Source organism: Pontiella sulfatireligans (assembly GCF_900890705.1).
Lineage (GTDB): Bacteria > Verrucomicrobiota > Kiritimatiellia > Kiritimatiellales > Pontiellaceae > Pontiella > Pontiella sulfatireligans.
This window is the reverse complement of the sequence record NZ_CAAHFH010000001.1, coordinates 3,285,994-3,401,336: the sequence shown is the minus strand read 5'-3', so window position 1 is coordinate 3,401,336 and position 115,343 is coordinate 3,285,994. Positions and strand designations below refer to the sequence as shown.

Annotated in this window: 97 protein-coding genes, 2 tRNA genes, 1 pseudogene and 1 riboswitch (1 of these 101 running past the window's edge); of the genes and pseudogenes, 61 read left to right on the top strand and 39 right to left on the bottom strand. The window is 56.7% G+C overall.

Going from position 1 to position 115,343, the window contains the following annotated elements:
• The first annotated feature begins 5 nt into the window (after positions 1-5).
• The 6 genes from SCARR_RS11980 (at position 6) to SCARR_RS11955 (ending at position 10,302) form a co-directional block, all read left to right on the top strand.
• Positions 6-1,385, top strand: a complete 1,380-nt coding sequence (locus SCARR_RS11980) for a glycoside hydrolase family protein (protein ID WP_222846273.1) — start codon at positions 6-8, stop codon at positions 1,383-1,385.
• A 140-nt stretch (positions 1,386-1,525) separates the two neighbouring features.
• Complete coding sequence (locus tag SCARR_RS11975) at positions 1,526-2,980, top strand: alpha-amylase family protein (protein WP_136061808.1); 1,455 nt, start codon at positions 1,526-1,528, stop codon at positions 2,978-2,980.
• Positions 2,981-3,062: 82 nt separating this feature from the next.
• Positions 3,063-4,490 (top strand): sulfatase, encoded by a 1,428-nt coding sequence (locus SCARR_RS11970; protein ID WP_136061807.1) that lies wholly within the window; start codon positions 3,063-3,065, stop codon positions 4,488-4,490.
• Positions 4,487-5,887: an arylsulfatase gene (locus tag SCARR_RS11965; protein WP_136061806.1), complete on the top strand. Its 1,401-nt coding sequence runs from the start codon at positions 4,487-4,489 to the stop codon at positions 5,885-5,887. Before SCARR_RS11970 ends, SCARR_RS11965 begins: the two co-directional genes overlap by 4 nt.
• A gap of 135 nt (positions 5,888-6,022) precedes the next feature.
• Positions 6,023-8,674: a PQQ-binding-like beta-propeller repeat protein gene (locus tag SCARR_RS11960; protein WP_136061805.1), complete on the top strand. Its 2,652-nt coding sequence runs from the start codon at positions 6,023-6,025 to the stop codon at positions 8,672-8,674.
• 203 nt (positions 8,675-8,877) lie between these two features.
• The gene (locus tag SCARR_RS11955) at positions 8,878-10,302 is read left to right on the top strand and encodes a sulfatase (RefSeq protein ID WP_136061804.1); all 1,425 of its coding nucleotides are present in this window, start codon (positions 8,878-8,880) and stop codon (positions 10,300-10,302) included.
• A 30-nt stretch (positions 10,303-10,332) separates the two neighbouring features.
• On the opposite strand, the gene SCARR_RS11950 is transcribed toward SCARR_RS11955, so the two are convergent.
• The 9 genes from SCARR_RS11950 to cmoA form a co-directional block, all read right to left on the bottom strand.
• Positions 10,333-11,478: an AraC family transcriptional regulator gene (locus SCARR_RS11950; protein WP_168433260.1), complete on the bottom strand. Its 1,146-nt coding sequence runs from the start codon at positions 11,476-11,478 to the stop codon at positions 10,333-10,335.
• Positions 11,479-11,807: 329 nt separating this feature from the next.
• The gene (locus SCARR_RS11945) at positions 11,808-12,707 is read right to left on the bottom strand and encodes a nucleotidyltransferase family protein (RefSeq protein WP_136061802.1); all 900 of its coding nucleotides are present in this window, start codon (positions 12,705-12,707) and stop codon (positions 11,808-11,810) included.
• 116 nt (positions 12,708-12,823) lie between these two features.
• Positions 12,824-13,510 (bottom strand): thioredoxin family protein, encoded by a 687-nt coding sequence (locus SCARR_RS11940; RefSeq protein WP_136061801.1) that lies wholly within the window; start codon positions 13,508-13,510, stop codon positions 12,824-12,826.
• A 16-nt stretch (positions 13,511-13,526) separates the two neighbouring features.
• Entirely contained in the window at positions 13,527-15,716 is a 2,190-nt protein-coding gene (locus SCARR_RS11935) for an FG-GAP-like repeat-containing protein (RefSeq protein ID WP_168433259.1), read from the bottom strand.
• A 46-nt stretch (positions 15,717-15,762) separates the two neighbouring features.
• Positions 15,763-17,439 (bottom strand): hypothetical protein, encoded by a 1,677-nt coding sequence (locus SCARR_RS11930; protein WP_136061799.1) that lies wholly within the window; start codon positions 17,437-17,439, stop codon positions 15,763-15,765.
• Positions 17,423-18,370, bottom strand: coding sequence for a S1C family serine protease (locus SCARR_RS11925; RefSeq protein ID WP_136061798.1), 948 nt, complete (start codon positions 18,368-18,370; stop codon positions 17,423-17,425). Before SCARR_RS11925 ends, SCARR_RS11930 begins: the two co-directional genes overlap by 17 nt.
• Positions 18,371-18,494: 124 nt before the next feature.
• Positions 18,495-19,745, bottom strand: a complete 1,251-nt coding sequence (locus SCARR_RS11920; RefSeq protein ID WP_136061797.1) for a valine--pyruvate transaminase — start codon at positions 19,743-19,745, stop codon at positions 18,495-18,497.
• 136 nt (positions 19,746-19,881) lie between these two features.
• Positions 19,882-20,835, bottom strand: coding sequence for a tRNA 5-methoxyuridine(34)/uridine 5-oxyacetic acid(34) synthase CmoB (gene cmoB / locus SCARR_RS11915; protein ID WP_136061796.1), 954 nt, complete (start codon positions 20,833-20,835; stop codon positions 19,882-19,884).
• Positions 20,836-20,927: 92 nt separating this feature from the next.
• Positions 20,928-21,680, bottom strand: coding sequence for a carboxy-S-adenosyl-L-methionine synthase CmoA (cmoA, locus tag SCARR_RS11910; protein WP_222846272.1), 753 nt, complete (start codon positions 21,678-21,680; stop codon positions 20,928-20,930).
• Between the two features lie 123 nt (positions 21,681-21,803).
• On the opposite strand from cmoA, the gene SCARR_RS11905 reads away from it, so the two are divergent.
• From SCARR_RS11905 to SCARR_RS11885, 5 genes are all read left to right on the top strand, one after another.
• Positions 21,804-22,931 carry a trypsin-like serine protease gene (locus tag SCARR_RS11905; protein ID WP_136061795.1) on the top strand — a complete coding sequence of 376 codons (1,128 nt, stop codon included), beginning with the start codon at positions 21,804-21,806 and terminating at the stop codon, positions 22,929-22,931.
• Positions 22,932-23,011: 80 nt separating this feature from the next.
• On the top strand, positions 23,012-24,085 hold the full coding sequence (locus tag SCARR_RS11900; RefSeq protein ID WP_136061794.1) for a hypothetical protein: 1,074 nt from the start codon (positions 23,012-23,014) through the stop codon (positions 24,083-24,085).
• 89 nt (positions 24,086-24,174) lie between these two features.
• On the top strand, positions 24,175-25,113 hold the full coding sequence (locus SCARR_RS11895; RefSeq protein WP_136061793.1) for a ParB/RepB/Spo0J family partition protein: 939 nt from the start codon (positions 24,175-24,177) through the stop codon (positions 25,111-25,113).
• Position 25,114: 1 nt separating this feature from the next.
• The gene (locus SCARR_RS11890) at positions 25,115-26,233 is read left to right on the top strand and encodes a M48 family metallopeptidase (protein ID WP_136061792.1); all 1,119 of its coding nucleotides are present in this window, start codon (positions 25,115-25,117) and stop codon (positions 26,231-26,233) included.
• A gap of 18 nt (positions 26,234-26,251) precedes the next feature.
• The gene (locus SCARR_RS11885) at positions 26,252-27,856 is read left to right on the top strand and encodes an oligosaccharide flippase family protein (protein WP_136061791.1); all 1,605 of its coding nucleotides are present in this window, start codon (positions 26,252-26,254) and stop codon (positions 27,854-27,856) included.
• A 1-nt stretch (position 27,857) separates the two neighbouring features.
• Here the strand turns inward: SCARR_RS11885 and ettA are convergent, their stop codons facing one another.
• The 6 genes from ettA to panD all read right to left on the bottom strand — a co-directional run bounded on the left by ettA (position 27,858) and on the right by panD (position 35,586).
• Positions 27,858-29,531, bottom strand: coding sequence for an energy-dependent translational throttle protein EttA (gene ettA / locus SCARR_RS11880; RefSeq protein ID WP_136061790.1), 1,674 nt, complete (start codon positions 29,529-29,531; stop codon positions 27,858-27,860).
• 15 nt (positions 29,532-29,546) lie between these two features.
• Positions 29,547-31,316 carry a HEAT repeat domain-containing protein gene (locus tag SCARR_RS11875; RefSeq protein ID WP_136061789.1) on the bottom strand — a complete coding sequence of 590 codons (1,770 nt, stop codon included), beginning with the start codon at positions 31,314-31,316 and terminating at the stop codon, positions 29,547-29,549.
• A gap of 151 nt (positions 31,317-31,467) precedes the next feature.
• Complete coding sequence (locus tag SCARR_RS11870) at positions 31,468-33,270, bottom strand: HEAT repeat domain-containing protein (protein ID WP_136061788.1); 1,803 nt, start codon at positions 33,268-33,270, stop codon at positions 31,468-31,470.
• Positions 33,271-33,452: 182 nt separating this feature from the next.
• Complete coding sequence (locus SCARR_RS11865; protein ID WP_136061787.1) at positions 33,453-33,896, bottom strand: DUF6567 family protein; 444 nt, start codon at positions 33,894-33,896, stop codon at positions 33,453-33,455.
• A 194-nt stretch (positions 33,897-34,090) separates the two neighbouring features.
• Positions 34,091-35,236, bottom strand: coding sequence for a THUMP domain-containing class I SAM-dependent RNA methyltransferase (locus SCARR_RS11860; protein ID WP_136061786.1), 1,146 nt, complete (start codon positions 35,234-35,236; stop codon positions 34,091-34,093).
• Positions 35,233-35,586 carry an aspartate 1-decarboxylase gene (gene panD / locus SCARR_RS11855; RefSeq protein WP_136061785.1) on the bottom strand — a complete coding sequence of 118 codons (354 nt, stop codon included), beginning with the start codon at positions 35,584-35,586 and terminating at the stop codon, positions 35,233-35,235. The genes SCARR_RS11860 and panD overlap by 4 nt, the downstream gene beginning before the upstream one ends.
• A gap of 215 nt (positions 35,587-35,801) precedes the next feature.
• On the opposite strand from panD, the gene SCARR_RS11850 reads away from it, so the two are divergent.
• Both SCARR_RS11850 and ppk2 read left to right on the top strand, forming a co-directional pair.
• Complete coding sequence (locus tag SCARR_RS11850) at positions 35,802-39,008, top strand: DEAD/DEAH box helicase (RefSeq protein ID WP_136061784.1); 3,207 nt, start codon at positions 35,802-35,804, stop codon at positions 39,006-39,008.
• A 245-nt stretch (positions 39,009-39,253) separates the two neighbouring features.
• The gene (gene ppk2 / locus SCARR_RS11845) at positions 39,254-40,063 is read left to right on the top strand and encodes a polyphosphate kinase 2 (RefSeq protein ID WP_136061783.1); all 810 of its coding nucleotides are present in this window, start codon (positions 39,254-39,256) and stop codon (positions 40,061-40,063) included.
• A gap of 119 nt (positions 40,064-40,182) precedes the next feature.
• Here the strand turns inward: ppk2 and SCARR_RS11840 are convergent, their stop codons facing one another.
• The 3 genes from SCARR_RS11840 to purN are packed head-to-tail and all read right to left on the bottom strand — an operon-like array spanning position 40,183 to position 42,008.
• Positions 40,183-40,563: a hypothetical protein gene (locus tag SCARR_RS11840; protein WP_136061782.1), complete on the bottom strand. Its 381-nt coding sequence runs from the start codon at positions 40,561-40,563 to the stop codon at positions 40,183-40,185.
• A complete protein-coding gene (locus tag SCARR_RS11835; protein ID WP_136061781.1) occupies positions 40,560-41,372 on the bottom strand; it encodes a GumC domain-containing protein in 813 nt (270 codons plus the stop codon). Before SCARR_RS11835 ends, SCARR_RS11840 begins: the two co-directional genes overlap by 4 nt.
• A 27-nt stretch (positions 41,373-41,399) precedes the next feature.
• Positions 41,400-42,008, bottom strand: coding sequence for a phosphoribosylglycinamide formyltransferase (gene purN, locus SCARR_RS11830; RefSeq protein WP_136061780.1), 609 nt, complete (start codon positions 42,006-42,008; stop codon positions 41,400-41,402).
• Between the two features lie 161 nt (positions 42,009-42,169).
• Here purN and SCARR_RS11825 point away from each other — a divergent pair, with 161 nt between their 5' ends.
• The 20 genes and pseudogenes from SCARR_RS11825 (at position 42,170) to bamA (ending at position 60,870) form a co-directional block, all read left to right on the top strand.
• Positions 42,170-42,607, top strand: coding sequence for a dCTP deaminase/dUTPase family protein (locus tag SCARR_RS11825; RefSeq protein WP_136061779.1), 438 nt, complete (start codon positions 42,170-42,172; stop codon positions 42,605-42,607).
• Positions 42,608-42,684: 77 nt separating this feature from the next.
• Positions 42,685-43,759 (top strand): annotated as a pseudogene (locus SCARR_RS11820) (PDDEXK nuclease domain-containing protein).
• Positions 43,760-43,823: 64 nt separating this feature from the next.
• A complete protein-coding gene (gene radC, locus SCARR_RS11815) occupies positions 43,824-44,576 on the top strand; it encodes a RadC family protein (RefSeq protein ID WP_136061778.1) in 753 nt (250 codons plus the stop codon).
• Between the two features lie 114 nt (positions 44,577-44,690).
• On the top strand, positions 44,691-45,134 hold the full coding sequence (locus SCARR_RS11810) for an REP-associated tyrosine transposase (protein ID WP_168433258.1): 444 nt from the start codon (positions 44,691-44,693) through the stop codon (positions 45,132-45,134).
• A 257-nt stretch (positions 45,135-45,391) separates the two neighbouring features.
• A complete protein-coding gene (larC, locus tag SCARR_RS11805; RefSeq protein ID WP_136061776.1) occupies positions 45,392-46,594 on the top strand; it encodes a nickel pincer cofactor biosynthesis protein LarC in 1,203 nt (400 codons plus the stop codon).
• Positions 46,594-48,147 carry a sialate O-acetylesterase gene (locus tag SCARR_RS11800; protein ID WP_136061775.1) on the top strand — a complete coding sequence of 518 codons (1,554 nt, stop codon included), beginning with the start codon at positions 46,594-46,596 and terminating at the stop codon, positions 48,145-48,147. The genes larC and SCARR_RS11800 overlap by 1 nt, the downstream gene beginning before the upstream one ends.
• Positions 48,148-48,184: 37 nt before the next feature.
• Positions 48,185-48,322: riboswitch (adenosylcobalamin (AdoCbl) riboswitch) on the top strand.
• 107 nt (positions 48,323-48,429) lie between these two features.
• Entirely contained in the window at positions 48,430-49,422 is a 993-nt protein-coding gene (locus SCARR_RS11795; protein ID WP_136061774.1) for a PEP-CTERM sorting domain-containing protein, read from the top strand.
• Between the two features lie 13 nt (positions 49,423-49,435).
• On the top strand, positions 49,436-51,448 hold the full coding sequence (locus SCARR_RS11790) for a TonB-dependent receptor (protein ID WP_136061773.1): 2,013 nt from the start codon (positions 49,436-49,438) through the stop codon (positions 51,446-51,448).
• The gene (locus SCARR_RS11785; protein WP_136061772.1) at positions 51,448-53,049 is read left to right on the top strand and encodes a hypothetical protein; all 1,602 of its coding nucleotides are present in this window, start codon (positions 51,448-51,450) and stop codon (positions 53,047-53,049) included. The genes SCARR_RS11790 and SCARR_RS11785 overlap by 1 nt, the downstream gene beginning before the upstream one ends.
• A gap of 5 nt (positions 53,050-53,054) precedes the next feature.
• Entirely contained in the window at positions 53,055-53,252 is a 198-nt protein-coding gene (locus SCARR_RS11780; protein WP_136061771.1) for a hypothetical protein, read from the top strand.
• Between the two features lie 157 nt (positions 53,253-53,409).
• Positions 53,410-53,483 (top strand) — tRNA-Gln (locus SCARR_RS11775).
• 18 nt (positions 53,484-53,501) lie between these two features.
• Positions 53,502-54,434, top strand: coding sequence for a ribose-phosphate diphosphokinase (locus SCARR_RS11770; RefSeq protein WP_136062168.1), 933 nt, complete (start codon positions 53,502-53,504; stop codon positions 54,432-54,434).
• Between the two features lie 10 nt (positions 54,435-54,444).
• Entirely contained in the window at positions 54,445-55,071 is a 627-nt protein-coding gene (locus SCARR_RS11765) for a 50S ribosomal protein L25 (RefSeq protein WP_168433257.1), read from the top strand.
• 30 nt (positions 55,072-55,101) lie between these two features.
• The gene (pth, locus tag SCARR_RS11760; protein WP_168433256.1) at positions 55,102-55,677 is read left to right on the top strand and encodes an aminoacyl-tRNA hydrolase; all 576 of its coding nucleotides are present in this window, start codon (positions 55,102-55,104) and stop codon (positions 55,675-55,677) included.
• A gap of 16 nt (positions 55,678-55,693) precedes the next feature.
• On the top strand, positions 55,694-56,008 hold the full coding sequence (gene rpsF, locus SCARR_RS11755) for a 30S ribosomal protein S6 (protein ID WP_168433255.1): 315 nt from the start codon (positions 55,694-55,696) through the stop codon (positions 56,006-56,008).
• A gap of 1 nt (position 56,009) precedes the next feature.
• Complete coding sequence (locus SCARR_RS11750; RefSeq protein WP_136061767.1) at positions 56,010-56,444, top strand: single-stranded DNA-binding protein; 435 nt, start codon at positions 56,010-56,012, stop codon at positions 56,442-56,444.
• A 15-nt stretch (positions 56,445-56,459) separates the two neighbouring features.
• On the top strand, positions 56,460-56,681 hold the full coding sequence (rpsR, locus tag SCARR_RS11745; RefSeq protein WP_136061766.1) for a 30S ribosomal protein S18: 222 nt from the start codon (positions 56,460-56,462) through the stop codon (positions 56,679-56,681).
• Positions 56,682-56,699: 18 nt separating this feature from the next.
• A complete protein-coding gene (gene rplI, locus SCARR_RS11740; protein WP_136061765.1) occupies positions 56,700-57,152 on the top strand; it encodes a 50S ribosomal protein L9 in 453 nt (150 codons plus the stop codon).
• Positions 57,149-58,534, top strand: coding sequence for a replicative DNA helicase (gene dnaB, locus SCARR_RS11735; RefSeq protein ID WP_136061764.1), 1,386 nt, complete (start codon positions 57,149-57,151; stop codon positions 58,532-58,534). Before rplI ends, dnaB begins: the two co-directional genes overlap by 4 nt.
• Before the next feature lie 26 nt (positions 58,535-58,560).
• On the top strand, positions 58,561-60,870 hold the full coding sequence (bamA, locus tag SCARR_RS11730) for an outer membrane protein assembly factor BamA (protein WP_136061763.1): 2,310 nt from the start codon (positions 58,561-58,563) through the stop codon (positions 60,868-60,870).
• Positions 60,871-60,981: 111 nt separating this feature from the next.
• On the opposite strand, the gene SCARR_RS11725 is transcribed toward bamA, so the two are convergent.
• The 4 genes from SCARR_RS11725 to SCARR_RS11710 form a co-directional block, all read right to left on the bottom strand.
• Positions 60,982-61,428, bottom strand: a complete 447-nt coding sequence (locus SCARR_RS11725) for a YhcH/YjgK/YiaL family protein (RefSeq protein ID WP_136061762.1) — start codon at positions 61,426-61,428, stop codon at positions 60,982-60,984.
• 44 nt (positions 61,429-61,472) lie between these two features.
• A complete protein-coding gene (gene ligA / locus SCARR_RS11720) occupies positions 61,473-63,524 on the bottom strand; it encodes an NAD-dependent DNA ligase LigA (RefSeq protein WP_136061761.1) in 2,052 nt (683 codons plus the stop codon).
• 124 nt (positions 63,525-63,648) lie between these two features.
• Positions 63,649-65,220 (bottom strand): ATP-binding protein, encoded by a 1,572-nt coding sequence (locus SCARR_RS11715; protein WP_136061760.1) that lies wholly within the window; start codon positions 65,218-65,220, stop codon positions 63,649-63,651.
• A gap of 88 nt (positions 65,221-65,308) precedes the next feature.
• Positions 65,309-65,983 (bottom strand): response regulator transcription factor, encoded by a 675-nt coding sequence (locus SCARR_RS11710; RefSeq protein WP_136061759.1) that lies wholly within the window; start codon positions 65,981-65,983, stop codon positions 65,309-65,311.
• 142 nt (positions 65,984-66,125) lie between these two features.
• Between SCARR_RS11710 and SCARR_RS11705 the strand changes: the two genes are divergently transcribed.
• A complete protein-coding gene (locus SCARR_RS11705) occupies positions 66,126-66,611 on the top strand; it encodes an EF-hand domain-containing protein (protein ID WP_136061758.1) in 486 nt (161 codons plus the stop codon).
• A gap of 109 nt (positions 66,612-66,720) precedes the next feature.
• The gene (locus tag SCARR_RS11700; RefSeq protein ID WP_136061757.1) at positions 66,721-67,074 is read left to right on the top strand and encodes a tetratricopeptide repeat protein; all 354 of its coding nucleotides are present in this window, start codon (positions 66,721-66,723) and stop codon (positions 67,072-67,074) included.
• A gap of 265 nt (positions 67,075-67,339) precedes the next feature.
• On the opposite strand, the gene SCARR_RS11695 is transcribed toward SCARR_RS11700, so the two are convergent.
• From SCARR_RS11695 to SCARR_RS11685, 4 genes are all read right to left on the bottom strand, one after another.
• Positions 67,340-67,855 carry a transposase gene (locus SCARR_RS11695; protein WP_168433254.1) on the bottom strand — a complete coding sequence of 172 codons (516 nt, stop codon included), beginning with the start codon at positions 67,853-67,855 and terminating at the stop codon, positions 67,340-67,342.
• Positions 67,795-68,028, bottom strand: a complete 234-nt coding sequence (locus SCARR_RS28160; protein ID WP_168433253.1) for a hypothetical protein — start codon at positions 68,026-68,028, stop codon at positions 67,795-67,797. The genes SCARR_RS11695 and SCARR_RS28160 overlap by 61 nt, the downstream gene beginning before the upstream one ends.
• A gap of 415 nt (positions 68,029-68,443) precedes the next feature.
• Positions 68,444-68,632 carry a hypothetical protein gene (locus SCARR_RS11690; protein WP_136059844.1) on the bottom strand — a complete coding sequence of 63 codons (189 nt, stop codon included), beginning with the start codon at positions 68,630-68,632 and terminating at the stop codon, positions 68,444-68,446.
• Entirely contained in the window at positions 68,625-68,891 is a 267-nt protein-coding gene (locus tag SCARR_RS11685) for a DUF6788 family protein (protein WP_136061755.1), read from the bottom strand. Before SCARR_RS11685 ends, SCARR_RS11690 begins: the two co-directional genes overlap by 8 nt.
• 600 nt (positions 68,892-69,491) lie before the next feature.
• Between SCARR_RS11685 and SCARR_RS11680 the strand changes: the two genes are divergently transcribed.
• The 14 genes from SCARR_RS11680 to SCARR_RS11615 all read left to right on the top strand — a co-directional run bounded on the left by SCARR_RS11680 (position 69,492) and on the right by SCARR_RS11615 (position 88,145).
• On the top strand, positions 69,492-70,778 hold the full coding sequence (locus tag SCARR_RS11680) for a cytidylate kinase family protein (protein WP_136061754.1): 1,287 nt from the start codon (positions 69,492-69,494) through the stop codon (positions 70,776-70,778).
• 228 nt (positions 70,779-71,006) lie between these two features.
• Positions 71,007-71,219 carry a 4Fe-4S dicluster domain-containing protein gene (locus tag SCARR_RS11675; RefSeq protein WP_136061753.1) on the top strand — a complete coding sequence of 71 codons (213 nt, stop codon included), beginning with the start codon at positions 71,007-71,009 and terminating at the stop codon, positions 71,217-71,219.
• A 6-nt stretch (positions 71,220-71,225) separates the two neighbouring features.
• Positions 71,226-71,849: a ferric reductase-like transmembrane domain-containing protein gene (locus SCARR_RS11670; protein ID WP_136061752.1), complete on the top strand. Its 624-nt coding sequence runs from the start codon at positions 71,226-71,228 to the stop codon at positions 71,847-71,849.
• Entirely contained in the window at positions 71,846-73,627 is a 1,782-nt protein-coding gene (locus SCARR_RS29070; RefSeq protein WP_136061751.1) for an FAD-dependent oxidoreductase, read from the top strand. Before SCARR_RS11670 ends, SCARR_RS29070 begins: the two co-directional genes overlap by 4 nt.
• 14 nt (positions 73,628-73,641) lie before the next feature.
• Positions 73,642-75,408, top strand: a complete 1,767-nt coding sequence (locus SCARR_RS11660) for an FAD-dependent oxidoreductase (RefSeq protein WP_136061750.1) — start codon at positions 73,642-73,644, stop codon at positions 75,406-75,408.
• 196 nt (positions 75,409-75,604) lie between these two features.
• Positions 75,605-80,500, top strand: a complete 4,896-nt coding sequence (locus tag SCARR_RS11655) for a lamin tail domain-containing protein (RefSeq protein WP_136061749.1) — start codon at positions 75,605-75,607, stop codon at positions 80,498-80,500.
• A complete protein-coding gene (locus SCARR_RS11650; RefSeq protein WP_168433252.1) occupies positions 80,493-81,308 on the top strand; it encodes a polyphosphate polymerase domain-containing protein in 816 nt (271 codons plus the stop codon). The genes SCARR_RS11655 and SCARR_RS11650 overlap by 8 nt, the downstream gene beginning before the upstream one ends.
• A 9-nt stretch (positions 81,309-81,317) precedes the next feature.
• Positions 81,318-82,019, top strand: a complete 702-nt coding sequence (locus SCARR_RS11645) for a DUF4956 domain-containing protein (protein WP_136061747.1) — start codon at positions 81,318-81,320, stop codon at positions 82,017-82,019.
• Between the two features lie 15 nt (positions 82,020-82,034).
• On the top strand, positions 82,035-83,051 hold the full coding sequence (locus tag SCARR_RS11640; protein ID WP_136061746.1) for an HlyD family secretion protein: 1,017 nt from the start codon (positions 82,035-82,037) through the stop codon (positions 83,049-83,051).
• Positions 83,051-84,268 carry a TolC family protein gene (locus SCARR_RS11635; protein ID WP_136061745.1) on the top strand — a complete coding sequence of 406 codons (1,218 nt, stop codon included), beginning with the start codon at positions 83,051-83,053 and terminating at the stop codon, positions 84,266-84,268. Before SCARR_RS11640 ends, SCARR_RS11635 begins: the two co-directional genes overlap by 1 nt.
• Before the next feature lie 236 nt (positions 84,269-84,504).
• Complete coding sequence (locus SCARR_RS28490) at positions 84,505-85,401, top strand: hypothetical protein (protein WP_187356366.1); 897 nt, start codon at positions 84,505-84,507, stop codon at positions 85,399-85,401.
• Positions 85,402-85,578: 177 nt separating this feature from the next.
• Positions 85,579-86,394 (top strand): hypothetical protein, encoded by an 816-nt coding sequence (locus SCARR_RS11625; protein ID WP_136061744.1) that lies wholly within the window; start codon positions 85,579-85,581, stop codon positions 86,392-86,394.
• Positions 86,395-86,472: 78 nt separating this feature from the next.
• Positions 86,473-86,742 (top strand): EF-hand domain-containing protein, encoded by a 270-nt coding sequence (locus tag SCARR_RS11620; protein ID WP_136062167.1) that lies wholly within the window; start codon positions 86,473-86,475, stop codon positions 86,740-86,742.
• 158 nt (positions 86,743-86,900) lie between these two features.
• Positions 86,901-88,145, top strand: a complete 1,245-nt coding sequence (locus SCARR_RS11615) for an IS4 family transposase (protein ID WP_136060137.1) — start codon at positions 86,901-86,903, stop codon at positions 88,143-88,145.
• A gap of 519 nt (positions 88,146-88,664) precedes the next feature.
• On the opposite strand, the gene SCARR_RS11610 is transcribed toward SCARR_RS11615, so the two are convergent.
• Positions 88,665-88,979, bottom strand: a complete 315-nt coding sequence (locus SCARR_RS11610; protein ID WP_136061743.1) for a hypothetical protein — start codon at positions 88,977-88,979, stop codon at positions 88,665-88,667.
• A gap of 112 nt (positions 88,980-89,091) precedes the next feature.
• The gene (hpt, locus tag SCARR_RS11605) at positions 89,092-89,634 is read right to left on the bottom strand and encodes a hypoxanthine phosphoribosyltransferase (RefSeq protein WP_136061742.1); all 543 of its coding nucleotides are present in this window, start codon (positions 89,632-89,634) and stop codon (positions 89,092-89,094) included.
• Positions 89,635-89,788: 154 nt separating this feature from the next.
• On the opposite strand from hpt, the gene gltX reads away from it, so the two are divergent.
• Positions 89,789-91,096, top strand: coding sequence for a glutamate--tRNA ligase (gltX, locus tag SCARR_RS11600; RefSeq protein WP_136061741.1), 1,308 nt, complete (start codon positions 89,789-89,791; stop codon positions 91,094-91,096).
• Positions 91,097-91,206: 110 nt separating this feature from the next.
• Complete coding sequence (locus SCARR_RS11595; RefSeq protein ID WP_168433251.1) at positions 91,207-93,081, top strand: ATP-binding protein; 1,875 nt, start codon at positions 91,207-91,209, stop codon at positions 93,079-93,081.
• Here SCARR_RS11595 and SCARR_RS11590 read toward each other — a convergent pair.
• The 5 genes from SCARR_RS11590 to metH all read right to left on the bottom strand — a co-directional run bounded on the left by SCARR_RS11590 (position 93,078) and on the right by metH (position 101,084).
• A complete protein-coding gene (locus SCARR_RS11590; RefSeq protein WP_136061739.1) occupies positions 93,078-93,497 on the bottom strand; it encodes a group II truncated hemoglobin in 420 nt (139 codons plus the stop codon). The genes SCARR_RS11595 and SCARR_RS11590 overlap by 4 nt on opposite strands.
• Positions 93,498-93,565: 68 nt before the next feature.
• Positions 93,566-94,579, bottom strand: a complete 1,014-nt coding sequence (locus tag SCARR_RS11585; RefSeq protein WP_136061738.1) for a uroporphyrinogen decarboxylase family protein — start codon at positions 94,577-94,579, stop codon at positions 93,566-93,568.
• Positions 94,576-95,469 carry a HEAT repeat domain-containing protein gene (locus SCARR_RS11580; RefSeq protein ID WP_136061737.1) on the bottom strand — a complete coding sequence of 298 codons (894 nt, stop codon included), beginning with the start codon at positions 95,467-95,469 and terminating at the stop codon, positions 94,576-94,578. The genes SCARR_RS11585 and SCARR_RS11580 overlap by 4 nt, the downstream gene beginning before the upstream one ends.
• 87 nt (positions 95,470-95,556) lie before the next feature.
• The gene (locus SCARR_RS11575) at positions 95,557-97,386 is read right to left on the bottom strand and encodes a bifunctional homocysteine S-methyltransferase/methylenetetrahydrofolate reductase (RefSeq protein WP_136061736.1); all 1,830 of its coding nucleotides are present in this window, start codon (positions 97,384-97,386) and stop codon (positions 95,557-95,559) included.
• Positions 97,383-101,084, bottom strand: coding sequence for a methionine synthase (gene metH / locus SCARR_RS11570; protein WP_136061735.1), 3,702 nt, complete (start codon positions 101,082-101,084; stop codon positions 97,383-97,385). Before metH ends, SCARR_RS11575 begins: the two co-directional genes overlap by 4 nt.
• A gap of 331 nt (positions 101,085-101,415) precedes the next feature.
• Here metH and SCARR_RS11565 point away from each other — a divergent pair, with 331 nt between their 5' ends.
• On the top strand, positions 101,416-102,387 hold the full coding sequence (locus tag SCARR_RS11565) for a hypothetical protein (RefSeq protein WP_136061734.1): 972 nt from the start codon (positions 101,416-101,418) through the stop codon (positions 102,385-102,387).
• A 130-nt stretch (positions 102,388-102,517) separates the two neighbouring features.
• Here SCARR_RS11565 and SCARR_RS11560 read toward each other — a convergent pair whose 3' ends face one another.
• The 4 genes from SCARR_RS11560 to SCARR_RS11545 form a co-directional block, all read right to left on the bottom strand.
• Positions 102,518-103,537 carry an LPP20 family lipoprotein gene (locus SCARR_RS11560; protein ID WP_136061733.1) on the bottom strand — a complete coding sequence of 340 codons (1,020 nt, stop codon included), beginning with the start codon at positions 103,535-103,537 and terminating at the stop codon, positions 102,518-102,520.
• Positions 103,538-103,549: 12 nt separating this feature from the next.
• Entirely contained in the window at positions 103,550-104,959 is a 1,410-nt protein-coding gene (locus SCARR_RS11555; RefSeq protein ID WP_136061732.1) for a hypothetical protein, read from the bottom strand.
• Positions 104,960-105,028: 69 nt separating this feature from the next.
• Positions 105,029-105,631, bottom strand: a complete 603-nt coding sequence (locus tag SCARR_RS11550; protein WP_136061731.1) for a penicillin-binding protein activator LpoB — start codon at positions 105,629-105,631, stop codon at positions 105,029-105,031.
• 89 nt (positions 105,632-105,720) lie between these two features.
• Positions 105,721-106,638 (bottom strand): CvpA family protein, encoded by a 918-nt coding sequence (locus SCARR_RS11545; protein ID WP_136061730.1) that lies wholly within the window; start codon positions 106,636-106,638, stop codon positions 105,721-105,723.
• A 229-nt stretch (positions 106,639-106,867) separates the two neighbouring features.
• Between SCARR_RS11545 and SCARR_RS11540 the strand changes: the two genes are divergently transcribed.
• The 3 genes from SCARR_RS11540 to SCARR_RS11530 are packed head-to-tail and all read left to right on the top strand — an operon-like array spanning position 106,868 to position 108,547.
• Positions 106,868-107,572, top strand: a complete 705-nt coding sequence (locus SCARR_RS11540) for a DUF1643 domain-containing protein (protein ID WP_136061729.1) — start codon at positions 106,868-106,870, stop codon at positions 107,570-107,572.
• A gap of 44 nt (positions 107,573-107,616) precedes the next feature.
• Positions 107,617-108,192 carry a hypothetical protein gene (locus SCARR_RS11535; RefSeq protein WP_136061728.1) on the top strand — a complete coding sequence of 192 codons (576 nt, stop codon included), beginning with the start codon at positions 107,617-107,619 and terminating at the stop codon, positions 108,190-108,192.
• Positions 108,170-108,547, top strand: coding sequence for a cupin domain-containing protein (locus SCARR_RS11530; protein ID WP_136061727.1), 378 nt, complete (start codon positions 108,170-108,172; stop codon positions 108,545-108,547). The genes SCARR_RS11535 and SCARR_RS11530 overlap by 23 nt, the downstream gene beginning before the upstream one ends.
• Here SCARR_RS11530 and SCARR_RS11525 read toward each other — a convergent pair.
• Entirely contained in the window at positions 108,484-109,287 is an 804-nt protein-coding gene (locus tag SCARR_RS11525; RefSeq protein ID WP_136061726.1) for an alpha/beta hydrolase, read from the bottom strand. The two genes, SCARR_RS11530 and SCARR_RS11525, sit on opposite strands and share 64 nt — an antisense overlap.
• A 111-nt stretch (positions 109,288-109,398) precedes the next feature.
• Here SCARR_RS11525 and amrB point away from each other — a divergent pair, with 111 nt between their 5' ends.
• Entirely contained in the window at positions 109,399-110,832 is a 1,434-nt protein-coding gene (gene amrB, locus SCARR_RS11520; RefSeq protein ID WP_136061725.1) for an AmmeMemoRadiSam system protein B, read from the top strand.
• 14 nt (positions 110,833-110,846) lie between these two features.
• Here the strand turns inward: amrB and SCARR_RS11515 are convergent, their stop codons facing one another.
• The gene (locus SCARR_RS11515; RefSeq protein ID WP_136061724.1) at positions 110,847-111,674 is read right to left on the bottom strand and encodes an alpha/beta hydrolase; all 828 of its coding nucleotides are present in this window, start codon (positions 111,672-111,674) and stop codon (positions 110,847-110,849) included.
• Between the two features lie 131 nt (positions 111,675-111,805).
• Between SCARR_RS11515 and SCARR_RS11510 the strand changes: the two genes are divergently transcribed.
• The 5 genes from SCARR_RS11510 to SCARR_RS11490 form a co-directional block, all read left to right on the top strand.
• A complete protein-coding gene (locus SCARR_RS11510) occupies positions 111,806-113,500 on the top strand; it encodes a hypothetical protein (RefSeq protein ID WP_136061723.1) in 1,695 nt (564 codons plus the stop codon).
• A gap of 65 nt (positions 113,501-113,565) precedes the next feature.
• Positions 113,566-113,994 (top strand): tRNA (adenosine(37)-N6)-threonylcarbamoyltransferase complex ATPase subunit type 1 TsaE, encoded by a 429-nt coding sequence (tsaE, locus tag SCARR_RS11505; RefSeq protein ID WP_136061722.1) that lies wholly within the window; start codon positions 113,566-113,568, stop codon positions 113,992-113,994.
• Positions 113,991-114,629 carry a tRNA (adenosine(37)-N6)-threonylcarbamoyltransferase complex dimerization subunit type 1 TsaB gene (gene tsaB, locus SCARR_RS11500; protein WP_136061721.1) on the top strand — a complete coding sequence of 213 codons (639 nt, stop codon included), beginning with the start codon at positions 113,991-113,993 and terminating at the stop codon, positions 114,627-114,629. The genes tsaE and tsaB overlap by 4 nt, the downstream gene beginning before the upstream one ends.
• A 62-nt stretch (positions 114,630-114,691) precedes the next feature.
• Positions 114,692-114,778: transfer RNA gene (locus SCARR_RS11495), tRNA-Leu, on the top strand.
• A gap of 92 nt (positions 114,779-114,870) precedes the next feature.
• Positions 114,871-115,343 carry the 5' portion of a hypothetical protein gene (locus SCARR_RS11490; protein ID WP_136061720.1) on the top strand. It continues 244 nt past the right edge of the window, so 473 of the gene's 717 nt are visible here — the first part of the coding sequence; its start codon is at positions 114,871-114,873; the stop codon falls past the right edge of the window.

Below are 115,343 nucleotides of genomic sequence, written 5' to 3'. Positions count from 1 at the left end.
TCATTATGCAGATAAAAAAGGTCACGGCTAATGCGGCCAGCGCGGGAACACTGCTGGTTTGCGCTCTAATGTGTTTCGCTCCATTTTCTCTGTACGGCAAAACGGTCGAATCCACCTACAAGGTTCCTGAGGGACTGGTTCACGGCGGTGCGTTCATCGACCGCTTTCTGCCGGTTCCAATGGTTGGAAAACTCCGAACAGATGCCTGGGGTGCGGACAATGTGATTCCGCGCGACGTGGGCAATGGGATCGAGGATGCGGAATATTCGTATTGGGGCGGCAACATCGTTAAAGGTGATGATGGGAAGGAGCATTTGTTCGTTTGCCGGTGGCGGGAGGATAATAAGAAAGGCAAGCGTTCCGGACATCATACCTGGTGGAGCTCCATCGTGGTGCATGCAGTCAGCGATTTTCCGCTCGGGCCGTATAAAGTGGTTGAAGAAATCGGGCCGGGGCATAACCCCGAAATCTACCGACGGAAGGATGGGTCGTACATGGTCGGGGTTATGGGGGAGAAGGCCTACAAGGCCGATTCGCTGAATGGCCCGTGGGAGAAGATTGCGACAGGCTTTGTCTTTAAGAAGGACGATTTGAATAAAACCAATCGGACCTATGTGCAGCGCGAAGATGGTTCGGTACTTATGATGAATAAAAACGGCTACGTGTTCATCAGCGAAAAAGGTGATGAGCAGTTCAAACAAATCACTGAAAACAGCGTGTATCCGAAAATTGAAAATCATTTCGAGGATCCGGTCATCTGGAAGGATGAGGTGCAGTACAATCTAGTCGTCAACGATTGGTACACGCGCAAGGCGTTTTATATGCGCTCGCCGGACGGGATCCAATGGAAGTGGGATCCCGGCTTCGCCTACGATCCGTCCATTATGAAACACGAGGGCGGTATGCAGGAAAAATGGTATAAGTTTGAACGCCCGAAAGTGCGTCAGGATCAATATGGCCGTGCGACTCACATGAACTTTGCGGTGATTGATGTGGTGAAGGATGAGGACATCGCCAACGACAACCACAGCTCCAAAAACATCGTTGTACCGTTGCGCGTTCCTCGGCGGTTGGGGATTCTGAACAAGGGAGCCATCACGGCGACCACGAAAGAGATCCGGGTGTTGATCAAGGCAGAGGATGGTTTTCAGCCTTTGGAAGATGTGGATGTTGACTCGCTGCAGTTTGGAGCGCCGGAAGAGGTGAACTTTGGGAAAGGGTGCAAGCCGGTTTCATCCAAGTCATCCGGGTCAGATCTCATCGTAACGTTTGCCGGAAAGGGAAACGGCATCACCGCGGAAAACTTTGCGGCCAAACTTATAGGCCGGACCAAAAACGGCGATCTTCTGTTTGGGTATTCGAAACTCCCATCGCAAGGAATATAGCGGTTGGTGAGTTTCCCGGTTGGACGTCGGCAGAATCGCGTACATTTTATGCCTGATGGCATATAGCGGATTTTTCCAGTGCTGTTATTTTTCGAGCATGGATTTAGTCGAGGGCAACAACGAAACTCCGAGGTGCTAACATGAATGATAGACGATCGTTTTTTGGGAAAGCCAGTGTAGGACTGGCCGTGGCGGGAACTAACGCGAACGCTATTGCAAAGGTTGAGAAGTCGGAGGACGGCTATAGTTCAGGGAACGCCGTGACGGCGGAGCGGGGCGTGGAAAAGGTTTCACTCAAAGTGACGGCTCCGTTGTTCTGCCCCTATCACAGCATCTCCACTCCAGCGGAAAAGGGAGGCGGAGCCCACTACTACAAGAGCATGCCGTTTACGCACAACCCGTTCACGATTCCGGCCTCCGGCATGTCGGGGTCGCCGGTCATTGTGGATGCGAATGGAAAGTTTGTCGGCTTTATGACCACCTTTGGGTTCGAGAACTCTACTTTCAGCTTCGACGGGAAGGAAACATTGACCGTGACCGTGCCGGAAGGGCAGGAACTGTTTATCGAGGAAGGTGGCGACGCGGCCTGGAAAAATTATAATTCCATCATGATGAAGCGGCTCAACTTTAAGCCGTATACAACAACTCCGGATTTTTGGGCGGATGTGGAATACTGCACCTGGGTGGAGCAGAAGAGTCAGTCGAAGGTGCGGCGGGATCATTTCAAGCTGCTTACGCACCAGTTTGTTTCCGACTACTTGGACAAGGTGATCGAATTTGGCTATCCCAAAGGAAAGATGACGCTCGACCACGGCTGGGGCATTTTCCCCGACGGCAGCCTCGAGTCCGGCTTTGGCTCATGGCTCCCCGATCCGAAGACCTTTCCCATCTTCGAAAAAACGATGGGCATGATCCAGGAGAAGGGTTTTACGCCTGGCCTCTGGATCGGTTTTCCGAAGGTGCACCACAACAGCACCATCGCAAAACGTTATCCGGACATGCTCGGCGACTGGAGCGTGACCAGCGCACGAAAACCAAACGCGGAGCGCTGGTTGAATCCCAAGGCTGACATTTTTGAATATGGTTCTGAAGTAATCGCCCGCTTCCACAAGATGGGTGTGCGCAAGTTCAAAATCGACATGTCGTACAATACCAAGTCCGACATGCTGCACATTCACAAGGAATTGTACCGCGCGGCGAAGGCCATCGATCCTGAGCTCGAGATGGAATTCCACGTGCCGGATATTTTCTTCACCAAATTCACCGACGTGACCCGCACCAACGACGTTTGGCTGAACGACAAATACGACTGGCCCGCCCGTGTGAAGACGCACTATGAAGTCACCTATAAATCTTCGCCCGGACGCGCGATCAACCTTGACCATATCGGCGGGAACGACACCAGCGTAGCGGCGCTTACCGAGGGGAAATATCTCCGGCATCTGGCGATGTACAAAGGCAAGACCGGCTATCCGTTGGTGTCCGTGCTGCCGCACCACATCAGCTCCAAGTGCGTTGACGCGACGGGCGAATACCTGTGGGATTATGAAAAGGGAGGCAAGAAAATCATCTCCGATTTCTATCTTCCGACATAATGTGGCGGGAAATGGAGGATGCCTTTGTCCATACTGGACGAAGCATTCCGTCAGTTTCTTATACTAAACCAAAGGATAAGAAATGAAATTGCTGAAGGTGATCGCTCTATTGTTCGTGCCCGCCGTGTTGTTGGCGGCAACGGAAAAGCCCAACTTTGTTTTCCTTTTGGTGGATGATCTAGGGTGGGGTGACTTTGGCTGCTACGGCGCAGAGTTTTATGAAACGCCGAACATCGACAAGCTGGCTAGCGAGGGCATGTTGTTTCGGAATGGCTATGCCGCCTGCACGGTCTGCTCGCCCAGTCGCGCCGCTATCCTGAGCGGCTGCTATCCGGCGCGGCTGCACCTGACCGACTGGATTGCCGGGCACAAGAAGCCCTATGCAAAGCTCGCTGTACCCGACTGGACAATGAAGATCGACCACGGGCGCGTGCTGCTGCCGGAAGCGTTGAAGGAAGCGGGCTATGCCACCGCGTTTCTGGGCAAATGGCACCTGATGCCGAACGGGCAGCCGGATATGGAGCAGCATTATCCAACGAGCCACGGTTTCGATATCAACGTTGGCGGCCGCGAATGGGGGCAGCCGAAAGGACCGGGAAAATATTTTTCGCCGTTTGGGATGCCGAATCTCGATGATGGAAAGCCGGGCGATTTTCTGACCGACAAGCTGACCGATGCGGCGATCGACTATTTGGATGCCACGGACCAGCAGCAGCCGTTTCTCATGTACTTTGCGTACTACACGTTGCACGGGCCAATCATGGCGCCGGCCGAGCTGGTCGAGAAATACAAGGCCAAGGCGCAGACGTTTGATAACCGAAAGGATGAATTCCTCAATCCGGCGCGCGCCGGCATGGTTGAAAAGCTGGATGACAGCGTCGGCCGCATTATGGCCAAGCTCGACGAGCTGGGGATTGCCGACAACACGGTGGTTGTTTTGACGGGCGACAACGGCGGCGACAACGACAAGACCACCGGGGGCTTTCGGGATTTCAAAGGATTTTCGCACGAGGGCGGCGTTCGCGAACCTTTTGTGGTGAAGTGGCCGGGAAAAACCAAGGCGGGTTCGACCTGCGATGTTCCTGTGATTGGAACCGATTTTTATCCGACTCTCCTGGAAATGGCTGGACTGCCGCAACGCCCGGACCAGCACCAGGATGGCATCAGCATTGTGCCGCTGCTGACGGGAAAAGAGGCGCGCCTGGAACGCGATCAGCTCTTTTGGCACTACCCGCACTATCACCGAACCAAACCCTATGGCGCAACCCGCCACGGCGACTGGAAGCTGATCGAGTTTTTCGAAGACGGAAAGCTGGAACTTTACAATCTTGCGAACGACCCAGCCGAGGCAACGGACCTAGCGGCAGCGCACCCAGAAAAGGCGCAGGAGCTGCTGAGGGAACTCAAGGCGTGGCGCTCATCCGTTGATGCGCAGATGATGACGGATAATCCGGACTATAATCCAAAGAAAACGAACTCGAAAAAGAAAAAGAAGAAGGGCTCGAAATGATGCGATATGCTTTCTTGATGTTGTTGGGTTGCGCGGGAATTGCGCTGGCGAAGCCGAATGTAGTTTATATTCTGGCGGACGATCTCGGCTATGGCGAGGTGGGGTATAACGGGCAGGAAAAGATCCAGACGCCGGAGCTTGATGCGATGGCGGCAAAGGGCATGCGCTTTACGGATCACTATTGCGGCAACTCGGTCTGTGCGCCGTCGCGCTGCTCGTTGATGACGGGGCTGCACCCCGGCCACGCCTACATTCGCGCGAACAGCCCCGGCTATCCCGGCGGCCAGACGCCGCTGCCGAAAGGCACTGAAACCATGGGGAAACTGATGCAGCGGGCGGGTTACAAAACGGCCATCATCGGCAAGTGGGGCTTGGGGTCAACCTGGGACTCGGGCCATCCCAACCAGCAGGGCTTCGACCATTTCTTCGGCTACACCGACCAGCGCAAGGCGCATAACTATTATCCGGAATATCTCTGGCGCAATAGCGATAAGCTCATGCTCGACAACGGCAAAGGCAAGAAGAACGACTACAGCCACGATCTCATGACGGTTGAAGCGCTAAAGTTTATCGATGAAAACCAAAAGAAGCCGTTCTTCCTCTATCTCGCCTATACCATTCCGCACATTTCGTATCAGGTGCCGGACCTCGCGCAGTACAAGGATAAGGATTGGCCGAAAAACATGAAGATCCACGCCGCCATGACCTCGCGGATGGACCGCGATATCGGCGCCATCAAGCGGCGCCTCGAAGAGCTGGGGCTTGCAGAGAACACGCTGATTACGTTCAATAGCGACAACGGCGCGCACGGGCAGTTTGGCTCGCTGGAGTTTTTTAAAACTTCAGGGAAGCTGCGTGGCAAAAAGCGCCTGATGTACGAAGGCGGCGTCCGCTCTCCAATGATTGCCTACTGGCCCGGCAAGGTTCCGGCGGGCACCGTCAACGATCATATCTCCGCCTTCTGGGATATGCTGCCGACATTGGCCGAGCTGACCGGCGAACCCGTGCAGGGGAAAACCGATGGGATCTCGATGCTGCCGGCGCTGCTGGGGCGGAATGACAAGCAGCAGAAGCACAAATATCTCTATTGGGAACTCTACGAAGGATCCCCGAACCAGGCGGTGCGTTTTGGCAAATGGAAAGGGGTGGTTGCGGATCGGCGCAAAGGCATGAAGATTGAACTCTATGATGTGACCTCCGACGAAGGCGAACAGGCCGACGTCGCCTCCGAACATCCGGAAGTGGTTGAAAAAATCCGCCAAATGATGAAAGACGCGCGTGTTCCAAGCCCCTATTGGGACAAGGACAACAAGCCGCTGTTCAATGCCAAGGCCGCCTGCGATGCGAACGGCGTTGAGCCGCTCCCGCCAAGGCAGAAGAACAAAAAGAAAAAGTAGACACCTGACAAGGTGGATCGGCGTCCATCGCCGGACTTTATGGCTAAATAACGCATATAATTTGCGCGCCAGCGTGTGTCTGAGTTTATTCACTTCATGTAGCTTGTCCTCAACGAGAGCAAATAGGAAGTGACTATGAAATTACTGAAAACCGGTTGGATCGCCCTTGGCCTTTGCGTTGCAACGATGGTGCACTCGCAAAATTTTTCAACCGCGGGGAACGGCATTCGCAACGTTGTCGCTGCGGACATTAAGGGAACGAGCATCCTCTATATTTCCGAAATCGACGGCGCGGTTTCATGCTACACGGTGGACGGTAAAAAGCTCTGGCGCAATCCAACGCAGACGCCGGCGGTCATGTTTGAAGTCCTGGCGTTCGACGTGGACGGCGACGGACGCGAAGACCTTTTGGCAGCGAGTGGCGACGGCCACATTTATTGCTGGAACGCCAACGGTTCGCTCCGATGGAAATTCAACCCCGGCTACAAGGTGCGTTTCTCGGAAGTGGCGGCGTTGAGAGCCGGAAATAAGGTTCAGATTTTTGCGGGCGGGAACGACTTTAAACTTTACGAACTGGACGCCGATGGAAAGCTGGTGTCTGAAACAAAGATTGAAGGCGTCGTCCGCAAAATCGAAGCGGGCGACTTTTTGAAAAAAGACGACCCCTCCGTTTTTCTGATGACCTATAGTCACGACAAGTTCCGCTGGGAATTCATGGGGCTGCTCGATCCGAAGAGCAAAAAGGTGCAGAGCGAGTTTAACTATAAAAAAGCGTCGTCGAAAATCTGGGGAAAATTCATGGTCAATGATCTCTCGGTTGCGGATATCGATGAGGACGGACGCGATGACCTGCTGTTTTTCGGGCACAACGAACCGGCCGTGTTTGTTGGGATGAACGGCGATTTTGAGCAGATCGCCCATTTTGCTGGAAGCACAAAGCACAAGCAGCGGTACGCACACGGAATCGGCACGTGCCTGCTGCCTGTCCGCAAAGAAGTTGTCATGCAGTATGGCGGCATGCTTTATGTCTGCGACCTCAAGGGCAAGCTGCTGCAGACCAGCGGCGAAAAATATGGAGCCATCATTTACAACGACCTGACTGTCGATCCGGAATCAGGCCAGCTCTTTGGCGGCGGGCAGATCGGCGGTGGCAACGGCGTTTACCGCTACGCGCTCAACCAGTCCGACTGGTGGAAAAAGGAGCACGCTCTGACGGGCCGTATGGTTGAGGTGGAACAGAATCTGGATATGCTCTACCGGCAGGCGCTCAAATTCACGCCGCCGGATTATCAAAAGCCCGCAAAGAAAGAGTGGGTCATGATTACCGGCATCGACGAGCTTCCCGCGGTTGGAAAACTCAAGGGCGCGGACATTCAATTTGTGCAGCAGATCAGCATGCAGGAAAACACCGACCGCACTGAGCTTGTGAAAGCGGTCGGCGAAGAAGCGCTGAAGCGGGACAAGCGCATGCGCTATGACAAAACGCAGGAGGAGATTGTTGCGCTGGCCCGCGAACGGGAAAAGAATGGCGAACCGTTCGTGGCGTGGGCAGGGCATGGAAACGATCCGTTCATCACACAGATCGACACGATGGAGAAGGTGCTCGAAGCGGCGCCGAACACCTGCTACGGATTCATCTATGCCGAGATGCACGACATTCACGATCCGCGCGTCCACCATTTCATCAATGAATATGTGCCGCGTCTGGCCAAGGCCTGCCGGAAGAACGGCAGAGCCAAGCTTTACTTCCGCTATAAGAATGTCTTTTGGGCGGCGAGTTCGCATCAGGAACCCTGGAAGGATATGTTTTTCTCCGGCAAATACAGCGACGTGCTGGTGCCGTCGGCCGAGGATACCAATTCCCGCACGCAGGACATTAACTTTGCCGGCCGGGTGGGCATGCTGGCCGGCGGCTATGTCAATGATTTCGCCACGCGCCTCGTGGACGACAACCCCACCAGCTGGCGCCCGCTCAGCCCGGGGGGTCAGCGCTCGGTCTCTCCCTATCTTCGCAACGGCGCATTGCTTGCCGCCTACGGCGCGCGTTATGGCATCCTGTTCAATGTCGGCTATCTCGACGATCCGGGCATGAATATTTTGTTTGCGTTGATGAAGTCCGGTGCGCTGCCGCTGGTTGAAAAGGAGGATATTCTATCCATCAGTTCCTGGCACTTGATTCAGGATGCTGACGAGGAGCTGATTCACACCATTGACGACGGCCACAACATGAACACCTACTCGCCGGAAAATGAAGATGCGGTGCTTTCGGTTGCGCAGGTTGCTTGGTGCGGCGCCAGCCTGCCGGACTACGACTATTCAAAGCAGGCCTTGGGCGTCCAGTATCGGTGGCTCAACTTTCTCCCCGAAATGCCGAACGGCATGGTGCCGATGGCGCCGATTGAATATGCGCCCCAGCTGATTGAAAAAGGCGTTCCCTTCACCGTCAGCGACTGCAAGGTGGGTTATGTGGACGGCCAGCCGGTTCCAGCTGCGGAGTTTGGTTCAAGCATTGGAAACGCGGCCAAGACCGGTGCAAAGAAAATGCCGGTGGTGGTTGCCGGCGCGTCGTGGAGCGCCATCCGCCTGGATGCCAACCACTCGCGCGTGGTTCTGATTGATCCCGGCTATATCGACCCGCAGGAACGCGCCGCGACCATCCGCTTTCAAGGAAGGACGCCGGTGAGCGTTGTTGACATCCTCAGCGGGGAAAAGCTTCCAATCTCTGGAAGCTCTGTTGAGCTTACGGTTCCGGCCGGTTCCATGCGCTTCATTGACTTGAGTTATTAATCACGACGACTGTGCCGCTGAGAATTAGGCAGAATGATTGGGTGGCAGAATAATTTCAAACATGGGGCAGTGAAAATTATTCTGCCGAACCTTTCGTGGAGAAGAGATAAAGGATGGGGTTTCAAATGAAGGTACATAAGAAGATGAATTGGCTAACCCTGTTTGTGCTGTTGGGGTAGTTTGCTGCATCCAAACAGCCCAACGTGCTGTTTGTTGCGATCGACGACATTAACGATTGGGTCGGTCCGCTGGGCGGGCATCCGCAGGCCAAGACGCCGAACTTGGATAAATTCTGCGAGGGCGGCGCGATGATCTTTAAGAATGCGGTTTGCGCGGCGCCGATCTGCGGGCCGTCGCGTTCGGCGATTCTTTCGGGGTTCATGCCGAACCGCACCGGCGTGTATGGCAATGGCAGTAACATGATCTATTCCGATCTTGTGAAAACCCACGCCACGCTGCCGGAATATTTTTCGAAGCATGGGTATTACACGCTCTCGAACGGCAAGATTTTCCATAAGCACGGAGCAGAATTCGGGACAGACTTTGGCCATTGGGCATTCGATGAACACGCCCGCGCCCGCCGTTATGTGAAAAACGCCCCTGATAAAAACAAGGTCACCAGCGGCAACGGAACGATCAACGGCGTGAAGAAACCCGAATATAACGGGAAGGCCAAGCTCAGCTGGGGGCCGACCAAATGCGGGTTTGAAGAGATGGTGGACTACAAGGTCGCCGACTGGGGCCGTGAACAGCTCAACCGGGACTATGACCAGCCGTTCTTCATGGCGCTGGGCATCATTAAACCGCATCTGCCATGGAATGTGCCGCAGGAATTTTTTGATCTGTACGATCTTGAAACCATTCAGGTTCCCGAAGTGAAGGCCGATGATCTGGATGACATTCTCACCCCGGCCGGAAAGCGGGAGCACCAGCCTTCCAAGGAATACGAATGGATCAAAAAGCACGGTCTCGAAAAAGAGGCCACGCGGGCCTATCTCGCCAATATCTCTTTTGCCGACGCCTGCCTCGGCGTCATTTTTGATGCACTCGAAAAGAGCAGCCATGCCGACGATACCGTTGTCTTTATCTGGGGCGACCACGGCTGGCATCTCGGTGAAAAGCAACGCTACCTGAAAAACACGCTGTGGTCTGAAACCGCAAAAACGCCGTTTCTCGTTCGGATGCCCGGCATGAAGAGCGCGGTCTATTCCGACCGCACAGTCAGTTTGATCGACATGTATCCCACGCTCGTCAAGTTGTGCGGCCTGCCGGAAAAGGAACTCGACGGCCACGACTTCTCCGCGCTTCTGGCAAACCCGAATGCCGAATGGGATTATCCCGGCGTCACCGTCTCCACGGGCGGCACGTCCGTGATGGGCGAGCGCTGGCACTACATCAGCAACCTCTCCGGCGCGGAAGAACTCTACGACCTCAGCAAGGATCCGATGGAGTGGACCAACCTCGCCAACAATCCGGAACATGCCGAGCTTATTGCAGAGATGAAAAAATGGGTTCCCAAAGAACGCACAGCCGCCAAAAAGATTCATTTCGACAAACAGCCGAACTATGTCGATGCCGACGCCGACCCAAGCATCAAGCCGACGCGCGATCTTAATAAGCTGAAGTAATAACACTCACACCGATGCGGACGCAGACCGCTAGCCGGTTCTCATTTTTCGGCGGTAGTCCCGCGGGGTCATGTGTGTGGCCTGCTTGAAGGCGTGTGTGAGATAGTTATAGGTGGCATAGCCGCAGGCTTCGGCAATGAGCTGCATGGAGAGGTCGGTTTCGGCCAGCAGCTGCCGGGCCTTGTTGATGCGCAAGCGCCGTATCTCATCCCGCGGGGAACGCCCGAACGTCTGAAAGAACTGCCGGTCAAGTGAACGCCGGGCCATGGGTACCGCGCGAAGGATATCGGTCATGGTAATGGATTCGAAGGCATGGTCCCGAATGAATTGAACCACCTGGACCAGCTTGGGGTCCTTCACAGCGAGCGTGTCGGTGGATAGCCGTTCTACGATGCCGAGCGGCGGTATGTAGATTGTATCGCGCGGCACTTTTCCCCCCTGCATCATTCGGTGCAGCAGCTTGGCGGCTTCATAACCGATCTGCTCGGTCGGAGCGTGCAGGCCGGACAGCGTTGGGAAGCATGCGTGCGACATCAACTCGTCATAGCTCCCTCCAAGAACCGCAACATCGTGGGGCACCGAAATGCCGGCCTCCATGCAGCAGTCCACGACGGTGCGGCCGTTGCCGTGCCCCCAGACGAGTATGCCGACGGGCTTGGGCAAAGCGAGGAGCCATTCGGTGAGCCGGGGCATTGGGGAAGGATCGTTTTGGGAAAAATAATATTCGGAGCAAGGAATGTCGTGCTCGGCGAGCGCTTCTTTGAAGGCTTGTCCATACCAGATCGGATTGGGGGTGTGCTGCGAGCCGACATAGGCCACGGTGCGGAAGCCCCGCTCAATGAAGTGTTCGGCCGCCATTTTGGTTCCAATGCGGTCGTCGGTCCGGACACACGGAGCCGAAAAGCCTTCGGTCGGGGTGTCGGCCACATTCACCACCGGCAGGCCCGAGGCCGTTAGCTCGCCGGCCAGGCTGGTGGATGAAACCCGTGCAATTACGCCGTCGCCTTTCCACCCTTTGGGCATAGCGTCGAAGATGTCGGGTGAACTCGGTTTGATCCAGAGATGCCAAGGGCCGACTTCATGGGCGTAGGCGAGGATTCCTTTTACGATCAGCCGCCCCCAGTTGCGCGTCGTGCTGATGAGGATGGCGACCTGCGGAATAGATGCATCTTTCATGTGGCCAAATATCGCATAATGCATGCGCTAAATGAAGCGCAAATTCGAAACGCGCAGAAGCGAACGGTCTTAGCCCAAGTTTCTTATCCAAAAGCGTAAGTCGTCGCGAATCAACGCTCGGGCTTTTTGTGGCACTACAGAGTCGTTATCGTTTCAGTTCCGTTATGCGCGGGGGATGGAAATACGAGACTTACAGAACCCGATACCCTGAACACCGTCGAGAAAAGTGCGATTTAGCCGTTTTCAAACGACCATTTAAGAACCTTTGGTTAGCCGGCAGGACTCTTTTGGTAACGGGGATTCCGCCTAAAGGCGACACTGCATGCCTCTCATCCTCGAAGGCTGGGCGGATACCGCTTTGCATCGTGCATGGCCTGAAGCGCAGCGACCACAACAGGGCGGTCTTCAGGATAGGTGACGCCGAACCATTGGGCGTTTGTGCTGAGCATTTTTACATGCGTTTGTCCGGTGCGGATCATTTCGTCAACAATATCGGGAATATACCATTCCGATTTCATTTCCTGCCCCTGTGCGTTCAGGAAGGCGATGAATTTTTCCTCCAGCGTTTGGAGGAGCGTGGGCATGAAGCCCCAGAAATTCATCGAGCAGATTTCGTCTCCGGTCATGGCGGTGGGGATGTCGCTCTCGAAGTATTCAATGGTGCCTTCTGCATTGGCTCCAATGCGCGTGCGCTCGACGATGCTGGAAAGAAAGCCGTCGGTGGTCGTGCAGACGCCTCGTGAAACGGAACCGTGCGGTGACAGGGTGTTGCGGAGGCGGTAGCCGACCATGTAGCTGTCGGAGGAGGCGGGGGACATCCGGGCAAGTGCATCCACCATCACGCGGTAGGCATCGGCTCCGTAGAAGTCGTCGGCGTTTTGCACGGCAAAGGGTTCTTTGACCAGCCCCCGGCAGGCGAGTACGGCCTGGCCGGTTCCCCAGGGCTTGGTGCGGCCTTCGGGGACGCTGAATCCCCGGGGCAGGTCGCCTAGTTCCTGGAATACATAGTGCACTTCGATGATGCCTTCAAAGAATTGGCTAACCTGTTCCATGAATTCATCGGCAAAGTCTTCGCGGATGATGAACAATACCTTCCGGAAGCCGGCTTTGATGGCATCGTAGATGGAATATTCAAGAAGCGTCTCTCCGTTGGGGCCAACGGGATCCATTTGCTTAAGACCTCCGTAGCGGCTTCCCATTCCGGCGGCCATGATTACAAGGGCGGGCATTGTTGCGACTCCGTTTTATTGTTGCTCAGCTGCATAATACGTATGAAGTTATCACCTTATAGCCGGAGGCGACCTTGTTTTGCAATCACTTGTTAAAACATTTTATTCTGAGGCGCCTATTTCCATTGGGCATAAGCGTCGTCGCCGTGACCGGAAACATCCCGTCGGCCATCTTCGGTGATGAGATTTCCTTGCGGGTCGATGATGACGAGCTTGGGGATGCCGCTCACGTGGAATTTTTCAGCGAGCTCCTTTTTGTGGCTGTCGCCGAAGGGGAGCGCCAGCCACGGCATATCCATTTCCTTCATATAGTTGAACATCGAGTCCTTGTCGCGGTCGGAGCTGACAAACACGATTTCGAACGACTTGCCCTCTTTGGCCAGCCGTTTATGGAACTTCACCAGTTCCGGTGTGAAGGCGCGACAGGGCGGGCACCAGTGGGCGGAAAAGTAGATGCCGATGGTTTTGCCTGACAACGCATCGACCGGCACTCTTTTCTTTTGAGCATTGGTGAGGTTCTTCCCGAACAGGTCATAAATCGCATCCGTGGTTTTGGGAGCAGCTTTCTTCTTTCCGTAAAAGGGGCTGGCCATTTTCGTCGCCAGTTCTTGGTCCTCTTGGATGAGCTTGGATTTGTTGATTTTTTTAACAGATCCGTCGGCGGTCTTTAGATAAACGGTGCCCAGCTGCAGTTCCACGAATTCGGCTTCGAGGGTGGGGCCTGCCGTGGTGGTCCATTTGCGGAGTTCTGCCGAGGCGGTGGCGGTAATCATAAGCGCGATGGCAATGCAGATGTTTCTCATGGTGGTTCTCCTGAGTTTATTCCCCCAAGTAAATCAGCAGCTTGTCCTGGCTTAAAACAACGAGGTCGCCAATGCCGTCGCCGTTTAGGTCGCCGGATTCAACATCGTGGGGCTCGGTGCCGCGCGTTTTGCCCATGTTGGCAAAGTCGGAGGTCAGGTAAACTTCGAACAGCAGTTCCTTCTTCAGTTCGCCGTCCTGTTGGCTGATGAGTTCGATGGTGCGGTTGGCGGCGTCGATGAGGGCGGTCATCGGGCGAGGGGGGGACCCGAGCCGGACAGACTTGGCATAGGCGAGCATTGGGTTTTCCGAGGCGGAGACATATTCGGCGACGGAAACCGCATCGAGCCGCTTGCCGTTGCCCATGATTTCGTTGAGGCCGGTGCGATCGAGCAAAACGATGCTGTCGCGGTCCGGGTTGCGCAGCTGCACCAGACCGAAGATGGTCTGATCGGCGTCCGGGATATGGATCTTGCCCCACTCGTCGCCTTCCTCGGCGAAGCGCACGAGCTCGCCGGCATTGCGGTCGTAGAGCAACGAGCCGGTTGAGCCGTCGAGCAGGCTATAGCCGCAGGAGGCAATCAGTTCGCCACGCGGGTTTTCGGGGTTGAACTGGCGCGTAACTTCATAGCGGTCGCCCATCCACTCGAACCGGCGGGCAATCGGCCCTTGGGCGACGGTGAGTGTGGAGCCGTCGCCGGGGGCGCCGAGGCGGATGTTCGAAAGCGCGAGCGCCTGGGTGAGCGCACGGAACGATTCGCTCGTGAGTTCTTCCAGCCGGCCGTTGCTGAAGAGCTGCATCTTGGGCGTGTCGTAGGCCATGAATAGGATCAGGCCGACCTTGTTTTCCGGGAGCTGGAAGGCGAGCAGTTCGGCGGGGTCGTTCTGCATGTCGAGGGGATAGATGGAAACGGCTTCACCCTTGTTTTCCATGCGTACGAGTTGGAGCTCTTTATCGTCGTTCTTGCAGACAAACCAGCATTCATTGGCGGTTTCGACAGCGCAACCTGCCAGGACGTTGCCTGGTGTTTTCAGGATCGTTGGAAAGCGTTCGATGTCGTCGCCTGCATGCAGGGCGGCAATCTTTTCTTTTTTGCTGACCACGAGGATGTCGCCATTGGCCATGCGGGAGAGGCGGACCGCTTCGGAGAGGGTGTCGATGTGCGCCGGCTCCGGATCGAGGCCGGCTGCTCCACCGGAATAGAGGTGCAGCCGGCTCAGCTCGGGCGCGGCCACAAGCAGGTCGCCGTAGCCATCGTGGTTGAAGTCGCCGGCCAGCCAGGCGGGGGAGGCCTTTTTGTTCGTACCTTCGAGGCCGATGCGTCCGGGCGATACCTCCTGCGCTTCCATGAGCGGGGGCTGTTCCTTGCCTTCGAATCCGTAGATGCGGAAAGCGAGGCGGTTGCGCAGCACCATGCCGATCTGCGGCGGCGCGTTTTCGGTTTGCAGAATGTCCATGTATTGGCGGAGCGGCAGGTCGATCGGCTGTTCGATGCCGTAAAGGCCGTCTCCTTTTCCGTAGCGCACCCGCAACGGGTTGCGCGTGGTGTTGAAGTGGAATGCCAGGTCGGGGATGCCGTCGTTGTTGATGTCGGCAATGTCGCCGTAGAAGCTTTTGTCGGCGGAGAAGGTGAGGGTCTTCTTTTTCAGAAACGGCCGGTCGGCCGCGTTCCAGTGCAGGTCGGCGTCGTCGCGGCGGCAGACGAGGATGTCCTTGAGGCCGTCGCCGTTGAGGTCGCCGGTCTGGATGGTGACCACGGCCGAGGCGTTTTTGATGAAGACGCGCTCCGGCTCGCCGAAGGAGCCGTCCTCCTGCTGGTAGCGCACCTGCAGGCCGATGGCGGTTCCAAAGGTGGCGATGTCCGGGCGTCCATCGTTGTTGAGGTCGTCAACGCGGATGGCCTTGAGCGCCTGATCGACGATCATGCCCTGGTTTTCGAAGCGTTCGTCCAGTTCGGGCAGTTCTTCGGTGGCCTGGGCCTCCGGCTTGCGCACCAGGATTTCGAGCCGCGAGACATGGTTGTTCGCAAAGAGGATATCGTCGAAGCCGTCGCTGTTGATGTCGGTCACGATCAGGCGGGTGGAGCCGTTTTTGAACGTGAAGATTTCCAGCGGCTGGAACCCGAAGTCGCGTGGCGGTTTTGTTTCGCCGGCTAGGGCGCCGGCAGTCAGCAGGCTTGCAGCAAGAAGAGCGGTGAGCTTCGGCATTCGATATTCCTTGTTCAGTATTCGTGGTTCAAGCGGCTGTGCCGCGCTAGTATTTAAGGATGATTCGCTGGTGGAGTCCGCGGGCGTCGGCTTCGGCATATTGATACGAGACGTTGAAGAACGAGGCGATGTGGTCGGTGTCCGGCAGCTTGTTGAGGTCGGGCGGGGGCAGGGCAGAGCCGCTTTTGGCCCAGTTTTGCATAATGAGTCCGGTGTATTCCGGCTTGTTCAGCTCCCGGATGATGACGTCCAGGTTCTTTTTCCAGTCGATGGCGCTGTAGCCAAAGGCGCGCGGCGGCACTTCCTTCCGCAGGCCCTTCACCAGTTCGGTCTGTTCGAAGGATTTCCCGCCGGAAGCGGGGCTGTCTTCGCTGCGGATCACTTGGCGCAGGCCTTCCGGGTGGCCGTAGAGCAAATAGTCGGCGTAGACCGCGAAGGCGATTGGGTTTTCCGGATCGTTATTGTTGACCGTGTAGAGGGTGTGGTCGAGGAAGGGTTCGATTTCAAGGCTCTGGGCCACCTGCGGCTGCAGCGCCGGAGCGGCCAGAGCAGTCTCGAGTCCGGCTTTAAATGCCATGCTGTCCTTGAGGTCGACGGCGATCACCGAAATCTGCCGGGCCGCTTCGGCCACGGAAAAGGAGAGGTACTTGGTTCCAAGATTGGCCAGCAGATCCTGTTCGAGATCAATTCCTGCCTGCTGCTGCACCATGGCCATGATCATGTCGAACTGCGGTTTGACGGCCGGCATGGCGGTGGCCAGCACGTTGGGGATTTCCTGCCAGAAGCGGAGCAGGTTGAATCGGCCGACTTCGAGGGAGGAAATGTTTTCGGGGATGAAGGATACGGTCGGGAGTTCCGCCGGCTCGAAATCGAGTATGGTGAAAATGCCCTTCGACAGATCGGAGACCTGCAGGTTGTTGTCGGCCACCATTTCGTTGTCTTTCAGTTCGATGCGGGTCGAGAATTTGTCGATGCCCAGAAGGCCGAGCGCCTCGAACAGGACTTCGGGGTCGTACATTGCGGGCTGTCCTGCGGCGCCTTGCTTCATGTCTTCAAGAAGGTTGGTCCGGATAAACTGCGCGAGGGGAAGATTCAGGTTGAGCACGGGGTTTCCCTGGGGCTCTTTGATGGACTCTTTCTTGAGCCGGACGATGCATTGCTCGACCCATTCCTTGGTGTAGCCCAGCACGAACGTAGTGCCGACGTGCGCCTGCCATGACGATTCTTCATCCGGCGTTCCGGGGCTGTCGATGTGCTGGATGATCTCCACATCCTGGAAGGTGCTTTTGATGGTTTCGAACGGATCTTCCAGCACGCCGCTGAGTTTCTCGTCGAGGTCAAGGCTGCGATGGAAGTCGGCCGCGCTCATGGCGGCGACAATGTAGGGGTTGTCGTTGTCGAGGTCGAACGCCATAACCACTTCGCCGTTGAGCATTTTCAGCTGTTCGAGCAAAACTTCGTCTTCGGCATCGGTTTCGCCGTCGAACAAAAGCTCTTTCCAGATATCTTCGTCGGGGTTTCCGATAAAGTCCTGAAACAGCGGATCGGCCCATACCTGTCCGATAGACGATTTCTTCAGTTTGGCCCAGAAATCGGCGGTGTTGGAAATTCGGATAGAGGTCGGTGCTTCCGGTGGCGGGAGCTCGATGCGCCCGAGGCCGAACGAGGCCAGCGGGAGGGCGATTAGCAGGGAAAGGGTGACGGGCTTAAGGCAATTCGGCATGGGGGGACTCCTTCTGTTCGGTTGAAAATTTTCCGGGCCGGCGGGGCGGGTCGGGGTAGACAAATCCAGATTCGGGATTGGCGGCGTTGTAGGCGAATGCATCAATGTGGTCGAGGATGTATTTTGCGTGGCGCGCGGGAATGGCAAAGTTCAGACCTTCCATGCTGGGCACGCCCATGTTGATGATGCCGATCACTTGGCCCCGCGCATTGAACAGCGGACCGCCCGAGTTGCCGGGGTTGACGGGGGCGTCGACCTGAAGATAGAGGATGCCGCCAAAGTTGCGGTGCGTCTGGCTGATGACGCCTTCGGTTACGGTGCGCTCGAGGCCGAGCGGGTTGCCGATGGCGAAAATGGTTTCCCCGATGCTCAGCTTTTCCTCCGGCGCAAAGATCACCGGCGTGATTTCCGTGTCGAAATCGTTGAGCTTGAGCACAACGAGGTCGTGAAAGGGCGCCGTCGCCACGATCTCGACGTCTTTATGCACCACGCGCCGCAGAATCTGGTTTTCCTGCAGGAACTGGGTGACGGAAATTTTCTTTTCGCCGGCAATGACGTGGAAGTTGGTGATGAGGTAGCCGTTTTTGTTGATGAAGAAACCGGAACCGAGGCCGGAGGCGGTCTTGACGAGGACGACGGAGGGAGCGTAGAGCTTGGCGGCTTCGGCGGTGGTGATGCGCTCCGGAACCAGTACGGAATAGAGCCCGTTCGTGTCGGTTGGGGTTGGCGCTGCCAGGGACTGGTCTTTGTAGGTGGCGAGGATTTCGTTCTTCGGGATGCGGATCACATCGAAGCCGAGATCCAGCACGGTGGCATCGTCCGCCTGTTTGAGGATGGGGGCCTGTATTTTTGCGCCGCCTTTCAGGACGACGTCCTCGGCGAAGCCGGCTGCTGCCAGCCCTGCTAGAATAAAACAAAGGTAAACTCTCATCGATGATCCTTTAATGCGTAACGGGTAATGCGTAATTCGCAAGAAAACAAACAAAGCTTAGCCTAAGCCGTTGAAGGTGTCAAAATGACAGCCCATTTTTTGGAGGCGTGTTACGGATTGCGCGTTACGCATAAAGCTTACGTACTTCGTCGGCAATCACTTTGACGCCTTTGTGCACGACAGCGTCGTCTTGGGCATAGGTGACGCGGATGCATTCGTGCTTGTGCCTCCAGTCGTCTTTTTCCAGACCCGGGAAAAAATAACTGCCCGGAACGATGAGCGTGCTGCGCGCCTTGAGCCGTTCGTAGAGCTGCGCTGCGGTGCACGGCAGCTCCTGGAACCAGAGCCACAGGAACAGCGCGCCCTCGGGCTTGTGGATGCGGCATGGAAGATCGCCCAATTCCTCGCGGAACCATGCCAGGGTTTGGAGGGCCTTGCGCTGGTAGAACGGTTGAATGAGCTGCTGGCTGATTTTCATGATTTCGCCGGTGCGCACCAGATCGATCGCCAGGCGCGCGCCGAGGCCGCCGGGGGCAAGGTGCATCACGCCGTTGATGTCGCCGATGGCCGAGGCGATTTCTTCGCGGGCAATCACGATACCGGTGCGCAGGTTGGGCAGGCCGAACTTCGACAGGCTCATGCAGACGACCGTGTTGGAATTCCAGATGGGCTTTGCATCGGTGTAGATAATGTCGGGGAAGGGCGTGCCGTAGGCGTTGTCGATGATGAACGGAATGCCCTTTTCTCGTGCGATGGAGTCGAGATGAAGCATCTCCGCATCGGTCAGCACGTTGCCGGTGGGGTTGGTGGGGCGCGAAACGCAGAGGGCGCCAATGTCGTCGCCGATTTCCAGCGCATCAAAATCCACGTGGTATTTAAACAAGCCGTCGTCGAGCAACTCGATGCTCGGACGCCGCGCCGTAAAGAAATCATCACTGAGCCCCGCGTCGGCATAGCCGATGTATTCGGGCGTCAGCGGGAAAAGGATTTTCTTTTTCGAGCCGTCCGGCATCTCCCCGGCAAAGAGATTGAAGAGGCAGAAGAAAGCATTTTGGCTTCCGTTGGTTAGGGCAATGTTTTTCGGGCCGATGTCCCATCCGAAGGTTTCGCGCATCATTGCCGCCAGCGCTTCGATGAAGGCGGCGTTGCCCCGCGAGCCGTCATAGTTGCCGATCATCGTTTCAAAACCTTTCGGTTCTGCGAGGATGGTCTCCATCTGTTTACGAAAGCGGTCCTGCACTTCCGGAATGTGCGCCGGATTGCCTCCGCCGAGCATCAGCATGTCGCCCTTCGCCATCGCCGAGCCCAAATCATCCATCAGTTGGGTGATCCCGGCCTTGCGCGTAAACTTTTCACCAAATTTTGAGAGGTTCATAGGAGGAAGGTAAACGACGGAAGGAGCGGAAGACACGGAAAAAAGGAAGAGGAAAAGGTTTGTAGTCCCGTCTTCAGGCGGCCAGCCCAGCGCGGCCGTTCGTGAAACTGCCTAAAGGCGGGACTACGAACCTTTTCTACCCCGTCGCAACAACGACGGCCCGCTTGGGGGCGGGGTGGCCTTCGATGGTTTTGGTTGGATCGGCCGGGTCGAGGAAGGTGGGGAGCGAGTCGAAGGTCATCCAGTCGGTCGAGCGCTGCTCGTCGGTGGAGGTGGTGTTGATATCGACGGTGCGGATGTCGCGCAGGCCGCAGCGCTTGAGCCAGAGCTCCAGCGTCGGGACGGAGGGGATGAACCAGACGTTGCGCATCTTCGCGTAGCGGCCTTGGGGGATGAGCGAATAGCCCTCGGGGCCGTCGGCCACCAGCGTTTCAATCACGAGTTCGCCGCCGGGGCGCAAGAAGCTCTTGAGGTTGAAGATATGGTCGACCGGCGATTTGCGGTGATACAAAACGCCCATCGAAAAAACGGTGTCGAACGCGCCGGGCGTTTCGGGAACATGTTCGATGCCGAGCGGCAGCACCCACGCGCGGGAATTGTTGATGAAGTTTTTCAGGGCGAAAAACTGGCAGATAAACATCGGGGTGGGGTCAATGCCGACGACGAGTTTGGCGCCTTCGCCGGCCATGCGCCAGCAGTGGTAGCCGTTGCCACAACCGACATCGAGGATGGTGCGGCCTTCCAGCGGTTGGAGGTGTGGCAAGACGCGGTCCCACTTCCAGTCGGAGCGCCATTCGGTGTCGATGTGCACGCCGTGAATGTTGTACGGCCCTTTGCGCCACGGGTGGAAGGCTTGCAGCTGTTCTGTGAGTTCGGGGCAGGCTTCGCCCTCAATGCGCACCTCGTTTTTCAAATCGACCGCTACCCTTTTGAGGGCCGGAAGCTGCGCTAGCGCCTCCTCCCATTGCGGCAGCAGGCCATAGCGTTCGTAGCGCAGACCGTGGGCAATCAGCTCGGGCAGGGCATTGTTCCATGATTCGAGATCGGAGCCTTTGAGCTGTTCGTAAAATTCTGAATAATCAATTTTCATTGTAGGGGCTGGAATTTAAACACAAAGGCACGAAGTGCACGAAGATTCGCGAAGGAAAGCTTGGAAGCCTTTGTGAACTTCGTGTTTAAATTTCATTTAATGGCGAGCATGGACATGAAGTTGAAGCATTGGAACCAGACATCGACTGAGGTGAAGCCGGCGCTGAGCAGGCGTTCGCGGTGGGTTGGGATGGTTTCGGGAACCAATACGTTTTCGAGGGCGGAGCGCTTCTGGCTGATCTCAAGGTCCGAGTAGCCGTGTGCGCGCTTGAAGTCGTGGTGAATGCCGGCGAGCAGTTCGTCGAGATGTTCGTCTTCGAACACCACTTTTTCTGAAAGGATCAACACGCCGCCGGGGCGCATGCCCGCGCAGATTCTTTCCAGCAGCCGGGCGCGCTCTTCCGGCGGGACAAACTGAAGGGTAAAGTTGAGCACGACGACGGATGCATCGGCTATTTCTGTTGCAAGTATATCTCCTTCAATAACTGTCACACCTGCGCAGGTGTGACGGCGCGCAACCGCCTTGCGACAACGCTCCACCATGGCCGGCGAGTTGTCGACCGCGATGATTTGGCAGTTTTCGGCGGTAAGTCCGCGTTCCATCGAAAGCGTGGCGGCGCCGAGCGAGCAACCGAGGTCGTATAGGTTGCTGCCGGGCAGGGCATAGTGTCCGGTCAGCGTTTCAATCATGGTGATGATGGAGCGGTAGCCGGGGACCGAGCGCTCGATCATGTCGGTAAAAACGTCCGCTACCTGCGCGTCGAAGTTGAAATTGGCAATGTTCGCCATCGATTCGGAATAGATTTGGTCTTTGTCCATAGGGGCGGAATGTAGCAGAGCTGGCATGGGACTTGCATTAAAATTCCATCCTGTGACGCTTCCGGCTTAGTAAAATATACCAATTTCGTTTGGATGTTTTTGGCTGGATGTGGTCAACATGAGCACAACTATTAACTCATAGGGTTTTTGATGCGCAGTGCATTCGCTATTTTATCGATTTTGATCCTGATGTCCGCCGGGCGCGCGCATGCGATTGCCGTTGCTGATGAATCAGCGGCGACCAACAGCCCCACTGGCTATGGGTACTCTTTGGATTGGGACTATATCTATCAATATCAAGGCGCGTCATCTGTCGCAGTAGACCATTACTGGATTTTGACCGCAGCGCACGTTGCCGATGACGGCCGGTCGACAACGAACCTGACGATTAATGGCGAACTTTACCGACAGCAGGAAATTGTATTTCATCCTACTGCGGATCTAGCCTTGGTTCGTTATGACAAGCCGTTTCCTGGCTACTATGCGCTGCATGCAGGAGAGATTTCCACTACCGTAGGCTCGGGTAAAAATAAAGTCACCACCTATAATCCTTTGATCATGGCGGGATATGGATATCCGGGAGTGGTGACAGCGACAACATTTACCCAAAGCGGCAGTACAGGGACAAAACGTTGGGGCACCAATAAAGGCTCGGGTTCGACCTCGACGGTTCCCGCCGATATTGGGGGGGGCGTAATTAAGTCGACCATATGTTTTCCAACCACGTTTGATTTGAGCGGCACCGCTTTCGAAGCAGGGGCAAATATTTATGATTCCGGTGGCCCGGTGTTTATCGAGGTGGCTTCCGAATGGGAGCTGACGGGCATCAACTTATATCGCGAAGGTGCGACCTCCCCTTATACTGGGAATTCGGCGGCGATGATTCACGACTACCTCGATTGGATCACGAACAGCATCCCCGACTACGACACGGATATGGACGGCCTGCCGGATTGGTGGGAAGCGCAGTATGGTCCGCTGAGCGCTGGGGATGATGCGGATAAGGACGGCTTTACGAATTATGAAGAGTGGCTGGCGGATTCGGTTCCGAACGACAGCAACTCGTTTTTGCGAGTAACCAATTATTCAACCCCGACAAATGTGACGTTCAGCAGTTCGACCAACCGGAAGTATCAGATTGAGTTCCGCACCAACTTGGTGGAGGGCGTCTGGGAAGAAGAGGGTGGCTGGTTCGCTGGCTCCGCTCCGCAAACCTCGGCGCCGGTTTCGACGCCGACGAGCAACCGGTTCTACCGCGTGCGCGCCAATCTGCCCTGAGGTGCGGCGGGCGTTGATTGCGCCGAGCGGTGGATATCGGCTTGAGGGCGCGCGTTTTTCCGCTAAGCTCTGCGCAAACTATGAAGGATATTCTAAAAAAACTGCGCGAGAAGGCGTGGATGGAGGGCGACCCGGCCAAGGATCATACGGTCGGGCTGGCCGTTTTCGGCACGACGGAAATCCTGATGGGCATCCTCTGCTTTTCCTTGGCGATGCTGTTGCTGGTCGTGGTTTCGGCCTCGGGGCTGCGGGGCATGAAGCCGTCGCATTGCGCCATGGCGATGGGGCTGCTGTTTTTCCTGACGGGCTGGTTCATCGTCATGGGCATGGGCAGCCTCAAGGCGCGGCGGTGGGCGCGCGCGCTACTGGTGGTGGGCGCGTGGGTGTCGGTCTTTCTCGGAACGCTGTCGCTGTCGCTAGTGTTGTATATTCTCCCCGAGGTTTTTGGGTCGCTCACTGATTCGGCGCGGATTCCGCCGACTGTCGCGCTGGGCGTGCTCTACTTTGCGGTGCTGGTGCTGGTGCTCCTGCTGGTGGTCTTTCCGTTGGCGGTCATTGTGTTCAATAGCCTCAAGGGGGTTCAAAACACCTGCGAACGGCTCAACCCCAATCCGTCGTGGACCGACCGTACGCCGCTTCCGCTGCTGACGATGAGTTTTATCTCGGTGCTGGGCAGCCTCACTATTTTGGCCGGCGCCACCACGAACTATACGGTGTTTATCTACGGGCACATTGTTAGCGGTCTCCCCGGCATGGCGGTGATGGCGCTGATCTCGGTGGCGTTCGGCTATGTGGGGAGGGGCGCCTACAGCCGAAAAATGCACGCTTGGTGGGGCGCCTATGCCTTGGTGCTGGTCACCTCCTCTTCTATGATGCTCACTTTTTCAGAGATCGAGATGCCTCTGCTTTACACTCACATGGGTTACTCTGCCGAGCAGGCCGGTTCCGAAGTCTTTCACTTCATAACTCCCGCCATGCTCACCTTGCTGAGTTGCATCTGGGGCGTCATGGCCTGTATTTACCTCGTTTGGGTGCGCGACTGCTTTCTGCCGGAAAAGGACGAGATCGTCGTGAAATCCTACCAGCAGCTCAAGGCCGAGAAAGAAGCCTCCCAGCCTCAGGAATCCACCCGCCCGCGCATGCGTATGGATTAGACTCCGACAGGGGCAATTTTAGCCTTTCATTTTGCCCGCTTTGTATAGATTATCCGTGTATTTACAGCATTTTCCAAAAAGGAACGGTTATGGCGGGAAGACACAAGGGATTGGGGCGCGGCCTGGACGCGCTCATCAAGGACGGAACGGAAGCCAAGCAGCAGGCCACCACCAAGAAGGTTGCGGCCAAAGCGGCTTCGGTTGCAGAAGCGGCCGGCGGCGTGCGCGAAGTGTTGATGTCCAAAGTGGTTGCCAGCCCGTGGCAGCCCCGTTCCGTTTTTGATTCCGAAGCGCTCACCGAGCTGGTCGAATCCGTCAAGATCCACGGCGTACTCCAACCGCTTCTGGTGCGTGCGGTCGGCACCAAGTTCGAGCTGATTGCCGGAGAACGACGCCTCCGCGCCTCGCAGGCCGCAATGCTTAAAAAGGTGCCGGTTATTGTAATCGAAGCCTCCGACGAAAAGGCGCTCGAAATCGCCCTGATCGAAAATCTGCAGCGCGAAGACCTCAACCCCATTGAGGAAGCCGAGGGCTATTCACTGTTACAGAAAAAGTTCAATCTCACTCAGGAAGAGGTGGCCAGGCAGGTCGGCAAGGCCCGCGCTTCCGTGGCCAACGCCCTGCGCCTGCTCGAACTCTCCGACGTTCTTCGCAAATATGTAGCCGAGGGCCTGCTTTCCGTCGGTCACGCCAAGGTGCTGCTTTCGATCGACAGCGACAAAGAGAAGGAGCTGCTCGCCCGCCGTTCCATAAAGGAAGGCCTCTCCGTCCGGGCGCTTGAAAAGGTCGTCAAAAAGTTGAATGCGGCCCCCAAAAAGCCGCGGGCCGAAAAATCCGATCTGCCCGGCGATTATCTGCAGACCCTTACCGACGAACTGCATCAGTTTTTCGGCACCAGCGTCCGTATTTCCCCCTCAAAGACGCTCACGAACGGCCGCAAGGTCAAAGGGTCGCTCGAAATCGACTATCACGACAACGACGAACTCGACCGCCTGCTGACCATCATCGGTTACGCGACCGAACTTTAGCATGAGCGGTCAAACTACAGCCCGCGAGCAGTTGGCGAAAGAATACGACGCCATCCACAACCGACTCTTCGTTCTCCAGATGGTTCTGGTGGCGCTGCTGCTGGCGCTCTACCAGTTTACCGGCGCATCGGCCACGCTGGCCAACAGTCTGGCGGCGCGCTTCGGCGACGGGCTTTGGTGGGCGGCCAATGCATCTTACACGGTGATTTCGGTGTTTGGCTTCTCCGCGTGCATGTTTCCGCTCTCCTACTACAGCGGCCACGTGATTGAGCACCACTACGAGCTGTCCAACGAAACCTTCGGTGAATGGTTGGCCGACTTCGTCAAATCGCTGCTGATCGACCTTGTACTGGCGACGATCCTCTTTTCGGTCATCTATGCCCTGCTGCGCTGGATGCCCAACTTCTGGTGGCTCTTCGCCACGGTCTTCTACATCTTGTTCGGTGTTGTGCTCTCGACGCTCATGCCCGTGGTCATCATGCCGCTGTTCCACAAGTTTGAGCCGCTGGAGGAAGGCGATCTCACCCAGGCTGTCCGCGAAATGATGGAAGAAGCCGGCATCAAGGTCGTCGGCGTCTTCAAGTGGGGCCTGCAGGACAAGACCAACACCGCCAATGCCGCTTTTGCCGGATTCGGGCGCACGAAGCGCATCATCCTCGGCGACACGCTGCTCAGCGGCTACACGCAGGAGGAAATCCTCGCCATTCTCGCACACGAAGTCGGGCATTATAAAAACCGCGACACTCTCCGCTTGATGGTCACCAGTTCCGCGTTGGCGTTGGCCGGCTTCTATATTTCCGATCTCTGCTTGAACGGCCTCTCCGGCTGGCTCGGCTTCGAGAGCATCGCCAACATCGGCGCCGCGCCGCTCTTCATCTTCAGCCTTTTCGTCTTTTCGCTCGTATCGATGCCCTTCGCCAATCTGCACTCGCGCCAGCGCGAGTTTGCCGCCGATGCCTACGCTGTCGAGAAGCTTGGCTCGCACGATGCGTTGGTCTCCGCCTTTGAAAAACTCGCCGATCAAAACCTTTCGAACAAGGAACCGGCGGCTTGGGTGGAGTTCATGCTGCACAGCCATCCCTCCATTTCGCGGCGCATCGAGCGCGCCCGGAGCCAGTAGCCGCCTGCAGCGGAAACGATGGACAACCATCTACAAAGCGATGGACCAGACAGCGGAAAGGGCGCTTTCTTTTCGCCCGAAGCCGTGCGTGGCGTTCCATGGATGGTGCTCAGCAAGCTGGTGCTCTTTTTCGCCTATTTCGGCGTAAGCGTCCTCACGGTCAACGGCCTCGGCAAGGAAAAGTTCGGCGTCTACAGCCTGATGTTCAACATTTCGTCATACCTGCTCATCGCCTGCGGGCTGGGGCTCGGAGCCGCCCTCATGCGCTACGTCCCCGAGCTTGCCGCCCGCCAGAACCGCCATGCGCTGCTCCATCTGATGTGGAAGTCCGCCACGCTCCAGCTTCTTGCGGTGCTGGGCGCCTCGGTGGTGGTGCTGCGCTTTGCCGGGCCGCTGCAGCGCCTCTTCCATGCCGAGCACATCGAGCGCTTCCCGTTCTTTCTCGCGCTGGCCTGCGGGATGACCGGCTTGCTGCTCCTGAAGGACTATGTCGCCACCGTCTTCACCTCCATGTTTAAAACCCGCACGGTGGCGATCCTCTCGATGGTGCAGGGGGCGGTGTGGCTGGCCGGGCTCTACGTTCTGCTCGGCGCCCGCCCGGAAGTGGATACGGTCTTCTTCATACAGATGCTTTCTATCGGGGTCGTCTACGCCGTCGGCGCCGCGCTGCTCTTTCGCCGCGTGACGCAGCTGCCGTGGACCACGCAGGAGTTCGGCATCGGCCGTCGACGGGCGCTCAAGTTTTCCGGCACCGCCATGCTCAGCGCGATTCTGCGCATGGTGATGTTTAAATATTCCGAAGTGTTCTTCCTCGCGGCCGCCGGCGGCGCCACGCTGGCCGGCGTCTACGATCTGGGCTATACACTGCCGTACACCGTGGTCACCTTCATTCCGCTCGCGCTGCTCTCGTTGGCTACCGCCGCCTTTGCGGAAGCCTATGTGAAAGACGCCAGCTGCCTGGGCCGCCTAATCAGCTCCTCCTACAAACTGCTCATGGCCGCTTCGCTTCCCGTCGCCGTTCTCGGCGCGTTTTTTGCCCCGACGGCCTACCACGTCATTTACCGCGGCGAGATGGACGAAGCCGGCTCGCTGGCCTCCGCCTTCTGCCTGCTCCTCTTGCTTCCGCTGGTTTCCATTCCGCTTTCCATGGCACTCAAGGCCAAGGAAAAGGTGCACAACATGCTGCCGATGATGGCCTTTCAGATTGTGGTGAACCTGTTCCTCGACTGGCTGCTCATCGTGCAGCTGCAATGGGGCGTCTGGGGCGGCATCTGGGCCGTGGCGGCCACCTTCTTCCTCACCATCACGCCGCGGATGATGGTGGCCCGCCATATCATTGGCGGGATCTATTTCCCGGCCGCCTTCTTCTTCCGCATGGCGACGGTATTGACGCTGGAGGCGGCGGCTTTCCATTGGGTTGCCGGCCGGCTCCGCCTATTCGAGCGTTTTGAACAGGACTGGATCAACATCGGCCTGCTCTTTGGAATAGGTGCTCTCTACGCAGTGCTTTTTCTTCTGCTCGTCCGCGCGTTTCGCCTGGTTCGCCAGTCCGACATCGCCGACTTCCAGGCCTTGGAGATCAAGCGCCTTAACAAGCTGATGTTCCGCGTTTTTGGGGTTTAGCTTATCCGTTTTTAATGGGGCGGTAGCGGACGCGGTGGGGCGACCAGTTGTCGCCGTTTTGTTTGCGCATGTGTTCCTGAAAAGTCTGGTAGTTGCCTTCGAACCAGATGGCCTCGGAGTTGCCTTCGAAGGCGAGAATGTGGGTGGCCACGCGGTCGAGGAACCAGCGGTCGTGGCTGATCACTACGGCGCAGCCGCCAAAGTTCATCAAGCCTTCTTCTAATGAGCGGAGCGTTGCGACGTCGAGGTCGTTGGTCGGTTCATCGAGCAGGAGCAGGTTGCCGCCGCTGCGCAGCAGCTTGGCGAGATGCACCCGGTTGCGTTCGCCGCCGGAAAGTACGCCGACCTTTTTCTGCTGTTCGGCGCCCTTGAAGTTAAAGCGCGCGCAGTAGGCGCGGCTGCTCATTTCCCGCCCGCCGACTTCGATGGTTTCCTCGCCCTTGGAAATTTCTTCCCAGATGGTCTTGTCGGGATCGAGGTCGTCGCGCAGCTGATCGACGTAGGAAATATCGACGCTGTTGCCGAGCTCCAGGCTTCCGGAGGTCGGAGTTTCCTTGCCGTTGATCATCTTGAACAGCGTCGTCTTTCCGGCGCCGTTGCCACCAATAATGCCGACGATCCCGCCCGGTGGCAGATCAAAGTTGACGCCCTCGAACAGCAGCTGGTCGCCAAAGGCTTTGGAGAGATCCTTGGCCTGCACGACTTTGTTGCCAAGACGGCGTCCGTGCGGGATTTGGATGGAAAGGTTTTCTTCGCGCGTATCGAACTCTTGCGCGGACAGTTCGTCGTAGCGCTTCAGACGCGCCTTGTTTTTGGTGAGGCGGCTCGATGCATTCATGCGCACCCATTCGAGTTCCTGCCTGAGCAGCTTCTTGCGCGAGGCGTTGAGCTTCTGGGATTTTTCGGCAATGGTCTGCTTCTGCTCCAGCCACGCTTCATAGTTGCCCTTGTAGGGGAAGGCGCGCCCGGCATCGAGTTCAAGGATCCATTCGGTCACGTTGGAGAGGAAGTAGCGGTCGTGGGTCACCACAATCAGCGTGCCGGTAAAGCGTTTGAGGTGCTCCTCCAGCCAGCCGACCGATTCCGCATCGAGGTGGTTGGTGGGCTCGTCGAGCAGCAGGACGTCGGGGTTTTGCAGCAGCAGGCGGCAGATGGCCACGCGGCGCTTTTCGCCGCCGGAGAGCACGTCTACGCATTGGTTGCTTTCGGGCAGGCGCAGGGCGTCCATCGCCAGTTCAACATGGCGGTCGAGCTCCCATAGGTTGTTGGCGTCGATCTCTTCCTGAAGATTGGCGACTTCGTTGTTGAGTTTGTCCGACTCCTCGTCGGAAACATCGCCGCCGAGCAGTTCCCATATTTTGTCGTAGCGGTCGAGCTTGGCCTGCTGTTCTTCGACGCCCTCCATCACCACCTCCTTCACGGTCTTTCCGGGGGAGAGCAGAGGCTCCTGTTCGAGATAGCCCATCTTGGTGTTCTTGGCGATGTGGCACTGGCCAATGTATTCGGTGTCGAGCCCGGCCATAATTTTCAGCAGGCTGGACTTGCCCGAACCGTTGCCGCCGATCACGCCGATGCGTGCGCCGAAAAAGAACGACAGGTTGACGTCGGTCAAAATGGTTTTGGCGCCGTGCTGCTTAGTCAGGTCTTCGAGGGTGTAGACATATTCTCCAGCCATTGGGAGCCTCCGCCATTATTCCGGCAACGCGTCGGGCAGCGCCGGGAATGGTTTCCACTCGCCGTTTTTATGTTTTCTGAAGGTGACCTTCATCTCCTTTATGTGTTTGCCGGAATAGTAGCCCACTTGGAAGGCAAGAGGCTTGTCGTCGCCTTCGTAGACGGATTGGCTCGGCATGATGGATGCCCGGGCGCCGGGATACTTCCGTTTAAATACTTGGAGGGCGCGTTCGGCGTTCGGGTACGCCATGATCAACAACGGCTCGGTGGCGGGGTTGTCGATCTTCTGCAGGGCGCGGTAGAACGGTGTGTCCCCGAGCGGGGCGCCGGCTTCGAGCTGTTTTGAAAACGCATCGATAATGACCGGTTCGGCGTTGGGGGATCCCATGGCCATCAGGATTTCTGCGGCGTTGCCCGCGGTTTGCGGGTCGGGATCGCTGACCGCCGCAATGAGCGGCAGCTCCGCTTTCCGGTCAAGACGCTTCAGTTGTTTGGTCGCCAGTTTCAAGTGTTCGGCCATATGGGGGTTTGAGGTCCCTGAGGTTTCTGTATACGACAGTTGGCTGACAAGAAGCGGGATATATTCGCGAGTGGGCATGAACTGCGAGTTGGCCATAACGCGTCGCGCGTCGCTGTCCATCTCTTCCAGTTGGGCGGTTTTGGCTGGGTTCAGTTCAAAGTTGGGGTTGAGCGCAACGACGCCCCCCCAGAGGTCGAGCCGCCAAGAAGGGGCGCCGCGCCAGTTGCCGCGGCCTGCGAACCAGCGCTTTGCTTCGGGGCCGGCCTGGGTTTCGGCCGCTTCCGCCGCTTTATTTGCGCCGGGCTCGCCGATCTGTTCCAAGGCTTGGAGCGCGTGCTCGCGTACGGCGGCATTCGGGTGGGCCGCGGCTTCGAGCAGCGCATCGACCGCATTTCCGCCTTGAGAGGCCAGCTGCTCGATAACGGCGGTGTTGATTAGAATCTTTTTCTTGTCCATCTGGGTTTTCCCAAGCTGGTACCAGACAAAGCCATCGCCGGAAGAGGGGATTTGGTTGACGCCTTCAAGGATGGCCATGCCGCTTTGGCGCACTTTTTCATCGGTGCTGCGCAGGGCTTCTTGCGCAATGGGGATGGACGCGGGGCCAAGCGCAACGAGGGTGGCCACGGCGGGGTTGCGGACATCGTCAGAAATGTCGCCGAGCGCAAGGGCAAGCCCCGGTATAGCGGTTTCGCCGCCGATGCTGCTGAGCGACTGCACGCACGCCAGGCGCAGGGGCTGGCTCATGGACTGCACCTTGGCCGAAAGCGGCTCAACTGCTTTGGCATTGCCAATCTTGCCGAGCGACACGGCCGCGCCAAGGACCGCGGGTTCATATTCATCATCCAGCATTTTGATGAGCGGATCCACGGCTTCGGGAAGGGGGCATTCGCCCAGCGCTTCGGCGGCGATGGCGCGCCCGCGGGGCGTTCCGGCTTCAAGAACGCTGAGAAGGTGCTTTTGCGCCGCCGGGCTGTTGTATTGAGCCAGCGCCCTGATGGCGTTTAGCGCCACTCCCAGATCTTGGTCCACAATCAGGGCGCCGAGCGGTTCGATCGCCTCTTCTGCTTTTAGGGCGCCGAGCGCTTCGGTGGCGGCCAGCCGGATGTCCTGATCGGAGCTGGCATCCGTTGCGCCAACGAGTTTCGATATATTGCCGGCGGCCTGCCACTGCTTCACTGTGTCTGTTGTTGTTTCTCCGCATCCGGAGAGTAATGCAACTAATGCGGCCACGGCCGCTGCTTGAATGAATGTTGCCTGAATTTTCATGAATTTCCTTTTCCCTTCTCTCGTTCCAACGACTGAAACGAAAAGTGCATTTGATAGGAGTAGTAAAATATTGGCAAGGAAATATGTGCGGGGCCGGCGAATCAGGGACAAAAAAAGGGCAGGCTTGAAAGCCTGCCCTGAGCGTGCGCCCCTACGGAAGTTCGGCGGGGAGCGGCGGGGAGGGCTTCCAGTCGCCGAAACCGTCCTTGGCGAAGGTGACCGGGGTTTCCACCAGCTGTGCGTCGGCGATGTAGCCCAGCCGGAAGGTGGTCGGCAGGGTGTAGTCGGCGGAGGTGTCGCGGTTTTCCGCGCTGAGGACGTTGACGCTGGGATATTTGCGCTCGAACACCCGCATGGCGCGGTCGGCGTTGGGGCGCACTTTGAGCAGGACGGGTTCCGCTTCCGGGGCGTCCAGCTTTTGAAGGGCGTTGTAGAAGGGCGAGAGGGAGAGCTCTTCGCCGGCGGCGATCTTTTTCGTCAGCACGCCGATGAGCGGCTCAACGGCGCGTGCGTCGCCGATCTCGCCGAGGATTTCGGCTGCGTGGCCGCCCACGAGCTCATTTGTTCCGATGCTGGCGGCGATGAGGGGCAGCACGCCGGCGTCCCCGGCAGCAATCAACTTGTCTTTGGCTGTCTCCTGGTTGGCTTCTCCCCGGAAGGTGTCGCGCGCTTTTTTCACGATCGGCATGCCGTATGCATCAAAGTCGGGTTCTTCCGGCGGCGGTTTGGTTTGGTCGCCGAGCAGTTCGATGAGCAGCGGGGTGTATGCGTGCGTCGCCGTGAATTGTGGCGAAATAATGACGCGGAAGGCGTTGCGCCCTTGCGATTTCATGGCATCGACCGTTGCGCCGTCGAGTTCGAAAGCGGGGTTGAGCGAGGCCATGGCGGCCCACAGGTCGATGCGCCAGGACGGCGCGCCGTTCCAATCCGTGCGTCCGTCGAACCAGGATTTGCCTTGGGCGCCGGCCATTTGCCCGACGGCTTCAACGGCTTGGGCGGTGCAGGGCTCGCCGAGGGCTTCGACCGCCCGGAAGGCATGCTCGCGGAAATCGGCGACGTTATGTGCGTTGGCTTCAAGCAAGGTTTGAACATCGCCTGTTTGGGCGAGCTCGCGAACCAGCGAGGCGTCGATGGCGTCGGAATTGTCGATGGAAACCTCGGCCAGCTTAAACCAGATGGCGTCGCTTCCTTTGGCTGGAACGGCTTTGAGCCCTTGGAGTACGGCAATGGCGCCTTTGCGGACTACGGTCTTGTTGTCTTTAATTGCCAAAAGGGCGTAGGGGATGGAGACATCGCCGATGGCGACGAGCGATTCGACGGCCGCTTTGCCCACGCCGGCATCTTGGTCGTCCAGTGCGCCGACGAGCCCTTTGGCGGCTTCTTCGCCACCCGTGCTGGCGAGCGACTGCACGCAGATGAGCCGCAGTTCGGCCGAAGAGTCGCTGAGTTTTCCTGCGAGGGGTTTGCTTCCCTTTTCCTCGCCGATCTGCCCGAGCGACGTTGCCGAGGCGAGGGCTACGGCGGCGACGGCGTCATCGAGAGCCATGCCGAGATCTTCAACGCTTCGGGTGGCTTTTAGTGCGCCAAGTCCTGTGGCGGCCGCGAGGCGCGCATCGACGTTGTCGAGCTTGAGCGCGAGAATCAAATGCGTAGAAGCGGGGCCGTTCCCAATTGAGACGAGGGCGTTCACGGAGGCAAGAACTACATCGGGCTCGTCGTCGTCGAACAACGCCGCCAGCGGATCAACCGCAGCTTCGGCCTTTAGTTCGCCGAGTGCTTCAGTGGCGGCCAGACGGACTTCGTATTTAAGGTCGTCGAGGGCGCGGATCAGTTTTGCCACATTGCCGCTGGCTTTCCATTTGGCCACATCATCAACGGTTCGGCTGCATCCGGCCAGCCCCAGCATGAGAACGGCGGCCAGCACCGAGAAAACGGTAAATATTCTTCTGTTCATATCAATTCCCCTTGAATCACTAAACGCTCCTGCTTCCAATGATTGGACGGCACGGCGCACATTATCGAAAGAATGTAGCCGCTACCTCCTGTTCTTTCAAGAGAATACAAGGGCTGCATGAAAAAGGCCGTATGCATTTTATTGCATCCGTCCGTAAAAGGAGCCTTGTTTCTTCCGAGCCTTTAGGGGGCTGGCGTTGCCTCCGGCTCAGCAACCGGCTGGACAGCTGGAGTGGCAACCGGGGCGGCCACCGGAGCGGGGGCGTTATCGACGAATTCAACAATGTCCGCAGACAGGGTGAGTTTCGGAATGGAGAACAAAATCAAATACAGGGAGGTTTTGTCCTCGGACTGGTTGGACAGCACAATCGATCGGCCAGTCATATCCGTGCCCGCTGACTCATACAGCTTCGTTTTAGCTTTGGAGTAGGATGGATTGGCAAACGGAATAATACCCAGCAGGCGGAAGCCCTTGCTGGTGCCCGTGGCATTGGCTTTCACCACTTTGTAATTGTTCTGACTCAGCTCGACGCCCGTCGCGTTGGACTGGTCATAACGGCCGCCGCGCGGGGAGGTGCATCCGGCCAGAAGGGTGGAGCAAAGGCCTGCGGCCAATGCGGCGGTCAATACGCGTCGTGTGCTTTAATCGATCTGTTTCATGCTTATCCTTTCAATGGGTTTAATATGCAATTCCTCCGCCAATGGAGAACATGAATATTCACGGTCATGAAAATGAATTATCAAGCGAATTGCTTTTTTCTTTGGCGGTTGGTGCAACCTGGCATCACTGGCCACCTGAAGGCGGAACTACGAGCATTTCCTCAATAGAGCTCGTATTTGCAGAGGACGCCGTCGAGGCCGCCGGCGCGGAGGGGATGCTTCCACTCGGGCTTGAGGCCGAGCTTTTTCATGAGGGCTTTGTCGCCGTAGTAGATGAAGGCGGTGGAGCCGGTGCATTTTTGCTTGAGGAAGTCGCCGAATTCTTTGAGCAGGCCGGCTACTTCTTCGGTGTTGCCCATCCGGATGCCGTAGGGGGGATTGGTGACGATGGTGGTGTTGCTGAATCCTTCGAGCGATTGAAAGTCGGAACGGCGCACCTTGATGACTCCAATCTCAGGGAGCTCGTTGCGGTTGGCGCGTACGGCCTTGACGGCGTCGGCGCTGACGTCGCTGCCTTTGATTAAATCTTCCGGTACATCGACGGTTTCGTTGTTGGCTTTGGTTTTGACCTGGTTCCAGACGGCGGCGTCGAAGTCGGGCAGGCGCAGGAAGCCGAACTTGTGGCGCAGGTAGGCGGCGGGAATGTTGCCGGCTTTCATAAAGGCTTCGCAGAGCAGGGTGCCGGAGCCGCAGAAAGGGTCGTAGAGCGGTCGTTCGCCGTTCCAGCCGGAGAGGCGGATGATGGCGGCGGCGAGGGTTTCCTGCATGGGCGCTTCGACGGATTCGGTGCGGTAGCCGCGTTTGTGCAGCGAGCCTCCACCGAGATCGACGCTGATGCGCGCCTTGTTTTCGTGGATGTAGAGGTTGAGCTGCAGGTCGGGGTTGCGCGTGTCGACATCGGGGCGCTCGGTGGTTTTGGTGCGGAACTGGTCGACGATGGCGTCCTTGAAGATCTGGCCGGCATACTGCGAGTTGCGGATGTTGCTGTCGGCCACGTTGGAGGTGATGGCAAACGTCTTGGTCAGCGTCAGGAAATCGGTCCAGTCGATCTGTTGCGCGGTTTTGTAGAGATATTTTTCGGAATGGCAGTCGAATGCGAGGAGCGGCGCGAGGATGCGCGAAAAGATGCGCGAGCGGTAGACCAAGTTATAGATGGTCCGCTGGTCGGCGCAAAAATAATAGCCGAGGTAGCCTTTGTTGATTTTGGTGGCGCCGAGCTCCTTGAGCTCCGCCTCCCCGCAGGATTCGGCGCCGGAGGCAAGTTGCCCGAAATATTGGCCGGTGGTTTGGTAGAGGTAGCCGCTCATTTCTGAGCGGGGCGGTTGTCTTCATCAACAAACACGACAATCGGCTTGAGGGTTCTGGCCTCGGTGTCGTCGTAATTGCCGTAGGAAATGATGATGACCTTGTCGCCGACGGCGGCGAGCCGCGCGGCCGGTCCGTTGAGTTCGATCACGCCGGAGCCCCGTTCGCCGGAAATGGTGTAGGTGACAAAGCGCTGGCCGTTGTTGAGGTTGACGATCTGCACCTGTTCGCCTGGCAGCATGTCGGCCATGTCCATGAGGTTGCGGTCGATGGTGACGCTGCCTTCATAATACAGTTCTAGCCCCGTAACGGTGGCCGTGTGTATCTTCGATTTTTTCATGATCCGCTGCATGGCTTTTCCTTTGGTTCAAACGGCGCGCATAATGGTGCCCGTTCTTCGCTTGCGTCAACCCTTAGTTAGAGCCGATTTCCGGCGAAACGTTGAACGATCTCGCCTGTGTTGCTGGAGTTTCTCATTCTTTTCAGCAAAAACCGCAATTTGTTGTGGCTTTCTTGAGAAAAGCGGCGAGAATGGACTCCATTTTTAACTGACAGGCAGAACCACCTATGATGAGTGATAAGATTCCATATACCGAGAAAAAGCTGAAGGATTGGGCCGGCTGGCGCGCTTTTCGCGACGGCAAGGCTTTGTTCGAGCGCGGGGTCGTGGAAAAGGTAACCTTTGAGCACCCCTTCATTACCGGCACGTTGAATCTCGGTCCGCGCGGCATGCGCAGCAAGTTCGAGGTGCTTAAAAACGGGCTGGTTGAAAACCACTGCCCGTGCCGCGACAACCAGGAACGCGGCTTGATTTGCTCGCATCTGGTCGCCATGGGGTTGGAGGTCATCCGCCTCCACTCCGACCCGGCGCGCAAGAAAAAGGCGGCGGACGAGCAGCGCCGCATCGACCGCATTGCCAAGGCCTCGGGCGGCAGCCGCATCCAGCGGGTGAAAAAAAGCGATCCCAACGCGGTGAAGGCGAATCTCGTTGTTGAGCTGGCCGAGGGCTGGCAGGATCAGGTGAAGGCCAGGCGGATCGGCCTGCATGTTTCTGTCGAGTATGACGGCACCCGCAAACCGGCCAGCGATGTTCCGGACAATATGCCGCTTTCATTCACCCACCGCGATGAAAGCATCCTCTACGTGCTGGAAGACATTTGCGGCGGCGCACTCAAAAGCGGGCTGCAGGTTTCCATTTATGACCTGATCAACATCCTGCGCCTGCACCACGGCAAGGTCATTCATCTGAAGGGGCAGAAAAAGGGATGCCTGGTCAATAAGGGTATGCTCGATTCCGTGATGGAAATGGACATGAACCGCGAGAACGGCGAGCTGCTGCTCAACGTTGCGGTGGCGCTTCCCGACGGGCAGACGGAGCTTTTCCCGGTCTATATCATTGGCCAAAGCTCGGGCTGGGTGTTCAGTGCTGGGCAGTTTTGGCCGATCAGTCAGGTTCTGCCGAAGTCGTTCCAAGAGATCTATCAAGGCCGGATGGTCATTCCGCGCGAGGAGGTTCCGTCTTTTTTGATGACCGAATTGCCGAAGGTCGAAAAACTGATGGCGGTTCGAACCGACATAACGTCCGACCTGTTCTTCATGAAGCCGGCCAAGCCGACGTTCCGTCTGGTGGTGAAGGGCAGTCCGGCTTCGCTGGCGGCGACGCTCTATGCGCGCTACAACGATGAAGTCGAGCTAGTGGCCGGCCGCGCCGACATGCGCGGCAACTTCGCCATCCCCGATCCAAAGGATCTGCTCCGCTACCGCATCCGCAACATGGCGGCCGAAAAGGAAGCCGTTGAAAAGCTCGAAGTCGTCGGTTTTGTCGGCCGGGCGGGGGATACGCTGCGCAACATTGTCGGACCGCGCGAAGTGCTTAATTTTCTGGGAACCGGCGTCCCGCAGATCCGCCGCTTCGGCTGGCAGGTCGAGCTCGAAGGGCGCGTAAAGCCTTTTGCAGAACAGGCCGACTATGCCGTTCCCATCGTCCATGTCGATGAATCCGATTCCGGCGACTATTTTGATGTCAGTTATGAATATGATGTGGGCACCGGCAGCATTTCCGAGCGCGACATCCAGCGTGCGCTGATGAAGGGCGACTCATTCATCGAGCGCAACGGCCGCACTGTTCTGCTCGACGGCGACGCCATCCTGCAGGCACGCGAAGTCTTCGAGGACTGCGCAGTGGGAACCGGCGACAAGCCCGGCTCCTTCCGCTTGAGCGGCATCTACGGCAGTTATGTCCAGTCGTCGCTTACTGCGCTCGACGGCATCGGCATCAAGGCTACGCCCACTTGGCTGGAACGCGCCCAGCAGCAAAACGCCCAGGACCGGGTTGAACCGGTCGAACTCCACCCGAAGCTCAATGGAACGCTGCGCTCCTATCAGTATGAAGGCGTCAACTGGCTCCGCTTTCTTGAAAACCGCGGCTTTTGCGGGATTCTGGCCGATGAAATGGGCTTGGGCAAAACGCTGCAGACGCTGGCCTGGATCCAGCTCGGCCGCACCGACGCAAACCATCAGGGCAAGCCGGCCCTGCTCATCTGTCCGACCAGCCTGGTGGAAAACTGGTGCGAAGAGTCCGCCAAGTTTACCCCCAACTTAAAGGTGCTCTCCCTCCACGGCACCGACCGCCACCGCAAGTGGAAGCAGATTCCAAAGTCTGATCTGGTCATCACGTCCTACGCGTTGATGCGGCGCGACATTGAAAAGCATCTCGAAAGCGTCTATTCGATCGCCATTTTGGACGAGGCTCAGCACATTAAGAACCGCACCACCCAGAATGCGTTGGCCGCCAAAAAGCTTCGGGCCGACCACCGGCTGGTGCTCACCGGCACGCCGGTTGAAAACGGCGTGACCGACCTATGGTCGATCATGGACTACCTGATGCCCGGCTATCTCGGCCACCACAAGGATTTCCGCGAATTCTACGAGTTGCCCATCCTCAACGGCGGCAACGCCGGCGAACATGCCCAGGCCAAGCTGCGCCGCAAGCTGCATCCGTTCCTGCTGCGCCGCATGAAGAAGCACGTCGCCAAGGACCTGCCTCCGAAGATCGAACGCATCGCGCCGTGCAAGCTCACGGCGGACCAGCACAAGGTCTACAAATCGCTGCTCGCAGAATCCAAAAACAAGATTGCCGAGATGGTCGAGAAGGAAGGCTTCAACAAGAGCCGGATGGAAATTCTCAAGACGCTCCTGCGCCTGCGCCAGACCTGCAACCATATCGACCTGCTCAAACTCGACGGCGTCAAGAGCAAGCACCCGTCCGCCAAGATGGAGCTCTTCTTCGAGTTGCTCAACGAGGCAATCGACAGCAAGCACCGTGTTCTCGTTTTCAGCCAGTTCACCTCCATGCTGGCGATCCTTAAGCAGGAAATGGACGAGCGGAAAATCAAGTATACTTATCTCGATGGAAGCACCAAGGACCGCCAGGATGTCGTCCGCAAGTTCAACAAGGACCACTCCATCCCCGTGTTCCTGATGAGTCTCAAGGCCGGAGGCACCGGCCTCAATCTTACCGGGGCCGACATGGTGATCCATTTCGACCCTTGGTGGAACCCCGCCGTTGAAGATCAGGCCACCGACCGCGCCCACCGCATCGGCCAGAAGCGCACCGTCTACAGCGTCAAGCTCATCACCAAGGGTACCGTCGAAGAAAAGGTTCTCGCCATGCAGCGGCGCAAGAAGGTGGTCATCGACGCCACCCTCACCACAGACGAGCAGGTCATGCAAAAGCTGACGTGGGAAGACGTGCAGGAGCTGCTGAACCTGTAGGGGTTGGAAGACTGGATTGGTGGATGCTTGGATTGCACGAAGTGCTTTGGAGTGCGCCCGACCCCGTCGGCGCTTTGAAAGCGGAGACGGTTGTGAACCATTTCATTAGGTTATTATTTTGCTGCACAAAATTATCTCGCTACGTTGGGCGCAGTCCAAGGCGGCTCTGTCGCAAACAAGTGCCGCTAAAACAGTTTATGCATTTTCCGGCGATACAAAGATAGATCCCTTAAAGGAGGCATGTGATGGGCAAGAAAAAGGACAAGGAAGAAAAGGGCAAAACTACCTTGGGCAGAAAAGAGTATGACCGCGAGTTGGAGAAGCTCCATGGCGAGCTGGTCAAGCTGCAGCGGTGGGTGGTTAAGAAAGGGCTCAAAATCTGCATCGTCTTCGAAGGGCGCGACGGCGCAGGGAAAGGCGGCGCCATCAAGGCCATCACCGAACGGGTCAGCCCGCGGATCTTCACCGTGGTGGCGCTTCCCGCCCCGACGGACCGGGAGAAAACCCAGCTCTACACCCAGCGCTACATTCCGCATCTTCCAGCCGGCGGCGAAATTTCCATCTTCGACCGCAGCTGGTACAACCGCGCCGGCGTTGAACGGGTGATGGGCTTCTGCACCGAAGAGCAGTCCCTCAAGTTTCTTGAGCTTATTCCCTCTCTGGAAAAAACCCTGATTGATTCGGGCATCATCCTGATCAAGTACTGGCTCGAAGTCAGCCCCGAAGAGCAGGCCAAGCGACTCAACGACCGCATCGACGACCCGCGCAAAGTCTGGAAGCTATCCGAGATGGACATTAAATCCTACACCCGCTGGGACGAGTACACCCGGGCCCGCGACGACATGTTTGTCGCCACCGACACTCCTTGGGCGCCGTGGCATGTGGTGCACTCCGACGACAAGAAGCGCGCGCGGTTGAACATTATCAGCCACCTGCTCAGCTGCGTTGACTACAAGGAGATCAAAGAGGATCCCGTCGAGCTGCCCGAGCGAAAGATCGGCAAAAAATACAAAGAGAAGGATTACCCCTTCAAACTCATCCCCGAAAAATTCTGAAAAGAGCTTTTTAGGTGAAGAGCGGGGTGATGCGGAGTTTTTACAGGTCGGCTTCCAGAGGGAAAAGCGGATAAAATGCTACAATTCACGGGCTGACCCTTTGCCTTCAAGGACTGACCCTATCCCCGCGTCTGCCGATTTTTAGCCGATGAATCAGAGCGTTGGCGATTAACCGGCCGATTGCTCGGTTTGGCAGCGTCGATGATCTCAACCGGATTGCGCGGGATTTCAAGAATGATCTTTTCCTGACGCAATTTGTCCTTAAGAGATTTGTAGATGAACTCCTCCGACTCTAGGTTTGCCTGAGCAATGCGAAGGGGGCGAAGCTGGGCTAGGTGCGAGGGGGTGTATCTGGCATGGATATCGGCTGCCATAGCGTTCAAGCTATCGAAGTTGTTCTTCGCCAGTTGGTACTCGGCTTCCAAGCCTTCTTCCACGTTTTGCATATGCCGGTTTAAAGCTTTTTCCAGCGCTTCTTTTTGTGCTCTGGCCCGTTTCATTTCCGGGTGCTCTTCGCCGTAATTAGCGTCGTCCAGCTGGAGTTGCTGTTTTTTTTAACATCCTGGAGTTGTTCGATGAGGGATGAAATAAACGTGTCTGTCGGTTTTAAGCGTGATGCCCTGTCGATTAGCTTTTTGTCCTTTTCCGATTCGATCATTTGCCGCAACTCAGCTTTTTTGGTCATGTGGAGCTGGGCCATTAATCGATCCGTTTCGATTTGGCGCAACTGGATTTTATCCACCTCGGCGCTTCTTCCGCTTTCAACACCCTGATCGGAGTGTTCTTTTTTGATCTGTTCAACGGTTTGTTTGGCCTCATCTACGCGTTTGAGTTGATCCTTGAGAACCTTGGCCAATATTTCATTCTTGCGCCGTGCGTTCTCGAGGAGAATGTCCAAGCGCGAATCCCGAGAGGTATTGGCGATTTCATTTGCGATCTTTGCCGCCTCATTTGGGTCGCTTCGTTTCACTGAAACGGCAATCAACGACGTATCGGCATGCGGGTAGATTTGAGTGCAATTTTTGAGCGTCTGCAAGGTTTCGGCGAGTGGCAGCTCCGCGCCGTTCTTTCCCCACGTTTTCCGGAGGTCTAGGCGGTTGATTACCTCGATCTGGATAGGTTCGGATTGCAAGATTGCTATTTGGGTGCGCACAAACTCGGGATTGGCCGCAGGGCTGTCATCGAATACAGATATTCGAGCGGTCGCTGCGTAAAGGGGCTCTTCGACAGTTTTCAGGTAGGCGTTGGGCGTTCCTTCCAGAACGCTAAGGATGACGCTCGTCATGACGATGTGGATTCGGTTTGTCATCGATTCCACTCGTCCAATCCTTGGAACTTATTTGAGTGTGATGCGCCGGCCGTTGAGCTGGATGCGGCCTTCGGCGATCCATTGCAGCGCCTCGGGATAGGCGATGTGCTCCTGTGCGTGGAGCTTATCCATCATAGAGTCGAGCGTATCATCGTTTTCGATGGCGATGCACTTTTGGTTGATGACCGCGCCGGTGTCGACGCCCGCATCCACAAAATGGACGGTGCAACCGGTAAACTTAACGCCATAGTCGAACGCCTGCTTGCCGCTGTCGAGGCCGGGAAAGCTGGGCAGCAGAGAGGGGTGGATATTGATCATCCGTCCGGCGTAGGCGTTGAGCAGGCCGTCCTTCACAATCCGCATGAAGCCGGCGAGTGCGATAAAGTTTACGTCGTGGTCTGTCAGGGTTTGGAGAACCTTCTGCTCGGCCTCGCCATCGAGCTTGGTCTTGAACGGGGCGCAGTCGAAATAGATCGCCGGAATGTTGTGCTGACGGGCGCGCTCCAGAATATAGGCATCCTCGCTGTCTGCCAGTACACACTTGATTTCTGCATCCAGCGTTCCCGCTTCTATCGCATTAATAATTGCCTGGCAGTTGGTGCCCGATCCCGATCCAAAAATGGCTAGCTTCAACATATAATTCCCCTTCAATGATGGATGAATCAAGAAATACACCAAATACACGAAAGGAAGGAAAGGATGGTTTTCGTGTGGTTCGTGTATTTCGTGGTTTAAGAATTCTGGCGGAATGGATAATATCATCAGGATTTTTAACAACCAAACACAGGGACTATGCTATGTATTTAAGAATTAAGCCGCTTAATGAAAACGCACGCGAAATCTACTCCGACCACGGCCACTTCCACGAAGGCGACGCCGGACTCGATCTCTACGTGCTCGAAGACTTTGTCATCGAGCCCGGCGAAACCAAGCCGATCAAGCTCGGCATCGCCTGCGAGCCGGAGGACGGACGCGCCTACTATCTCATGCCCCGCTCCAGCATTTCCAAAACTCCGTTGCGCCTTGCCAACTCCATCGGCCTCATCGACGGAGGCTACCGCGGTGAACTGATGGCCATGTGCGACAACATTAAGGATTTCACCTATACCGCTGAAAAAGGCCAGCGCCTTTTCCAGATCGTCGCCTGCGACTGCACGTCGATCTATTATGAAATGGTCGATGAGCTGACCGAAACCACCCGTGGTGCGGGAGGGTTTGGCTCTACGGGGAAATAAACAGATTGTGTATTGCGCGCTGATAAGCTAAGTCTTGTTTTAAACAAGGAGAGCTTTCAGTGTCTGGGGACCCCCTCATCAATGGGAATGCCGATTTGTTCGTGCGAGTCATTTCAATTCTTGAAACCGCTCGCACGAACGTCGTCCGTTCCGTCAACTCCGAGATGGTTGCCGCCTATTGGCTGATCGGTCGTGAGATAGTGGAGGAGGTTCAGGCTGGAGGGAAGCGGGCGGGCTATGCAGGTGAGTTGATTGATCAGTTATCTAGCCAGTTGAACCATCGTTTTGGGAAAGGATTTTCTGCAACCAATCTAAAAACTATTCCGGTTGTTCTATCTTGCTTTCCAAGAAAGGGATCCGTGTTTTGGCACTCATCCTGCCGAATTCGTCACACACTGTGTGACGAATTCGGCAGGATTTATGCCATCGCTTGGTTGGTCGCATTATCGGGCGCTAATGAGGGTAGAGCATCCGGCGGCGCGGGAATATTATGAACGCGAAGCGGCTTCCAATAGTTGGAGTGTCCGGCAGTTGGAGCGCCAAATCCATTCCTTGTTTTTCGAACGGCTGCTCAAAAGCAAGGATCAGGAAGCGATGCAGGCTCGGTTGGCGGAGGCTCCTCCGGTGTTGAAGCCCATCGATATCATAAAGGATCCATATGTGCTGGAATTCCTTGACCTGCCGGAGTCGCACGAACTTTCCGAGACCGCGTTGGAAAACGCGCTGATCGGCTCGCTCCAGCAATTTCTACTGGAGCTCGGCAACGGGTTTGCGTTTGTTGCCCGGCAGATGCGTATCACGTTGGAGGGCGATCATTTCTACCCCGACTTGGTTTTCTATCATATCCGTTTGAAGTGCTACGCGGTGGTGGATCTCAAGCTTGAAAAGCTGACGCATGGCGATGTGGGGCAGATGCAGCTGTATGTGAACTATTTCGACCGCGAGGTGCGTGGTGAGGATGACAATCCGACCGTGGGGCTGTTGCTCTGCACCGAAAAGAACGATGCCGTGGTTCGCTACATCCTAGGCGAAGAGAATGATCAGATTTTTGCGGCAAAGTATCAGCTTGCCCTGCCGACCAAGGAGCAATTGGAGGCGGAGTTGCGCAAAGAGCGGATGCGGATTGAAGAGAGTGCGTTGAAATATGGATGATTGAGTCGTGAGACGTGATTCTTATGTAATCACGCCTCAATCGTCACTTATCAGGAGTTTTCCAATGGCTGATAAATCTGAGAAGCTCGAATATTCGATAAAGCTGGAAGCGTTGCGGGTGTGCGATATGCCCGTGCAGCTTCGGCCGCGCGAGGAGTTTGAGCGGGTGGGGGCGGAGAACGTTTCCGACGCCGTGTTGCTGGCGCTGATTCTTCGTACGGGAACCAGGGGCATGAACGTGGTCGAGGTTTCGCAACGGCTGCTCTCGGCTTTCGGCTCACTCACCGCTTTGGCCAAGGCATCGGTGCAGGAGTTGCAGGCCGTCAATAGCATTGGTCCGGTCAAGGCGCAGATGATCAAGGCGGCGATGGAACTGGCGCAACGGCTCACCCGCGAGAGCGTGGGCGAGAGCCCGATGGTGGTCACGCCCGAGCAGGCGGCCGCCGTGTTGCGCGAACGCGCCCGGATTCTTCAGCATGAGGTGTTCTGGGCGCTGATGCTTGACTCCAAAAACCGGCTGATTGGCGAGCCGAAGCAAATCAGCCAGGGCACGCTCAACAGCAGCCTCGTGCACCCGCGCGAATTGTTTGCCAAGGCGGTCGAGTGCCGGTGCGCCGCCATGATTTTGGCGCACAACCATCCCTCCGGTGACCCGACACCCTCGTCCGAGGATATTAAAATTACCAAACAGCTCATCGGGGCCGGCGAAGTGATGGGCATCAAGGTGCTCGACCATATTGTCATCGGCCACCGAAAATACCACAACTCAACCGACTTCCTCAGCCTTCGCGAAGCGGGGCTGGTTAAATTTGGCTGATGCACCAACTCTCCGAGGTCGAGGACGACGCGTGTAGGGCAGGGGCCGCGACCCCGCTTGCGGTGGGTTGGTTGCGAATAACATGTTGGAGGTGATATGCCGGAGAGAAAGCATTTGAAGCGTTTAAGTGTGATTTATCAATCGCATCCGCGTTATTTCATCACGGTTTGCACTCATGATCGGCGCAGGGTTCTGGCCAGTCCGACCATTCACGAAATTCTCCGCGTTCACTGGATGAAGTCTTTTGAGCTCTATGGCTGGGCAATTGGGTCGTATGTGGCTATGCCCGACCATGTGCATTTCTTTTGTGCGGATGCCGAGAGCCGCACCCCGCTGTCGAAAATGATCGGTTCATGGAAGCAATGGAGCGCCAAGGAAATTTGCCCTTTGCTCGGTGTCGAAGCGCCACTATGGCAACGGGAGTTTTTCGATCATCTGATCCGTTCGGATGAATCGTATTCTGAGAAAGGGGAATATGTGCGGCAGAATCCGGTGCGGGCCGGCTTGGTTTCTAATGCGGACGAGTGGGAATTTGCGGGTCATATCCATTACGTGTAGGTCGGGGGATCCCGTCATTCGGTGGATAGGCTGCGGTGCGTACGGTCCGAGGTCGGGGACCTCGGCTACACATGACGGGGGTGTAGGGCGGGGGATCCCGCCATTCGCTGGATAGGCTACGCGGTACGTACGGTCCGAGGTCGGGGACCTCGGCTACACCTGACGCGTGTAGGACGGGGCTTCGACCCCACTTGTGGCGGAAATGCATATTGGCGGGCTTGGCGTGGATTCTTAAACCTGTCATTATCTCGAGAACTATGAATAAACAGACACTGCATTTTGAAAGCATTGGCGGGGCGAGCGGGGATATGATTCTCGGCGCGCTGATTGGATTGGGCGTTTCGGTCGATGAGTTGAACGAGGAGCTAAAGTCGCTCAAGGTGGATCCCTTCGAGATCGTTGTCGACGAGGTGGTGGAGCAGGGCATGAGCGGCGTTCGCGCAAAGGTGAAGCTGCACGAGCATCACCACCATCATGACCACGACCATGGCCACCACCATGGTCGCCACCTAAGCACGATCCTCAAGTTGATTGGGGAGAGCGCGCTTCCTGAGCCGGTAAAAGCGAATGCGTCGAACGTGTTCCGGCGCATCGGCGAAGCGGAGGCGGCGATCCACGGCATTGATATTGAAAAGATTCATTTTCACGAAGTGGGGGCGATGGACTCGATTGTCGATATTGTCGGGTGTTGCCTCGCATTGCATAAGTTGGGCGTGGATGGCGTCTCGATCCGCAATCTTCCCCAAGGGCACGGCACAATTGAATGCGCCCATGGAACCTATCCCAATCCCGCGCCGGCGACGCTGCGTCTGCTCGAAGGTTTTCCTGTGCAGGAAGTCGATGAGCCGTTCGAGCTGGTCACACCGACCGGCGCGGCGCTCCTTTCGGCGTGGCGCACTGCGGATGTTCCCTCGGTTGGCAGTCGTGCGGTCAAGACGGCCTACAGCTTTGGGCATCGCAAACTCAACAGCCGTCCAAACCTGCTGCGCGCTACGCTTTATGAAGCGGCGGAGGATCAGACGGCCGACGAATGCCTCGTGCTGGAGTGCAATCTCGACGACACCACGCCGGAATTAGTGGGTTGCCTGTTCGATCAGCTGCTCGAAGCGGGCGCGCTCGATGTATTCACCATGCCGGTCTCTATGAAGAAGCAGCGCCCGGGCATTTTGCTGACGGTGCTGTGCCTGCCTGCCGATCGATCCGCGATGCTCGACCTCGTTTTCCGCGAGTCCACCACGTTCGGCATTCGCGAGCACCTGTCCAAACGCACGGTGCTGGATCGTAGTTTTAAGAGTGTGACCACTCCGTACGGCGACGTGCAGGTTAAAGTGGGCAGACGCAACGGGGAGGTGGTTACTGAGTCTCCCGAAATCGAGGACTGCCGAAAGCTGGCAAAGAAGAACGGTGTGGCGGTTAAAGAGGTCTATCGAGTGGCAATCAAAGGAAATGAGGTAACGTAATGAAAGTTTGGATGATTGGAATTATTGCATTTTTGGCTGTGGGTTCCGCATGGGCGGAGCTGAGGCTTCCGGTGGTGTTTTCGGATGGAATGGTGCTGCAGCGCGATCAAAAGGTGGCGGTGTGGGGCTGGGCGGATCCGGGCGCTGAAGTGACCGTTTCGTTCGGCGGACAGGAGAAGATCGCCAAGGCCGGCAAAGACGGAAGGTTCATGGTGAAGCTTAAGAAGATGAAGGCTTCGGCTGAGCCAAAGGTGCTTAAAATCACTTCCGGTACGGAATCCAAGGCCATAAAAAACATTCTCGTTGGCGAAGTGTGGCTTTGCTCCGGGCAGTCGAATATGGCGATGACCGTGGGCAAGTCAGATAATTTTGAAAAGGAACAGGCGGCGGCCAACCACCCGCTGATCCGCATGTTTATTAACGAACGCAATGTGAGCCTTGAGCCGTTGGATGACTGCACAGGCGCCTGGAATGTTTGCACGCCCGAAACCGTCGGCGGGTTTTCCGCCGCGGCCTATTTCTTTGGACGCGAAATCCAGCAGGAGCTTGATGTTCCCGTTGGGCTGATCCACACCAGCTGGGGCGGAACCCGCATTGAATCCTGGAGCCCGATGGCCTCGCTGGAGCAATTCCCTTTGGTCATGGAATCTAAGGCCAAACAGGATCAATGGGCGGCAAACTTTACAGAAGAGAGATCAAAGAAGCAGTATGTCGAGGCTGTGGCAAAGTGGGAGTCTGCCGTGAAAAAGGCGAAAGCCAACGGAAAGAAGGGTCCAAAGAAACCAAAGAAGAGCACTCACCCGCACAAGTCCCAGAACTATCCTGCGAACCTCTACAACGCGATGATCAACCCGTTTGTGCCCTACGGCATCCGCGGCGCCATTTGGTACCAAGGCGAAGCCAATGCCCATTCGATTAAAGAAGCGATGCTCTATCGCGACCTGCTCGAAAACCTCGCAACCGAGTGGCGCAAGGATTGGGGCAGCAAGTTTCCGTTCTATGCCGTCCAGCTGGTGAACTATAAAAAGCCGCAGGTGGCTCCGGTGGAAGATACCGGCTGGGTGTTCATCCGCGAGAGCTTCCTGAACTTCCACAAGGAGGTTCCGAACGCCGGGATCGCCGTCACGATTGATATCGGCATGGAGAAAAACATTCACCCGACCAACAAGCAGGCCGTGGGTTACCGCCTCGCGCAGCAGGCGCTGGCCAAGACCTACGGCAAGGACATCGTGGCGGGCGGACCCATCTATAAGTCGATGAAGAAGGACGGCAACAAGATCGCCATTAAATTCGACGATATTGGTTCCGGCTTGGTGGAGCAGGGCGGAACGCCGCTGAAAACCTTCGCTATTGCGGGCGCAGACCAGAAGTTTGTGGCGGCGCAGGCGGCCATTGTCGATGGCGCCGTGGTTGTAAGCTCGACAGAGGTGGCCGATCCCGTTGCCGTACGCTATGCATGGGCGGACAACCCTGTTGGATGCAACCTGTTCAACAAGGAAGGCTTCCCTGCCTCGCCGTTCCGCACCGACGATTGGGCGCCGACCGGAGAATAACTTTTTTGTCAATTGACATGCCTAGGGAGGGCGCATAGTTTGCGTGCTTCTCGAAGAATCTGATGGAAGCCGGTGCAAGTCCGGCGCTGTAGCGCAACTGTAACGGGATCCCTCCCGAAGCCAGAACTTTCAGCCCTTCGAAATATTGGACTCTTTCGCACTAAAGGAGGCTCAAACGGCTTTTAACCGCCCGGAGTTTCCGGGCGGTTTTTTTGCGCCTGCGAAAGGGGGTTGTTGAATAGATAAACGGGCCTGCGATTTACAGGCAAAGGGAATGAAAACATGAAGAATACGCTTATTATCGCTGTGGCAACTGCCGGAATTTCCTGCCAGCTTGCGACGGCATCAATTATCTCGGGGGCTGCGGTCGCGTACTACAGCAACCCCTTTGCCGGGAAAAATATTTCCAGCTATGACTGGGATGGCGCAGGAAACCTGTACTGGATGGAAGGCGACAACAACTGGGCCGCGGAAACGAAGGTCTACAAATACAACGGAAGCTTATCCACCATCTACAGCGCCAGTGCGTTTGCGGGCACCTGGGTTGCTCATAACGACAACCACATCTATTTCGACAACGGCAGCGAATATGCCTTCTATAAATACGACGTTGCTGGCGGCGGTGCACCCAGCCAGGTCTTTCAGCAGAACAATGCATGGGGCTATACGTTCCACAACGGCGGCCTCTATATTTCCGGCGCGGACGGCAGCTGGAACAACCAGCTTTACTATTCCGCTCTGGACGCATCAGGAAACCTGGCCGGCCCGTTGGTCACGCTCGGCCAGATGGGCTCGCCCTCCGGGCCGATTACCTTCGATGCCAATGGCAACCTTTTCTATTCCGCCGGATACACCGATGGGAAAATCTATAAATACGATGCTGCAGAAATCGCCGGCGCCATTGCCGGAACGCAGCTCGGCGACGCGGCCCTCCATGAATTCATCGACTTTAACAGCTACGGCCTCGATGGGGCAACCGGCATGGACTTTGACGACGATGGAAACCTCGTGGCTTCGCTGACGGCTTTCGGCAGCAACTCAAAGCTGGTTGAATTTGATATCGATGTCTCCGGCGCCTATTTGGGGACTTCCTCGGTGTTGGCCGAGTCGGATGGACGCATGACCACCGTGCGCAACTACAACGGCGATATTTACGTCAGCGACCCGGATGGGATCTATCAGGCCGTTCCCGAACCGGGCACGGTTGCATTGATGGGGGTTGGATTCGGCTGCATGGCCGCGTTCCGTAAACGCCGCAAATACATGATCCGCTAGCATGGAGTGACCGATGCCGTTTTGGGTGCAGCTTATTGCCGCTTTGGCCGTTGTGGCTCCTGCTTTTGCGGGAACCAACAATGCCATTGTGGTATCGGCTTCGCGCCTGGATGCGGTGGCGGTGGACGTGCTCGATGTGCCGGCCTCCGCCACCGTGGTTGATCGCGCCGCCATTGAGCGGTCGCACGCGCAAAGCATGCCCGACCTGCTGCGGCAGGAGGCCAACGTCCGCTTCCGCTCGACCACCGGAAAGGGCAATGCCGGTGAGCTGGCGATGCGCGGCTTCGGCGAAAACAGCGGCCTGCGCGTGCTCGTGGTGGTGGACGGCCAAAAAATGAACCGTCCCGACATGGGAGGCTTCGACTGGCAGCAGCTGCCGCTCGACGATATTGAATCCATCGAGGTGCTGCGCGGCGGTAACGGCGTGCTTTACGGCAACCACGCGCTCTCCGGCGTTATCAACATCACCACCCGCAAAGGGGGCGACCCCGAAGGGCATGTGAAGGCTTCTGTCGGCAGTTTTGGCTTCGAGGAATACGGCGCCCGCTATTCCGGCGGGGCGGGGATCCTGTTCTATGATGTCGGCGTAAACTATCAGCGAGAGGAGGGCTATCGCGAAAACGCCCTTTCGTGGAGCAAGAACGCCAACGCCAGCCTTGGCGCCGACTTTGGCGAAACCGACACGGTTACGTTCCGGATCTCGGGCGGAAAGAACCACTACCAGTTTCCCGGACCGCTCAGCTATGCGCAGTACCGCGACGATCCGGAGCAGTCGGCAAACGCTGGCAAAGAAAAAAGCGATACGGACACGGCGCTGCTCACGGGGTTGTGGGAAAGCGAGCGGGCGTGGGGCAACGTTCAGGTCAACGGTGGCGTCAACTGGCAGGACACCGATTGGCGGCTGACTGACTCCCAAGGGAAAAACAAACAGTTTGGCTATTCGTTTTCGCCGAAGCTCAAGTTTGGCGACGACGATCAGTATGTCACCGGCGGCATCGACCTCTTTTATGACACGCTCGATTTTGACGGCGACCGCGAGACCTCGGTCAACGATGCCGATCTCGACCGCATCACGGCCGGGCCGTTTCTTTGGGCCAAACAGCCGGTCTCCGACGCCATTTCGATCAGTGGCGGCGCGCGGTTTGAATATGCCCGCACCGACGGGAAAAACAAGCAGCTCAACACCTACACAGAAGAAGAGTTTCTGGACAATCCATGGGGGGTTCTGATCCCCAATCCAAACTATCCCGGCGAGCCGGAGCTCGATGAGGAGGCGTCGTTCGACGACGACTTCAGCAAGCACGGCTGGGCGGCTGAGGCTTCGGTGCTCTGGCGCCCTTCCGACGAGTGGAGTGCGTGGGCCGGTTACGACCGGGTCTACCGCTATCCGGCGCTGGACGAGACCGCGTCCTACCAAGGCTATCCGCTGGCTGACCCGCTCAACGAAGATTTGGATCCGGAAACCGGCAACAATTTCGAAATCGGCTGCAAGTTCCGCTCCGAGGCTTGGAGCGCTTCTGCCACGATGTTCTATCTGATGATGGACGACGAGATTTCCTACGACGAAATTGCAAACGAGAATGTAAATATTGGCTCCACCGACCGCTACGGCTCCGATTTGGAACTAGCCTATTCAAAAGAGTTTTATGGCGCGACGGCAATGGCCGAGCTGGTGCGGGCCGTGCTTGATGGAGGTGTCAACGACGGAAGCCGGGTACCGTTGGTGCCCAAGGCCAACTGTTCGCTGTCGTTTTGGGTCGAGCCGATTTCGGCGCTGCGGCTTGCCGGAACCTACTCGTGGCTTTCGTCGCAATACCAAGGCGGCGACTTTGGAAATAACGCTCGGAAGATTAAGCCCTACGGCCTCTTCGGCCTGCGGGCGGACCTCTACTGCTGCGACCGTTTCAGCCTCTACTGCAAAGTCGATAACGTGTTGGATAAGGACTATGTGAGCAGCGCCTACTACGGCGGCTACTATCCGGGCTCGGGCCGCGCATTCTACGGCGGCGTTAAGGTGGAGTTTTAATGATGAAAGTTTGGCTGGTTTCTATTTTTCTCATGCTTGCCGCTTCAAGCGGCGGTGCGACCTATTGGCCGGATGACGGGAATCTATTCTATCCCTTTGCTCCGAAAGCCGGTGAGGGACAGAGCACGGCGATCCACAAGGACAGTCCGTTGTTTACGGGTTGGGCCGATGGTTATACCGGCCTGGTGTACGGAAGCGGTGTGGATGAAATGTGGATGACTCCCCATTTGGCGCTTGGGAAGGCCGTAGGCGGTTCGGTAGATATTGTCTGCCTTGGCGATGGCGGCCGGATTACCCTGACCTTTTCGCAATCGATCATGAATGGTCCGGACTTTGATTTCGCTGTATTTGAAAACGCATTTAACGATACGTTTTTGGAGCTGGCCTGGGTTGAGGTTTCCTCCGATGGGATCCATTTTTGTCGCTTTCGGAACTATGTGAATAATGAAGATGTTGGCAACCCCGTTGCCATGCGAATCTATGGCTTAGCCTCTAAGTATAAGCATAGCTACGGAACTCCGTTCGACCTTTCCGAGCTTCAGGACACCTACAATGCATGCTTTACCTCAGATGCTGTTTTTTTATCGGATGCATATGCCAATGAGTTGAAGACTAATTTCCCTTTTCTTGATTTGAATAACATCACCCATGTGCGCCTGATTGATGTTGTTGGTGATGGAAGTGCTGCGGACTCCATTGGCCAACCTATCTATGATCCCGTTAATCAGCCGAGCAGTCCGGGATGCGATCTTGATGCGGTTGGGGTCATTAACCAGTTGCCTTTAAATGGAATCGCGCAGTCGATCGCGTTTGATCCGATTCCTAACCAGAAGCTGGCGTTTCAGTCGCTGGAACTTTCTGCCGAGGCAGACAGCGGATTGCCGGTGGTGTTTGCGGTGCAGAGCGGTTCGGCGACGAATTTCGGCAGCATTTTGACGTTTACGGCAACTGGAACAGTGGAGGTGGTCGCCAGCCAGCCGGGCAACGGCACCTATGCGCCGGCCTCGCCGGTGCTGCGGTCGTTCCGCGTGGCGGAGGAGATTCAGCATATTTTTGTGGAGCCGCTCGCGAACCAAATCAAAAGCGGTGGCTCCGTTCGGGTGAACGCCGATGCCAGCAGCGGGTTACCCGTGAAGCTGGAGGTCTATGACGGCCCGGCCACCGTCAGCATCGGCGAAACCAATCATGTCTTGAATCTGGCTAACGATATCGGAACCGTGACGCTCCGCGCTTTTCAGCCGGGCGATGCCGCGACCGCGCCGGCGCCGGATGTGTTTGTCGATTTTGAAATAGTGGAAAGCTCGGCGTCCAACGCCCCCGTGCCGTTAGCGGATTGGATGGCGGTAAACCCGCTGCCCGGTCCGGCCATTGCGTCCGCCACCGATGCCTATGGCCGGCCGGCGGTTGTTTTGGAATATGCGCTGGACCGCCGGATGCGCGGCCGTTCGCGGGTTGCAGGCTCCGGGGATTTGGCCGGATGGACCAATATTGTGCCGGAAATTATCGGACGGGACGGAGCCGGTGATGTGATGACTCTGAAGGTTCAGTTGACCGCCGAGGAGGCGAAACGCTACTATCGGCTGATGTTTGAAGAGCAATAGGCGCTATGAATCTTTTGATTTCCATCTTGTTTTGGGTCGGAATTGTCTTCTTGGTGGATGGTTCGTGCGGGTTGCTGCTGCAGGAAAAGTGGAAAAAAATGGCGGCGGGTTTGAATATCCAGCGGATTGCGCTGATCGAGATCGGTGTCGCATTTGCCCTGCTGGCAGGGCATTATTCACTGCGATGCTGGGGTGCGGGGTGAGCGGGCTGGGGGATTGCAGCCTGCTCCTCTTAAACCCCGGATTAAACTTCCATTTGCCTGCTTGACTTATAACCGGCTGCTTCATATGGTCTTCCGCTCTTTTGAAATTGAGATAGGTTTAGCGCAGGTGCTGCTGTCGCTTTTCATGATTTGTTGTTGCCCGATAGTGTAATGGAAGCACATGTGACTTTGACTCATAGGGTCCAGGTTCGAACCCTGGTCGGGCAACCATACTAATAAGTAGACATGATGAAAATTATATCAGGAACAGGACATCGGGCTTTAGCGGAGCGCATTGCAGCGGCCGCCGGGGTGGAATTGTGCGAAGTTGACATCACGCGATTCCCCGACGGAGAGATTTTCGTCAAGATCGTGGACAACGTCCGCGGGGACGACCTCTTTATTGTGCAGTCGGTTTCGATCGAGCCGAACAACTACCTGATGGAGCTGCTCATTATGATCGATGCGGCCAAGCGTGCATCGGCGGATCGCATTACGGCGGTTCTTCCTTACTACGGCTATGCGCGCCAGGACCGCAAAGACCAACCGCGCGTCCCGATTACCGCCAAGCTCGTGGCCACGCTGCTCGAAGCCGCCGGCGCCGACCGCGTACTCTGCTGCGATCTGCATGCCCAGCAGATTCAGGGCTTTTTCGATGTTCCGGTTGACCATCTCTATGCCTCGCCCGTGATTGTGAAATACCTGCGTTCGTATAATCTTGATGATTTAGTCGTGGTTTCCCCGGATGCGGGCGGTTTGAAAATGGCCGATGCCTACTCCAAGCTGTTGGGCGCGGGCATTGCACTGGTTGGAAAGCAGCGCAAAAGCGCCGAAGACGTTGAAGCCAACCATTTGGTGGGCGACGTGAAAGGGCGCAACACCTTGCTGGTTGACGATATGACCTCCACCGCCGGCACGTTGACGGCCGCCGCTAAGTTGCTGGAAAAAGCCGGCGCCAAGTCGATCCGCGCCGCAGTCAGCCATTCCCTGCTGACCCAGAAGGGCATTGACCGGTTGATCAATTCTTCCATCGACGAACTGGTGACCACCGATACGGTGCCGCAGCGCGAGTGGGACGATTTTAATGTTACTGTACTGTCTGTGGCTGGCATTTTGGCGGAAGCCATATGCCGCATCCACAACGACCAATCCGTCAGCTCGCTGTTCCGAGTTGACAAATAGGAGAGAACCAATGGAAGACGCAAAACTGATTGCAAAGAAGAGAACCTCGGAAGGCTCGAGCAACGCGCGCCGCATGCGCAGTGCCGGATCGCTTCCCGCCGTGATCTACGGCGACGAAAAGGAGCCCGTTTCAATCGAGCTTAACGCACACGATTTTGGACAGATCCTTCATCACCATGCCAGCGAAAGTCTCATTATCGAGATCGCGCTGGAAGGCGAAGGCGATATGAATGTATTGATCAAGGAAGTTCAGCGCCATCCGGTGACCAGCGACCTGTTGCATATCGACCTGCTGCGCGTTGCGGCCAATAAAGTGATCGCCGTTGATATTCCGGTTGAGCTCGTTGGCGAAGCGGCCGGCGTTAAGGCGGGTGGTTCGATTGACCACGTGATGCACTCCATCGGCGTGGAATGTCTGCCGGGTGAAATGGTTGAAGCTTTTGAAGTCGATGTTTCCGCTCTTGAAATCGGAGATTCCCTGAGTGTTGCCGACCTCAACCTGGACTCCAAGTTCAAGTTGCTGGTTGATGAAGATGCGATTATCGCTTCTGTATCCGAACCGACGGCTGAAGAGGAAGAAGCCGAAGAGGCTACTGACGAGCCGGAAGTGATCACCGAGAAGAATGTCGAAGAGTAATCTTTGCTTTCCCTTTCCGGGAGAATGATTTTGAAGCTGGTCGTTGGACTGGGGAATCCCGGAAAAGAATACGAGCGCACCCGCCACAACGTTGGATTTCTTGTGGTAGAGGAGATTGCCCGTCGGCAGGGCGCCGTATTCAAAAAAATGTTTTGGTTTCCCGCCCGGCAGGCCAAGTGCCGGATCGGGGAGCACGAGGTGCGGCTGCTTGAGCCGATGACCTACATGAACCGAAGCGGGCAGGCCGTCTGGGGCGCCATGAAAAAATGGCGCGTCGAAGCGGGCGAAACCGTGGTGGTTTACGACGATGTTGAATTAGAACTCGGAGCAATCCGGGTTCGCGGAAAAGGGACCGGCGGCAGCCATAACGGCATGAAGTCGGTGCTGGAGTGGCTCCAGACCAAAGCGTTCCCTCGGGTGCGGGTGGGGATTGGACCGAAGCCGGAGGGCGCGGACATGATCGGGTTCGTGCTGGGTAGCTTTGCCGATGAAGAGAGTTTGAGGCTGGAAAAGGTTGTCGAACGTGCCGCCGATGCGGTAGAAAGCATCTTTTCCATCGGAACTGAGCGAACGATGAATACGTTTAATCAGTCGAAGACAGGATAAGTTAAGGAGAAAGATATTGAATACGTTGTACGAAGGATTGTTCATCTTTCCGGAAACGCTGGACGAGGAAGGTCTCGATCAGGCGGTTGTCCGTGTGAAGGAAGAACTTGAAAAGCTGGGCGGCTCGATGGAGAGCAACACCCGCATGGGCAAGAAAAACTTTGCCCGTCCGCTCAAGAAGCAGAAGGCCGGACATTATGTGGTCATGATGTTCAAGCTTGACGGCGATAAGATGGACGCGCTCAAGGCTCGCCTTAAGCTGTCGACCAATGTGTTCCGCCACCAGTTTGTAGAAGCTAGCGGAGTTGCGGAAGCCGTCCAGGAGGCTTAAAATGGCCAGCTACAACCGGGTTCTATTAATGGGCAACCTGACGCGCAATCCGGAAATCCGGTACACGCCTTCAGGAACTGCCGTTGCTGATTTGGGAATGGCGGTCAGTGATAATTATAAGAATCAAGCAGGTGAAACGGTTGAACGCACTTGCTTTGTGGATGTTGTAGTGTGGGGGCGGCAGGCTGAAACATCGGCCGAATACCTCCATAAAGGATCACCGGTTTTTGTTGAAGGCCGCCTGCAGCTTGACCAATGGGAAGGCCAGCAGGGGGAAAAGCGGAGTAAACTTCGTGTCCGCGCCGATCGCGTCCAGTTTTTGGGCAGCCCGGCAAAGGGAGCGGAGTCTTCAGAGGCACCGGTTTCATCGGTTCCGCAGGAGCCGGCTTCACCGCCGGCAGCGAGTGTGGAAGATGACGATGATGTGCCGTTTTAGAGAAAGGATATAACTATGCGTCGTGGAAATAGTAGAAATAAAGATGATTACAAGCGCGATCCGGAGCTTCTTCGTGGAGTGACGTCGGTCGATTACAAGGATGCGGAACTGCTTAAGAAGTTTATGACGGATCGCGGCAAAATTCTGCCCGGCCGCATTACGGGCGCGAATGCCCAGCAGCAGCGCCATATCAAGAAGGCCATCCGCCGTGCGCGGGTTATGGGTCTTGTCCGATAGATTTGAAAGGAACGAATTATGGCTATTGAAGTCTTGTTGATGGACCAGGTCGAAGGCCTCGGTATCGAAGGTGATGTGGTGAAGGTTGCAGACGGCTATGCCCGCAACTTCCTTTTCCCGAAAGGCGTTGCTTCGGAAGTGACCGAAGGGAAGAAGCGCCAGATCGAGAAGAAGCGCCTCGAGCGCCTCGCCGTGCTGAAAAAGGAACAATCCGCAGCGGAAGAGCTGGCCAAGAAGATCGAAGGCTTGGAATGCACTATTTCCGCCAAAGTCGGTGAAAACGGAAAAATGTTTGGTTCCGTTACCGTGCCGCAGATCTTGGAAAAATTGAAGGAACAAGGGCTCGAGATCGACCGCTCAAAAATCAGTCTTGCGGCTCCGTTGCACGAACTCGGTGTGTTTGATGTTGCCATCAAGCTCCATCCGGAAGTCGTTGGCACGCTCAAGGTCTGGATCGTAGAAGAGAAATGATCCCCGAGGGTCCAGGGGCGGGACTCCGAATCCCCCCGCACAGCGAAGAGGCCGAGTGCGGGGTTTTGGGTTCCATCCTGTTGGATCCTGTCGGCTCCATTGATAAATGCTTAGCTAAGCGCTTGGGAAGCGGTGCGTTTTATGACCGTCGCCACCAAGCGCTTTTCGAGCAAATGGTGGACATGAGCCAGGCCAATGTGCCCATGGACGCCATCACCATTGCCGAATGGCTCAAGGACCACAACGCCCTTGATAAAGCCGGTGGCTACGATTATCTTGTTAAGCTTCAGGACAGCACGCTCGTGCCCGCGCATGTCGAGTTCTACTGCGATATCGTTCTGGATAAAAAGCTGTATCGGGAGCTCATCGAAAAGTCCTCGGAGACCATTGATGCGGCTTACAAGTGCGAAGACGAAGCCTCGCTGCTGGTAAGCCAGGCCGAGTCCTCGCTGTTTGAGCTCGGCAGCCACGGCGCCGAAAAGATTCCCGATTGGAAGGCTTCGGTTAAAGAGGCCTTCATCGAAATCGAAAACCGGGATCCCAACGATGTCATGAAGGGGGTCACCACCGGCTATATGGGCATGAATTCGGTGCTCGGCGGGCTGGCCAAGACCGACATGATCGTGCTGGCCGCCCGTCCCGCGATGGGCAAGACCTCACTGGCGCTGAACATTGCCGAAAACGCGGCGCTCGGTGTACATGGTCCGGCCGTTCCTGTGGCGGTGTTTAGTTTGGAAATGTCTCGCGAGCAGCTGGTAAACCGCATGCTCTTCAGCCATGCCAAGATTTCGGCCCACAAGCTGCGAGGCAGGAAGATGACCTCCAGCGAGCACGCCCAGATTACGGCGGCGGTGGACCGCCTCTCCAAGGCGGAGATCTTTATCGACGATACGCCGGGCCTCGAAGCGGTAGAGCTGCGTTCACGCGCCCGGCGCCTGAAGACCCGCTACGGCGTTGGTTTGATCGTGATCGACTATCTGCAGCTCATGAACTTTTCGAAGTTTGCAAAAGATGGCCGGCAGCGTGAAACGATGGCCATTTCCGGCGCGGTTAAAGCCATGGCCAAGGAGCTGGATGTTCCGGTTATGGTGCTCAGTCAGCTCAGCCGCGCCACTGAAGGGCGGGGCGATAATATCCCGAAGCTTTCCGACCTGCGCGACTCCGGTGCCATCGAGCAGGACGCCGACGTCGTGATGCTGCTCTACCGACCGAGCTACTATAAGCAAGGGGACGATCGCAATACCGACAACTTGGCGGTGGTAGACATCGCCAAGTTCCGCCACGGATCGACCGGCGAAATCAAGATGAATTTTATACGGGAATACACCCGTTTCGAAGACCGCACAGAACGCGAAGACGATGAATACAGTCCAGGCGCCTAAGCGTCCGGCTCTTCCTTTGGATCTCTATGAAAAAAGCACTGACCCTTTTATTCGCTTGTTTGGCCCTATTTTCCGTGCAGGCGGAAACCGTTACGAATATTCGGATCGTCAACCAGGCCGGCGAGTCGTACGACCTCAGTTCGGTCGCCGCTTTTACCTCATTCAAGATCGGCGAGGAAGTTGCGGATCGTGAAACCATTCTCGCGTCCATTGCGGTGGACGTCAACCGAATGCGGGAGTCCGGCCGCTACTCCTATGTCAACGCTCGCATGGACGTAGAGGGCGGCGGCGTTATCTTGGTGTACACGGTGCAAGCCAAGCACCGGATTCGAAGCATTCGGATTGCCGGTGCGGATAAAATGCGCAAACGCAAGGTGCTGAAGAAATCGGAACTCGAAATCGGCCAGTTTGCCGACGATGCCACCTTTGCGCAGGCTACGGAAAAGCTGAAGGAAGCCTATCGCGACTTTTGGTATCCTGATGCCAAGATTACATGGAGTTCATCCGCCGATGACGAGCTGGGAGTGGTTGATTTGACCCTGCGTGTCAAAGAAGGCGGAAAGCTCGGCATCAAAAAGATCGTTTTTGAAGGCAACGAGTTTGTGGAGGACAAGAAGCTTCGCAAGGTGATGGCGCAGAAGCAGAGGTGGTTTCTGTCGTTCATAACCGGAGCGGGCAAGTATAAGCCGGAAGACACCGATATGGATGTTTTCGCCATTAAGTCGCTCTATATGAACGCAGGCTTTTTGGATGTAGTGGTTTATGAACCCGTGCTGGACTCCGCCAAACCGAAGAAGTCGCGGCTGGTCATTAAAATCGACGAAGGCCGTCGCTACAGCATTGGGAAGGTCGCCATCACGGGCATGGAGGAGTTTTCGGAGCAAGAGCTCCGCTACGGAGTGCGGTTGCGTCCCGGCGACGTGGCTGCCTATGCTTCCCTGTCGCAAGCCAGCGAAAGCATTCGTGCCTATTACGGAAACCGCGGCTATATCCGCACCCGGGTGAGTCAGGTGCTCGATGCCAATGCGGAAACTGGAACCGTTGATGTCCGCTATGAAATTACAGAGGGCTCGATCGGCTACATCAACAAGATTAACATTCTGGGCAACGAGCGTACCCAGGACAAGGTGATCCGGCGCGAAATCGTCATCTATCCGGGCAATCAGTACAACCGCAGCCGCGTCATGACCTCCGAAAACATTCTGCGCAACCTCAATTATTTTGAATTCGTCACCGCCTCCGAAGCAGAGCTCGAGGAAAGCGACAAATACGACCTGAACTTCCAAGTGAAGGAAAAGCCAACCGGCCAGTTTTCGGCCGGGGTCGGTTTTTCCAGCGTCGATTCGCTGGTGGGCTATGTTGAACTCTCGCAAGGCAACTTCGACTACAAAACCTGGCCCCCGATCGGCGCCGGTCAAAAGTTCAAGATCCGCGCCCAGCTGGGCACCGAGCGCAACGACCTTGATGTCTCTTTTGTTGAACCTTGGTTCCTCAACCGCAAGCTTTCGTTCGGAATCGATCTGTTCCATCGTGAAGCGGAGTATTTCAGCGACGACTACGACCAGAAAAACGATGGCGGCCGGATCTCGCTGGGCAAACCGCTTTCCCGCTTTACGCGCGGCACGGTGTCCTACGCCTTGGAGAACATTAACGTCTACGATGTTGACTCCAACGCATCGGATGCTTTGAAGGAGGAAGAGGGCACCCGCATTAAGAGCAGTCTCGACTTTACCTGGACCCGCGACACCCGCGACAAGTTCTTCAATCCTACGCGTGGCAACAAAACCTTGGTGACCCCGTATTATTCCGGCGGATCGCTTGGCGGTGAAACCGATATCTTCGGCGGACGCATCAAGTCCACCCAGTACTGGCCGCTGATCGGAGGCATGGTTTTGAATCTACGGGGCCAAATAGAGTCGGTAGAGGCCTACGGCGACAGCAACGGATCCACCAGCTATGGGGACGGCGTTCCGATTTTCGACCGGTTGTTTTTGGGCGGTTCATACACGCTGCGTGGTTTTGAATACCGCGACGTCGGCCCCAAAGATCCGGATGACGGCGAGCCTGTCGGCGGCAACAGTTCGCTCTACGGAACCTTGGAGCTGACCTATCCAATCTGGAACAAGATTCGTGGAGCCACCTTTTATGACTGGGGTGTGGTGAACGCTGATTCGTGGGATTTCGATCCATCCAACTACTATGACAATTGGGGCATCGGTCTGCGGTTCGACCTGCCCGGCTTCCCGCTGCATCTCGACTATGCCTGGCCGATGACCTACGACGATGAGCAAGACGGCAAGGGTCGCTTCAACTTCCTCATTGGGCACAGCTTTTAGTAGAGGAAACGTGAAAAGTGAAGCTTGAAACCTAAAGCAGTCTCGCTTTCACATTTCAACTTTCAAGTTTCAAGTTTCAGGTTTCAGGTTTCAGGTTTCAAGTTTCAGGTTTCAGCCCACAGCCACCTTCACCACCACCTTATGGATGGGGCCGCTTCCAATCAGCGGGAGATGGGCATCGGATGGCAGGAAAACCGCAAAGCCGGTCGGCGGCACGCGCACGATGCTTTCCGGCTCGCCCTCAAAAAACTCCAGATCTTTCTCTTGGTTGTATTCAACCGAGCTGGCCAAGCCTTCGCGCGGAGACCAGCCCATCGACTCCTCGCCGCTGATGACATATTGAATGTCGATGTATCTCCGATGGCCCTCAAGCAGGGCACCCTCAATCTTGCGTCCTGAGCGTCGCTGGACGAGGGCAAACACGCGGTCGCCTAGAATCTCATATTTACCGTCTTCCAGGTCAGCGAGCCCGGGCTGGTCAAGAAATCCGAACGCTTCCGAGATGCCCACTTTCAGCCCTGCATACTTCGCCGCATTCGATAGTGTATCCAGTATCATTGCTCTCTCCTTCAATGGTGACGAGGCTCCCGGCCCCTTCGGTTCTAAAATCCAAAGCCCATTTGTCCGGCCTTTTGGTCCTTCAGCTTTTCGTCCGAGCCAAGCAGGGCAATAAACTGTTCTTCATTAAGAATCGTTACGCCCAGTTTTTCAGCTTTTGCCAGCTTTGACCCCGCGCTTGCTCCGGCTACCAGATAACTGGTGTTTTTCGAGATACTGCCACTCACCTTGCCTCCACGTGCGCGAATCTTGTCGCCGCCCTCGTCGCGCGTCATGGTTTCGAGTGAGCCAGTCAGCACAAAGGTCAAGCCTTCGAGTTCATTGCTGCCCACGCTGTCGCTCTGTTCAAAGGTAACGCCGGCGACACGGAGCTGGTCGATCACGGCGCGGGCTTCCAACGATTGAAAATATTCCACGACCGACTTTCCAACAATGGGCCCAATGTCGTGGATGGTTTCCAGTGCTTGGACGTCGGCCTCCATCAGTGCATCGATGTTTTTAAACTCGTTGGCCAGAATCGTGGCCGCTCCTTTGCCGACGTGCCGGATGCCGAGGCCGAACAGAATCTTTTCGAAGGGCCGCGATTTGCTCTCTTCCAGCCCTTTGATGAGATTGTCGGCCGACTTCTCGCCCATGCGCTCTAGGCCGAGCACTTCAATCTTTTGCAACGCATACAGCTCGGCCGGGTTTTTGACTAGGCCGCCATCCACGAGCTGCTCAACAAGCGACTCTCCGAGGCCGTTGATATCCATCGCGCCGCGCGAGGCAAAGTGGGTGAGCCAGCTTTTTACCTGTGCCGGGCACTGCAGGTTGGTGCAGCGCAGGGCAACCTCGCCCTCGCGCTTTTCTGTTTCGCTGCCGCAGACCGGGCAGGCGGTTGGCATGTTGAAATCCAGCTCCGCGCCCGTGCGCTTTTCGGTGACGACCCGAACGACCGCGGGAATGATTTCTCCGGCCTTTTCGATGATGACGCGGTCGCCGACCTTGATGTCCTTGCGCCGAATTTCATCTTCGTTGTGGAGCGTGGCGCGCTTGACGACGGTGCCGGCCAGTTGCACGGGTTCCAGCTCGGCGACGGGGGTCAGCACGCCCGTGCGGCCCACTTGGATCGTGATGGCGTGCAGTGTGGTTTCGGCTTGTTCCGGTTCATACTTGTAGGCCACCGCCCAGCGCGGGCTTTTTGCGGTGTAGCCTAGCTCTTCGTAGAGCCGCCGTTCGTTCACCTTGATCACGCCGCCATCCATTTCAAATGGGAATTCATGGCGCATGGCTTCGAGTTCATCCAGCCGTTGCAGGACTTCTTCAATTTCCTTGCTGAGCCAATAGTTGGGTGTAATCCGCAATCCGTAGCCTTTCAGGGTCTGAAGCATCTGTTCGTGGGAGTCGAATGCAATTCCGTCCAGTTGGCCGGTGGCATAGAAGATGGCGTCGAGCGGGCGCTTGTCCACTTCGCGCGGGTCGAGCAGCTTGAGCGATCCGGCACAGGCGTTGCGCGGATTGGCAAACGGCTCATGTCCGGCTTCCTGCCGCTGCTCGTTGAGTTTGGCGAAGCCGGCGGTGTCCATGTAGATCTCGCCGCGGACTTCCAGCACGGCCGGCGGCATTAGGTCGGAAAGGCGCAGCGGAATGGAGTTGATCGTCCGGACGTTGGACGTCACGTCGTCTCCGGTGGCGCCGTCGCCGCGCGTTACGGCGCGCACCAGCTCGCCGTTTTCGTAGCGCAGCGAAATCGCCACGCCGTCGATCTTGGGCTCCAGGATATAGTCGAACGTTTCCTCCGGGATTAGCTTGCGGATGCGCCGGTCGAATTCAACGAGCTCCTCTTTCGAGTAGGTGTTCGACAGGCTCATCATCGGCATGGCATGCGGAACGTTGTCAAAACTGTCGAGCGGGGCGCCGCCCACGCGCTGGGTGGGGGAGGTTGCGCTAGCGAACTCCGGGAACTGTTGTTCGAGTTCCTCTAAGGCTTGAAGGAGCGTGTCGTATTCGCGGTCGGCGATCTCGGGCGCGGCGTCGATGTAGTAGAGCCGGTTGTGCCGCTCGATCTCTGCCCGCAGTTTCTCTATCCGTTGCTTCGCATTCGCTTTGTCAGTCATACGGAAAAATTTACCTTGTTAGGTAAACCGGGTCAATCCAGAGCCGAAGAATGTCGATGAGGCATCTTGCCGCATATGGCAGATCGGGAGATCTTTGCTTGTGCAACGAGGCAGGATGCCTTGTCTATGTTATAGGCAGAGTCAGCGTAAAGGAAACCATGCCGTCTTTGTAGGGATCGAGTACGAGGTCGCCGCCGTGGGCGCGGGCAATCTCGCGGGCGAGGCTGAGGCCAAGGCCGGAACCGGCGGTGGTGCGCGATTTTTCAACGCGGTGAAAGCGGTCGAACAGCAGCGGCTGGTCTTCGTCGGGGATCGGCGGCGCGGTGTTGGCCAGCGTAAAGCGGACGGCCTGTTTGTCCTGTTCCAGCGTAAAGACCGCGTGCCCGTTTTCATCCGCATATTTGGCGGCGTTCGACGCCATGTTGCGGATGGTCTGGTTGAGTAGGGCGGGGTCGGCCAAAATTTCGATGCGCTCTCCGATGTGCGTATCGATTTTCAGCTTCGGTGCCATGATCTCGATGTCTTCCGTGGCGTTGTGGATCAGTTCGCTCAGATCGACCGGCACGGTGTTAATGTTCAACCGGCCTTCATCGGCGTGGGCGAGCAGGAGCAGTTTCTGTACAACGCTTTTAAGGTTGCGCAGCTCTTCGAGCAGCATGCTGTAGCGTTGCTGTTCGGTGGAGCCGTCTTCCGAGGATTGGATGGCGTTGTCGAGTTCGCCCTGGAGGATGGTGAGCGGGGTTTGCAGTTCGTGGGCGGCGTCGGCACTGAAACGGACGGCCTGGTGGTAGCTTGTTTCAAGGCGGTCGAGCATGCCGTTGGAAACACGGACCAAGCGTTCCAGCTCCTCATCGTTTCCAACCATCGGAATGCGTTTGTCCAGCCCTTTGGCGGTGATGCCTTCGGCGGTGTCGGCAATGATGGCCACCGGCCTCATGGCACCCGCGGCGAGGAACCAACCGGTGATGCCTAGCAGCAGCAAGCCAAGCGGCACGGCAACCATGAACGCGACCCGAAAGCGGTTGATGTCGGCATAAAACGCGTTCATGTCCATCGCCACGATAACGGTCAACTCGGGGTCTCTGAAAATGCCAATCCGCCAGCTTCCAGAGGGGGTTTCCTGCGTTTGAAAGGCGGCGACGTCTGAAAGAGGAGGTTGGTCATCCATCGGCGGTCTGCGGAACGGGGGGGCATCGAGTTCCGCGATTTCTTCCGTTGCGATGAATCCATCGTCGTCGGCATCGGCTTCATAGAAGACGTGTGCTGGGCCATCGAACTCATCGTGCGAAATCCGGCCATCCTTGTTTTTGTCCAAGTGTTCTAAATGATCCTTGGTTCCCGGCCGGTCCTGTTCCGGTGGAGAGGGGAGCGCGGGGCGGGGCAGTGCGGCCAGTACCGCCGGTGCGTTTTCAGATTGAAACAGGGTGCGGTCGCGCGAGTCGCTAACCAATAGGGCGATGCGCGAGATATGCCCTTCACCATAGATGAATTTAAGCGACTTGTCGAAGTTCTGCCAATGCTCAGGCGGATGTCCTACTCGCAATTGCGCTTCGACCAGCGAGCGAATCTCGCGGTCCATCCGGTCGATGCCGGACTGGTAGATGAAGGCAAAAAACACCATGCCGAAAACGGTCAGCAACGTACCGGAAATGGCAAACGAAATGGTGGCAATCTTAAATTTGAAAGAGAGTTTCATGATCGCGTGAGTCGTGATGTGTAAAGCGTGAGAAGGGATGTTGGATTCCCAATCCGAGTAAAATTATTTTGCCACAAAAACATTCTGTCTACCCCGCTGCCAGGAAGCGGTAGCCGACGCCGCGAACGGTGCCGATGAGAGAGGAGGCGTCCGGCGAGTCGATCTTGCCGCGCACGCGGCGGATGTAAACATCGACGACATTGGTTTGCGGGTCGAAGTCGTATCCCCAAACGTGCTCCAGCAGCTGGGTGCGGGAATAGACACGGCCGGGCGAGCGCATCAGCAGTTCGAGCAGGTTGAATTCCCGGCTGGTCAGTTCCAGCGTTTCGCCGTCGCGCTTGACCTCGCGCGTGATGAGGTTGAGCGCAATGTTCCCGTGGTGAATGACGCTGAGTTGTTCGCCGGATGCGCGCCGGCTGACTGCGATGATGCGGGCGATGAGCTCCTCCATGAAAAAGGGCTTCGGCAGGTAGTCGTCGGCCCCCATGTTGAGGCCTTCGACCCGCTCGTCGAGCCCGCTGCGGGCAGTGAGCAGAATGACCGGCACCGTATTCTTTTCTTCGCGAAGCGCCCGCAGAATACTCAGTCCGTCGCGTCCCGGCAACATGATATCTAGCAGGATCACGTCATAGTTTTCACCCGACGCCAAGTCATAGCCGCTATCGCCGTCATGGCAGGCGTCCACCACATAGCCCTGCTCCTTCAAGCCCTTCTGGACGAAGGAGGAAATCTTGCGGTCGTCTTCTACAATTAAAACTTTCATACGTCTTGATTACCATATGGATTTGAAAACAGGCGACGGATTAATCATTACAAAACATTCATAAAGCCGCGCGGTTGATTGTCATCTAAGGCGGTTCAAATGATCGGCGTCATAAGGAAACACTTAACCCCAGGAGACTCCTATGAACGCAAAGATGAATACGCAGTTAGTTGCTCTATGCCTGTTCGCAGCAGGCACTGCCATGGCCCGCCCCGGTGGAAACGAAAACAAACAGCCCCCCAGCGCCGCCGATTTTGTGAAGACGCTTGACAAAGACAATGACGGGAAGGTTTCAAAAAGCGAGTTCAACGGCCCCGCCGAGCACTTTGCTCAATTTGACCAAAACAGCGACGGCTACATCAGCGCCGCCGAAGCCCCTACCGGACCGCCATCTGAACAGAAACAGGGACAACAACTGGAACAGCAAGGGCAGGGCCGGCAACAACAGGGCTCTAAGTCCGGTGGTGCCGATTTTGTGACGAGGCTCGATAAGAACAACGATGGCAAGGTTTCGTCCTCAGAGTTCGACGGCCCGGCCGAACACTTCTCCGAGATGGATAAAAACAACGACGGATATCTCAGCAAAGATGAAGCGCCCACTGGGCCCCCTCCTGGCGGTCGCAAGTAATACACGGCCGCCCAGAGATGCCTCTTTCCCCTCTCCGCATCTCTGGGCGGTCACTTTGTTGAAGTAGTAACAGGAGCATAATCATGGGAAACCGAAAGGAGCAACGCCAATGACCACGACTGAAAAAAAGAAATATTTGCGGGAAAACCGCTGGGCGAAATCGCGCCGTGCGGAGAGCCGGGGCGATTACAAGAAAGCCTTGAAAATCCATAAAGACATCCTAGCCGAGGACGATTCGTCCTATGCGGTTTTTCTGCGGGCGGGCTGGCTTTCCTACAGGCTGGGAGCCTTTGAAGAGGCGCTCCGCTTCTATGAACAGGCCAGCGCAATAAGCAATGACGAGGGGTCTGTGCACGGCATCATGAACTGCCTCATCGCACTCGGCGACGCCGACACCTTGGCCAAAGTGGCGGAATCGATTTATGGAGCGCAGAAACCGGTTCACTGTTCCGCCGCGGCATAAACACAAGCCCGAGAGGAGCCATTGAAATGAAAAAAAATATCGCACCGTTCGCATTTATCGCCATCGGCTTCACCGAACCGGTCGAAGTCACATTCTGCCGCGGCATCGTCGTATAATTCTTCCCCCACCGACTGCCCGGAAGCGCTCCCTCCCCCCCCCCCCCCCTAATGGGAGGGAGGTTAAGCATTTTTTTACTCCCTTTGGCCGTACTGTTGCGCGAGTATTTCGTACTCAACGCTTAGGAATTTCGCTGTTTCAACCTCCGTTAGCATTTCAGCTCCTTTTTGAACGGAAAATTCCGACGGAGGCGTGCGGCAAATCCGTGGCTCTGCCCGCCATGCTTATAGATGAACCAGCAGCCTTGATTGCCCTCAGGCTCGAATCCATCTTTTTCCTGATCCCGCGCCGCGGCCCCAGGGCGGCTTGAAGGAAGGTATGAACCAGCTCTATGCATAATGTGAAGCAGTGTAGCTTTATACCCTGCCTTTTCAGGAAGAAGGCTGGGGCGTCTGATTCTGTTCCTGAGTGCCGCCGACAGATTGAACAGTACGATCGCAGCAAACAGAAGCTGTTCAATTCGCAGGAGCTTTCGTTTGCGGATTCTCTCAATCCCGATCCTTGTCTTCAGGTGACGGAAGGCGAGTTCGACGCAATAGCGCTGCAGGTATAGCTTCGTCACTTCCCGCCACCCGAAGACAACTTCGTCAATCAAGGTGGTAATCAATACTTGCGAACGAGCTTGGAGGTGCCGCGCGTTCGGATCAGGCGCACCTTTATGCACGTCCCCAAAAGATGATGGTGGCCTGGATAGTTGGCCAAATGGATTTTGCTCAGCTTGATGCCGATGACAGCGGAGCGCTTTTTTGCCTTGAGGAACTTCTTTGCAAGTGCGCAGTTCTTGAGCGGCATCAGCAATTCATGGTTCTTATCCATGCTGATCGCGATGAATGCCATGCCGTTGTACCCTGCATCGGCCATGTACAGGGATCGGGTCGCATTCGAAACATATGCCCAATGGCAATGGCTCGTTCCGGGGTGTTGCAGTGCTCGAACCTGAAATCCTCGAACGTACCGGTGGATAACTCATAGAAGCCGAGTGCTTGGGACTGGACATAATGACCCTGCCCCGCTCCGTATTTATCCCTTGTCGGCTGTGTATCGGCGAACGAACCTTGGTTCCGTCAGGTATCAGGACCTTTAGGCCATGGAATGTGCGGCCGTTCGTTCCATATTCATTCCGATGGCTATTCACGAGCTGTTGCCGCACGATATCGGCAGGCAGTTTGGCGCAGGCCTCATCATACGATTCCCTTGCAGGAAGCATCCCGTCTCCTCTCCCTGACAATGCCCAGTTCAAACAGTTTGGCGATCAGCCGGGCAACGCCGCACCCAAAGCCCTGCTAGGCATCGAGCACAAGGGAGAAAAGAACAACCTCCAGCGGGAAAACACGCGATCTGGAAAACGCCCTTTTTTTAGGGCCGTCATATCGAAGGTTTCTTTCGACACAAGCTCTCCGAAGCTTGCAAGGAGACGGTTGGACTTGTCGGTGTTAATCATCGTGGCCTCCCTTCTTGATCAATTTCATGTTTATCGTGCTCAGTTCGTTGTGCAGCAGCCTTATCCTTGCCCCCTGGGCCGCTGCCGCCTTGAATTGGTTTAGATGCGCCGCCGAGATGTAGGTAATCTTGTTTTTTCCCCTGATGCTATGGGAGAGGTAGTAGAACGGGCTCTCCTTGCCGCAGGTCTTTCGGGTCGTTTCAACAACCGACCCGTTCACCCAAAGCGGCGCTTCACCTATTTCCTTCCAACAGCACATCGCGTCGTGTCCTCAATTTTTCGACTTCATCCATCCCCGCCGCGCTCCTTTTTTTGAATATGCGTATACGCATATCACACGGCGCAGAAAAAAACAACCTGCGTTCTGCGAAATCTTGACAGGATGGCGAGTTAAGGAGGCTGTTCCCTCTTCAGAAGAGGAGTTGCAACGTTCATTTATCGGTGCGTAGCGGTTGGCCGCAACTCAGCATCAAAATGCTTAACCTCCCACCCATTACCCCCCCCCCCGCGCTTCCGGGTGGTCACCTTTTTCCCCTGTAATGAATGTTCAGGCTATATGGATTCGCTGCTTTTCCTCCATTCGTTGCCACGGATCTCCCTGCTGCACACCGGATGTTGTATTGTTTCTGCATCGCCACGCCCCTGCAGGTTTACTACCTTCCTTTTTTGGATTTCGTTTTCCAGCCCCGCTCTTTTCTCTTTGCCGCGGGGATGGCGGAGGACGGAAGGCATGTTCAAATAAAGCCTGTTTGCGGCACACTGATCCCTGTGATCGGAACCGACATGCCGTCAGGGGTATTGATTCGGAAATGTTTGTTTTCCATGTCGATTCATCTTGAACGATCACTGGAAAAACGGAATGAAAACTGATCTTTTTTTGAAGAAAATGCTCATCTTCACCGTCGGGCTTTTTGTCATGGCAATGGGAGTTGCTTTATCGGTTAAAGCCGATCTGGGCGTATCACCTATTTCGTGCATTCCGTATGTCTTCAGTCAGAAGTTTCCGCTCACGTTGGGGCAATTGACCATTCTCTTCAACGCACTGCTCATGGTCCTGCAGGTCCTCCTGTTGCGCAGACGGTATCGCTTGATACAGCTGGTTCAACTGCCGATGGTCTTGGTTTTCGGACTGTTTATCGACCTGTCGCTGCATCTGGTGGCCAGCCTCAATGTTTCCTCGTACGGGATGCAGGTATTCTGGTGTTTGCTCAGTTTGGTTGTCCTGGCCTTCGGTGTATTTCTGGAGGTCAGATCAAACTTCACCTATCTCCCTGGCGAGGGGTTCATCGTGGCGATCGCCGAATCGTTTAAAAAAGAGTTCGGCAAAGTAAAGGTCGGGTGTGACAGCGCCATGGTTGTGCTCGGAATACTCTGCTCTCTTGTTTTCTTCCATCGGCTGGAAGGGATACGGGAAGGAACCATTCTGGCGGCCCTGTTCGTGGGGTTTCTAGTCAAATTCATCATCAGCAAACTACCGATGCTGGACCATTGGGTGGGCAGCGGAAGTTCGGTAAAAACAGTTGTCGCGCCCTTTCCGGCTGCAGGGAAACTGATTATTACAATCTCGCGGGAATCCGGCAGCGGCGGCCATGAAATCGGTCGGCATATCGCAACGCAGCTGGGGATTCCTTTTAACGACAAAGCCCTGATCAACCTGACCGCAGAGCGAAGCGGATTCACGGAGGAATATATTCAACAGAACGAGCAGAAACTGGCGCGTACCCTGTTGCATGAACTTTATGCCCAGAACTATGCCTACGTGAATGACAGGCTGCCTCCGGCCGATGTTCTTTTTTTAGTTCAAAGCAAAATTATCAGGGATATTTGCAGTAGGGAGTCGTGTGTCATTATAGGACGATGCGCCAATTTTATCCTGAAGGACACCCCCAACTGCTTTAGCGTCTTCATTCACGCAAACAACGAATACCGCAAATCAAAAATCATTCGCGACTATGGTACGGTTTCCGCATTGACCGACAAAGAACTCGAACATCTGGATCAGGAACGCGCGAACTATTGCCATCATTACACCGGCAAAAACTGGCGCGATGCGGCCAATTATCATCTGACCATCGACAGTTCTCGTTACGGGTCAGAGCATACGGCCCGGATGATCATTGAGGCTGCGAAAGAATTCGAACGTTGAATGCAGGAAAGCGCTTCGGTGCACGTATTGGGCTGACTGTCGTAACCGTCGGTATTGACCTCCTTTTTTCTGCTGTCTCTTCTCATCTGTCGCAGTTGGGAATTATGACAAACCTGTCATTTATCCGCGCCGTGTCCCGTCATTTTCATCGGTTTCAATATTGCGTATTGAAAGAAAAGGATCTTCCGACTTTCAACCTTAAGACTTTTGACTCAAACGGAGCGAATTATGAGCATTGAACGAATAGATGGATGCATCGGATGCGGGACGTGTGTTTCCACATGTCCAACCGATGTGCTGAGACTTAACGAGAAGACGGGCAAGGCGGAGATCCGCTATCCACAGGATTGTCAGGTCTGCTACCTCTGCCAGCAATACTGCCCGGTAGACGCAATAACCATCTCGGCGGGAAAAACCATTCCGGCCATAACCGCATGGTGATGACTGATGACTAAATGGATTTTTATGCCGCTGTTTCTCCTGTTCTTTGCGCTCGTGCCGGTTCTGCTGGCCATAGCGCAGGACGTGCCGACCCAATCGACCCTGCAGCTGACTGTGGCGCTGGCCAGTGTCGGAACGTTCGGGCTGATGCTCGGGCTGTTCTGGCTGTCGCGCCTGATGCCGGACAACACCGTGAAAATGAAATATTCCTCCTCGATGCGCTGGCACAAATATATCGGCTACGTTGCCGGACTGTTCTTCCTCGTCCATCCGTTCCTGATGATTGTGCGCCGGTTCTGGGTGCAGGAATCGCTTCCGATGGACAACCTTGTACTGATGGTCAAGTCGCCGCTGATGCTGACGGGGATCATGGCCTGGTTCTTGATGATCGTGCTCGTTGTGTTGGCCTTCTTCCGGAAAAAATTTCCGGCTAAAGTGTTCCGCTACGTGCATGGCGCGCTGTCGATCAGCTTTGTCGGGTTCGCCACCTTGCACGTCCTGAAGGTGGGGCGCCACAGCAATCAGGCCATGTCGGCTTTCTGGATTGCACTGGCAGGCGTTGCTGTTGTGTCCCTGTTGGTTTCATACATCAAACCTCTGCTCAAAAGAAATGAGGAGGCTGTTCAATGAACCCGCTTAATGCAAAATTCAAACGCCGGGGCTTCATGGGGGTCGTCGGCGGCTCCTGCGCCGTGATCACCACCGCAGTCCTGGCGCAAAAGCACGAACGGCCGCCGGAAGGCGGCCAACGCCCGCCGATGCCTCCGGGCGGTCGCGGCACCCCAGCAAAGAAGGAAAAGGCGGTTGAGGGAACCATTCGGCAGATGGCCGCCGATGTGCTGGTGGTCGGCGGCGGCATGGCCGGTGTCTTTGCGGCGGTCAAGGCGCACGATGCCGGAGCAAAGGTGCTGCTGGTCGATAAAGGCGCGGTCGGTAAATCCGGTCAGACCCCGTTCGCCCGAGCGATCTTTCGCTACGAAGAAGGTGAGGCCTGCTTGACTAAGGCGGAATATCTGAAGGGAACCGCCGAAGCGGCGGAATACATGAACAACCCAGTTTACACCCGTCTGCTGCTTGACCATTCCGCGGAACGCGTTGATGAGCTGGAGAGCTGGGGATTCTTCAAAGAAGCCAACTACGCCAAGGCTTTGAACAAGCCGCTCAAAGACCGCAACATTCCAATCGTTGAGCGCGTTGCCCTGACGAATCTGCTCAAGGACGGCGACCGGGTGGTTGGCGCCATGGGACTGTATATCGACAAAAACGAATCGCTGGTGATCCATGCCAAGAGCGTGATTCTCTGCACCGGTGCCAGCGGCTTCAAACCCTCCGGCTGGCAGATCGGTGGGCTCACGTCCGATGGCGACGCCATGGCCTATCGCGTTGGCGCGGAAATTACCGGCAAAGAGTGGGTCGATGGACATTCCAGAACGAACCCCGGACTTGGGTCGCTGGGTGATATTCTTTCCGTGGACAGCGCTCAGATCGTTGGGCAGCTCTCGATTGATGAAAATGTTGAAGTCAGCAAAAACGGTCCGTCGTCCGGAGGGATGATGGGCCCGCCCGGTGGCGGCGGTGGTCCGGGAAGATCTTCTTCGGAGAGGGGCGAGCATCGAGGTGCTCCGCCCGGCGGAGATCGTATGGCGGGTGGTCCGGGCGGCCCTCCCGGCGGTGGCGGTGGCGGCAAGAGCGGTCCTGGTGGACCTCCCGGCGGCAAAGGCGGCGGTATTATGCCTGTTTCGATGGGCGGCGCTTCCGCTGGCATGTCGCAGCACAAAGCCGAAGGTCTGTTCCCGCAGGACGACAAATGTTCATCAAACGTTCCCGGGCTCTATGCCGCGGGTGACGCGCTTGGCTCCATGCAGAATGGTGGGGTTTATACGCAGGGCGGTTCGGCTCTGGCCGGTTCGGCGGTGCAGGGCGCCATTGCCGGAAAAACGGCGGCTGAATTTTGCCAGGGCGTTTCGATGGTTAAAACACCGGGAAGCATGCTGAAAAAAATAAACACCGAAATCTATGCGCCGCTGCTCCGCGACCGCGGTTTTTCTCCGCAATGGGTCACGCAGACGTTGCAGGGCGTGATGATCCCCAACTTTATTCTCTACGTGAAAAGCGAAGAGCGGTTGCTCGCCGCGCTGAGCTATATTGAATATTTGCGCGACCACCAGGTGCCGCTGCTCAAGGCCGACGATCTGCATGAGCTGCGGCAGTGCCACGAAACCGCCAACATGATCCTCAATGCCGAGATGAAGCTGCGCGCCGCTTTGATGCGTAAGGAATCGCGCGGAAGTCACTATCGCGACGACTATCCGGAGGCGAACGACGCCGACTGGCTTTGCTGGATTAAAATCAAACAGGCCGACGACGGAAGCATGGCGTTGCTCAAGCATCCCATTGCCAAAAGCTAAAAAGGATAGGTTTCATGAATCCGCTTAACAGTAAATTTAAACGCCGGGGCTTCATGGGAGTCGTCGGCGGATCCTGCGCAGTAATCAGCACCGTAGCCTTTGGGCAACACCAGAAACAACCGTCGGATGGCGGGCGTCCGTCGATGCCGCCGGGCGGGCGCGGCGCTTCGACCAAAAAGAAAAAGGCCGCCGAAGGTAAAATCAACCAGTTGACGACCGATGTGCTCGTCGTCGGCGGCGGCATGGCCGGTGTCTTTGCGGCAGTCAAGGCCCATGACCGTGGCGCGAAAGTGCTGCTGGTTGATAAAGGTGCGGTTGGCAAATCCGGCCAGACGCCGTTTGCCCGCGGCATTTTCCGCTTCGACGAAAAAGACGGCATGGCTAAGGCTGAATATCTCAAGAAAACCGCCGAAGCGGCGGAATACATGAACAATCCGATCTACACCGAGCTGGTGCTCGATCAATCCGCAACTGTGGTTGACGAGCTTGAGTCGTGGGGGTTCTTCAAAGAAGCTACCTATGCCAAGGCCATGAATCATCCGCTCAAGGAACGGAACATTCCGGTCATCGAGCGCTGCATGCTCACGCATCTGCTCGAAGAGGGCGGCCGGGTGGCCGGCGCGGCGGGGTTGTTCATCGACCAAAACGAATCGATCGCGATCCATGCCAAGAGCGTTATTCTTTGCACCGGCGCGAGCGGCTTCAAGCCGACCGGCTGGCAGATCGGTTCGCTCACCAGCGATGGCGATGCCATGGCCTATCGCATCGGCGCGGAAATTACCGGCAAGGAATGGGTGGATGGACATGGCATGACCAATTTTGGCCTTGAAGGATTGCCTAAGACCACGGGCTCCAATACCGAGGAAATCCGTGGCATGCTCGGTGTTGAACAAAACATCGCGGTGGAGAAAAGCGGCCCCTCTTCCGGCGGCATGATGGGGCCTCCGCCTAGAGGCAGAGGCGGTTCCGGTGGTGATCGACGCGGTCCGCCTCCGGGTGGCGATAAAATGGCCGGAGGTCACGGCGGTGGCCCGGGAGGTCCTCCCGGTGGAGGTTCCGGCGGAGGCAAAGGCGGCCCCGGTGGTGGACACGGTGGCCCTCCGATGGGGACTTCGGGCGGTGGCGTATCGGCCGGCATGTCGCAGCACAAGGCCGAGGGTCTGTTTCCGCAGGATGACAAGTGCTCGTCGAACATTCCGGGTCTTTACGGCGCGGGCGATGCGCTCGGCTCGATGCAGACGGGCGGCATCTATACGCAGGTGGGCGGATCGTTGGCCGGCTCCGCGGCGCAGGGTGCGCTGGCCGGAAAGACCGCCGCCGAATATGCAAAGGGCTCCACGCTGGCGAAGGTGACGGAGGCCGCGCTCACGCAGGTCAATGCCGACATTTATGCACCGTATCTGCGCGACAGCGGCTTTTCGTCGCAGTGGGTCACGCAGACGTTGCAGGGGGTCATGATCCCCAACTTTATTCTCTACGTGAAGAGCGAGGAGCGGCTGCAGGCCGCGCTGACCTATATTGAATATCTGCGCGACCACCAGGTGCCGCTGCTCAAGGCCGACGATCTGCACGAACTGCGACTCTGCCACGAAACCGCTAACATGGTTTTGAATGCCGAAATGAAACTGCGCGCCTCGTTAATGCGAAAAGAAAGCCGCGGCAGCCACTATCGCGAGGACTATCCCGAACGCAACGACAACGACTGGCTCTGCTGGATCAAGATCCGCCAAGCCGCCAACGGCAACATGGAGCTATTAAAACATTCCATAAAAGCCGGCTGACGTATTTTCCAGCAACATTCCCCCAAACCCCTGTTCCGGATCTTGGATACATCCAAGGTCCGGAACTTTTTGTTGGGGCGGCGACTCCGCCGGTCGAAAACGATTATGACAAAAAATTCATTTTCCCCCGTGGCGAGCTGTCATTTTTCGATGGTCTGATGCTGACACGAAACTAACAAAAGGCAGGGGCAGATTAATGAGTATTAAGTTAATATCCGCGCTTACGGGCGCATTGACAGGGCGGGCGATGGCCGCCGTTGCTGTAATGGTTTTTCTGATGTCGGCAAGCTCCGGCCATGCTCAGGTGGTCATCAGCGAGTTCATGGCCAAGAACGACAAGACGCTGATCGACGGCGACGGCAACTATTCCGACTGGATCGAGCTGTACAACCTAGGCGACAGCTCCGTTAGTTTGACCGGCTGGTACCTGAGTGATGACGCCAACGACCTGACCCAGTGGGCGTTTCCGTCGAAGAGCATTGCCGCCGGCGAATTTCTGGTGGTCTTTGCCTCGGGGCAAGAAACCGCCGGCTACACGGACAGCCTCGGCTATCTGCACACCAACTTCAAACTGAGCGGCAGCGACGAGAGCGTGGTGCTGACAAAGACGGACGGAACCACTATTGCGGATTCTTTTCTGGATTATCCCGAGCAGGACGATGACGTCTCCTATGGACTGGAGCAGGATTCGGGCTATTCCTACCTGGTTGCGGAGGGCGAGGATGCCACGGCGTTCGTTGGAACCTCGGAGCCTTCGGCCTCCTGGAACACCGTTGGCTTTAGCGATTCGGGCTGGAATTCCGGACAGACCGGTGTCGGATATGACAAGGGATCAACGTACACCTCAATGATCAATCTGGATTTGGAAAGTTCTATGTTCATCGACGGCAGGCCGCCCACCATCTACAATAGTGCCTACATTCGGGTGGCGTTCACGTTGGATGACGCAACCGGCATCTCGCAGCTGGCGCTGCGGATGAAGTATGATGATGGGTTTGTCGCCTACATCAACGGCACCGAAGTGGCATCGGCCAACGCGCCGGCCTCTCCATCCTATTCTTCCTCGGCCACTGCCGAGCATGCAGGTACGGCCTATGAGGATTTCACCTTGTTGAATGCGGGGAACTATCTGCAAACCGGTGATAATGTGCTGGCCATCCATGGATTGGCTTATCCGTTTGATCCGAGAACATCCTCGGGCGAACCGGATTTCTTCATCATGCCGGTGCTGTCCGGCATTACCGTCGGGAGTATCGAGACCAACTCGGCGATGTATTTCACTACACCTACTCCCGGTGCCGACAACGTGTTCGGCGTGCTCGGCTACGTGGGCGACACAAGCTTCAGCGTGGATCGCGGTTTCTTTTCCGCGGCAACCAACGTGGAGATCAGCTGCAAGACCGAAGGCGCGGCGATCTACTACACCATCGACGGCACGGAGCCGGCCACCGACAACGGCACGCTCTATACCGGCCCCGTCGCCATCAGCAAAACCACGGTGCTGCGCGCGGCCGCCTTCCTGACGGGCTACCAGCCCAGCGATGTCGATACCCAGACCTATCTGTTCCTCGGCGACATCATTGCGCAGGGAACCAGTGTTGCTTCGCTGGATCCCTACTTCCCGTCCAGCTCGGTCAACGGACAGGGCTTTGATTACGGCATGGATACGGATGTTACACAAGATCCAGACTATTCCGGCGAGATCGAAAGTGCGCTGAAGGCGATTCCCTCCATCTCCATCGTAACCGATCCGGACAACCTGTTTGATGCCAGCAGCGGCATCTATGTAAATGCAAGTCAGGAGGGCGAGCTGTGGGAGCGGGAAACGTCGGTTGAACTGATCAACCCGGATGGAACCAAAGGATTCCAGATTAACGGCGGCATTCGCATTCGCGGGGCATCGAGTACATCGTCCAGTAATCCGAAGCACTCCTTCCGCTTTTTCTTCCGGTCGGAATACGGGACATCGCGCCTGAATTACCCTTTGTTCGGCGATGAGGGCGTGGACAGCTTTAAACGCATGGATCTGCGGACTGGGCAAAACTTTTCCTGGGCCAACCAGACCCCGCAGTATGCTACCTGGCTTTACGATATTTTCACCCGCGATTCCCTTCGCGATATGAACCAGCCCTATACCGCCGGTGAATATTACCACCTCTACATTAACGGGATGTACTGGGGCCTCTACCAGACCGAAGAGCGTTGCGAATCGAATTATGCCGAATCGTATTACGGCGATGATGACGACGATTATGATGCGGTGAAGGCCGATGCCGACTCGGGCGACATCTATGCCGTTGACGGCACACGCGATGCCTACGATTCACTTTGGGCCGGAGCGTATGGCGGTGTAAGTGCCAACGCCTCCTATTTCGCCCTTCAGGGAATGAACGCGAACGGAACGGAAAACAGCAGCTACACCAAACTGCTGGATGTGGACAACGTGATCGACTATATGCTGCTCGTTTACTTTACCGCAAACCGCGACTCACCGGTGGGCCCTCCGATGAACAGCCCAACCATGCCGCGCAACCTTACCGCCATCTATAACCGCGAAAACCCGGACGGCTTCAAGTTTGTTGCCCACGACAACGAGCACTCGCTCGAGCGGTCGGAGGGCGTGAGTCAAAACCGTTTCAACGTGAGTCTGAGCAGTTCCTTCGATGCGGTGGATCGGTTTAATCCATGGTCGCTGAACCTAAAGCTTATGGGTAATGCCGAATACAAGCTCCGTTTCGCCGACCATGTGCATGAATATTTCTTTAATGAGGGGCTGTTGACCTCTGAAGTCTGTGCAAACCGGCTGGAAGTGCGCCGGGATGAAATTTACAGTGCTGTCGTTGCGGAGTCCGCGCGCTGGGGCGATAGCACCGGCACGCTCTATACCCGCGACGGAGATTGGCTGGGCACTGTGAACTGGCTGCTCAACAGCTACTTCCGCGCCTCGCCGACTACCCGTTCCGACACCGTGCTGGCCCAGATCGTAGCGAAGGGCTGGTATCCATCCGTGGCCGCGCCCACATTCAGCCAGTATGGCGGCAGTATCGGTTCCGGCATCTCGCTTTCGATCTCCGGCAGCGGCGCCATCTACTACACCACCGACGGTTCCGACCCGCGCGCCGTCGGCGGCGCGACGGCCGGCACGGCCTACGGTTCGGCCATTGCCCTTGGTCATTCCGCGCAGGTCAAGGCGCGCGTTTTGAGCGGCGGCACCTGGAGCGCGCTCACCAAAGCTACCTTTGTGGTGGACGAGGAATCGCCCCTGCGCGTCACCGAAATCATGTACAATCCTGCCGACACGGACGCCGAGTTTATCGAACTGCTCAACACCGGAACCGAAACCGTCGGTTTGGCAGGAACAGAGTTTTCGAACGGCGTTCGCTTCGACTTCACCGAAGGCGATGTCGCGATCCTCGCTCCCGGCGAATATGCCGTGCTTGTGAACGACTACGACGCGTTCACCAACCGCTATTCCAACTGGGCGTCCATCAACATTGCCGGCGAGTATCATGGAAAATTCTTTATCCCGACCGCTGCGTTGGATAACGGCGGCGAGGACATTGCGCTGGTCGAAGGGCTCGGCAACACCATCCTCGATTTTGAGTACAGCGACTGGTACGACGCCACCGATGGCGGAGGGTTTTCGCTGACGCTGATCGATCCGTACGCCGCCACCAACACCTGGAGCGACAGCTCCTCCTGGCGGCCTAGCAAATACAGCGGCGGAACGCCCGGCGAAGGGTCGGATGGTTTCCTGAATCCGGATGATCTGCTGATCAACGAATCGCTGACCCATCAGGACGACGACACGCCCGGCGACTGGGTCGAACTCTACAACGCCTCAACCAATTCCATCGACATCAACGGATGGTTTCTCAGCGACGACGAGGACAACCTCGCGAAAGTTGAACTGAGCGGACTTTCCAGTATTGCTCCCAGCGGGTATCTGGTGCTCACCGAGCATTCCCATTTTGGCACAACCGTCGCCGGAACAAACGGCTTTGCGTTCAGCGAGCTGGGCGACGACATCTACCTCTCCTCCGGCGAAGGCGGCGAATTGACCGGCTACTGGGTTGAGGAAAGTTTTGGCGCCGCCGAGCGTGACGTCACCTTTGGCCGGCATGTGAAGAGCGACGGCGCAACCGACTTCACTGCGCAGAGCGCGCAGACTTCGGGCGCGACCAACGCCTATCCGCTGATCGGCGATGCGGTCTTTACGGAAATCATGTATCACCCGGCGGACAGCAACGGATTCGAGTTTATTGAACTCTATAACCGCGGCTCTTCGACCGTCCCGCTCTACGATGCCAGCTATCCGACCAACACCTGGAAGCTGGAAGGCGCGGTTGAATTCACCTTCCCGGAAGGGCTCGTGCTCGATCCCGGCGAAAGCGTCGTGGTTTCCGAGACCACCGCCGCCGCCTTCACCAGCTACTACTCGGTGGATGCAGGCGTCACGGTGCTGGGCCCCTACGACGGCCAGCTCAACAACGACGGCGAAGAGCTCCTGCTCAGCAAGCCCGGCGACCCGGAAACGCTGACCGGCGAGGTTCCGTACATTGTCGTCGAGCGGGTTGAATACAACGACGCCGCCCCATGGCCGACGGATGCCGACGGACTCGGCTCTTCGCTCGAACGAGCCGATGCCGCGCTCTACCCGAACGACGCCGCCAACTGGGCCGCGAACGCGAACCCCTCGCCAGGAACTGCGGCGCTGAGCGATTCCGACGCCCTGCCGGACGATTGGGAGATTGATTATTTCGGTTCCATCAACGCGGCGAACGGCGGCGAAGACGACGATTGGGACAACGACGGCGCTTCCAACTACAACGAGTGGCGCGCCGGCACCGACCCGACCAATGCGGTTTCCGTCTTTAAGTTCGAGTCATTGGAAACGGCCGAGGATTCTGTATTCACTTGGCAGAGTGCAACCGGAAAAACCTACTCGTTGTGGATCAGCACCAACTTGGTTTCCGGCGATTTCTTGCTTTCCATATCGCCTATTTCATCGACGCCGCCGTTGAACACCTACACCGTCGGAGTGGACGATGTGGAATGTACCTACTACCAACTCCGGGTGGACGATGAGTAGTCAAAGTTCAACGGCCGATTTTTCCACGGAGCTGGATCGCTTTGAGGCGAAGTACATAATTCCGCGCCGGTTGGTGGAGCCGATCAAGGGTTTCATCCAGCCCTATTGCACGATGGACAAGCACTGTGCGGCCGCCGGCGGTACGTATTTCATCAACACGCTGCAACTCGATACGCCGTCGCTCTCGCTCCATTATGCCAAGGAGAGGGAAGCGGCGCATCGGTTCAAGCTGCGGGTGCGGACCTACGGCAAACCGCCGGGTCAAGCACCGGTGTTTCTTGAAATAAAACGTAAATATTTTGAGCGCGTCATCAAGTCGCGCGCCTGTATTGCGTTCGATCAGTGGAAGCCGGGCATTCTGGAAAAGCACAGGGATGAGCTGAACCTCAAGTCCGTCACGGAGCGCGAGGCTTTTCGCGAATTTGTGCGGCTGAACCACGAGATCAACGCCAAGCCGCTCGTCTATATCCGCTATTGCCGCGAAGCTTTTACCAGCATTTTCGATCACTATGCCCGGATCACCTTCGATTCGCAACTGAGCTACCAGCCAGTATCCGATATGTACAACTGGGGTGGCAACGGCCGGTTTATTTCGATGGACAGCGGGCTGGTGCGCAACCGCCGGGAATCATCGCTCGTGCTGGAGGTGAAGTGCACCGAACAGGTGCCGACGTGGATGGTGGAGTTGGTGCAGGAATTTGATCTGGTGCGTTGCGGGAATTGCAAATATTCCACCGCGATCTGGATGGAAAATTGTTTAACCGGCAACGGGGAGGCCCCGTTTGCCGATGAGTTTATGTATGATTAAAGGAGAGGTATGAATACGGGCGGATGGAGTGATCTGATTTCTGCGGCGGGGAGTTCGCAGAGTTTAAGTTTGCAGCATGTGATTTCAGCCATGCTGCTGGCCTTTGTGTTGTGTTCAGTGATTGCGAAGCTGTATCAGGTGACTTTTCAGTCGCTTTCTTATTCGCGGTCGTTTGTGCATACCTTGATTCTCGGCGGCATGATCACGTGCATGGTGATGATGTCGATGGGGGACAGCTTGGCCCGAGGAATCGGTGTGCTGGGAGCGCTGTCGTTGATTCGTTTCCGAACGGTGGTCCGGGATCCGCGTGACATGATGTTTCTGTTTGCGGCGCTCGGGCTGGGTATCGCCTGCGGGGCGGGCATGTTCGCCGTGGCCGTAACCGGCTGCTTTCTTCTGAGTTCGGTCATTGCACTGCTGCACTGGGCACCGTTCGCCACCCGTCGGCGCTACGAAGCCATGCTGCGCTTCCTGGTTGAAACAAACGATGACAAGGCCCGTTTGGAAGTGAACGGAATTCTGGATGAATGCTGCAGTGCCTACACACTGCTCGCCATGCGCGAGGCCGTGCAGGGCAATCTGCTGGAATATTCCTATCAGGTTCGATTGATTGACCCATCCTATCAGGTTGATCTCGTGAAGAAGCTCGAGGCCGCGGATTCCATTGCCGAGGTAAATCTGGTGATGCAGCGTACCACCGTTGAACTTTAAAGGAGGGAGTGAATAATGACTGATAAAACATTCAAACGTCCCGCCCTTCGCCAGCGTCGCCGGAATTTAATCCGCCAACTATTCAGTGGATGGCCTTGGGTGGTCTGGTTGGCGGCCGCGGTTGCGGTGCTCGTTCTACTGCCCGGCGGCATGCACCGCATCCGCTTCTACGGGGTGGCCGAGCGCACCTACGAATATGTTTCGCCATTGGAAAACGGCCGCCTTAAATCTCTCACGGTGAATCTGGGTGATCCGGTACACGCCGGACAGCTGATTGGCGAGCTGGATAATGAAACGCTGGCTTCTGAGCTGCTGATGGATCAGGCCTCGCTGATGAAGACCCGCGATAAGGTGCAGTCGATCCGATGTGATATTGAGGGCCTGCGTCTGGAGCAGGCCCGCACAGAGGCCGAGCTGAAGGCTCTGGAAGGGCAGTGGAAGCGTACGGAAGAACTGCGGGCGAAAAACCTCATCCTTGAGCAGGATGTGAAGGATGTTCGTCCGCAGATCGAATCAATTAAGGATATACTGGCGCATTATCCAACGCTGATTGCCCAGCTCGAACAACGGTTGAAGCTGATTGAACAGGATGTTGCGCTTTACAATGGAAAAGAACTGAAAACGCTTCAGGCTGCGCAGTGCCGTCTGGAAGTCCGCACGGCGGGCGTGGTGGCGGAAGTGCTGCATCAACCGGGTGATGTGGTGGAAACCGGCGATCCGGTGATTCGTATCAGTAATGTGTCAACCGCACGAATCATTGCTTTCATGCCCGAGGAAAAGCGTATGGATATTGCAGAAGGCGAACGGTGCAAGGTCATTGCTTCTGCCAGTCGCAAGATCTATTGCGGCATGGTCAGAACCGTAACCGCGGACATTCGAAAGCTTCCGGTTTTTACCGGTTTCGGCGATCAAATTCTCCGGGGCCGACGGATCGTGATTGAACTTGAGCCCGGCATGGAGCTGGTGCCTGGCGAGCAGGTGGTTGTGGTGCCGGATGTTTCGGTTTTGGATCAATGGCTTGGGAAACGATAATGCGCACAATACTCTTTTTTCTTTTGATATTCGCTTCAGGGGTGATGCTGCCGGCTTCTGCTGCGGAGCTGGATTTGGACAAAGTCATGAAGCAGGGCGATCTGCATGCGAGCATTATCCAACGCTCAGAAAGCGTGCTGCTTGAAGAAAGCATTGCGCTGGAGCAGGCGCGGGCGCAGGCGCAGAGCCGTTCGGAATATGGCCTCGAGCTCCGTCCCCGGGTTTCGGACGATGATGTCGGAGCTGCGCTGAGGATCTATCTGCCGTCCCGTTGGAGCCGGTCGAAGCTCCGGGAGCAACTGGCTTTGGTGGCGGAAGAAGAGCAGCTGCGGGTGGCTCTGCTGGAGTGGCAGGAAATTGTTGAGGTCTATCGTCTCTTCTGTGAATACCGCATGCTCAACCGTCAGTTCGAATTGTATGTAAACGAGCTGGCCCTGCTGGAACCTTATTTAGAGAAAGCCGATGTTGAGGTTGAGCTGAACCAATTGTTGGTTGTTGACCGGGCCAAGCTGTACAGCTTGTATCTGGATCTGGTGAACAATCAGGAAAAGGTGAAAAGTACGCGGCTCGGGGTTGAACAGAAACTGTATCTTCTGATCGGTCCCAATACAGACCTTTCAAAAATGGCGGAAACCGCTGTGGTTGAAATGCCTTCGCAGATGCAGTTTGAAACCATGCTTCAACAGGCCTTGGAAAACCGTCCGGATTATAAAAGCTTTGATGTGCATGCCCGCTCCATTGCCGCGGCGGAAGCCGTTGCCCGCCAGGAAGACGGGTTTCGTTTGAAATATATCCAGCCGGATGTGCAGGTCGATCATAACAACGGCGAGACCACCTTCGGGCTGTCCGCTTCCTTTGTGCTGCCATGGGGCACCCACAATCCGGATATTGCGGTGTACCAGAGGCAACAGGCCCTTTCTCAGTCCACCATGGAGTTTCAGCGACGGGTAATCAGTAATCGGCTTCGCGTATTGCTTAAAACCTCAAAAGCCTACTATGCACAGGCCGGAGATCGGAACTGTCGAATCAACCCCCTGCTTGAACAGCTTGGGGAAGACCTCGGTCAGATGGAGACCGGACGGCTGGAGGATCTTCGCGATCTGATGCTGGTGCGCGAACGCATGCTGGATGTATCGCTGCAGTCCGCTCGGGCGCTTTGCATCAAAGAGCAGATTGCCGTGGATATCGCGAAAGAGCTGGGGATGTTCTCGAACTAAATCAGGCTGTTTCAATCTGTATATAGTTAACGCTTGAATCATTAAGCGCGGTGATAAACATCCGTATAGCTCGTTCCGGTTCCAGACCTTGCAGTATTTCAAAGTCTGGAATTTTCTAATTTCCAGAGATGGGCCAATGAACATGACAGATGATTCATTTTTCCCCGTGCCTGCCTGTCATCTTTTCCTGTTCCAATGCTTTTATGACAACAGGACAAACCAACAGGAGGCATAAAATGAAAACGCTCATTGTACTGTTCAGCTGCATCACCCTCGTCGCGCAGGCGGCCGAAGAATTCCGTGAATTCACCGCCCGAGATGGACGGACGCTCAAGGCGAAGGTAATTACCTACGATGCCGGCTCGGGAAAAGTGAAAATCGAGCGGGAAGACGGACAACGAATCAGCGTTCAGCGCAATGCCTTTCAGCCGGACGATCAGGCGTACATCCGGCAGTGGACCCCGTGCGGCCTGTTCCTTGACGCTTCAAAGCTAACCGTGCTTCCTCGGTGCACCACGGTGAAGAAGTGGCGGCGCAAGCATGAAGGCACCCAGATGGGGGGCGGTCAACAAGGGGGGAGTCAAGGCGGTCCGGGTGGCGGTCGGCAAGGAGGGGGGCAAGGCGGTCCCGGCGGCGGAGATGAAGGCAGTATGGGGGGAGGCTCCAGCGTGCTGGCCACCGACAAGAACACGAAATATCGCTACGACCTGACTCTGGTCAATCGATCCGGCATTCCTTTAGGGGGGATGAAGGCGGAATACAGGATTTTCTACATGCAGGAACGGCCGGTCAGGGAGGAGGTTCCCTTTGCGGGTGAATCCAATGCGCGGCAGGGGCAGTCGGGCGGCATGCAGCAAGGAACTTTTGTGGCGCAGCCCGAAGCCCAAGTGAAGCGGGGGGTGCTTGAGATCGGGCAGTTGGATGCCGGTGACCGCGTCAAGCTTAGCACGACCGATTTCGTCATTCTGGAGCGTAATGCGGGCAGGCAAGCGCAGGGGACGATGATTGATCTCGAAGCAACAGTGAACGGGATCTGGATTAAGGTATTTATGAAAGCGCCTGATGGCAGTCTGGTTGAACGCGATATAGCCCTGCCGAAACGAATTATGAAGGACTACCGCTGGGATTCATGAATGACGGAATTAATGACAGCAAATTCATGATTCAACAGAAGATGCTGTCATCTTTCTCTGTTCAAATGATTGGCGTCCTACCGGAAAAGAGATCGCTCAATGAGAGCCGCCGATCAAAAAAAGCGCTAGCAGGAATTTAGAAAATAGAAACGACCGATAGGCAGGAGATATAAAAAAATGGAAAAACTCATCGTATTGTTTACATGCATCACCCTGGCCGTGCAGGCGGCTGACGAATTCCGGGAATTCACCGCCAATGACGGACGCACGCTCAACGCCAAGGTGCTATCCTACGACAGCAAAATGGACACGGTTGAAATTCAGCGGGACGACCTCCAGGTCATTCGGGTGAAAAGCGCCGCGTTTTCGGAAGCAGATCAAGTCTATGTCAAGCAATGGGCGCCGTGCAGCCTCTTTATGTCTCCGGAAAAATTCGCAATCATTCCGCGGCGCACTGTCGTGAAAAAAGGGCAGAGCACTGAACGCAGAAGCGAAGTGAGCACGTTCGGTTCCGTTTCTGAATACCAATACGAGATTTCCATTTGCAACCGGACAGGACTGCCCATGGAAAACCTGACTATGAACTATCTTATCTACTATGCCTACGACCTCCCTGCTGCGGGCGAGAATGTCTATCCGCAGGAGAGCCATAAATGGACGGATCAGAACGGCCTCCAAGAGGAATGGGCGCTCGTCACGGCACCCAATATAAAGATCGTTAAAGGAACGATTCCGGTCGGCGGCTTGGAAGCGGGCGGGTGGAAAAATTTTACCACCGACCGCGTTGCCGTTCTTGAACAGCACGCCGAGGCGGGCTCCGCCGGAAGCAGCAGCGGCATTCTCGTCACGATTTCCATGGCCACTCCGGACGGCGGCCGCATGGAACGCAGTATTTCGCTGCCCAAAAATATGGAGCAGGATTCTTTGCAGGATATGACCGGCGCAAGCCGGACCGCCGTAAAGCGCTCTATACCCCGCAGCTGGAATTCGTAGCGCTGCAGGAAACGGTTTTCTTTCGTGTGCTGGTGAACAATAAACGGATCATTAAATTACCCTTAAGGAGAAACGGAGATGATGAAGCGATTGGGACTTTTGTTGTTGCTCGCTGCGAGCATGGGTTGCAAAGGCCCGGGCGGTCCGCCCGGAGGCGGTGGTGGCCGGGGCAAAGCCTCCGGTGCCGATTTCGTGAAGCGGCTCGACAAGAATGGCGACGGCAAGGTGTCGCAGAAAGAATTTGACGGGCCATCGAAACACTTTACCGAGTCCGATAAAGACGGCGATGGATTTATTTCCGAGGAAGAGGCTCCAACCGGTCCGCCTCTCGGCGGTGGCCGCCGATAGTTTTCTATTCCCCCAAACTCCTTCCAGTCGCGCGATGCGCCTCTGGGGGGAGTTCCTTAACAAGGCGAATGCAATGAATGAAAACCAAATCACTGTCATCCCATAGATTTTAAATAAAAAGGCTGGCTTGTGAGCTCTAAATCCTCCACTCGGAGGGTATGAAAAAACAGAGACAAAAACACAAACCAGCCGGACATAGGTATACAACCTTGAAGCAATTGTGCAATCTGATTCCCGGACACATGGTCACGAACCTTGCGAAGAAGCATGGCGTCGATGCCCGAAGCCGGACGTACACGCCATGGAGCCATGTGGTTTCGCTGCTTTATGCCCACTTTGCTCATGCGCTCGGGCTTAACGATGTATGCGACGCGCTCCAGATGAATGCGGCGGCGCTCTCCACCATCCGCGGTGCGGTTCCACCGTCCCGCAACAACCTGAGCCATGCGAATCAAGTGCGCGACGCGAACATGGCCGAAGAGCTTTATTGGAGCATGATGAAGCATCTGATGGACACGGTGCCTGGTTTTGCGAAGGGAAAGGTGCGTAGTGGATACCTCCGTCGCTTCAGCAAGGCGATCCATGCGCTCGATTCGACCACGATACAGCTGGTGGCCAATAGCATGGACTGGGCAAAGCACCGCCGCCGCAAGGCCGCCGCGAAGTGCCACATGCGTCTGGACCTGCAAAGCTTCCTTCCACGATGTGCCATTGTCGACACTGCAAAACACCATGACAGCCGCAAGACCTTGAGCTTGTGTGCCGACCTTGAAGCCGGAGAAATCGTTGTATTCGACAAGGCTTATATCAAATTCAAGCATCTCTTTGAGCTAACGGAGCGCGGCATTAATTGGGCGGGTCGAGCGAAAGACAACATGCAGTACACGGTGATGCGCTCCCTCGAAACGACTAAAAACAAGCGCATCCTTCGCGACGAAGTCATCGAGCTGATGCTCGAAAAATCGAAGAAGGCCTACCCGTGCGAGTTGCGCCGCGTTGTAGCCCTCGTGGAGATCAACGGCAAGGATGTCGAAATGGTCTTCCTGACCAACCATCTGGAGTGGAGCGCGTGGACGGTCGCGGAGCTCTACCGCTGCCGGTGGGATATCGAGGTGTTCTTTAAGGAAATCAAACAGACGCTCCAGCTCTCCGACTTTCTCGGCTACAGCGCTAATGCCGTACGCTGGCAGGTATGGACCGGGCTGCTCGTCCATCTGCTGATGCGCTGTCTCAAATTCATGCACGGATGGGATCACAGCTTCAAGCGCCTGTTCACCGTCGTAAGGGTCTCGCTTTGGCGTCGCTGGAACCTGCCCGCCTTGCTGGAATCCTATGGGACAGCCAAACCACCCGGTCGCATCCGAGGAGCACCGGAACAGGCGTATCTGCCGGGGTTCATCTAAATGCTGTGGGACAGCCAACTGTTTAAAACGGGGAATCATCATTACTCTTCAACAAAAAATCGGAATCGACTAAATAAACTAAACATCAGAAACCTTAACAAAAACGGGAGCTGACACTCCGTTAGCGTCCTCTATGGGATGACAGTGAAACCAAATAGATCTCGCGCCGCCGACAATACGAGACTTGTGGTTGGCCTCTCTCGATGCTGAGAGAGACGGGCATATTTTCGAGGCGTTAAAGATCCATGAACAGGTTATGATGGAAAGCGATCCATCTTCTTCGGATTTCTTCCGATTGGCTTGGCTTCATTTTTTGGAAGGAAGACGTTCCGTCGCATCGCAGTTTTACAACCGGGCAATGGATCTATTTGCCACAGAAACCGAGACGGCGAAGCTGCGGCCGCGGAAAGGGAGGCCAAGGCACGCGCCCGGCGTCCGTCGCCGGTTGGTGGGTTTGTTGAAAACCGATTCGTCTGGGGCTAGTTGAAAAACCCCCATCCCCCATGAAATATACGCGAGTCAGCTAAAGCCAGTTGTTTGTTTGCAATAAACAGATGATTTTTTTGTTAGATATCGATCAACTGGAGGCAAGCGATGATGAAGAGCGGCCATCCGGCCGCTTCCCGCATTCCAGTTGAGCAGCGCTAGCCATTCGCCGTCGTATTCGACCACATAGCGGAGCTGTTCGCCCACGAGTTGCGCACTCTTGAGGCAGTGCTGTTTATCGATCAACTGCTCATCGCAGCCATGCTCATCCCTGCGGATGAGGCGAATCGTCAGGCCATCAAGGATCTGTTGTTCGCGTGGATTCGGCATTTGAATGTTCTGTTTCATGCCGGAAGTAAAAAGAAATGCCGCGGGAATGTGCCTCAAAAAATCCCTTTCCTTTTATTCGCAGAGTTTTAACTGGCCGGGCGCATCAGTCATGTAGCCCGACGCGGTCAATTTATTCGTGAAAGCCGACCTTGGCGATGTGTGGCAGTTCGCGGTAGAGGTTGTCGTAGTCGAGCCCGTAGCCCACCACAAAGTGGTCGTTGATGGCGAAGCCGGCATAGTCGGCCTCAAATTCAACCGAGCGGTGCGCTTTTTTATCGAGCAGCACGCAGGAATGGACGGATTTGGCGCCGCGTTCGAGCATGATCTTTTTGGTGAAGGCCAGCGTGCGCCCAGTGTCGAGGATGTCGTCGACGAGCAGCACTTCGGCGCCGGAGAGGTCATCGCGCAGGTCGTGGATGATGTCGACGGTGCCGGAAGAGATGGTGCCGGAGCCATAGCTCGACAGCGTCAGGAAATCGATCCGCGGATGCACGTTGTGGCGGTGGAAGCTCCGCATCAGATCCGCCAAAAACATGAAGCTTCCTTTCAGAATGCCGACTACGAGCAATCGCTCCGGTTTAAGGTCGCTGATGATCTCATCCACCAGCGAATCAACGCGCTGCGCAATTTCAGATTTATCGATCAGGATTTCTTTTACATCGTGCGCTCTCATGGGGTAGCCTCTACGTTCTGTTGAAAGTAGAATAATTAGATGCCCGAAGAAATGATTTTGAGAAGAATAGTTGCGTGACGATTGATCCGTGAGTCGTGAAATAAAGAATCACGGCTCACGTTTCACGCCTCACGTCAAATCGGAGATTTGAAGCATGAAAGTACGTACACGTTTTGCACCGAGCCCGACGGGCAATGTTCATATTGGCAATATGCGCGCCGCCATCTACAACTGGCTGTTTGCCCGCCACATGGGCGGCGAATTCCTGCTGCGCGTCGAAGACACCGACCGCGAGCGCTCGACGCCCGAGGCGATCCAGACGCTGCTCGAAGCCATGGACTGGTTGAAGCTCGATATTGACGGCGAACCGCTCTACCAGAGCACCCGCATGGAGGCGCACCTCGAAGCCGCGGAAACGCTCCTCTCGAAAGGCTTGGCCTATAAAGAGGACAAGGGCGGCACCGGCCAGGGCGAATGCGTCATCTTCAGAATGCCGGGCACCGACAGCGCGTACGTCGACGGCATCAAGGGCCCGCTTAAAAAAGCGGCCGAAAACATGCAGGATTTTGTGATCGTCCGCTCCAACGGCACCCCGGTGTTTCATCTGGCCAATGTGCTCGACGATATCGAGCAGGGCGTAACCCACGTCATCCGAGGCGATGACCATGTGGAAAACACCTTCCGCCACATTGCGCTCTATCAGGCGCTGGACGCCGACGTGCCGAATTTTGCGCATCTTCCCATGATTGTAAACGCGCAGGGCAAGCCCTATTCCAAGCGCGACGGCGACGCCTTTGTGGGCGACTTCCGCGAGAAGGGCTTCCTCGGCGACGCGCTCTTCAACTATCTTGCACTCCTCGGCTGGTCGCCGGGCGACGACCGCGAAGTGATGACCCGCGAAGAAATGATTGAAGCCTTTGAGCTGGCCCGCTGCCAGTCGTCGGCCGCGCAGGTGGATCTGCGGAAGCTGACCTGGATGAACGGCGAATACATGCTCAAACTGCCGGAGGCGGAATTTGAGGCCATGTGTTTCGAGGCTGTGGCGAAAGCCGGCATCGAAGCCGATGCCGATTATGCCAAGCAGGTTTTTGGGCTGGTGCGCGAGCGGGTTAAAACCGTGGCCGACATTGTGCCCATGGTTGGATATTTCTTTACCGACGAGTTTGACTATGACGAAAAGGCCGTCCGCAAAAAACTGCAGAAGGACGGCGTGGCGGATGTCCTTGCGCAGGTGAAGGCGATTTTCCAAGAACTGGAAACCTTCGACGAAGCGAGCACCGACAAAGCGCTGCATGACTTTGTTGAAACGTCCGGCCTGGGTTTTGGCGCCGTGATGGCGCCGGCGCGCCTCGCCGTCACCGGCATCCAGTCCGGCCCTGACCTGTTCCCGATGCTGGCCGTGCTGGGGCGTGAGCGGGTACTTGCAAGAATAGATCGCACTGTGCGTCTGTTTTTGTCATAAACGCAGCGTTTGCGATATGGATTCTCGCAGACATTTAAAAAATGGAACTGCTCCTCACAATCTGTTCAGCATCGCCCTTGTCCGGTTCGGACCTTTGGTGGCCGTTGTTGATGGCGTTTCAGCTGGTGGTCGTGCTGCTGATGGCCGGCGTGCTGGTTTGGAACCGCAAGTTGCGGATTCTCATGAAGGAGCGTGTCGCGAGCATGGACCGTGCTCGCGAACAAGGGGAACAGTTGCGTATTGCCGTCGAAAAAAGCGAAGTGCAAATGAAGGGCATTCTTTCCGCCGTGCCGGTCGGCATCGGCATGGTGCGCAACCGTCGTTTCGAGTGGGTCAACTGTCCAATGCTCGACCTCACGGGCTATGCCGAAGAAGAGCTGGTGGGGCAGAATACCTGCTTTATTTATCCTGACGATGCCGAATATGCCCGGATAGGCAAAGTTGCGTATGCCGCGTTGCGCGAAAGCGGGGAAACGTCGGTCGCTACGCGCTGGAAACACAAGGACGGGCGCATTCTCGACATACTGCTCGGCTTGAGTGCACTCGATTCAGCCGAACCTGCCGAGGGGGTTATTTTTTCCGCCATGAACGTCACCTCGCGCCGTCAGTCGGAGCAGGCCCGCGAAGAGCTGTTGCGCACGCGCGAGGCCAACATCGCCATGCTCGTCAGCATGAACGAAGACACCGAAGAAGCCCGTGCGCAGCTTGCTGAAGCCAATGCGCAGATAACGGCCTCCATGGAGCGCGCCAACCAACTCGCCGTCGAAGCCCAGTCGGCCAACATTGCCAAAAGTGAATTTCTCGCCAACATGAGCCACGAGATCCGTACGCCCATGAACGGCATCATCGGCGTGACGAATCTGCTGCTGGACTCGGATCTTAGCCCCGACCAGCAAGACCTCGCGCAGACGGTCCGGCGCAGCGGCAAGGCGCTGCTTTCGGTGGTGAACGACATTCTTGATTTTTCAAAAATTGAAGCGGGCCACCTCGATATTGAGATTCTGGACTTTGACCTTAAGAACGTGATCGAAGACCTGTATGCAATCCTTTCTCTCCAGGCCCACCGCAAAGGCATCAATCTGCTGGTGCATGTCGATTCCGAAGTGCCCGCCCAACTGAGCGGCGACGTGGGGCGCCTGCGGCAGATCCTGACAAACCTGGCCGGCAATGCGATCAAGTTTACCGAAAAGGGCGAAGTGGTGTTGAGCGTTTCATTGGCCGATAAACACAAGGGCCATGTGCACTTGCGGTTCGAGGTGCGCGATTCTGGAATTGGCATTGAGAAGGAGCACCTGCCTCACATCTTCAACGCCTTCGAACAGCTCGATGCTTCCACGTCCCGTAAATATGGAGGCAGCGGGCTGGGGTTGACCATCTGCAAGCAGCTGGTTGAAATGATGGACGGCGAGATCGGCGCTGAAAGCTCCGTCGGGGAAGGATCTGTGTTTTGGTTCGAGATCCCGATCGATCTGCAGAAATGCAAAGGTGGCCAGATTGCATTCGACTTTGCTAAAACCGATGCGCGCAACCATAGCGACGACGATGCCAATGCCACCTCCAACACGCTGGTGTCGGCGCGTGAACGCATGAAAGTTCTTGGTCGTTCGGTTCTCGTGCTGGTGGTGGAGGACAATCTGGTCAATCAAACCGTTGCCTTGCGCACGCTCAAGAAGATGGGTTGTTCCGTCGATTCCGCCCACGATGGCGACGAAGCGCTTCAAAAACTAGCAGAAGGTCGCTACGATCTGGTTCTGATGGATGTGCAGATGCCCAAGAAGGATGGACTGGAAACCACCTTGGCCATCCGTGACAAGGAAACCAAAGAAAACCTGCCCCGCCTGCCGATCATCGCTATGACGGCGCACGCCCTTAACGGCGACCGCGAACGTTGCCTAGCCGGAGGCATGGACGCCTACATCACCAAGCCCATCAACGTTGCCGAGCTCTCCGATACACTTTTCAAATGGTTGGAAAAAGACGGCTAGGGCCGGTTTTGGCAGCGGCCGGCGGGAATCTCCAGACGCTTCATTATGAAATCCTTGAATTCCTGCGGGTAGGGCTGCAGATCCATCGCTTTTCTCATGCAGAGCAGCCAGGCTTCTTTTTCGGTGGTTCCGATGGCTAGGTGCGCATGCGCCGGGGTGAGCTGGATCGGGCCGTACTTTTCTTCATACAGCTCTGGGCCGTTCATATAGCCGCAAAGAAAGCGCGCCAGCTTTTCGCGCGACTCCGTTAGATCCGTCGGGTGCATGTGCAGGATCCGCCGGGCTTCCGGAAGCGTTGTCATCTGGTCATAAAAATCGTTCGCCAGCTTCGTAATTCCCTCAACGCCGCCGGCGAGCTGGAACTGGTTGTCACCTGTGCGATAGGATTCGTAAAGCGTTTCTAAATCATGGGACATAATAAACCTCACTAAAACGGTACTATATAACGGCATGCTTCAGAGATATCCAGCCCTACAGGGAATTATTATTCCAAGGCTTTCAGTTTAAAGGCCAAGGGTTCGCACAGTGCCTTGAGGTTTTCAATGGGGGTTCCGGGCGGGATTTCGCACCCGGCATTAACCAGAAAGGGGTTCCCGGCTTCCCTGTAAGCCCTGTTTGTGGCTTCGCGGATGCTTTGGGGAGTGGCGTTCAAAATAACGGATACGGGATCCATGTTGCCGGCAATGGCTACGTGGTTGCCCAAGGTTTTCCGAACCTCCGAAAGATTAACCATGTGGTCGACATCGATAATGTCGATGCCGAGATCGGCGATGCCCGGAAGCAGATGGGTAATGTTGCCGCAAATGTGAAGCTTAGCGAAGGCGCCCATCTCTTGGATCGCTTCGACCTGCCTTTTTTCGCGCGGCAGGATCAGCTGCTCATACGTATCTGGATCGATCTGGCTGGCGATGGCATCGCCGATGCCGATGGTGTCGGCTCCGGCCTCGATCTGAGCGCGCGCAAAGGCAATTGCATTGTCGGTGCAGCGGTCCATCAGTTCGCAGGCAAACGCTTCGTCGTCGAGCAGGTCGATCATGAAGGGGGTCAGGTCGCGCAAATCCGCGGCTTCGGCAGCGGGGCCTTCAACCCATCCAAGAATGGAATATTCGCCGCCAAATTTTTGTTTGTAGCTTTCGACCGCCTTGATGCGGTCGAGCATGCGCTCCGACGTGAACGGGTCCGGCTGGGCCAGTACGGAAAGATCCTTGGTTGCCTGTAGCGGATGCGTGCTGCGGGGCGGTCCGTCAGGTACATACGTGACCTCGGATCCAAATCCCTGCGTTTCACGGTAGGGGTCGGAAATGCAGCTCAATTGGTCAAAACCAAATTCCTTGGCGCAAACCTCGTTTGCTTCAACCAGTACCCGGTGGTCGGAAGCAAATTTTGCATAGTCGGAGCCAATATGCTCCGCGGCAAACTGCATCAGAATCGGCGTCCGCGGAATAAAGTCCACGGGTTTGCCTTTCAGTATCGCCATATATCGTTCGAATCCGTTCATGACCGGAATCCGAAAAGGCGTAGCTTTGTGCGCAAATGGAGGTCGAGCTGGTGAAGGTCTTTTGGATAGACGGAAACCAACTTCTTACCTTCCTGCTGATAGAGAATCTGCTTTTTGTGCATCGCCATTTTGTATTGCGGCGTGTCGAGTCCCCAATACTCAATATAGACATCCAGTTCCGGAAGGTAGAAGTCGGGGCGGATCTGAAAGCTGGAAACAATGCGGCATTTCGAGTCGTAGCGATAGGTCAGGCGGTGAGTCGTCAACCTCTCGGCAATGCATTTTTCGCCCTTCGACTGCACCAGTGTTCCATCGCGGGCCTCAATCGTTTTATTGATCTCCACCTGCGTCTCGAAATTACGGCGCTCCAAGAAAACCTCGTCGAAGCAACGGGCGCAAAAGTTCCGCTGGAACGCCACCTGAGCCTGGACATGCTCCTCTTCGGAAAGTGTTGCGCCACAGCGTTGGCACCGGTGCTTTATCCCGATGCTTTCATCCTGCGTGGCCAGTTCGATGGCATCCGCAGCAGTTGCGGTTGCGGCGCGGACATAGTCCTTATTACCGGAATTGCTCGCAACGTCGCGCAGATCGTGAACATGTTTCGCACCCCAAGCGCCATATTTTACCAGTGCGCGAATCGCGTATTGTTGTGTTTGGGGATGGCGTGCCTGCTTTGCCAGCGGTGCCAAGGCAGCCACCGCCATTTCGGCATCCGCACCGAACTCGGCCAGCTTTCCAATGGCTGAAACTGCAAGCCGCTGTAGATCATTCGACGGCAAGGCCAGCAACTTAGTCAATTCGGGGAGTGCGTCAGCTTTGCCGCTTCTTCCCAGCTCCAGTATCCGCTGCCGTGCGGCTTGGTGGTCGGATGGAAGCATGGGGCTTTTCATGGCGTTTTCCCTTTCGAAATATCAACTCGCTATGCTCGCCAATATAGTCGCTCATCCCGTGTTGGCAAGCGAATGCGAGTCAATGCATTATTCCAGCACCTGCAGCGCGAGGTCAACAATGCCGAAGGGGGCGCTGACTTGGTAGCCGGCGACGCGGTCTGAAATGGCTGCGCACATTTCGCGGGCGATTTCGATGCCGAGCTTGCGTCCGTCTTCTTTGGTTTTGGCGTGGTTCATCCGTTCGAGGATCGAGTCGGGCACTTCGACGCCGGGTACTTCGGTGGCCAGAAATTCCGCATTGCGGAACGAGACCAGCGGCCAAACGCCGGCGACCACCGGAATGGAGCCACCCTTGGCTTCCGCGGCGTCGAGAAAACGCAGCAGGGCTTCGGGGTCGAAGATCGGCTGGGTGATTGCATATTCCGCGCCGGCATTAATCTTGTTCATGTAATGCTGCAACTCGCGCTCGGGTTCGACGGCGCACGGGTTGGCGCCCACGCCGATGAGGATGCCGGTCGGCGGATTGATCGGGTTGCCGCCCACGTCCATGCCGTGGTTGAGGTTCGTGACCACCTGCGTGAGGCCCACGGCATCGACGTCGAAGACGGCCGTGGAGTCGGGGTAGTCGCCGAGCTTGGGCGGATCGCCCGTAATGATGAGATAGTTCCGCAGCCCGCCCGCATAGCCACCGAGCAGATCGGACTGCATGCCGATCAGGTTCCGGTCGCGGCAGCAATAATGCAGCACCGTCTCGATGCCGACTTCGCGTTCAACGGCGAGCGCGGCGACCATCGGCGAAATGCGCGCGCTGGCGCGCGGGCCGTCGGGAATGTTGATGGCGTCGATGCCGGCGTCTTTGCAGGTTTGGCACTGCGCGAGCATCGGTTTCAGATCGATGGAGCGGGGTGGGGTGATTTCCACGCTGGTCACTTTTTCGCCGCGCGCCAGCTTGGCGGCAAAGCCGCATTTTTCCGCCAGAGGAATCACATCGACTTTCGGGGCTTCCTGGCTTGTATAGCTGGCAATGGCCACGTGCTTCTTCACGCCGGTCATCGATTTGATGCTCTTGGCCATCGTGTCAATGTCGGCCGGCGTGGTGCCGCAGCATCCGCCGACGCCGCGCACGCCGAGCTCGATCATGCGCTTGGCGTATTCGGTGAAATATTCCGGCGAGGCCATGTAGATCATGCGTCCATCAACCTCCTGCGGGTAACCTGCGTTGGCCATGACCACCATCGGCTTGGTGGTAAGGGGCAAGGCGCGCTCGGCATTGGAATAGGCGGCCGCCGGGCCGACGCCGCAGTTGAGTCCGATACCATCGACGTTGCCGTCGTTTTCCAACGTTTGGATAATCTGCTCGATCTTTCGGCCCTTTTCCGTTTCGCCGCTTACGCCGACGGTCATGGAGACAAAAACAGGAAGGCCGAAGGTTTTGGCGACTTGGGCGGCGAGCTGGGCTTCTTGGATATGGGTGAAGGTTTCGAGCATGAAAAAATCGACGCCTTCGTCGGCCAGAATGGCGAGCTGTTCGCGGAAGGTCTCAGCCAGCTCGTCGGCCTGGTTGTCGAGAAAGACCTGGCCTGATTTGAGAATGGGGCCTACGGAACCGGCCACCAGCGCGTCGCCGCCGGCGGCTTCGCGCGCCAGTCGGACGGATGCACGGTTGATCTCCTCCAACTGGTCGGCCAATCCATGGCCCTGCAGCTTCATGCGGTTGGCGCCGAATGAATTGGTTTCAATCACGTCCGCGCCGGCCTCGGCATATTCTTGATGGATGCCGGCAATCAGCTTCGGATTGGTGATGCAGAGGTGTTCGTAGCACGTATTGATGAACACGCCTTTGGAATAGATCATCGTGCCCATCGCCCCGTCGAATATCAGCGGGCGTTCTTTGGTTAGTTCTAGAATGTTTTTCATGCGTCGTATCCTAAGTTGGGGGAAAGCCATCTTTCAACTTCTTCAACCGTCCATCCTTTTCGGGCGGCGTAGTCTTCGACTTGGTCGCGGTTGATGCGGCCGAGGGGGAAGTAGCGCGAGTCGGGGTGCGAGAAGTAGAGGCCGGAGACCGAGCTGGGCGGATTCATCGCCATGCTTTCGGTCAGTTCGATGCCGGTGTTTTCGGTGGCTTCCAACAGTTGGAAGAGCGTGCGCTTTTCCGTGTGGTCGGGGCAACCGGGATAGCCGGGCGCCGGGCGGATGCCTCGATAGTTTTCGCGGATGAATTCCTCGAAGTTCAGGTCTTCTTCTTTTCCGAAGCCCCAGTCGTCGCGGGTCTTTTTGTGCAGATATTCTGCGAAGGCTTCGGCCAGCCGGTCGCCGAGGCATTGGACGAGGATGCAGTTGTAGTCGTCGTGGTCTTCGCGGTATTGCTGCGCCAGCTCACCGACGCCGAAGCCGGAGGTGACGGCAAAGCCGCCGATGTAGTCCGCCACGCCGGAGTCTTTCGGCGCAATGAAGTCGGCGAGGCTGCGGTTGGGGGTGCCATCCTTTTTGATCATCTGCTGGCGAAGGTTGTGCAGGACGGTCTTAACCTCGGTGCGGGTTTCATCGGTGTAGACTTCGATGTCGTCGCCGACGCGGTTGGCTGGGAAAAATCCGTGCACGCCGCTGAACGAAAACAGCTTTTCGTCGATGATCTTTTTGAGCATCGCCTGCGCGTCGTCGTAGACCGCTTTGGCCTCGGGCTTCTCTAGGATTCCGGGAAGCTTGCCCTCTAGTTCCCAGGTCCAGAAGAAGGGGAGCCAGTCGATGTAGGGAACGAGGTCTTCGGCGCAAACCTGATCGACCACCTGTATGCCGGTAAAGGACGGCTTGGGCGGTGCGTACGATGTCCAGTCGGTTGCAAAGTCATTGGCGCGCGCCTTTTCCATGGTTTGGAATTCGCGGGCTTCCTGCGAAGCGATGTGCGTTTCGCGGATGGCGTTGTATTCGATTTTCAGCGCGCGGCGGTAGGCCACGTCGTGGCTCAGCAGCGACTGCACTACGCCGACGGCACGCGAGGCATCGAGAACGTGGACGGCGGGGGAGCCGTATTCGGGCTCGATCTTTACGGCCGTATGTTTCTTGCTGGTCGTTGCGCCGCCGATGAGCAACGGAGTTTTCATGCCTTCCCGCTCCATCTCTTTGGCCACGTGCACCATTTCGTCGAGCGACGGCGTGATCAGGCCGGACAGGCCGATAATGTCCGCGCCCCAGTCTTTGGCTTCCTGAAGAATTGTCTGCCATGGAACCATGACGCCGATGTCCTTCACCTCGTAGTTGTTGCAGGCGAGCACGACGCCGACAATGTTCTTGCCGATGTCGTGGACATCGCCTTTCACCGTGGCCATCAGGATTTTTCCGGCGCTGGAAGACTCTCCTTCGCCCTTTTCCGCGTCCATGAACGGGAGCAGGTAGGCGACGGCCTTTTTCATGACGCGCGCGCTCTTCACAACCTGCGGCAGGAACATTTTTCCGGAGCCGAACAGATCGCCAACAATACCCATGCCGGCCATCAGCGGGCCTTCAATCACGTTGAGCGGCCGGGCATACTTTTGCCGCGCCTCTTCGACGTCTACATCAATGTGGTCGACGATGCCCTTGACCAATGCATGCGACAACCGCTCCTCAACCGAGCCGTTGCGCCATTCTTTGGTTTCGGCCTCTTTCTTGGCGTCGCCACCTTCGGCTTTAATGCGTTCGGCGAACTCGATCAGGCATTCCGTGGCGTCGTCGGTGCGGTTGAGCACCACGTCTTCGACCGCTTTCATCAGATCGGCGGGAACCTCGTCGTAGACCTCGAGCATGCCGGGGTTGACGATGCCCATGTTCAGGCCGGCCTCCATGCCGTGGTAGAGGAACGCGGCGTGGATGGCTTCGCGGACGCGGTTGTTGCCTCGGAACGAGAACGAGACGTTGCTGATGCCGCCGCTGACCGATACGCCAGGCAGCGTTTCGCGGATGACTTTTGTGGCTTCGAAGAACGAGACGGCGTTGATGCGGTGCTCTTCCATGCCGGTGCCGATGGGGAACACGTTGGGGTCGAAAATAATGTCGGTCGGATCGATGCCAAGCTCGCCAACGAGAATGTTGTAGGCGCGGGTGCAGATTTCAATGCGGCGTTCGGTGGTGTCGGCCTGGCCCTGCTCGTCGAAGGCCATAACAACCATGCCGGCGCCGTAGCGCTGGATCTTGCGGGCATGCTCGCGGAAAGCGTCTTCGCCTTCCTTCATGCTGATCGAGTTGACAATGGCCTTGCCCTGTACGCATTTTAGTCCGGCTTCGATGACCTCCCATTTAGAGGAGTCGATCATGATCGGCACTTTCGAGATGTCCGGCTCGGAGGCTACGAGGTTCAGGAACTTGACCATCATGGCTTCGGAGTCGATCAGGCCTTCGTCCATATTGATGTCAACCATATTGGCGCCGGTTTCGACTTGGTGGCGGGCAATCTGCAGCGCGGCTTCGAGATCGCCCTCGCGGATGAGGCGGGCAAATTTGGGCGAGCCGGTAATGTTGGAGCGTTCGCCGACCATGACGAGGTTCATTTCCGGCGTGATGCGCAGCGGCTCAAGCCCGCTGAAGTGCGGGTAGGCATCGGGCTGCGGAGGCACGTGCGGCGGATGCTTTTTAACGACTTCGGCCATGGCGAGGATGTGGTCGGGCGTGGTGCCGCAGCATCCGCCCCAAATGTTGGCGAGGCCGTGCTGGGCAAAGTTGTCGTAGATTTTGCCCATGTCTTCCGGCGTGTCGTCGTAGCCGCCAAAGGCGTTGGGCAGGCCGGCGTTGGCGTAGATGCTGATGTAGCAGGGGGCCACTTTGCCCAGTTCTTCGAGATAGGGGCGCATGTCTTCGGCGCCGAGCGCGCAGTTGATGCCGACGGAAATCGGCTTTGCGTGCTCGATGCTGTACCAAAACGCGGCGGGCGTCTGGCCGGAAAGCGTGCGTCCGGATTTGTCGGTGATCGTTACCGAAACCATCACGGGCAGGCGTTGGCCGGTCTTCTCGAATACTTCCTCGATGGCAAACAAAGCCGCCTTGGCGTTGAGGGTGTCGAAAATGGTTTCAACGAGCAGGACGTCGACGCCGCCTTCGATGAGCGCTTCGGTCTGTTCGGAGTAGGACGCGACGAGGTCGTCGAAGGTGACGGCGCGGTAGCCGGGGTCGTTGACGTCCGGCGAAATGGAGGCGGTGCGGTTCGTGGGGCCGATGGAGCCGGCCACAAACAGCGTGCGCGCCGGATCGTTTGCCAATACGCGGTCAAGGGCCTGGCGGGCCAGCTTGGCCCCTTCAATGTTCAGCTCGCGGACGAGCGATTCGAGCCCATAGTCGGCCTGCGAGGTGGTGGTGCAACTGAAGGTGTTGGTTTCGATGATGTCCGCGCCGGCTTCGAGGAAGGCCACGTGGATATCTTCGATCACCTTCGGCTTGGTGAGGGTAAGCAGGTCGTTGTTGCCCTTGAGGTCGGAAGGGTGGGCGGCGAAGCGTTCGCCGCGGAAATCGGCCTCCTCGAGCTTATGCTTCTGAATCATGGTGCCCATGGCGCCGTCCAGAATCAGTACTTGTTGTGAAAGCAGGCCGGCAAAGCGGTTGCCGCTTTCCGAGGTGTAGTTCCCAAATTGTTTTTTTTCGCTCATTCTATCCCTCTTGTTTTCAAAGGCTGGAAGGTATATATCCGTTTATCCGGATATTGCAATATAAAATAATTGCATTGGTTAAAGCAAAGGAGTTTTAGCGGTTTTTCAGAGGGTTGGAAGAGAAAAAGGTGGTGGCGCAGAGCTAGAGGGGTATGTGCCCTGCGCCACCATAGGAAGAAGAAACCAGTAAAGTTTCTCAAAGTATAAAACGACTATGGTCCTCGATAGTGGACAGAATAATCAAAATTCTTGAATCGAGTTTTGATTTGCCTGGGTGGTGCCAGAGAAAAGCGGCGCAAGGAAAAGAGGGGGGAGATTCCTTGCGCCGCCGATGGTACGTTTTGAGTTGGGGTTATTCGTCTGTTGCTTCAGGTTTTGGTTGCGGACGCTGCTTGCGGTTTTTTTTGGCGTTACCTTCTTGGCTTCGCTGCTTCATTTGTTCTTTGAGGGTGGCCTTTTCCTCGTCGGACAAGCGACCGTCGCCATCGAGGTCAAAGCGCTTCAGAATCCGTTGCCGCTGTTGCGTCGTCAATTGGCGCTGGCCTTGCTGCGGACCGCGCTGAAACTGCTGCTGTCTCTGTCCTTGGGCGCCTTGGAGCCGTTGCTGGCGCTTCTGCTGGAACTGCTGGATCTGTTGCGGGGAGGGTTGGCCTTGCTGCGGGCCGCGTTGATACTGCTGCTGTCTCTGTCCTTGGGCGCCCTGGAGCCGTTGCTGGCGCTTCTGCTGGAACTGCTGGATCTGTTGCGGGGAGGGTTGGCCTTGCTGCGGACCGCGCTGAAACTGCTGCTGTCTCTGTCCTTGGGCGCCTTGGAGCCGTTGCTGGCGCTTCTGCTGGAACTGCTGGATCTGTTGCGGGGAGGGTTGGCCTTGCTGCGGGCCGCGTTGATACTGCTGCTGTCTCTGTCCTTGGGCGCCTTGGAGCCGTTGCTGGCGCTTCTGCTGGAACTGCTGGATCTGTTGCGGGGTGGGTTGGCCTTGCTGCGGGCTGCGTTGATACTGCTGTTGCCCCTGTCCTTGGGTGCCTTGGAGCCGTTGCTGGCGCTTCTGCTGGAACTGCTGGATCTGTTGCGGGGTGGGTTGGCCTTGTTGCTGTCCACGCTGGAACTGCTGCCGGCCTTGGGCCTGGTTTCCTCCACGCCGGAACTGCTGGGCATTTCCTGCAGATCCCTTTTGGTTCTGGCGTTGCTGCATGACGGGTGCGCCGCAGGCGGGGCAGGTCTGTCCTTTTCCTTGGCGCTGGCGCTGCTGCTGTTCCGGCGGCTGTGCGCTTACGGCGACGGCTCCGGATACGATTGCGGTTAAGACCGCGGCGGTTTTGATTCGAGCATTCATTGTGGTGCCTCCTGTCGGTTGATCCCCTGTACGCCAGTATAACGGGGAGGCACGAAATATATTATTGGGGAGGAGGACTTTTTTGCCGGCGCGGGGAATTCTACTGCGCAGATTCGTCGACGAGCGAGTTGAAGTAGGTGTCCAAGCGAAGCGCAACGCGGGATTCGATCGCGTTTTCAAGCGTGCGGAAAGAGCGGATGCGCGCCGCCTCGACTGAAACGTGGCCTTCGCGGCCTTTTTCATTAATGGAGGCCAGCACGGTGCCGTCGGCATCCTTTACCTGTGCCGCCAGCTCGTAGCGGACGAAGACGAGGTCGTGCGTGCGTTGGCCGGTATCGGTGACGACAATGCGTCCATCGACCGCGAGCACTCCGGGCTGGCCGGCCACGAAGCCGTAGCGTGTGATCAGTTCCTCTAGGCAGGAGGTTATTCGCTTTTCGTCGTCGCCGGCGATCTGAATCTGCACACGGATCTGCTTGGCAGTATCGGCCAGGGCTTTTCGGAGGTTGTTTTTAGAATAGCCTGGAGTGGAGCCGGGGACGGATGGGGGGTGGATGACTTTGAGCTGGCTGAGCAGCAGCTTGCTTTCGGCCGCATGCCGGCCGGCGGCGCGCAGGGCGGCATATTTTTTCAGCAGGCTGGCGCTCTGCTCCGCCTGGGCCATCAGAAAATGGACGCGCGCATTCTTTTCGTCGATCATGCCGCGGTAGATGGCGGCGGTTTCGCGGCGGTCGAGGTAGGCGACGGCGTGGACGCGGGCGCGTTCGTCGCGCCAAGATTCGGCGTGTTGTATGTTGTGCAGCGTTTGAGAGGAGAGAATGTTGATGTCGGCGGTAAAGTCGGTGGTGCGTTCGAAGGCGCCGCCGGATTCGCGGGATTGGTCGAGGAGGCGTTCATCGGAGTGAATGTTTGCTTCAAAGATGCGCGAGAGGTTGGCGTCCGCCGCGTTTTCGGCGGCATGGCGCGTGTCGCCTTCGCCGACGGCCACGAGGTATTGGGCTTCAGGGTAGACCGCTTTCGGGTTCGCCATCCAGTCGGGCTCTCCACCGGTCAGGGTTTTGCAGCCCGTGATCAACATTGGGGCCAGCAGAATCAATAATCCAAGCTTCCATTCATCCATTCGTCCAGCCCCTCAATTCAAGTACGCGGATTCAAGCACATTCAAGTGGTCGGCGACAACGCTTACGCCCGTTCTTTTGTCGGAGTACAGCAGGGAACCGCTTGTGCTGTAGTAATTGACGGTAATGTCGTAGACGCCTTCGTCGAGGTGGATTTCGCGGATGGCGGCCTCGGCCGGGAAAAAGCGCGACACCCGCAGATCGGCGTTTTCCGTGGTGTCGATCAGCAGATCGGCGGCGATGCGGGTGAAGAAGGCCATGCCGCTGTCCATGTTCGCCGTCATGTCTTGCTTGGCCTTTTCGGAGGCCAATCCTTTGAGAACTGCACGGGTGATGGTTTTAAGGTAGATGAGCGGCATTTGGATGCTGAAGGTTTCGACGGCGGCGTTTTCGAGGCTTTCCAGCGACTCGAGCTTTTCCGCTGGCCGTCCGTTGACCGCGACTTCGATGCGCCCGGCTTTTGACGGGCGCTTTTCCATGTAGGGAAGTTGGAGCTTGAAGTGGTAGCCTTCGTTGATGCCGGGCCATGGAATGACATTAAGGCCGGAGAGGTTTTGCTTGCCGAGATAGTTCTCGGACGAGCCGGCGAGAACAATGATTCCTTCTTCGGTGTGGATGTAGAAGGTGCGCGCTTTTTTGTCGGGGGCCTGCCCGCTGAAGGCCATCACGTTGAGACGCGCTTTGGGCGGACGTAGGCGCTCCTTTTCATCGGAAAAGGAGGGCTTGGCAAAAGGATAGATTTCGGGCTGAAGCTTCCAGCCCCGGGCGATTTTCTCCAGATCGATGCGGACGTCGTCCCATTTGTTCTCGTTGCGGTAGAGCAGCAGGCTGAGGTAGCGGCCGAGGGCGGAATCCTGGAACCGGCTTTTGCTCGGCGCAAAGGTTTCCTGGGTTTCTTCGGCCTCGTTCAGCTTGTCCGCCACTTTGGCGTATTTGCTTTCGAGCAGGGCGACCTTGTTGTTGATGCGCCTGACCTCGACGAAGGCGGCGTCGTTTTGGCCGAGGGCCAGATAGTTGAGCGCCTTGAAGGCGTTGAGGTAGATGTCTTCGTAGTCCTCGCCGGCGTAGGCCAGAATGTTGTCGTTCATGAGCATCGACGAGGCGGAGCGGCTTATGCTTTTGGTGAAGTTTTCCTCGATCGCCCGTTCGGCCTCTTCGAGGGCTTCATTGCTTTTTTCATAGTCGCCGCTCCAGTGGTGGAGCATGCCGATGTCGAGGTAGTAGACGGCGCGGTCCTTGAACGTATAGGCCTTTTCCTTGACGGCTTCGATTTGCTGGATGGCCTTGGCGTAGTCGCCCTTGGCCAGCATGTTGTCGACTCCCGCATATTGGCGCTTGTCCGTGCGCAGGCTCGCGCAGCCCGTCAGAAAAAGAAGGGCGCTGAACAGAAGGATATGGACCGGATTGTACTTGGGCTGCATCATGGTGTTTATGCATACGTCTCAGGCGCAGGCCCCTCGAATGAGGGAGCCAGTTTGCCTGGGGCGGGGCGCCTACCACTTCCGGCGGGGGGTCTTGACGTATTTTTTGATTTTCTTGTCGCCCATCCAAACCTTCTCGTTGGATTCGAGATGGATCAGCTCCATATCGACTTGGTAGAACTTGACCTGCTCCTTGCCTTCCTTGTCGATGATGGTTTTGATGCCGCCTTGCAGCATGTAGTCGGCGCCGGTTTCAGCCGCCAGGCGCTTTTGCGTTTCTTCGGTGGACCACATCTGCTGCTGCTTGCGCTCGTCGCGCAATTCGCCTCGCTCGATGTTGCTGGCTACGAAGGTCACGCGGCCGTTGTTGACGAGCTCGCGCTCAAGGTCTTTGGAAAAGGTTTCGGTTTCAATATGCTCGGAGCTTTTGTTGCGGATGGTTCCGACAATCACAACGGGTTTTTTTCCGTTCTTGGCGGTGTACTCCTCCACCCATGGGCGGGTGGAGATGTCGGCGATCATCTCGGCGGAAACCAGTTGGGAATCGGTGTCGTTCCAGCGCCCGGAAAGATCGATCTGCTCATCGACGGCGACGCGCTTGACCTTGGTTTTGCACCCGCTCAGCGCAACAACGGAAACGAGGGCGACGGTGAACAGCAGCTGACTTCTTTTCATGGCAATCTCCTTGGGGTTGCAATAGCTTAAACTTGTTCGAAGTTATAGCCTGCAGGCTTGCAGGTCAACCGCAGATGCCAACCGGAGGCCTACTTGAGCACTTCGCCGACAATGACGTCGAAGTCGGGGTCGCGGAGGATGAGAGTGATCTTGTTGGTGCCGAACAGGTCTTTGGCCCTTAGATTTTCCATGCTGGCCTGGATGGCCTCGTTGCGGCCGAAGCGGGAGAGTTTTTCGCATAAGGCGGATTTGCGTTCGCGCTCCGAGAGCACGCCGAGCGCACTGAGCTCGTCGAGTGTTGCGCGGTCGTTGAACAGTTGCTGCATGGCGGCGTTTTGTTCGATGCGGGCGGGATCGCCGCTCATCAGATCCTCGGCCAGGGGTTTCCAGTCGGCCAGCAGGGCCTGCACGGAATCGGCGGCCAGAACATTTTCCACATGTTCGAGTCCTTGGGCGGGGTCGCTGACGGTGCGGGCGATGGCCGCGACCTGCGACGCGTTGCCATGCTTTGGAATTATGCGGTAGGTGGTTTCGTAGACCGTACGTTCGACAAACCGGCCAAAGTGCGATGCTTCAGCACCGGGGATCGGCGTTCCGGCCGCGCCGACCATGAAGACGCCGCCCAGCCAGAAGAGCAGCGCCAGCGAAAGCGTGCCGCCGAAAAGGTTGATTACGGCGCCTCCGAGGCAGTTGTACCACGGAAGGTGAAAGTGGTTTTCCTGCTCTTTTTCCTTATGGGTCTCGCGGATCTCGTGCATGACGACGTGGAAAACAAAGGTGATGATCACAAAGGTGAGGCCGGCCACAACCGGGATGGTTACGAGCCTCGGGCGATGGGTGACTTCGCCCAGCCAGAAGCCGATGTGGCGTCCGGCAAAATAGGCGGCGCCGTAGGAAAGCACCACGCGAACAACGCCCAGAGAAGCCAGCAGAACGCCCTTGTGCCAGCCGGCTAGAAAGAAAAACAGCAGGATGATGACGGCTAGAATATCGATGACAATGTGCATAAAAAACTCCACTCGTTCAAGTAGAGGAAAGATAGGTTGTTATTTGCGGAGCAGAAAGCCTAAAATCAGCTTCTATTATCTTATTGCGTATTGCGCACTACGTATGGCTTGACTCCTTCTTAAGTTTGGCGCCCATTTATACGCAATACGCAATACGCAATACGCAATACGCAATACGCAATACGCAATACGCAATACGCAATACGCAATACGCAAATTGGATCACGTTATGGAATTTATATACGCCGCCGAATTAAAGAAACGCTTCACCTGCTACGGCCACTTCTACGAACTGCAGCTCATGAGCGGCGAGCGGGCCAAGTGCCGCAGCGTGCTGGAGATTGTCGACTCCTCCATCCCGCAGGAGAATCCGTCGGCCATTTCCGAAATGGAGCCCGATGTGGTGGTGATCATGATGAACCCCGGGTCCTCGCACCCGAAGGATGCGGCGCATGTTGACGAGGTAATTGAATATCCGACGGACGGAACGTCCATGCGCAAGGAGCTGGTGCTCACGCAGCCCGACAATACGCAGTACCAGGTGATGCGCGTGGCGGTTTCCACGGGCTGGAAGCACATCCGCGTGCTCAATCTTTCTGATTTGCGTGATCCCAAGTCCGGCAGTTTTCTGCAGAAGGTGGATGCGCTGACGGGGGTGATGGGCGGCCATGTCCACAGCATGTTCTGCGCGGAGCGCGCGACGGAGTGCGCCCATGCGCGTAAGCGCAGGAGCCCGGCGCCGATCCTGCTCGGGTGGGGGCAGGATCTTGGGCTGCTTCCTTTGGTCGAGCAATGCCTGCAGCGCATCGAGGGAGAACCCACCTGCACCGTGCCTTCGGAGGTCCATCCGCTGCTGAACGCCCATCCCAGTCCCATGCTCCAAAAAAAGAAGCTGCAGTGGCTGGAAACCATGGCGCAGGCGTTGAACGCCTGATTTTGATTCTTGTAAACATGCATCGGTTTGTTCATGGTTTACGAATGTTTAAGCAAATTGTACTAGGGACGGTGCTGACGGCATTCGCGTGCTTGGCTGAGGAGCAGGCTCCTGTAACGCCAACGGCCCGCGTCGAGGTGCTGGCAGTCCGCGTGGTGCAATTCTTCAACACCTTCGATGTTGAAGTGCACCGTGCGGTCATGACGAAAAATGCCGCCGGCTCCGTCGGGGATTTGAAGGTTGTGGGCAAGGTTGCCGTTTCCGGATATCCTGAAAAATGGAAGAAGAGCGCTGCAGACGCTGATTTGGCCGCAAGCCGCCGGTCGTTTTCTGCTTTGCTCGATGGGAAGCTGATCGAACTGCCCGTCCAGTCGCAAGCCCAGCTTGCCGCTAGAGTGGTGGTGCAGGAAGGGGGCGAAGTCCGGGTGCTGGGCCTGTTCACTCAGGGTGCTCCGGCGGGAACCAATCTTGAAGCGTTTTGCGTGCCGTTCGATTTCACCGTCCTTCCGGGCGAACGCACGGTCGTCTGCCAGCGGACTTCGGCGTTGCTGCCAGAGGTGGCCGGCCCGTTCCCGCCACAGGAAGCACCGCCCACAGATGAAGCTGATAAAAATCAATGAAGTGCCTGAAAAGGGCGTGTCGCATAATGCCAAACTGCGCAAGCGCGAGTTGATTTCTTGCGGCGAACTGGGTCCCGTCACCACCTATTCCCGCGCTGTCTTTCCGCCCGGCGAAAAGGCCGGCGCACATGCCCACGCCGACGTGGCCGAGGTGTTCACCATTCTTTCCGGCGCCGGAGAAATCCGCATCAACGACGTTGCCTATGTACTCGCCGCCGGCACGACCGTTGTCGTCGAGCCCGGCGAAGTCCACGAAATCATCAACACCGGCACCGCCGACCTCGTGATCTCCTACTTCGGCGTGCTTGTGCCTTTCGAAAACGATTCGCTGAACCGCTGGAATGTGTCGAAGTAGTCGGCGCCGGCGACGTAGGCGTAGTCGTTGTGGCTTCCGTCGCTGATCCATAGCTTCATCTTTTTCCCCGGCGCGGCGTCGTAGAGCTTTTGGCCATGCCAGAATGGGATGATGGCATCGTCCCGCCCGTGCATAACCAGCACCGGGCACTTTACTTTTTTGATGGCGGACAGGCTGTTGAACTTGTCCCACGGCAGCAGCGGCCAAACGGTCTTTACGCGGAAGGCCGAGACAAACGTGCTTTCAATCACCAGTCCGCCGACTTCGCGGTTGGCCGCCAGCCAAGTGGCTGGGGCGCCGCCGAGCGAACGTCCTTGGGCAATGATGGTTTTGGGATCAACCTGTTTTTCTTCAACGAGCCAGCGGTAGGCGGCCGCGACGTCCTGCTTGGCTTTGCGCTCGCTGGGCGAGCCCTCGCTGGTGCCGTAGCCACGGTAGTCGTACATCAGCACCGAATAGCCCAGCTCGTGGAACTGCCGCATGAATGGAACCACGTTTCCCATATCCTCTGCGTTGCCGTGGCTGAACAGGATGGTGAACTTCGCGTCCGGGTGTTCAAGGTAGACGGCGTTGATGGTTTCCCCGCCGCCGGATTCGATTTTCACCTCGTCGGGCAGGCGGATATAGCTTGGCGTTTGCGGCCTGAAGATCAGCCGGTTGGAAAAGAGCAGGGCATAGACGTTCAGCAAAGCATAAATGCCCCCGTAAAGCGCAAGCCGGCCCAAGATGTTTCCATTCATGAGAAAAACATTGGGGTTTTCCGTGTCCTTGTACAAGTTTTCCAGCCACAGGAATGTTGCGGCGCGGCTTTGTCGGGTGTAGCTTCAAGCTGTAAACGGAGGGCACAGGCTATGGAAACAAACGTGTTGAAATCGGAATTGGCGGGAACCTGGTATACGGACAATCCCAAGCATTTGGCGCACGAGATCGATGCGCTGCTCGAAGCCGCATCAAGCGAACCGATGGAGAATGCGATGGCATTGCTCCTGCCGCACGCCGGCTACCGCTATTCCGGCCTTGTTGCCGCGCACGGCATCAAGCCGATCGTCGGCCGCTCCTTCAGCCGGGTCGTGGTGATCGGCCCCAGCCACCGGATGCCGCTGCTCGACGCCGTCAGCATCCCCGACGCCTCGCATATTGAAACCCCGCTCGGACTCATCGAAATCGACCGTGTGTTGGTGGAGAAGCTGTGGGAAAACCCGATGTTCGAGTCGCACTCGGGCGCCCACGCCAGCGAGCACAGCGTGCAGATCGAGCTGCCGTTCCTGCAGCAGGCGCTGGGCGATTTCAAGCTGGTGCCGATGGTTTGCGGCCAGCTCGACGAGCGCAGCGCGCGGCGGATTGGCGCAACGCTGCTCGAAAACATCGATGCCGAGACGCTCGTGGTCGTTAGCTCCGACTTCACCCACTATGGCCGCTCCTTCGACTATGTTCCGTTCAAAGACGACATCCAGCAAAACCTCGAAAACCTCGACCTGGGCGCGTTCAAGTTTGTTGAGCAGAAAAACCTGGACGGTTTTCTGCAATACATCCAAAGCACCGGCGCCACCATCTGCGGGCGAAGCCCGATTGCCGTGCTGCTCGCCATGCTGCCCGAAGACGCAAAGGTGCAGTTGCTGAAATATCAAACCTCCGGCGATCTCACCGGCGACTGGTCGCACTGCGTCAGCTATGTCGCCGCCGCCGTTTCGGGGCAATGGGGAAATGTGGACAAGGCATCTTGCCTCGTTGCAGCGCATCCGCTTTCCGCGGCCGACAAACTTTCTCTTCTGGCCTTGGCCCGCCACCAAATCGCCCAGCGGCTCAAGGATGGCGAGTCGGATCTGGAGATCGAAATCACGCCGCCGATGCAAGAGATCATGGGGGCCTTCGTCACCCTCCACAAGTATGGGCAGTTGCGCGGCTGCATCGGCGAAATCCTGCCGCGCCGCGAGTTGCACGAAGCCGTGGCCGAGCAGGCGCTCAACGCCGCCTTCCATGATCCGCGCTTCCCGCGGCTGCGCGAGGACGAGCTGCCCGAAATCAAGATCGAAATCTCGGCGCTCACCGCGCCGCGCCCCGTCGGCTCTATTGAAGACATCGAGATTGGCCGGCACGGCGTGGTGCTCAGCAAGGGCATGCACTCCGCCGTTTTTCTGCCGCAGGTCGCCCCCGAGCAGGGCTGGGGCTTGGAGGAAACCCTTTCGCATCTCGCCCAAAAGGCCGGGCTTGGTTCCAATGATTGGAAAACCGGTTGCGAATTTGACGTCTTTGAGGCCGTTGTTTTCAGCGAGGGCCCGGTGTAGCTGTTCCGTGTTGTTTATTCAGTCCACTCCATGAACCGGGCGTAGAGTTTCGGCGCATATTCGTTTTTGAACGGCCCCAAGGCGGCTGTGTGGCCTCCGCCTTTAATGGTCCATAGCTCTTTCGGCTCCTGCGCTTTTTCGAACAGCTTTTGGGCGTGTTTGTAGGAGGCCACGCGGTCTTGTGTGCCGTGGATGATGAGCAGGGGGGTGGGGGATATTCCGGCGATGTGTTTGCTGGGACTGTGCTTGTTGCCGATGAGGCAATAGGCAAAGGGCTTGAGCCATCCTGCATGCTCTGCCGCCACGCTTTTATAGGAAGAGAAGGCCGAGTCGGTGGCAATGCCGACGATGCCGTCGAATGGATGGCTCCCTAAAACCGCCAGCGCGTTTGCCCCGCCGATGCTTTGGCCAAAGACAATGATTTTGCTTTGGTCGATGTCTTTCCGCGATTTGATATATTCAAGGGCCGCCACGGAGTCTTCGTAGACGCCTTGGCGGGAAGGCTTGCCGTCCGACTTTCCATAGCCCCTGTAGTCGAAAACAAAAAGATTGAATCCGTTGGCCGGCAGCCAGGAAACAAAGGAATAGTGGGCGCTCATATTCTGAGCGTTGCCATGAAAGTGCACGACGGTTCCGCGCGCTTTTCCCTTGGCCGGGATGAACCAGCCGGAGAGCTTCGTTCCGTCCGCGCTGCTGAATTGGATATCTTCATAGGCCAGACCGTCTTGGGCGGGGGTGGTGTAGACCGTCGAGTCGGGGTGGTAGAAAAAACGGTCGAGCCCGGCTGTGGAGCATGTGGCGCAAGCCAGCAGAGCCGATGTCATGAGTGTACGTTGGGTCATGGAAATCCTTTCTTGAGAAAAGACTAATGGTATTAGCCTTCAGCAACAAGAAACAGCTTTTATTGCATGCGGGTTGAATTCTCCTCCTCAAACCCGCATATTCACCAGCCAATAAGGCAAAAGGAAATAGTATGTTCAAATTCGGGAAGATTTTGATGGGGCTAATGATGGCGTCGAGTGCTTGGGCGCAGATGCCGCACGAGGTGCTGGTGGTGGTGAACCGTCGGTCGCAGGCGTCGATGCTGGCGGCGAATGTTTTTGTGGCCGCACGGCAGATCCCCAAGAACAATTTGGTTTATCTCGATGTGCCGGAAAGCGCCTATGGCGGATCCGCCACCATCACGCCCGAGCAGTTCGCCAAGCTGATCTGGGAGCCGGCCAACGCCGCGGCGGAGCGGCAGGGGATCGCTCCGCAAATCATGGCGTGGGTTTATTCCGTTGATTTCCCGATCCGCGTCAAAACCGACGCCAGCGACCGCAAGCAGATGTCGGTCGGCGGGATGACCTTTGTGCGCAACCAAATGCCGGGGCTGAGTCTGGTGGAGGAGGGGAAATACCTCTCCAAACTATTCGCGGGGCCGAACCAGCGGCTCAAGCTCAACCTGCCGGGCATGTCGCTGGGCATGAACAAGAACGGGCTGGGCATGGATGCGAAGGTGCCGCCCGAAGCCGCCTATCTGCAAGGCGGCTTGGGAGAGCGCATGCCGCTGCCCAGCATGATGCTCGGCTATATCGGCGAGAAGGGAACCGACATGCAGACGGTGCTCGACACCATCACACGCGGGCAGCAGTCGGACTTTCGTGGCCAGCGCCAAGGCATCTATTTTGTCCAGACCGACGACGTCCGCTCCAAGTGCCGCGAATACCAGTTTTATCCGGCGGTGAATGAACTCAAGCAGCGTCAGATCGAAGCGGTTGTTACCACCAATTTTCCGGCCGGCGCGGAAAACGTCATGGGTCTGATGGTGGGTGCGGAGAAGGTGGATCCGTCCTCGGTCAAATCGTTCGCCCCTGGCGCCATGGCGGAGCATCTCACCAGCTGGAGCGCCGAGTTTCAAAAGCCCCAGACCAAGATGACCGAATGGCTCAAGGCTGGCGCAACGGCATCGGCCGGCGCGGTGGTGGAGCCCTATTCCAACCCGGACAAGTTTCCGACGGCGCGTTTTTTCGTCCATTATGCCTCCGGCTGCACGATGCTTGAAAGCTTCTACCAGTCTATCGCCTGCCCGTTGCAGAGCCTGCTGCTGGGCGATCCGCTGGCCAAGCCCTATGCCGTGCCGATTGCCGTAAAGGTGCTTGGGGCTGACAAGCTGGAGCACGACTTTACCTATATGGTGCAAGCCCAAAGCCGTGCATCGAATGTGCAGTACCTCTATTCGTTCCTGTTCGACGGCCGGCTGGTCAAGGACGTTTCGGAAGACTTCTCTTTTCATGTCGATGTGGAAAAGATTTCCGACGGCTACCACGAACTGCGCGCCGTTGCGATGATCAAGCATCTGGTTCAGTTCAATGCATCGTTCGACAAGGCCTTTACCGTAAACCGTCTGGGGCGTTCCGTGGAGGTGCTGCCCGATGTGGCCCGGCTTGGAAAGTATGAACACGGCATTAAGGTGCGGATCGGCGGCGGGGAAACGCCCAAAATGCTGAAGCTGGTGTGCGGCCTGCAGCTGCTCGACGAAAAGGTCTACGAGCGGGGTGCCGAACTGGTGCTCGACGAGCAACTCGTGGGCGAAGGCCCCAATCGCATCCGCGTCATCGCCGTCTATGCCGACGGCATGGAAGTCTCCAGCCCGCCGACCAGCTTTGGGATCAACTTCGCAAAATAGAAACTTTCAATGGTCGGAAGAGGATTGTAGTTTCCCGTCGCATTTTTTCTGAAAGAGAGCACCTCATGCGCATTGTTGAAACAAACAGCCCTGATGAGACATGGGCCCTCGCCGCCGAACTGGCGGACGAGCTCGGCCCCGGAACGGTCATCGCCCTGCATGGCGACCTTGGCGCAGGCAAAACCTGCTTCATCCAAGGCTACGCCGCCGCGCTGGACATCGACGAGCCGATCACCAGCCCGACCTACACGCTCATCGGCGAGTACGAAGGTCGCCTGCCGCTCCATCACATCGACCTTTACCGCCTGTCCGGCCCCGAGGAGGCGCTCGGCCTCGGCCTCGAGGAATATTTCGATGTCAACGGCATCACCGCCATCGAATGGGCTGAGCGCGCCGAAGGCCTGCTCCCGCCGGATCTGCTGCACGTTCAAATCAAGGCCGACTCACACACTGGAACGCGCACGTTCCGCATTTTCAGGGAGAACGAAGCATGAAGATTTTTGCCATCGACCTCAGTTCCCGGTTCGGCAGCATTGCCCTCGTTGAAGGCGGCGCGGTGTCGGCGGAAAGCAGTTGGGAGGAAACCTTCAAGAACCGCCAGCAACTCTTCGATTCCATGGCCGAAATGGCCGTCGATTGGAGCTCCGTCGATCTTTTTGCCGTCGGGCGCGGCCCCGGCGCCTTTTCCGGCATGCGCATCGGATTCTCCGTAATCAATTCACTCGCGGCGCCGTCCAAGGCGCCGGTCTATGCGCTCAACAGCGGTGCGGCGCTGGCGGCGCAATGCGGCGCCCCCCAAACTGCGGTGGTTGGCGATGCCCGGCGCAGCAAGGTGTGGGCCGGCGTGTTTTCCGGCACTGAGCTTGAGAAAGAATTCCAGTTGATGGAGCTCGACGAGCTGGCTGGGTTTGTCCCCCCCGACGCCCTTGTGGTCAGCCCCGACCACGACCGCCTGCAGGAGCTTCTCGAAAATTTCCGTACCCTGGGAAACGCCGCACCGGTTTTCCCAACAGCCGGAGCACTGGGACTGCTTGTTTCCCAGCGGTTGGAACGCGGAATCGCCTCTGAACCTTTCGAGCCGCTCTACATGCACCCGCCGGTCTTTATTGCCCCGCGTTTTCCCGCATAGTTTTTTTGAATTTCGGGCGTTGACTCGCTTTGGGCGGATCGCTATACATATCGCCCTTTACCGCACCCGTGGTGAAATTGGTAGACACGCAAGATTCAGGTTCTTGTGCCAGCAATGGCGTGATGGTTCGACTCCATTCGGGTGCACCATTCTGAAGGCTCCAGCTTTGGCTGGAGCCTTTTTTTGTCGTCGCGCGTCTGCTCAAAGCTTATACTGCTCTCAATTATTGAGGGGGTTCGTGATGAATTTGATTAAACCGGCGGTTGTGTTGTCCGCCTTGCTGCTGAGCGGTTCGGCCGTTTTTTCGGCGGTGGTGTACGAGCTTGATTTTTCCACCGCCAAGGGCGATGTGAAAGGCTGGTTCAACGAGCAGGGCTGGAAGAACCAGGGCAAGATCCTGAAAATGAATCCCCGCTTTGAAAACGGAACGCAGGTGCTTGAAGCCATGGGGAGCGACTCCGGCGCGTTGATTTATGAGTTTGAACCTTCGGTGTTTTTGAAAAATGCACATCATGTGGTGATCGAGTGGGGGGTGGATCAATACCCCAAGGGCGCTGACTGGTCCGGCCCGAAAGATAAAACCTGGAACATCCGCGAGGCGATCGACGTTGTGATCACCTTCGGCATCGAAAAGATCAGCCGCGGCAACCTGGTGGTTCCGAACCTCCCTTATTTCATCGGCCTGTTCCACGCGGACGGGGAAAAGGTTGGAGA

What these genes read in the sequence shown, in the direction of transcription:
- SCARR_RS11980 (WP_222846273.1), top strand. Translation starts at nt 6, where the DNA reads ATGCAGATAAAAAAGGTCACGGCTAATGCGGCCAGCGCGGGAACACTG.
- SCARR_RS11975 (WP_136061808.1), top strand. Translation starts at nt 1,526, where the DNA reads ATGAATGATAGACGATCGTTTTTTGGGAAAGCCAGTGTAGGACTGGCC.
- SCARR_RS11970 (WP_136061807.1), top strand. Translation starts at nt 3,063, where the DNA reads ATGAAATTGCTGAAGGTGATCGCTCTATTGTTCGTGCCCGCCGTGTTG.
- SCARR_RS11965 (WP_136061806.1), top strand. Translation starts at nt 4,487, where the DNA reads ATGATGCGATATGCTTTCTTGATGTTGTTGGGTTGCGCGGGAATTGCG.
- SCARR_RS11960 (WP_136061805.1), top strand. Translation starts at nt 6,023, where the DNA reads ATGAAATTACTGAAAACCGGTTGGATCGCCCTTGGCCTTTGCGTTGCA.
- SCARR_RS11950 (WP_168433260.1), bottom strand. Translation starts at nt 11,478, where the DNA reads ATGAAAGATGCATCTATTCCGCAGGTCGCCATCCTCATCAGCACGACG.
- SCARR_RS11945 (WP_136061802.1), bottom strand. Translation starts at nt 12,707, where the DNA reads ATGCCCGCCCTTGTAATCATGGCCGCCGGAATGGGAAGCCGCTACGGA.
- SCARR_RS11940 (WP_136061801.1), bottom strand. Translation starts at nt 13,510, where the DNA reads ATGAGAAACATCTGCATTGCCATCGCGCTTATGATTACCGCCACCGCC.
- SCARR_RS11935 (WP_168433259.1), bottom strand. Translation starts at nt 15,716, where the DNA reads ATGCCGAAGCTCACCGCTCTTCTTGCTGCAAGCCTGCTGACTGCCGGC.
- SCARR_RS11930 (WP_136061799.1), bottom strand. Translation starts at nt 17,439, where the DNA reads ATGCCGAATTGCCTTAAGCCCGTCACCCTTTCCCTGCTAATCGCCCTC.
- SCARR_RS11925 (WP_136061798.1), bottom strand. Translation starts at nt 18,370, where the DNA reads ATGAGAGTTTACCTTTGTTTTATTCTAGCAGGGCTGGCAGCAGCCGGC.
- SCARR_RS11920 (WP_136061797.1), bottom strand. Translation starts at nt 19,745, where the DNA reads ATGAACCTCTCAAAATTTGGTGAAAAGTTTACGCGCAAGGCCGGGATC.
- cmoB (WP_136061796.1), bottom strand. Translation starts at nt 20,835, where the DNA reads ATGAAAATTGATTATTCAGAATTTTACGAACAGCTCAAAGGCTCCGAT.
- cmoA (WP_222846272.1), bottom strand. Translation starts at nt 21,680, where the DNA reads ATGCCAGCTCTGCTACATTCCGCCCCTATGGACAAAGACCAAATCTAT.
- SCARR_RS11905 (WP_136061795.1), top strand. Translation starts at nt 21,804, where the DNA reads ATGCGCAGTGCATTCGCTATTTTATCGATTTTGATCCTGATGTCCGCC.
- SCARR_RS11900 (WP_136061794.1), top strand. Translation starts at nt 23,012, where the DNA reads ATGAAGGATATTCTAAAAAAACTGCGCGAGAAGGCGTGGATGGAGGGC.
- SCARR_RS11895 (WP_136061793.1), top strand. Translation starts at nt 24,175, where the DNA reads ATGGCGGGAAGACACAAGGGATTGGGGCGCGGCCTGGACGCGCTCATC.
- SCARR_RS11890 (WP_136061792.1), top strand. Translation starts at nt 25,115, where the DNA reads ATGAGCGGTCAAACTACAGCCCGCGAGCAGTTGGCGAAAGAATACGAC.
- SCARR_RS11885 (WP_136061791.1), top strand. Translation starts at nt 26,252, where the DNA reads ATGGACAACCATCTACAAAGCGATGGACCAGACAGCGGAAAGGGCGCT.
- ettA (WP_136061790.1), bottom strand. Translation starts at nt 29,531, where the DNA reads ATGGCTGGAGAATATGTCTACACCCTCGAAGACCTGACTAAGCAGCAC.
- SCARR_RS11875 (WP_136061789.1), bottom strand. Translation starts at nt 31,316, where the DNA reads ATGAAAATTCAGGCAACATTCATTCAAGCAGCGGCCGTGGCCGCATTA.
- SCARR_RS11870 (WP_136061788.1), bottom strand. Translation starts at nt 33,270, where the DNA reads ATGAACAGAAGAATATTTACCGTTTTCTCGGTGCTGGCCGCCGTTCTC.
- SCARR_RS11860 (WP_136061786.1), bottom strand. Translation starts at nt 35,236, where the DNA reads ATGAGCGGCTACCTCTACCAAACCACCGGCCAATATTTCGGGCAACTT.
- panD (WP_136061785.1), bottom strand. Translation starts at nt 35,586, where the DNA reads ATGCAGCGGATCATGAAAAAATCGAAGATACACACGGCCACCGTTACG.
- SCARR_RS11850 (WP_136061784.1), top strand. Translation starts at nt 35,802, where the DNA reads ATGATGAGTGATAAGATTCCATATACCGAGAAAAAGCTGAAGGATTGG.
- ppk2 (WP_136061783.1), top strand. Translation starts at nt 39,254, where the DNA reads ATGGGCAAGAAAAAGGACAAGGAAGAAAAGGGCAAAACTACCTTGGGC.
- SCARR_RS11840 (WP_136061782.1), bottom strand. Translation starts at nt 40,563, where the DNA reads ATGAAACGGGCCAGAGCACAAAAAGAAGCGCTGGAAAAAGCTTTAAAC.
- SCARR_RS11835 (WP_136061781.1), bottom strand. Translation starts at nt 41,372, where the DNA reads ATGACAAACCGAATCCACATCGTCATGACGAGCGTCATCCTTAGCGTT.
- purN (WP_136061780.1), bottom strand. Translation starts at nt 42,008, where the DNA reads ATGTTGAAGCTAGCCATTTTTGGATCGGGATCGGGCACCAACTGCCAG.
- SCARR_RS11825 (WP_136061779.1), top strand. Translation starts at nt 42,170, where the DNA reads ATGTATTTAAGAATTAAGCCGCTTAATGAAAACGCACGCGAAATCTAC.
- radC (WP_136061778.1), top strand. Translation starts at nt 43,824, where the DNA reads ATGGCTGATAAATCTGAGAAGCTCGAATATTCGATAAAGCTGGAAGCG.
- larC (WP_136061776.1), top strand. Translation starts at nt 45,392, where the DNA reads ATGAATAAACAGACACTGCATTTTGAAAGCATTGGCGGGGCGAGCGGG.
- SCARR_RS11800 (WP_136061775.1), top strand. Translation starts at nt 46,594, where the DNA reads ATGAAAGTTTGGATGATTGGAATTATTGCATTTTTGGCTGTGGGTTCC.
- SCARR_RS11795 (WP_136061774.1), top strand. Translation starts at nt 48,430, where the DNA reads ATGAAGAATACGCTTATTATCGCTGTGGCAACTGCCGGAATTTCCTGC.
- SCARR_RS11790 (WP_136061773.1), top strand. Translation starts at nt 49,436, where the DNA reads ATGCCGTTTTGGGTGCAGCTTATTGCCGCTTTGGCCGTTGTGGCTCCT.
- SCARR_RS11785 (WP_136061772.1), top strand. Translation starts at nt 51,448, where the DNA reads ATGATGAAAGTTTGGCTGGTTTCTATTTTTCTCATGCTTGCCGCTTCA.
- SCARR_RS11780 (WP_136061771.1), top strand. Translation starts at nt 53,055, where the DNA reads ATGAATCTTTTGATTTCCATCTTGTTTTGGGTCGGAATTGTCTTCTTG.
- SCARR_RS11770 (WP_136062168.1), top strand. Translation starts at nt 53,502, where the DNA reads ATGAAAATTATATCAGGAACAGGACATCGGGCTTTAGCGGAGCGCATT.
- SCARR_RS11765 (WP_168433257.1), top strand. Translation starts at nt 54,445, where the DNA reads ATGGAAGACGCAAAACTGATTGCAAAGAAGAGAACCTCGGAAGGCTCG.
- SCARR_RS11750 (WP_136061767.1), top strand. Translation starts at nt 56,010, where the DNA reads ATGGCCAGCTACAACCGGGTTCTATTAATGGGCAACCTGACGCGCAAT.
- rpsR (WP_136061766.1), top strand. Translation starts at nt 56,460, where the DNA reads ATGCGTCGTGGAAATAGTAGAAATAAAGATGATTACAAGCGCGATCCG.
- rplI (WP_136061765.1), top strand. Translation starts at nt 56,700, where the DNA reads ATGGCTATTGAAGTCTTGTTGATGGACCAGGTCGAAGGCCTCGGTATC.
- dnaB (WP_136061764.1), top strand. Translation starts at nt 57,149, where the DNA reads ATGATCCCCGAGGGTCCAGGGGCGGGACTCCGAATCCCCCCGCACAGC.
- bamA (WP_136061763.1), top strand. Translation starts at nt 58,561, where the DNA reads ATGAAAAAAGCACTGACCCTTTTATTCGCTTGTTTGGCCCTATTTTCC.
- SCARR_RS11725 (WP_136061762.1), bottom strand. Translation starts at nt 61,428, where the DNA reads ATGATACTGGATACACTATCGAATGCGGCGAAGTATGCAGGGCTGAAA.
- ligA (WP_136061761.1), bottom strand. Translation starts at nt 63,524, where the DNA reads ATGACTGACAAAGCGAATGCGAAGCAACGGATAGAGAAACTGCGGGCA.
- SCARR_RS11715 (WP_136061760.1), bottom strand. Translation starts at nt 65,220, where the DNA reads ATGAAACTCTCTTTCAAATTTAAGATTGCCACCATTTCGTTTGCCATT.
- SCARR_RS11710 (WP_136061759.1), bottom strand. Translation starts at nt 65,983, where the DNA reads ATGAAAGTTTTAATTGTAGAAGACGACCGCAAGATTTCCTCCTTCGTC.
- SCARR_RS11705 (WP_136061758.1), top strand. Translation starts at nt 66,126, where the DNA reads ATGAACGCAAAGATGAATACGCAGTTAGTTGCTCTATGCCTGTTCGCA.
- SCARR_RS11700 (WP_136061757.1), top strand. Translation starts at nt 66,721, where the DNA reads ATGACCACGACTGAAAAAAAGAAATATTTGCGGGAAAACCGCTGGGCG.
- SCARR_RS28160 (WP_168433253.1), bottom strand. Translation starts at nt 68,028, where the DNA reads ATGGCATTCATCGCGATCAGCATGGATAAGAACCATGAATTGCTGATG.
- SCARR_RS11690 (WP_136059844.1), bottom strand. Translation starts at nt 68,632, where the DNA reads ATGATTAACACCGACAAGTCCAACCGTCTCCTTGCAAGCTTCGGAGAG.
- SCARR_RS11685 (WP_136061755.1), bottom strand. Translation starts at nt 68,891, where the DNA reads ATGTGCTGTTGGAAGGAAATAGGTGAAGCGCCGCTTTGGGTGAACGGG.
- SCARR_RS11680 (WP_136061754.1), top strand. Translation starts at nt 69,492, where the DNA reads ATGAAAACTGATCTTTTTTTGAAGAAAATGCTCATCTTCACCGTCGGG.
- SCARR_RS11675 (WP_136061753.1), top strand. Translation starts at nt 71,007, where the DNA reads ATGAGCATTGAACGAATAGATGGATGCATCGGATGCGGGACGTGTGTT.
- SCARR_RS11670 (WP_136061752.1), top strand. Translation starts at nt 71,226, where the DNA reads ATGACTAAATGGATTTTTATGCCGCTGTTTCTCCTGTTCTTTGCGCTC.
- SCARR_RS29070 (WP_136061751.1), top strand. Translation starts at nt 71,846, where the DNA reads ATGAACCCGCTTAATGCAAAATTCAAACGCCGGGGCTTCATGGGGGTC.
- SCARR_RS11660 (WP_136061750.1), top strand. Translation starts at nt 73,642, where the DNA reads ATGAATCCGCTTAACAGTAAATTTAAACGCCGGGGCTTCATGGGAGTC.
- SCARR_RS11655 (WP_136061749.1), top strand. Translation starts at nt 75,605, where the DNA reads ATGAGTATTAAGTTAATATCCGCGCTTACGGGCGCATTGACAGGGCGG.
- SCARR_RS11650 (WP_168433252.1), top strand. Translation starts at nt 80,493, where the DNA reads ATGAGTAGTCAAAGTTCAACGGCCGATTTTTCCACGGAGCTGGATCGC.
- SCARR_RS11645 (WP_136061747.1), top strand. Translation starts at nt 81,318, where the DNA reads ATGAATACGGGCGGATGGAGTGATCTGATTTCTGCGGCGGGGAGTTCG.
- SCARR_RS11640 (WP_136061746.1), top strand. Translation starts at nt 82,035, where the DNA reads ATGACTGATAAAACATTCAAACGTCCCGCCCTTCGCCAGCGTCGCCGG.
- SCARR_RS11635 (WP_136061745.1), top strand. Translation starts at nt 83,051, where the DNA reads ATGCGCACAATACTCTTTTTTCTTTTGATATTCGCTTCAGGGGTGATG.
- SCARR_RS28490 (WP_187356366.1), top strand. Translation starts at nt 84,505, where the DNA reads ATGAAAACGCTCATTGTACTGTTCAGCTGCATCACCCTCGTCGCGCAG.
- SCARR_RS11625 (WP_136061744.1), top strand. Translation starts at nt 85,579, where the DNA reads ATGGAAAAACTCATCGTATTGTTTACATGCATCACCCTGGCCGTGCAG.
- SCARR_RS11620 (WP_136062167.1), top strand. Translation starts at nt 86,473, where the DNA reads ATGATGAAGCGATTGGGACTTTTGTTGTTGCTCGCTGCGAGCATGGGT.
- SCARR_RS11615 (WP_136060137.1), top strand. Translation starts at nt 86,901, where the DNA reads ATGAAAAAACAGAGACAAAAACACAAACCAGCCGGACATAGGTATACA.
- SCARR_RS11610 (WP_136061743.1), bottom strand. Translation starts at nt 88,979, where the DNA reads ATGAAACAGAACATTCAAATGCCGAATCCACGCGAACAACAGATCCTT.
- hpt (WP_136061742.1), bottom strand. Translation starts at nt 89,634, where the DNA reads ATGAGAGCGCACGATGTAAAAGAAATCCTGATCGATAAATCTGAAATT.
- gltX (WP_136061741.1), top strand. Translation starts at nt 89,789, where the DNA reads ATGAAAGTACGTACACGTTTTGCACCGAGCCCGACGGGCAATGTTCAT.
- SCARR_RS11595 (WP_168433251.1), top strand. Translation starts at nt 91,207, where the DNA reads ATGGCGTTTCAGCTGGTGGTCGTGCTGCTGATGGCCGGCGTGCTGGTT.
- SCARR_RS11590 (WP_136061739.1), bottom strand. Translation starts at nt 93,497, where the DNA reads ATGTCCCATGATTTAGAAACGCTTTACGAATCCTATCGCACAGGTGAC.
- SCARR_RS11585 (WP_136061738.1), bottom strand. Translation starts at nt 94,579, where the DNA reads ATGAACGGATTCGAACGATATATGGCGATACTGAAAGGCAAACCCGTG.
- SCARR_RS11580 (WP_136061737.1), bottom strand. Translation starts at nt 95,469, where the DNA reads ATGAAAAGCCCCATGCTTCCATCCGACCACCAAGCCGCACGGCAGCGG.
- SCARR_RS11575 (WP_136061736.1), bottom strand. Translation starts at nt 97,386, where the DNA reads ATGAAAAACATTCTAGAACTAACCAAAGAACGCCCGCTGATATTCGAC.
- metH (WP_136061735.1), bottom strand. Translation starts at nt 101,084, where the DNA reads ATGAGCGAAAAAAAACAATTTGGGAACTACACCTCGGAAAGCGGCAAC.
- SCARR_RS11565 (WP_136061734.1), top strand. Translation starts at nt 101,416, where the DNA reads ATGGTACGTTTTGAGTTGGGGTTATTCGTCTGTTGCTTCAGGTTTTGG.
- SCARR_RS11560 (WP_136061733.1), bottom strand. Translation starts at nt 103,537, where the DNA reads ATGGATGAATGGAAGCTTGGATTATTGATTCTGCTGGCCCCAATGTTG.
- SCARR_RS11555 (WP_136061732.1), bottom strand. Translation starts at nt 104,959, where the DNA reads ATGATGCAGCCCAAGTACAATCCGGTCCATATCCTTCTGTTCAGCGCC.
- SCARR_RS11550 (WP_136061731.1), bottom strand. Translation starts at nt 105,631, where the DNA reads ATGAAAAGAAGTCAGCTGCTGTTCACCGTCGCCCTCGTTTCCGTTGTT.
- SCARR_RS11545 (WP_136061730.1), bottom strand. Translation starts at nt 106,638, where the DNA reads ATGCACATTGTCATCGATATTCTAGCCGTCATCATCCTGCTGTTTTTC.
- SCARR_RS11540 (WP_136061729.1), top strand. Translation starts at nt 106,868, where the DNA reads ATGGAATTTATATACGCCGCCGAATTAAAGAAACGCTTCACCTGCTAC.
- SCARR_RS11535 (WP_136061728.1), top strand. Translation starts at nt 107,617, where the DNA reads ATGTTTAAGCAAATTGTACTAGGGACGGTGCTGACGGCATTCGCGTGC.
- SCARR_RS11530 (WP_136061727.1), top strand. Translation starts at nt 108,170, where the DNA reads ATGAAGCTGATAAAAATCAATGAAGTGCCTGAAAAGGGCGTGTCGCAT.
- SCARR_RS11525 (WP_136061726.1), bottom strand. Translation starts at nt 109,287, where the DNA reads ATGAATGGAAACATCTTGGGCCGGCTTGCGCTTTACGGGGGCATTTAT.
- amrB (WP_136061725.1), top strand. Translation starts at nt 109,399, where the DNA reads ATGGAAACAAACGTGTTGAAATCGGAATTGGCGGGAACCTGGTATACG.
- SCARR_RS11515 (WP_136061724.1), bottom strand. Translation starts at nt 111,674, where the DNA reads ATGACCCAACGTACACTCATGACATCGGCTCTGCTGGCTTGCGCCACA.
- SCARR_RS11510 (WP_136061723.1), top strand. Translation starts at nt 111,806, where the DNA reads ATGTTCAAATTCGGGAAGATTTTGATGGGGCTAATGATGGCGTCGAGT.
- tsaE (WP_136061722.1), top strand. Translation starts at nt 113,566, where the DNA reads ATGCGCATTGTTGAAACAAACAGCCCTGATGAGACATGGGCCCTCGCC.
- tsaB (WP_136061721.1), top strand. Translation starts at nt 113,991, where the DNA reads ATGAAGATTTTTGCCATCGACCTCAGTTCCCGGTTCGGCAGCATTGCC.